The sequence below is a fragment of the Streptomyces sp. NPDC019531 genome (assembly GCF_044903305.1).
Classification (GTDB): domain Bacteria; phylum Actinomycetota; class Actinomycetes; order Streptomycetales; family Streptomycetaceae; genus Streptomyces.
The window spans coordinates 1-89162 of sequence record NZ_JBJDQL010000041.1 but is presented as its reverse complement, the minus strand read 5'-3'; the positions used below and the strand labels follow the sequence as shown (position 1 = coordinate 89162).

The following is an 89162-nucleotide window of genomic DNA, read 5'->3' as shown; positions in this document are numbered from 1 at the left end:
ACCCACCCGCACGCGCTACACAAACCCCCACCGAACCGAAACAGGCCGCCGCAGGCATTCAGGGGCGCGGGGAACTGCGCAAAACGCCCGCCCCCACCCACCCCGCACCGGCATTACACCTCCAACATGACCAGAACCCCCGCCTCCGACCGCTCACCCCCACCCCCCGAGAACCACTTCGGACACGCGTCCACCGACCGCAACGTCCGCCGCCCCGGCCCCGCCCCGCCGAAGTCCTGGGTCACGACCTGCACCCCCCGCACCCGACCACGCACCTCCGGCAGCCGCCCCCCGTGCGTCTCGACCGTGAGCAGCCCGCCGACCCGGATCGCGCCCCCCGACCCCATCACGCTCTCCGAAACCGCGACGACCAGCCCGTTCTCGTCCCGCAGCACCCGCACGGCCCCCTGCTCCACCACCCCGACGAGCTCGGTGAGCTGATCGTGCCAGCCGCCCCCGAGCACATCGTCGGCGGCTTGGAACAGCAGCGGCCAGCGAACCTCCTCCCCCACCGAGAACGGCGTACCGCAGCACTCCATCTGCCAGTCTTCGTAGAACACCTGCCAGAGACCCATGTCTCCACCCTCCACGGAACCCTCCCCCCACCGCGAGACGTTTTCACCTGTGCCCGGTACCGTCGGGCAGTCCCACCGCGTGCTCGTTCAGTCCAGGGAGCCCCATGACCACCGCCACCACCCGCCACAGCGACCGGCGGATCAGCCCCGTCTTCATCGGGATCGTCGCCGTGACGGCGGTGACGGGCTGGGCCACCTGGACCGGTTTCTCCGAGAAACCGGGCATCGCGGTGTTCCTGTTCGTGACCGGCGCCTGGATCGTCTCCCTCTGCCTGCACGAGTACGCACACGCGCGTACCGCCCTGCACAGCGGCGACATCACGATCGGCGCGAAGGGCTACTTGAGCCTCAATCCTCTCGCCTACACGCACGCCCTGCTCAGCATCGTGCTGCCCGTGCTGTTCGTGATCATGGGCGGTATCGGTCTGCCCGGCGGCGCCGTGTTCATCGAGCGCGACCGGATCCGGGGCCGCTGGAGGCACAGCCTGATCTCGGCGGCGGGCCCGCTGACGAACGTCCTGTTCGCTGCCGTGTGTACCGCCCCCTTCTGGCTGGACGCCCTCGACGGGGTCCCGCGGGACTTCCGGTACGCGCTCGCGTTCCTCGCGCTGCTCCAGGTCTCCGCCGCGCTCCTGAACTTCCTGCCGGTGCCGGGCCTGGACGGCTACGGCGTCATCGAGCCCTGGCTGTCCCACTCCGTCAAGCGCCAGGTGGAACCCTTCGCGCCGTTCGGTCTGCTGTTCGTGTTCGCGCTGCTGTGGGTGCCGGCGGTCAACCACGTGTTCTTCGACGTGATCGACTCGATTCTGGCCTCGCTCGGCATCAACGATCTTGAGACGTACTGCGGCCAGGACCTGTACCGGTTCTGGCAGACGAGCGATTTCTGCTCGGTCAGCGGGTGACGGACTTCTCGGCCCGGCCGCGCTTCAGGTAGTACCAGCACATGTTGGACGACAGCCCCGCCAGCAGCACCCACACGACCCCCAGCCAGCTGCCCTGCGCGAAGGAGACGACCGCCGCCGCGACGGCGAGCAGGCACACGGCGAGGGCGTAGAGGGCGAGTCGCCGGGCTGGGTCGGGTGGGAACAAGGGAGGCATTTCCACGGGCTCCTGTCAGGGGGACACTGCTGCGCTACGGCGTCCAGTGTCCCCCATCGCCTCACACGTCCGTGACCCGCAGCCCCGCATGCGCCTTGTACCGCCGGTTCACCGAGATCAGGTTCGCGACCAGCGACTCGACCTGGTGGGCGTTGCGCAGTCGGCCCGCGAAGACACCGCGCATGCCGGGGATACGGCCGGCCAGCGCCTGCACGATCTCCACGTCGGCCCGCACCTCACCCAGCACCATGACGTCGGTGTCGATCTCCTCGATCTCCGGGTCCTGGAGCAGCACGGCCGACAGATGGTGGAAGGCGGCGGTGACCCGCGAGTCCGGCAACAGCAAGGCGGCCTGCTCGGCGGCGCTGCCCTCCTCCGGCTTCAGCGCGTAGGCGCCCTTCTTGTCGAAGCCGAGCGGGTTGACGCAGTCGACGACGAGCTTGCCGGTCAGTTCCTCGCGCAGCGACTCCAGCGTCTTGCCGTGTCCGTCCCACGGCACGGCGACGATCACGATGTCGCTGCGGCGCGCGGTCTCGGCGTTGTCCGCGCCCTCGACACCGTGGCCGAGTTCGTCGGCGGCGGCCTGGGCGCGGTCGGCGGCCCGCGAGCCGATGATCACCTTCTGGCCCGCCCTGGCGAGCCGGTAGGCCAGGCCCTTGCCCTGCGGGCCGGTCCCGCCGAGCACGCCGACGACGAGCCCGGAGACGTCGGGGAGGTCCCACGGGTCCTTGGCGGGAGCCTGCTGTGCACTGTCGGTAGAGGTCATGGGCCGACTTTACGTGCGCCCCGGCGGCCCCGACGGGTCAGGTGAGCCGCGTCACGGCACCCCGTGCGGTCAGTGGAGCCCCGTCACGGGCACCCGCCGGAACGCGATCCGTTCGTAGGCGCCGAAGTCCCCGGTCTCGTAGCGGAGTCCGACGGTCGAGTCGTCGATCCGGACCAGGTCGGAGTAGGCGGCGGGCAGCCCATCAGCGGTGTGCACGGGCCGCCATCCGCGCCCCCGTCCTCGGAGGCGCGGATGGTCATCAGGCCACGCCCGTCGGGGAAGGCGGGCCCCTCCAATCCCCACGCCGGGCGAATTCGGGGTGAACTGCGGGTCACAAAGGGCCGCTTGCGGCAGGATGCGACCCCATGGACGCCGTACGGGTCGCGCTGCTGCGCGAAGTGCTTGCCGGGACCGAGTGGTTGGGGGCCACGGGACGCTTCGCGGGCGTGCTGCGGGGGTCGGTGGTCTCGCACGGCGGTGGGCTCCTCCTGGTCGGCACACCGGAGTACGAGCCGTGGCACCTGGCGGCCCATCTGGTCGACGAGGCCGCCTGGTCGGGCACCCCGGAACTGGCCCCCACTCTGGTACGCCATGACGCCCGCCCCACCGACCCCGCGCACCTGTCGGTGGGCCCTGGACGCCTGGCGGCGGCCCGCCGCGGCGAAACCCTGCTCGTGGTGGCCCCCAACGACCCGGCCGCCGCACTCCTGGAGCACGTCCATGACGCCCGCCGGTCCGGCGCGACGATCCTGTCGCTCGGCCCCGACGAGGGCGAACTCGCCGCGATGGCCCACGAGTCACTCGCGGTACCGCAGGGCACGGACCTCGATCTGGACACCGTGCAGCACCTGGTGAGCGCGGCGGCCGGAGAGAACGCGGTCCCCGCACCCCGGGGTCAACGCCGCTTCCGGGACCGCCTGTCGAGACTGGCCGACCACCTGACGGCACCACCGCCGACCCGCTGGTAGCACCCACGGCTCACCGCGCGAGGCAGCCCACCTCGCTGCCCACCGAGAAGCGCCTGCCCGTCCGGTGCCGCTCCCCGGACCATGGCCCTTCGTGACCACGCCCCCGCACCCACCCCCTTCCGGCCTGCGCGCCAGTCCTGACCTTCGTCGCGCCGCCGGTCCAGCTGAAGGAGCTGACCGGGTCGGCCGCGGCGGTGGGTGCGATCGGCGCCGTGGAACTGATCCCCCTCCTCGTCTTCGGGCTGTACGGCGGGGTGCTCGCCGACACCTGGGACAAGCGGAAGCTGATCGTGTGGACGGAGCCGGACATGCCTCTTGAGCGCGGCGCGGCTGCTCACCACTGATGACGTACGACGCAGGTGAAGGAACAGCGGGCCGCGGCCCGGGTGTGATCAGTCGTCCTCCCGGCCTCCCGCCGGGGCGTCGTGCCACTTGGGGTCGTTCTCCCACTCGAGGTTGCGCTCACGGGCCGTCGCCATGGCGTGCTCTGCCTCCGCACGGCTGGCGTAGGGCCCGAACCGGTCCTTGGCCGGACACTCCGGCCCCTCCTCGACCTTCTTGTGCTCCAGGCAGTAGTACCACTCGCCCGCCTTGCCGACCGTGCGCTTCTTGAACAAGGGCATGACCTGCTCCTCTCGCCACCGACATGTTCCCCCATCGCCGCTGGATAGACTCGTCGGCATGTCTGGCCAGTCGCTGCTCGTGCCCGGGGATCTGTCCCCCATCCGTTCCGTGCCCGGAAACATCCGTCGCCCCGAGTACGTCGGCAGGCCCGCGCCGACGCCGTACACGGGTCCGGAGGTGCAGACTCCGGAGACCGTCGAGGCGATGCGGATCGCCGGCCGTATCGCGGCCCGGGCGATGGCGGAGGCCGCGAAGCTGATCGCCCCCGGGGTGACCACCGACGAACTGGACAAGGTGGCGCACGAGTACATGTGCGACCACGGCGCCTACCCGTCGACGCTCGGCTACCGGGGCTTCCCGAAGTCCCTGTGCACCAGTCTCAACGAGGTGATCTGCCACGGCATTCCGGACTCCACGGTCCTGCGGGACGGCGACATCATCAACCTCGACGTGACCGCGTACATCGGCGGGGTGCACGGCGACAACAACGCGACGTACCTGGTCGGCGAGGTCGACGAGGAGAGCCGGCTGCTCGTGGAGCGCACCCGCGAGTCCCTGACCCGTGCGATCAAGGCGGTCAAGCCGGGCCGCCAGATCAACATCATCGGCCGTGTGATCGAGTCGTACGCCAAGCGTTTCGGCTACGGCGTGGTCCGCGACTTCACCGGCCACGGCATCAACTCCTCCTTCCACAGCGGCCTGATCATCCCGCACTACGACAGCCCGCACGCGACGACGCTCATCCAGCCCGGCATGACCTTCACGATCGAGCCGATGCTGACGCTCGGGACGCACGAGTACGACATGTGGGACGACGGCTGGACGGTCGTCACGAAGGACCGCAAGCGCACGGCACAGTTCGAGCACACGCTGGTGGTGACCGAGACGGGCGCGGAGGTCCTGACGCTGCCGTAGCGCACCCGAGGACCCGTTCCCTGCTGGGGACGGGTCTTTTCTTGTACGCTTTTACCGACAGGTCGTCGGTAAACCCATTGACTTAGGTAAGGCTTACCTTAGAGGATGTGCTGTATGGACTCCTTCTCGACAGTCATCCGCACCGCGTCCCATGAGCAGCACATGGAGGCCGAGACCTCGTCGTTCATGAGCGATCTGCTCGGCGGCGGGCTGGGCGTCGCCGCGTACGCGCGCTACACCGAGCAACTGTGGTTCGTCTACGAGGCGTTGGAGGCCGGAGCCGAGAAGCTGGCGTCGGACCCGGTGGCGGGTGCCTTCATCCAGCCGGAGTTGTTCCGGCTGCGGGCGCTGGAGCGGGACCTGGCCCACCTGCGGGGCCCGAAGTGGCGTGGGAGCGTCTCGGTGCTTCCCGCCACACGGACCTACGCGGACCGGGTGCGTGAGTGCGCGGAGTCCTGGCCCGCCGGCTACATCGCCCACCACTACACGCGCTACCTCGGCGACCTCTCCGGCGGCCAGATCATCCGCGACAGGGCGGAGAATACCTGGGGCTTCGAGAAGAAGGGCGACGGCGTCCGCTTCTACGTCTTCGAGGAGATCCCCAATCCCGCCGCGTTCAAGCGGGGTTACCGCGAACTCCTGGACGCGGTCCTCGCGGACGACCTGGAGAAGCAGCGGATCGTCGCCGAATGCAAGCGGGCGTTCGCGCTGAACACGAACGTCTTCCGGGCACTGGGCGAGGAGTTCCCGCTCAGCGCCTAGCGCTCCGGCTGGCGTTCGAGGAGGACGCGGCCGCCGATCTCGACCCAGCCGTACGGCTGTGGGGCGGTGAGGATCTGGGATCCCGCGCCTTGGGTGATGTTCAGGGCCCGGCCCAGTTCGGCGGTCAGCTGGAGAGCGGCCGCCCCGGTCGCCTCGTCCTCGTCCTCGTCCACACCGTCCCCGCGGCCCGGAAACCCACGGGCCCGAATCCGCCCGGCGGCCTCGTCCTCCCACGCCCAGGCGTAGATCCACTCACCGGCCGGCGGCACCGTCAGATCGTCCACCTCGGCGGCGGAGCCGTACTGCCGGAACGTCCGCGGCGCCGCCCATTCCGCCCGCGCCTCGATCCAACTGAACTCACCGTCGAGCCGCGCGCCCACGGCCCCGGCGGGCGTGACGAGTTCCGGCACGTCGAGCAACCAGGCCGCCCCGACGCAGGGATACCCGGCGAACGCCAGCCGCACGGAAGGGGTGTAGATGTCGATGATCCCCCGCTCGGGATCGTCCACGAACACGGTCTCACTGAACCCGAGCTTCGCGGCGAACGCCTGTCGCTCGTCCCGGTCCGGCAGCACGGACCCCTCACGGACGACACCGAGCTCATTGCCGTAGCCGCCGTTCGGCGCGCAGAAGACGCGCAGCACGTCGTAGTCAGTCACGGGGGAATTGAAGCATCCGCAACGAAGCACCACAGAACAGGTGGGAAATGACCGTACTGGAGAAGGCAGTTGAGCGGGCGGATGCCGAGGCGCCGCCCCGAAGACGCCGCACCACCGCGTGGCTGCTGACCGTGGTGCTGGTCGTCGCCCTTCTCGTCCTCGTGCCGGTCGCGGCCGGGATCGGCGCCTATCCGGTGCCCGTCGGTGATGTGCTCGCCTCCGTGCAGCACAGAGTCGGGCTCGGCGGCGGGGAGTTGGACCGGGTCGCCGAGTCGGTGCTGTGGAACGTGCGGTTTCCGCGGATCGTGCTCGCGGTGCTCATCGGGGCGTCGCTGGGGTGCGCGGGGGCGTTGATGCAGGGGGTGTTCGGGAACCCGCTCGCCGAACCGAGCACGATCGGGGTCTCGTCGGGGGCGGCGGTCGGGGCGGTCGCGTCGATCTCGCTCGGGCTGGACTTCCTCGGGACCTGGACGCTGCCGTCGATGGCCTTCGTCGCCGGGCTCGGCACGGTGTTGCTGGTGTACGCGATGTCCCGGTCGGGCGGGCGTACGGAGGTCGTGACGCTGATCCTCATGGGGATCGCGGTGAACGCGTTCACGGGGGCGCTGATCGGGCTGTTCATCTTCCTCGCGGACACGGCCGCGGTGAACCAGATCACGTTCTGGCAGCTGGGGTCGCTGGCGCAGTCGACGTGGCCGAAGGTGCTGGCGGTGCTGCCGTGTGCGGTGCTCGGGCTGGTGGTCTCACCGCTGTACGCGCGCCGCCTGGACCTGCTGTCGCTCGGCGACCGGCCCGCCCGTCATCTCGGGGTGGACGTGGAGCGGCTCCGGATTCTGCTGATGTTCGTGGTCGCGCTGCTGACGGCCGCGGCGGTGAGTGTGTCGGGGGTGATCGGGTTCGTGGGGCTGGTCGTTCCGCACCTGCTGCGGATGGTGGCGGGGCCGGGGCATCGGTTCCTCATCCCCGGCAGTGCGCTGGGCGGGGCGGTGGTGCTGCTGGCGGCGGATCTCGCTGCGCGGACGGTGGCGGCGCCGGCGGAGTTGCCGCTCGGTGTTCTGACGGCCCTGCTGGGGAGCCCGTTCTTCTTCTGGCTGCTGCGGAGGACGCGGCGGCGGCAAGGGGGGTGGGCATGAGGGTTCTGTGCCGTCTGCGGGTGCGTGGGGGCTGGTCGCGCCCACGCGGCGGAGCCGCAAATCGACTCAGCCCCGCGCCCCTGAAAAGCATCCACCTCACCCTCCTCACACAAGGACCCCCGTCATGAGACTCCTCCGCCCTCGCCCCACCCCTCCTCCCCCGGCCGCAGCCGGAGACATCCTCGCCGAAGCCGAGGCACTGCACGTCCGGCTCGGCGCCCGGGACGTCCTGACCGGCGTCGACATCGCCGCCCGTGCCGGTGAGGTGCTCGCGCTCGTCGGGCCCAACGGGGCCGGGAAGTCCACTCTGCTCGGGGCGCTCGCCGGTGATCTGGCGGCCGCCGAGGGGATCGTACGGATTCATGGGCGCCCTGCGACCGAATGGTCCGCTCCCGAGCTCGCGCTGCGGCGGGCCGTGCTCCCCCAGTCGGCGGCCCTCTCCTTCCCCTTCAGCGTCGACGACGTCGTCCGGATGGGGCGTGCCCCCTGGGCCGCCGTGGACCCCGACGGAGACGATCGCGCCGTAGCCGACGCCATGGCCGCCACCGAGGTCACCCGGTTCGCCGCGCGGCCGTTCTCCGCGCTGAGCGGCGGCGAGCGGGCCCGGGTCGCGCTCGCCCGGGTGCTGGCTCAGCGCGCGCCCCTGCTGCTGCTCGACGAGCCGACCGCCGCGCTCGACCTCAAGCATCAGGAGCTGGTGCTGCGGGTCTGCCGGGAAAGGGCGCACGCCGGTGACGCGGTGGTCGTGGTGTTGCACGATCTGGGGCTCGCCGCCGCCTACGCGCACCGGGTCGCGATCCTGTGCGCCGGCCGGGTCGCGGCCGACGGACCGCCGGGCGAGATCTTCGACGAGCGGCTGCTCTCCGAGGTCTATGACCAGCCCGTCGAGGTTCTTCCGCATCCCCGGAACGGATCCCTCCTCGTGACCCCGAGGCGGAGCCTTTGAATCTCCCTTGACCTTTACTTGACGACGATTTTGAGCCATACATAGATAAGCCTCAGATAAGTTAGGCGAGCCTCACCAATCTTCAGGAGCTCGTATGCGCGTCGCCAGACTGTCCCTTGTCACCGCCACCGCCGTGGCGGCCCTGACCGCCGTCACGGGATGCACGGAGAAGGGAAGCTCCAGCGGCAGCGACCGGGTGATCGACGTGACCGCCACCGACAGCAAGTGCGAGGTCTCCAAGAAGGAGTTCCCGGCCGGCCATCTGGAGCTGGCGATCGAGAACAAGGGCTCCAAGGTCACCGAGGTCTACATCCTCTTCCCCGACGACCGGATCGTCAGCGAGCGGGAGAACATCGGCCCCGGCACCAAGCAGACGGTCACCGCCGAGGTGAAGGCGGGCGACTACACGATCGCCTGCAAGCCCGGCATGAAGGGCGACGGCATCCGCCAGGCCGTCAAGGCCACCGGCGGGACCGTGGCCAAGCGCGACCCGCGGCTCGACGCGGCCGTCGCCGCGTACCGCAAGTACGCGCAGGAGCAGGCCGACGCGACGCTGCCGCTGGCGAAGACGTTCGCCGCCGCGGTCAAGGCCGGAGACCTGGAGGCCGCCAAGAAGGCCTACGCCCCCTCCCGCATCGGCTGGGAGCGCACCGAGCCGGTGGCCGAGTCCTTCGGTGACATCGACCCGAAGGTCGACGTGCGCGCGGACGGGCTTGAGGACGGCCAGAAGTGGACCGGCTGGCACCGCCTGGAGAAGTCCCTCTGGCAGGACAAGAAGATCACCGCCGAGGACAAGACCCTCGCCGACCAGCTGATCACCGACCTCACCGACTGGCAGCAGCGGGTCGGCAAGGCCGACATCACCCCGACCTCCATGGCCAACGGCGCCAAGGAACTCCTCGACGAGGTCGCCACCGGCAAGGTCACCGGCGAGGAGGAGCGCTACTCGCACACCGACCTCGTCGACTTCAAGGCCAATGTCGAGGGCGCCGAGAAGTCGTACGAGCTGCTGAAGCCGGTCACCAAGGAGAACGACGCCGCCCTGGTCACCGAGCTCGACAAGCAGTTCGCCGCCCTGAACACGCTGCTCGACAAGTACCGGGCCGACAAGTCGTCGTACGACTTCACCTCCTACGACAAGGTCGGCGAGGCCGATCGCAAGCAGCTGTCGGACGGCGTGAACGCGCTCGCGGAGCCGCTGTCCAAGCTCGCCGCCGCCGTCGTCACCAAGTCCTCCTGAGGCAGGGGCCATGACGGACACAGAGAAGGCCCCGGCAACGGGCTCGACTCCCTCGCGCCGCACGCTGATGGGCTGGGGCGGTGCCGGGCTCGCGCTCGGTGCCGCCGCGGCCGGTGGCGCGGTCGCGATGGCCCGCGACGGCGACGACCTGGAGCCGACCGCCGCCGAGGCGGGCGGCGAGGTCGACTTCCACGGCACCCACCAGGCGGGCATCGCCACACCCGTGCAGGACCGGCTGCACTTCGCCGCGTTCGACGTGACGACCGAGGACCGCGCCGAGTTCGTGCAGATGCTCAAGGACTGGACGGCCGCGGCCCGGCGGATGACCTCGGGCAAGGCGGTCGGCGAGGGGGCGTACGGCGGTCTCGCCGAGGCCCCGCCGGACGACACCGGTGAGGCGCTGGGGCTCAAGCCCTCGCGGCTGACACTGACGATCGGCTTCGGCCCTTCCCTCTTCGGGAAGTTCGACCTGGCCGACCGGCGTCCCGAGGCACTCGTCGACCTGCCCCAGTTCGCCGGGGACAACCTCGACAAGAACCGCAGCGGCGGCGACCTGTGCGTCCAGGCCTGCGCGGACGACCCGCAGGTCGCCGTGCACGCGATCCGCAACCTCGCCCGGATCGGCTTCGGCAAGGTCGTCATCAGGTGGTCGCAGCTCGGCTTCGGCAAGACGTCCTCGACGACGCCCGACGCGCAGACCCCGCGCAACCTGCTGGGCTTCAAGGACGGCACCCGCAACATCGCGGGCACCGAGACGGACCGGCTGAAGAAGTTCGTGTGGGTGGACTCCGCCAAGGAGGCCAAGGACGCCCCGTGGATGAACGGCGGCTCTTACCTCGTCGCCCGCCGTATCCGTATGCACATCGAGCCCTGGGACCGCACCTCCCTGCAGGAGCAGGAGGACATCATCGGCCGGGACAAGGGCGAGGGCGCCCCGGTGGGCAAGGCCAAGGAACGCGACAAGCCGTTCCTGCCGGCGATGAAGCCCGACGCGCACGTCCGGCTGGCGCACCCCGACTCCAACCACGGGGCGACGATCCTGCGCCGCGGCTACTCCTTCACCGACGGCACGGACGGTCTGGGCCGTCTGGAGGCGGGCCTGTTCTTCCTGGCGTACCAGAAGGACGTCCGCGAGGGCTTCATCCGGATCCAGCGTCATCTGGCCACCGACGCGCTCAACGAGTACATCCAGCACGTGGGTTCAGCGGTCTTCGCCGTCCCGCCCGGCGTCCGCGACAAGGACGACTGGTGGGGCAGCACGCTGTTCTCCAAGGAGGCGTAGCCCGTGTTCTCCAACTACCTGATCGGTCTGCGCGAGGGCCTGGAGGCCTCTCTCGTCGTCTGCATCCTCATCGCCTACCTGGTGAAGACGGGCCGCAGGGACGCCCTGAGGCCCATCTGGATCGGCATCGGCGTCGCCCTCGCGCTCGCCCTCGGTTTCGGGTGCGCCCTCGAATTCGGCTCCCAGGAGCTGACGTTCGAGGCACAGGAAGCCCTCGGCGGCTCCCTGTCGATCCTCGCGGTCGGCCTGGTGACCTGGATGGTCTTCTGGATGCGGCGCACCGCCCGGCACCTCAAGGCGGAGCTGCACGGCAAGCTCGACGCGGCCCTGCAGATGGGCACCGGCGCCCTGGTCGCCACCGCGTTCCTCGCGGTCGGCCGGGAGGGCCTGGAGACCGCCCTGTTCGTGTGGGCGTCGGTCCGCGCGGCCGGTGACGGCACCCCGCGCCCGCTGGTCGGGGTGGCGCTCGGCATCCTGACGGCGGTCGTCCTGGGCTGGTTGTTCTACCGCGGCGCCCTGCGCATCAACCTCTCCAAGTTCTTCACGTGGACCGGCGGCATGCTGGTCGTCGTGGCCGCGGGCGTGCTGGCGTACGGCTTCCACGACCTGCAGGAGGCGGACTGGCTGCCGGGCCTGAACAGCAAGGCCTTCGACATCAGCGACACCATCCCGCCGGACAGCTGGTACGGCACCCTCCTCAAGGGCGTGTTCAACTTCCAGCCGGACCCGACGGTCCTTCAGGTCACGGTGTGGCTGCTGTACTTGATCCCGACGCTCGCGCTGTTCCTCGTCCCGGTAGGGTTCGCCTCCGGGAAGGGGAAGGTGAAGGCACCTGATGAGCAGGGATCGCGGCCCTCGAAGGCTCCGCAGGCTTGACCGGAGCGCACTGATAGCAGCCTCTGTGACCGCTTTGTCGTTGACGGCGAGCGGATGCATGGTGGTGCACGGGGAGCGGGAGGTGCTCCCCGCGACCACCAGGGCGGAGGCCGCCAAGGCGCTCCAGCAGTTCACAAACGCGTACAACGCGGCGGACAAGGCGTACGACAGCTCGCTGGACGCCACCCATGTCACCGGCGCGCTCGCCGCCATCGACGCGGCACGGCTGAAGGCCGGCAAGGTGAACAGCCCGAGCGGCAACGCCTCGCACACGCCGCTGAAGCTGTCGGACGTGAAGTACACCATCCCGAAGAAGGCGGGCTGGCCGCGCTGGTTCGTCGCCGACGCGGCCGGCAACAAGGGCGGCACCGCGCGCTGGCTGCTCCTGTTCACCCGCAACGGCCTGGACGAGCCGTTCCAGGCGGCGTATCTGACGCTGGTGGCGCCGGGCAAGGTGCCGGAGTTCACGAAGGACGCGGACGGCTGGGCCGAGGCCGTGCCGGTGAACTCGGCCGAACTGGCCGTCCCGCCCGCCGAGGTGGGCAAGGAGTACGCGACCTATCTCAAGAGCGGCGGCGACACCTTCGCGGACGGCGCGTACACCAGCACATGGCGCACGCAGCGCGAGAAGGACGGCAAGCGGCCGGGTCTGGTCACCCAGTACATCGACGAACCGATGACGAGCGGCGACTACGCGCCGCTGGCGCTGCGTACGACGGACGGCGGGGCGCTGGTGTTCTTCGCCACGCACCTCTACACCAAGCAGACGGCCGCCCCGGGCACCTCGATCCCCGCCACCGACGATGTGCAGGCCCTGACGACCGGCGAGATCAAGCAGTCCCTGACGATGGAGATCGTCTCGAACTCGGTGGCCGTCGACCCGCCGAAGGGTTCGGGCGACCAGCAGGTCACGGTGCTCGGCCGGATCCAGGGGCTGACGTCCGCGAAGGGCTCGTAGGAACGGCCGCGACCGGTCCGCTAGGGCCTGTTCCAGGTTTCCCGTCGTCCGCCCGAAGGGCGGGCCCTGCGGCGTCCGGTGCGGTGCCTCGGCGTGCGGCCGTATCGTCCTCGTACTGGACGTACTTGGATGATTCGGCCGTGCGGCGGTGGGGGCCCCTCCCGCTCGAGCGAAGCCGAGAGTGGGGGAGCCGTGCCGGGCGTCGCGGGGCAGACGGGAAACCTGGAACAGGCCCTAACGGCGCAGGGGCCAGGCCGCGCTCGCGTGGTCCGGCTCCTCGCCGACGTGGCGGGCGCAGACATCGGTGAGGACTTCCAGGAGGCTCAGCGGGTCGGGCAGCGGGTGTTCGAGGCCGCGTACCCAGTGCACGGCCTGGTCGCCGGGGAGCCGGGCGGGCGGTACCAGGACGTAGGAGCCGCGGCAGTGCCAGCGCAGGCCGGGGTGTTCGTCCGCGGTCTCGGGGTGGCAGTCAAGCTCGCACGGCCACCACTCGTCCTCGTCCTCGGGGGTGCCGCGGGTGAGGGTGAAGAACAGGAGCCGGCCGTCGTCGCTCTCGGCGACGGGTCCGACCTCGATCCCGGAGCCGAGAAGCCGCTGCAGTGCTTCCCGTCCGGCCTCCAGGGGGACGTCCAGGACGTCGTGGACCATGCCGGTCGCGGTGATGAAGTTGGCCTGCGGCTGGTGCCGGGCCCAGCGCTCGATCTGCGCGCGGTCGGTGGTCGACTGGGTCTGCCAGGCGAAGGACACGGGATGCCGGGCGGGCGTGGGACATCCGACCCGGTCGCACGAGCACCGGTACCCGGGGGCGGGGTGGGCGGCGGGTGCCAGTGGCAGCCCGGCTCCGGCGGCGGCGAGCAGCAGGGCCTCACGACCGCCGGCGTCCCCGGCGGCCTCCTTCGGCCGGCGTCCGCGCAGCCACTGGGAGAGTTTGCCCTGCAGGCCGGTCCGGCCCCCCGACTCCGCGCTCATATACCACCCTCGCCTCGCTGTCGTGCGGAACAGCATGCCCTATGGTCCCATCTTCCTCCGCTCCGGGGTGCCCTGAACCGACATGACGGACACACGCCGCTTCTCAGCGGGGTGCGATGCCGTGGAGGGCGTAGTCGACGAGGGTGTCGGTGTAGTCGTAGGAGATCGGGCCGGTGTACTGGAGCCAGCGCTGGGCGAGGGGGGAGACCCAGAGTTCCAGGGCGATGCGCGGGTCGACCTCCGGGCGCACCTGGCCGGCCTCCTGGGCGGCGCGCACCCGGTCGACGTACAGCTGGAGCGACGGTTCGAGGAGTTTGGTCATGAAGGCCCGGCCGACCTGCTCGTTGACGACCCCCTCGGCCGCCAGGGCCCGGGACGGGGCTTCGAAACGGGGGTCCTGGAGCTGGTCGACGGTGAGCCGCAGCACGGCCTTGAGGTCGGCGGCGAGGTCACCGGTGTCGGGGATGGCGTACGTCGCCTGGGGACCGGCCTCCCGCGACGCCTGTTCGCCCAGGTCGAGAAAGGCCTCCATCAGCACCTCCGCCTTCGACGACCACCACCGGTAGATCGTCTGCTTCCCGACCCCGGCGCGGGCCGCGATGCCCTCGACGGTGGTCTTGGGGTAGCCGACCTCCGCGACGAGGGCGAGGGCGGCGTCGTAGATGGCACGGCGGGACTTCTCGCTGCGGCGAGTGGCGTCAGGGGTGGGCTGCTTGACCATGGGGGGACGGTAACAGGGGGGTGAGACGGGGCGTCTCGTTGCGGGATGGTCCCTTGAACGCCGTACAGGCACTCCCAGCCCGTCTGGGGGCACCCCCTCTGGGGGAGATTGAGGACGAGGCCCTTCGGGCCGATGGGGGGTCTGGGGGCGCAGCCCCCAGGGACGGGACGGGTAGGGGCGGCGGGGGCGAGAAAAGAGCGGCGGTACGGCAGCTACGGCAGGGGCCAGGGGTCACCCCACGCCGCGTCCCGCGCCGCCTTGTACAGGTCGCCGTGGCGCTTCGTGACCGTGCGACGGGTCAGCTGTTCGTCGGACTCGCACAGATCCAGGAGCACCTGCCCCTTACGGATCTGCGGCCGGCGGATCACCCGGGCAGAGGCCGCGACGGCCGGCAGCCGCGTGGCCGCCACATAGCTGAACTTCTCGTCCTCGTACGGCAGCGAGCCGCCCTTGACCTGACGGTGCAGCGACGAACGGCTCACCCTCGCCGAGAAGTGGCACCAGTCCACACCGGGCACGATCGGACAGCCGGCGCTGTGGGGACAGGGCGCGGCGATACGGAACCCCGCCGCGATCAGGCGGTCGCGGGCCTCGATGACGCGGGCGTACCCGGCGGGCGTCCCGGCCTCGACGATCACGACCGTCTGCGCCGACGCCGCCGCCGTGTCCACGAGGACGGTGCGGTCGTCGGGCGTGAGTTCGTTGAGGACGTAGGAGACGGTGACCAGGTCGGTGGCGGCGAGGGTGAGGTCCTTGCCGATCCTGGTGCGCCGCCACTGGGCGTCCTTCAGGGCCGGATTGGCGGCGGCGATCTCACGGCCGAGGGCGAGCGCGGGGTCGGACCAGTCGAGCACCGTGACCGTGCGGTCGCCGGGCCAGGTGGCGGTGACGGCCCAGGTGGCGGCACCGGTTCCGCCGCCGACGTCGGTGTGGCTGGTGGGGGTCCATTCGGGGGTGGCCGCGGCGAGGGCTTCCAGGGCCGCGTGGACCGCCTCGAAGGTGGCGGGCATGCGGTAGGCGGCGTAGGCCGCGACGTCCGCGCGGTCGCGGAGGATGGGGGTGTCGGTGGGGGTGGCTCCGCGGTAGTTGGCGATCAGGCGGTCCACCGCCTGGGACGCCTGCTTCGGGGGGAGGCCGTCGAGGAGGGTGGCGAGGGTGGTGCGGAGGGTTTCGGCCGGGGGGGCGGGGGCGGTCACGCGGAGATTCTATGGGTGACCGGCGCGGGGGGTGGGGCTGGTGGTTTTCTCGCCCCCGCCGCCCCTACCCGTCCCGTCCCTGGGGGCTGCGCCCCCAGACCCCCATCGGCCCGAAAGGCCTCGTCCTCAAACGCCGGACGGGCTGGATTGCGCCCCCGTGACTGGATTACGCCCCCCTGACCGCCCGTGCCACCCTCGTCCCCGCCGCCGCCCTCGGGCGGTTGTCCGGTGGGCGTCTTCTGGGGTGGACCGTGTTGGCCAGGAGGATGAGGAAAGTGTCCGTTGCCGGGTCCAGGACCAGGGAGGTTCCGGTGAAGCCCGTGTGGCCCGCCGCTCCACGGCCCGCCAGGTCGCCCATGAACCACTTCTGGTCGATGGCGAAGCCCAGGCCGGGCGGGGTCAGGAGGAGTTCCACGAAGTCCGGGCCGAGGATGCGGGCGGGACCGTACGCGCCGCCTGCCAACAACGCGCGGCTGAAGATCGCCAGGTCGCGGGCCGTGGAGAAGAGGCCCGCGTGGCCTGCGACGCCGCCTAGCGCCCAGGCGTTCTCGTCGTGGACCACACCCCGCAGCATCCCCCGGTCCGCCTTGGCCCACGGCCGCCGTTGGTCCTCCGTGGCCGCCGCGCCCGGGCAGGGACCGAAGCGGGTGGACGTCATGCCCAGGGGTCGGGTGATGCCCTCGTGGACGAGGACGTCGAGGGAGCTGCCGGTGATGCGTTCCAGGACGTACTGGAGGAGCAGCGGGTTCAGGTCGGAGTACGTGTACGTGCCGGGGACCCCGATGGGCGGCTCGGCGCGCAGGAGGTTCAGACGTTCCTTGTCGTCGGCACAGTCGTAGAGGGGAAGTTCGGGGCGCAGACCCGAGGTGTGGGTGAGCAGCTCGCGGACGGTGATGCCGTGGGTCGCGGCCGCCGTGAACTCCGGGAGGTACGCCCCCACCCTGGCGTCGATGCCCAGCGTGCCGCGCTCGATCTGCTGCACCGCCGCCACCGCCGTGAACAGCTTGGTGAGGGAGGCCAGGTCGAAGGGGGTGTCCACGCTGACGGGGACACGAGCTTCCGGGGCGAGTTCCACGCCCGCGTCCGTCTCGGGGTCGTAGGACTCGTAGCGGACGGCCCAGCCCGCCGCCTCCTCCACGGCGATCACCGGCCCGCGCCCGGCGGCCAGGGCGGCGCCCGCGGCCCAGGGGCGGTCACCGGTGGTGAGCGCGTGGAACTCCCGGACGAGATGACGGAGTTCGTCGGGGTCGAGCCCGGCCCTCTCCGGTGTGTCGCTGCGCAGTCTCGGTGCGCTCAGTTCTCCGCTCCCTCCATAGTCGTACGCCTGTTCCAAGGACGGCACATTGCCATGAAACACGCAAGCGCTACCAGTGCCGCCGCCAGTTGCACGACCGCCATCGGGACGGCCGTGTCCTCCCCGCCCATCCCGACCAGTGGGGAGGCGATCGCGCCGATGAGGAAGGAGGACGTGCCGAGCAGGGCGGACGCGGAGCCCGCGGAGTGCTTGGTGCGCAGGAGGGCGAGGGACTGGGCGTTGGGCAGGGTGACGCCCATCGCCGACATCAGGACGAAGAGGGCCGCGGCCACGGGCACCAGACCCACCTCGCCGAAGACCCCCGTCGACATCAGCAGCAGGGCCGTGGCCGCCGCCGTCACGATCAGCAGGCCCGCGCCCAGCACCCGGTCCAGGCTGACCCGTCCCACCAGCACCTTGCCGTTGATCTGGCCGACCACGACCAGGCCGACCGAGTTCACGCCGAACAGCAGGCTGAACGTCTGCGGGGAGGCTCCGTAGATCTCCTGGATCACGAACGGGGACGCCGAGATGTAGGCGAACAGGGCGGCGAAGGCGAAGCCGCCGGTGAGCATGTAGCCGGTGAAGGGCAGGTCGGAGAGCAGTCGGCGCATCGAGTGCAGGGCGTCGCCGACACCACCGGTGTGCCGGTCGGCCGCCGGCAGGGTCTCGGGCAGTCGCGCCCAGACCAGGGCGGCGAGCAGCGCGCCGATGACCGTCAGGACCACGAAGACGCCCCGCCAGTCCGTCACCCGCAGGATCTGCCCGCCGATCAGCGGCGCCACGATCGGCGCGACCCCGCCGATCAGCATGAGGGTGGAGAAGAAGCGGGCCATCGCCACACCGTCGTACAGGTCGCGGACCACGGCCCGGGCGATCACTATGCCCGCCGCGCCCGCGAGGCCCTGCGCGAGGCGGAAGGCGACCAGGAACTCCACCGTCGGCGCGAGGGCGCACAGCGCGGTGGCGACGACGTACACCAGGAGACCGGTCAGCAGCGGGCGCCGGCGGCCCCAGCGGTCGCTCATCGGGCCGACCACCAGCTGTCCGAGCGCCATGCCGAGCAGACAGGCGGTGAGGGTGAGCTGGACGGTGGCGGCGGGCGCGTGCAGCGAGTCGGTGACCTCCGGCAGCGAGGGGAGGTACATGTCCATCGCCAGCGGTGGCGTGGCGGTGAGGCCGCCGAGGAGGAGGGTGACGAGCAGGCTTGTGCGGCGCACGGCGATGGCGGCCGGTTCCGCGTCCGGTACGGCCGCCTGCTGTTCCACGTGCGGTGTCGACGCCCCCTGCTCGGGCATGTGCCCCTCCCTCTCCCAGCACTGCGCTGTCCCGGGGGGAACCCCCGGACCCCCGGGCACCTATGCTCTCAGCTCGTACAAGGTGGCGACGGTCATGTGAGCGAGGGTGGAGCCGGGATGACGGAGCAGAGCGTGCGCTGGGGGATTCTGGCGACGGGTGGGATCGCGGCCGCGTTCACCGCTGACCTCGTCGATCTGCCGGACGCGGAGGTCGTCGCGGTGGCCTCGCGGTCCGAGGACTCGGCGAAGGCGTTCGCGGAGCGGTTCGGGATCGAGCGGGCCTACGGCGACTGGGGCGCCCTGGCCGAGGACGCGGACATCGATGTCGTGTACGTGGCGACCCCGCACTCGGCGCACCGCGCGGCCGCCGGGCTGTGTCTGACCGCCGGACGCAATGTGCTGTGCGAGAAGGCGTTCACGCTCAACGTCCGGGAGGCCGAGGAGCTCGTCGCGCTCGCCAAGGAGCACGACCGCTTCCTCATGGAGGCCATGTGGATGTACTGCAATCCGCTGGTCCGGCGGCTGAAGGCCCTCGTCGACGACGGCGCGATCGGTGAAGTCCGCACCGTGCAGGCCGACTTCGGGCTCGCCGGGCCCTTCCCGCCCGCGCACCGGCTGCGGGACCCGGCACAGGGTGGCGGTGCGCTGCTCGACCTCGGGGTGTATCCGGTGTCGTTCGCGCATCTGCTGCTCGGGGAGCCGTCGGACGTCACGGCGAAGGCGGTGCTGTCCGAGGAGGGCGTCGACCTGCAGACCGGCGCGCTGCTCTCCTGGGACAGCGGTGCGCTCGCCTCGCTGCACTGCTCCCTGACCGGCGGCACCGCCACGATCGCCTCGGTCACCGGATCGCTGGGCCGGATCGACATCCCCAACGGCTTCTTCCACCCGGACCGTTTCGTCCTGCACCGGGACGGCCGGGACCCGGAGGAGTTCGTGGCCGACCCGGCCGACGGGCCCCGCAACAGCCTCAAGCACGAGGCCCGCGAGGTGATGCGGGCGCTGCGGGCCGGTGAGAAGGAGTCTCCGCTGGTGCCGTTGGAGGGCACCCTCGCGGTGATGCGGACGCTCGACGCGGTACGGGACCGGATCGGCGTCCGCTACCCGGGAGAGGTCGCCGGGGAGCACGTCGGGGTCGTCACGCCGGTGTGAGCCCCGGGTTCCCCACCTCCGTGCCCGCGGGGGCGGCGGCACCCGCATGACGGACCGGGACTTCCGTCTCGTGGAGCCTCACCTACGCTGCGGGCCCATGGACACCAAGAATGCGAAGACCGCGGTGGTGACCGGCGCGGGCTCCGGGATCGGCCGCGCGGTCGTGGTGGAACTGCTGGGTACGGGCTGGTCGGTGGTACTGGCGGGGCGGCGGACGCAGACGCTGGAGGAGACGGCGGCCGTGGTGCCCGAGGGCGCCGCTCTCACCGTACGCACGGATGTCTCGCGGCCCGAGGACGTGGCCGCGCTCTTCGGTGCCGCCGTGGAGCGGTTCGGCCGGGTCGACCTGCTGTTCAACAACGCGGGGACGTTCGGTCCCGGCGGGGTGCCGGTGGAGGAACTGCCGTACGACGCCTGGCGGCATGTGGTGGACACCAACCTCAACGGGGCGTTCCTGTGCGCGCAGGCGGCGTACCGGCAGATGAAGGAACAGGACCCGCAAGGCGGCCGGATCATCAACAACGGGTCGATCTCGGCTCATGCGCCCCGGCCGCACTCCGTCGCCTACACCACGACCAAGCACGCTCTCACAGGCCTCACCAAGTCCCTGTCGCTGGACGGGCGGCCGTACGGCATCGCGGTGGGGCAGATCGACATCGGGAACGCGGCGACCGACATGACCGCGAGCATGGGGACCGGGGCGCTGCAGGCCAACGGGGAGGTCGCGCCGGAACCCGTGATGGACGTGGCCGACGTGGCGCGCACGGTGCGGCACATGGCGGAGCTGCCGCTGGAGGCGAACGTGCAGTTCGCGACCGTACTGGCGACGGCGATGCCGTACGTGGGGCGTGGCTGAGCGGCCGTGGGCGTGGCCGGGCAGCCGATTTCCACAAGCGGAATGTGTTCATCCGCCCCATACGGGCCGGTCGGCGGCCTATGCTCGTCACGTCTCCTCCACAAGAGCTACACATATGGAGGAGTGGCGTTCCGCTGACCGCCCGAGGGGGGAGGCGGCGGCCGTCCATGGGCCGGGTGGGGGTGGATCTCGCGTGGGACCGCGAGGTGCGCACCGGCCCGTGGACGGCCGCCGCGCACATTCTCAGCTCACGCACATCCCTTCTCAGCCTGCACACATCCCTTACTCACGGCCCCGCAATGCTGCGTCCCTACCTTGATGCCGCGCCCACAGCGGGCGCCAAGAACCTTCGAGGAACGGGATGTTTGGCATCTATCTCAAGCGCGAGCTGGGCCGGCGCAAGAAGGCGGCTCTGGTCATCGCTCTGGGTCTGGCGCTCGGTATCGCCCTGGTCATCACCGTGAACTCGGTGTCGGCCGGTATGACACAGGCTCAGGACAAGGTCCTGAAGTCGCTCTACGGCCTCGGCACCGACATGACCGTCACCAAGGCACGGTCGGCGCCGACGGACAACAGTTCGGGCAGACCGAACTTCCAGTTCGACGCCAGCTCCAACGACAGCGACGACACGCAGAGCTCCGACCGCGTGATGACCCAGGGTGGTCAGGCCCTGGCGTCCAGCGTGGTCACCAAGGTCTCCAAGCAGAGTGGCGTGGCGAGCGCGGTGGGCGCGCTGACCCTGAACGTCACCAAGGTCGACGGCTCCTTCACCCAGGGCAAGGCGCAGTCGCAGAGCAGCGGCTCCTCCCAGTCGCAGGGCCAGGGCGGTCCGGGCGGCGGCGGCAACAGCAGCGGCAGCACCGCCGCGCCCCAGGTGCAGGGCGGCGGCGCCAACTTCGACGTGAACTCCTACTCTGTCGCCGGCGTGGACGTCACCGACCAGACGCTCGGCCCGCTGGCCGGCTCGAAGATCACCACCGGCAAGACCTTCACGGCCACGCAGACCAACGCGAAGGTCGCGGTCGTCAGCAAGTCGTACGCCAAGGAGAACTCCCTCAAGGTCGGCAAGACCCTGACGATCTCCGGCACCAAGTACACGATCATCGGCATCGCGACGCCCGACAGCAGCGAGTCCACCACCGACGTCTACCTGCCTCTGAAGCAGGCGCAGACGCTGGCCGACGCCAAGAACCAGGTCACCACGGTCTACGTCAAGGCGACCGACTCCCAGAAGATCGACGCGGTCAAGGCGGCGATCCAGAAGAACATCTCCGGTACGACCGTCACGACCTCCGCCGACCTCGCGGAGACCGTCTCCGGCTCGCTGTCCACCGCCTCGAACCTCGCGACCAGCGTCGGCAAGTGGCTCTCCATCGCCGTTCTCGCCGCCGCCTTCCTGGTGGCCGCGCTGCTGACCTCCTCGGCGGTCTCCCGACGGGTGCGTGAGTTCGGCACCCTGAAGGCGCTCGGCTGGCCCAGCCGCCGGGTGACCCGGCAGGTCGTCGGCGAGTCGATGGTGAACGGCCTGCTCGGCGGTGTCCTCGGCATCGGCCTCGGCCTCGCCGCCGCGTACGCCGTCACCATGATCAGCCCCAAGCTGACCGCACAGCTCGGCAACACCGGCGGCGGTGGCGGCGCGGGCGGCCCTGGCGGTGGCGGCGGCCCCGGCCAGCAGTCCACCCAGAACACCATGGAGATCGCGCTGTCCGCGCCGGTCTCGATGACCACCATCGCCCTCGCGGTGGGCCTCGCGGTGACCGGCGGTCTGATCGCCGGTGCGATGGGCGGCTGGCGTGCCTCCCGGATGCGGCCTGCCGACGCGCTGCGCAGCGTCTCGTAACACCCCCCTGTGCTGGGGCGCCGTGTCCACTCCCCCCGGGACGCGGCGCCCCACCCCCCTCTTCCTCTACGGAGCTCTCATGTACAGACTCACCGGCGTCACCAAGCGCTACTCGCGCGGCAAGGAGACGATCGAGGCACTGCGTGGCGTGGACCTCACCATCGAGGACGGCGACCAGCTGGTCATCCAGGGCCCCACCGGCGGCGGCAAGTCCACCCTCCTCCAGATGATCGGCGGCCTCGACCGGCCGACCGAGGGCAGCGTCGAGCTGGACGGCGTCGACCTCGCGCGCATCAGCGAGGCCAAGCTGACGCGGCTGCGGGCCGAGAAGATCGGCATCATCTTCCAGTCGTTCAACCTGATCCCGACGCTCACCGCTCAGGAGAACGTCGAGACCGCGCTGGTCCCGCTCGGTGTGAAGCCGGCGGAACGGCGTGAGCGGGCCGCGGAGGCGCTCCGCTCGGTAGGGCTGGGTGAGCGGCTCACCCACGCGCCCTCAGAACTGTCGGGTGGTCAGCAGCAGCGGGTGGCCATCGCGCGTGCGCTGGTCAAGAAGCCGAAGGTGTTGCTGGCCGACGAGCCGACCGGCAACCTCGACGAGTCGATGCGGGACGAGATCATGGCACTGCTGGAAGGGCTGTGGCACGAGTACGGGTTGACGTTCATCCTGGTCACGCATGACTCGTCGATCGCTCGGCGGTCGCCGCGGCTGGCGACGATCAAGGCGGGGCAGATCACATTGACCGAGCAGGCGGTCGCTCAGGGGTCCTAGTCAGTCGTTCGGCCGCGGCGTCGTCGTGGCTGGTCGCGCAGTTCGCCGCGCCCCTACGGGGCGCTTCCGCTCACCGTTCGAGAATGCGGTTGACCTCGGTCAGCTGGTCGGCGGTGAGCGGTCCCTTTTCCATTGCTGCCGCGTTCTGCTCCGCCTGGGCCACGGAACGGAAACCCGGGATCGGGATCGTGTGTGAGCTGCGCGCCCACAGCCAGGCCAACGCGCCCTGTGCGAGCGTACGGTCGTTGCTCGTCAGGATCTCCTTCAGCGCGTCGATCCTCGCCAGCCACTGCGGGTCGGCCGTCGTGCCGTCTCCGAAGCCCTGGAGCCAGGCCGGGGGGTTGCTGCGGATGTCGCCGGCGTCCTGCGACCCTTGGCGCTTCCCTGCCAGCAACCCCATCGCCAGCGGTCTGCGGTTGATGCTCGCCAGGTTCGACTCCTCGCACAGGGAGAGCATGTCGGGGGCGTCCTGCATCACGTTCAGCGCATGCTGTACGGCCACGCAGTGCTCCCCCTGCGCGAACACCGCGGCGCGGGCCGGGTCGTCGGTGCTCCAGGCGTAGGCACGGATCAGACCCTCGCTCACGAACTCCTCGCACAGGTCCCGGAGTTCGGCCGCGAGCGCCGGGTCGAGATCGGAGAGGTGGAGCTGGTAGAGGTCCACGTGGTCGGTGCCGAGGCGGGCGAGGGACGCGGTGAGCGCGTGGCGGGCGTAGGCCGGGGTGTGGTCGTGGCCGGTGAGGGTGCGGGTGTTCTCGTCGAAGACGTTGCCCCACTTGGTGGCGAGGACGACGTCGTCACGCCGTTTGCCCAGCGCCCGTCCCAGCACTCGCTCGCTGTGCCCGGCGCCGTAGGTGTCCGCCGTGTCGAAGAAGGTGACGCCCAGGTCGAGGGCGCGTCGGATCGCCCGTACGGACTCCTCGTCGTCGACCCTGCCCCAGCCGAGGGGCTGTCCATCGGCGGCCTGCCACTCCCCGCCGATCGCCCAGCAGCCGAACCCGAGCGCGCTGACCTCGATGCCGGAACGGCCGAGAGTGCGTGTGATCTCCATGCCTGAGAACGTTAGGAGTTGGAGCGCACACGAAGGCAAGAGGCCGTACGGGATCTCTACGCCTGGCCGGTCTCGAAGCGGGCGATCCTGCCGTCCTCGCCGACCGTGAAGTCCCAGCGGGTGCGCATCTCGCCCCAGGCGTCGTTGCGGTAGTGGGCGAGGAGGGAACGGCCGCCGTTGGACTCGTTGTCGACGTCGAGATGGCCGTTGGAGGAGAAGATCTCCCGGTCGATCCAGTCGTCGAGGTCGCGGTCGCTGCCGTCGTCCGCCATGGTCGCGCCGGGCGCGAGCAGGGCCAGGAAGGCGTCCCGGTCATGGGCGTTGACAGCGGTGACGAAGGCGCGGACGGCCGGGTCGCTGAGTCTGGCGGTCTGAATCGTCATGCCAGTCAGACTCACACCGCGTCCACGAGGCCGCCACCCGAACGGCGGCCCGGGTGTCCCGGACGGGTGTGAGCGGTGCGACGGTGGAAACGCGAGGGGGGTCTCGTTCCACTTCTCGTACTGGGAGTCATCGTGAGCGCTTACGACCGACGCGATCTGGGCCTGCTGCTGCTCCGGCTGGGAACCGGGGGTGTGCTGGCCGCCCACGGCGCGCAGAAACTGCTCGGCTGGTTCGGCGGGGGTGGCATCGAGGGGACCGGCCAGTTCATGGAGTCCGTCGGGTACGCGCCGGGCCGGGCCAGCGCGACGGCGGCGGGGCTGGCCGAGGCGGGCGGCGGCACGCTGCTGGCGCTGGGCCTCGCGACCCCGGCGGCGGGTGCGGCGGCGGCCGGGGCGATGACCGGCGCGTCCGCGGTGCACGCGCCCAACGGCTTCTTCAACCAGAGCGGCGGCTACGAGTACGCGGCCACGCTGGGCCTGACGGCGGCCGGTCTCGCGGTCACGGGCCCCGGCAGGCTCTCCCTGGACCACGCGCTCGGCCACACGGTGAACCGGGGCTGGATGGTGCCGGCGGCGCTCGGGGCGACGGGGCTGGTGACGGCGCTGATCGTGGGGGCGCGCAATCGCCGGCTGCGGGAGAAGGAGGGCGGCGACGACACGCAGACGGCGCTCTTCGAGGAACAGGAGGCGCTGTTCGGGGAGTAATGGCCCGTCCGGGAGGAATGGGTGGCCCGTGCGAGAGGGGTGGCAGCCCGTGGGAGGCTGCTCCGCATGAGTGAGCACGACACGTCCTCCGAGGACCTCTGGAAGTCCGTCGACGCCCTGTGGACCTGGCTGGAGACGGATCAGCCGGTGGGCGGCCGCGAGGGTCTTCTCCTGCGGATGCTGAAGCTCTCCGAGGAGGTCGGTGAGGTCTCCGAGGCCGTCATCGGCGCGCTCGGCCAGAACCCCCGCAAGGGTGTCACCCACACCTGGGAGGACGTGCAGGGCGAGCTCTGCGACGTGGTGATCACCGCGCTGGTGGCGCTGCGCACGCTGACCCCGGACACCCGCGAGGTCTTCCACCGCCATCTGATCCGGGTGGCGGAGCGTTCACTCGGCCCCGAGGCGGCCTGAACCCTCACCCGGTCGGCCTACGCCCCCAGGCACCCCGCACCCCGCCCCTCGGACGATGAACCGGATGACGGCCACGTCCGAGGAGACCCATGAACGCCGCCCCCACGCCCTCCACGGAGTTCAGCGAGCCGGACTACGCGGCCCGTATGACCAGGGCCGCAAGGGAAGCGATCGAGGCCGGCCTCGCCGGGCTGCTCATCACCCCCGGCCCCGACCTGGTGTGGCTGTGCGGCTACCGTCCCGCCGCGGCGACCGAGCGCCTGACCCTCCTCGTGCTCTCCCCCGGCGCCGAACCCCGCCTGCTGGTCCCGGCCCTGGAACGCCCCGCCGCGGAGGCCGCCCCCGCCGCGGGCGCGGTACGCGTCTCCGACTGGAGCGACGGTCAGGACCCGTACGCCGCCGCCACCGGCCTCCTCCTCCCCAATGGCCGCTACGGCGTCTCCGACACGACCTGGGCCCTGCACCTGCTGGGCCTTCAGGAGGCCCTGCCGTTGACGGCCTACCGCCCGCTGACCGTCGTACTCCCGCTGCTCCGCGCGGTGAAGGACGAGCACGAGGTGGCCCGTCTCGCCGTGGCGGGAGCGGCGGCGGACGCGGCGTACGAGGAGATCCTTTCCGTCCGTTTCACCGGCCGCCGCGAAATCGACGTGGCCACCGACCTGGCCCGTCTGCTCCGCGAACACGGCCACAGCCAGGTCGACTTCACGGTGGTCGCCTCCGGCCCGCACAGTGCGGACCCCCACCACGGGGCCGGCGACCGGGTGATCGAGCACGGCGACACGGTCGTCCTCGCCTTCGGCGGCCTCAGGGACGGCTACGCCTCCGAGACCGCCCGCACGGTCCACGTCGGCGAACCCACGGAGGAGGAGCGCACGGTCCACGACCTCGTCCGTACGGCCCAGCAGGCGGCCTTCGAGGCGGTCGCCCCGGGCGTCTCCTGCCAGGACGTCGCCCAGCGGGCCCGCACGGTCGTCGCGGACGCGGGGTACGGAACGTACTTCACCCACCGCACCGGCCACGGCGTGGGCATCGCGACCCACGAGCCGCCGTATCTGGTCGAGGGCGAGGAGACCGCGCTGGTGCCCGGCATGTGCTTCGCCGTCGAGCCCGGGGTGTATCTGCCGGGGCGGTTCGGGGTGCGGATCGAGGATGTCGTGACCTGCACGGCGGACGGGGTCAGGCGGCTCAGCGCGACGGATCAGGCGATGGCGATCGTGGAATGAGCGATCTCCGGTGTGTTCGTGACGCCGCTTGATCACACGTACGGTACTGACGTGACCGACGCCCCCATACCGTCTCCTCACTGCTGTATGCCGTCGACCGGCCGACCACCGAAGCCGCTACGACCGCTGCCGCAGGAGGCACGGAGACGACCCGCTTCGGACGGGACGGTGCTCCTGCCCGGCGGCGAGTTCCTGATGGGCGCGGAGGACAGCGAGGGTTTCCCGGCGGACGGCGAGGGCCCGGTACGCCCGGTGCGGCTCTCCCCGTTCCGCATGGACGTCTGCGCGGTCACCAACGACCGGTTCGCGGAGTTCGTCGCCGAGACCGGGCATGTGACGGACGCCGAACGCCTGGGATGGTCGTACGTCTTCGCGGCCTTCCTTCCCGGGATCCTGCGCCGCGACTCCCCTCGCCCCGAGGCCACCCCGTGGTGGTGCGCGGTGTCGGGCGCCGCGTGGAACCTCCCGGAGGGACCGGGCAGTTCGGTCGCCGACCGCGGCAACCACCCCGTCACCCACGTGTCCTGGAACGACGCGTCCGCGTACGCCCGTTGGGCGGGAAAACGCCTCCCGACCGAGGCGGAGTGGGAGTACGCGGCGCGGGGCGGCCTGGAGCAGGCACGCTATCCGTGGGGCGATGAGCTGAACCCCGGCGGCGAGTACCGCTGCAACATCTTCAGGGGCACGTTCCCGACGAAGAACACGGCGGCGGACGGCTATCGGGGTACGGCACCGGTGGACGCCTTCTCGCCCAACGGCCATGGTCTCTACAACATGGCGGGCAACGTGTGGGAGTGGTGCGCGGACTGGTGGACCACTGACCACTTGGCGGGGGCCGACCCGACCGGGCCTGCGACCGGCACCGCGAAGGTCATCCGCGGGGGCTCCCACATGTGCCATGCCTCCTACTGCAACCGTTACCGGGTGGCCGCGCGCAGTGCGAACACGGCGGACAGTTCCAGTGGGCACACGGGGTTCCGTTGCGCCCAGGACGTCGGCGGCTGAGCGTGCCGGTTTTTTCGGTTCACCGGATCACCCCCCTGCTCTCCCATGTCAACGGGGATGCACCCCCGGCTCCAGCCCCGCGTCCCGTGCCAGCAGCGCCGCCTGTACACGGTTCTCGCACTCCAGCTTCGTCAGGATCCGGCTGACGTACGTCTTCACCGTCGCCTCGCTCACATGGATCCGTGTCCCCGCGTCGGCGTTCGACAGCCCCTCACCGAGCAGTGCGAGCACCTCCAGTTCCCGGGTGCTCAGTGTCTTCAGACGCTGCCGCGCTTCGTCGCCGCGTGCGGCGGCCTGCCCCGAGGCGAGCGAGTCGACCACGTGTCGCGTGGCGCCGGGCGACAGATACGCGTCCCCGGCCGCCGCCGCCCGTACCGCCTGGATCAGCTCGACGGGCGCCGAGTCCTTCAGCAGGAACCCGGCGCCGCCCTGGCTCAGCGCACGCAGCACGTTCTCCCGCTCGCCGAACGTCGTCAGGATCAGCGGACGTACGGACGGCGCCGCTCGCCGCAGTTCGCTCAGTGCGGACAGCCCGTCCAGCACCGGCATCTGGATGTCGAGCAGCGCCACGTCCACGGCATGGGCACGGACCAGGTCGACCGCCTCCCGACCGTTGGCCGCCTCCGCCACGACATCGATGTCGGCGGCGGAGGTGAGGATCATCCTGATGCCCGCCCGGATCAGCGGTTCGTCATCCGCTACGAGGACTCTGATCACGACTCTCCTGCAGGCGTGCGGCGATGGCTGCTATCCGACCAGATAGGTCTTTTTCTCGATCAGTTTGCCGTCCTTGAAGCAGAAACGGTAGGCGGTCGACTTGTCCCCGTCCTTCGGCCCGAACTCCGTCGACAGGTAGGACGAGCACGTCGCTCCCCGCGGCACGGCGGGCCCCGATTCGTCCATGGCCGGGGCGACGAACGACTTGCCGCGCGGCAGCTTGGCCCGCACTGCCGTCTCGGTGTCCCCGACCTTCACCGAGTTGTAGACCGACGGCCGGATATAGAGCTTGTCGTACTCCTTGCCCGCCAGGTTGAAGATCAACACGACGGCAACCACCCCGAGAACCACGAAGGCCAGCAGTGCGGTGCCACATCCGATCGCTACCCGCTTCTTGGTGCGTCCCATGGCGATGTCGAACTCCTTCTGCATGTCCGGCGGACCGGACCGGTCGATGTCCGCACCACCGTCGCCGGGCGCCACGCCCTCGTTCTGCCCCCGGAAGTCGTTCGCCGCATCGACGAACGTCGACTCTGTCCGCGTCCGGTCCGCTCGCTGCCGACCGCGCTGTGCCGGCTGCGGGGACCGGGGACCGTAGGGCAGCACGCCCGCGACGCGGAACCCGCCGTCGGGCGCGGGCCCGGCATGCACCATGCCGCCGACCAGCCGGGCTCGTTCCTGCAGTCCCGTCAGGCCCTGCCCGCCGCTGACCACCGGCACCCGGTCGCCGGCGGTCGTCGCGGGCGCCGGCCCGTTGGCGACCTCGACGACCAGGGAATCCGGCTCGTAGCGCAGCTCTACGGTGATCGGGGCGCCCGGCGCGTGCTTGAGGGCGTTCGTCAGCGCTTCCTGCACGATCCGGTAGACCGCATGGTCCGCGGCGGGGGCCAGTGGCCGTGCCTCGCCCGTGCGGCGCAGCTCCACCGCCGCCCGCGCCCCCCGCGACGCCGCGACCAGGCCGTCGACGCCCGCGACACCCCGGCGCGCGGACTCCGTGTCGCCCTCGTGCTCCCGCGTCGGCTCGGGGGTGCCGTCGCGCAGGATGCCGACGGCTTCGCGCAGTTCGTGCATCGCGGCCACGGACGCCTCCCGCAGCACTCCGACCACCTCGCGCTGCCCGTCCGTCAGGTCCCGGTCCACCTCAAGGGCGCCCGTGTGGACGGCGATCAGTGCCAGTTGGTGGCCGAGGCTGTCGTGCATGTCCTGGGCTATGCGCTGCCGCTCCCGAAGGCGCGCGTGGGACGCGACCATCTCGCGTTCGCGCAGCAACTGGGCGTTGTGCTCGTGCAGCGCGCGCAGGAGCCTGCGCCGTTGGGCGCGGTAGCGACTGGTGAGCCCGGGCACGACCGCTGTGGCCAGGAACGCGAGCGTGCTGAACAGCAGCGCCTGCGCCGGGAGCAGGCCGAGCGTCGTGTGGGTGACGGACAGGCCCGCGTACAGGACGTAGCCGGCCGCGAACACCGTGAGCGCCCGCCGCGGTGCCTCGATCCGCGAACCCGCCGACCAGCTCACGATGATCAGGGCCATCCAGACACCACCGACCACGCCGGCGACCGCGCCCACGAGGACCAGCACGGTCGCCGGGAAAGCCCTCCGCAGCAGCGAGGCCACCACGGTGACGGCTGCCGCGGCGGCCGTCCACAACGCGCCCTCGCCCGTCAGGCCCGCCACCGCGGACGCGACCAGGAGGAGGGCCAGCAGCGTCTCGCCGACAATCCGCCGCCAGGACCACATGTCTGCCGTGCCCAGGTGTTTCCGGAGGTCGAGGGCCTTCGTCTTCACGTCCACGCGCCAACGGTAGGCATCGTCGCGTGAACACACAGCACCCGTTCGTCGCACTCACGCGCGACGAAAGTCGCATCGTCCGGCCCTGACACCCGCACCGTCTAAGCTCCGGCCCATGCGCGTATTGGTCTTGGAGGACGATCCCGAGCTGGGACCCGTCGTCGCTGCTCAGCTGCGGGATGCCGGGTTCGCGGTGGACCTCGCGCGGACTCTGGCCGAGGCGGATCTCAAGCTCTCCGTCAATCGCTACGACTGTGTGGTGGCCGACCGTTCGGTGCCGGACGGTGACTCGCTCACGCTGCTCGCCGGACACCGGCGGGCGGGATCGACGCTGCCCTTCCTGCTGCTGACGGCGCTGGACACGGTGAGCGACCGGGTGGCCGGGTTCGAGCACGGCGCGGACGACTACCTGGTCAAGCCGTTCGCCTTCGCCGAACTGGTCGTACGGGTACGGGCGTTGTGCCGCAGGGAACAGCCCGCGCGGCCGCCGCTCCTGCGGGCGGGAGACCTGGAGGTCGATCTGCCACGGCGCCGCGTGTCCAGGGCCGGGGTGCTGCTCACCCTGTCGGCCAAGGAGTTCGCGGTGCTGGAGGTCCTGATGCTGCGCGCCGGCGAGGTGGTGACGCGCACCGAGCTGATCGAGAGCTGCTGGGACGAGGCGAGCGAGCCGATGTCCAACGTCGTGGACGTGCTGATCGGCCAGTTGCGACGGCGGCTCGGGCCGCCCGATCCGATCGCCACGGTGCGCGGCGTCGGCTACCGGCTGGGCGACGAGGCGCGGGCGTGATCCGCCGGGACACAGCGTCCGCCCTCTCCCCCGCGGTCGCCCGGCTGCGGCGCACCCGCCGGTTGATGACGCTCCTGTTCGCGGCGACCACCGCCGCCTGTCTCGTCGTACTCGCCGCTGTCGCCATCCGCATCGATGCCGGATCCCGCCGGTCCGGCCTCGACCACGAGGTCGGCAGCCGCGCCGTCGGACTGTCGCGGGCCGTCTGGTTCGATGCGGGGGTGCTGCACCTGGAGCCGTTGCACGAGGACGAACTCGCGCAGGGCGCACAGGTGTTGGCCGTTCTCCAGACGAATCAGACGGAGTCGGGAGCATCGCCGTCGGTTCGGAACGTCGTGCCCGCACGCTCGGCACTGCCCGATGAAGAGCGGCTCGACCAGGTCTGGCAGCGAGTCCTCGACGAACAGGAGACCGTCGTCCTCAGCGCCCCTGCCCGACACGGGGGGCGGCTGCGGTGGGCGGCCGCTCCCGTCTGGGACGGCGACCGGATCGGTGCGGCCGTGCTGGTCGGTACGGAGCTGGCGCGCAGCGAGCACGATCACGAGGTCCTCGTGCGCTGGCTGGTGCTCGGCTGCACGGCTCTGGTCTGCTGCGCGGCGGCCGTCGGCCATCTGCTGTCAGGGCGGGCCATGCGTCCCGCCCTGCGTGGGCTGGCGCAGCAGGAGCAGTTCCTGGCCGAGGCGGCGCACGAGCTGCGAACACCGCTGGCGACGTTGCGGCTCGTGGTCGAGGGACGTGGTTCTTCCGACGAGGCGCTACGGCTCGTGGACCGGCTCAGCCGGCTGGTCACCGGGCTGCTCGCCAGGGCCCGTATGGAGGCCGGTGCGCAGCGGGCCGAGCTGGTGCCTCTGCGCCTCGACCAGCTGGTGGAGATCACCGTCGAGGAGTTGCCGGACCACGAGGGCGTCACGGTGACCTCCGAGCCGGTGGTGGTGCTCGGCGATCCGGACCTGCTGGCGCAGGCGGTGCGGAACCTGGTGGAGAACGCCCAGCGCCATGGTGGCCCGGCCGGGTCGCCGGTGGAGGTCACCGTCGCCGAAGGTCTCGTCGCGGTCCGTGATCACGGGGCGGGTGTGCCGCCCGCGGACCGGGAGCGGGTCTTCGCCCGGGGTGTCACCGGGGGTTCCGGAGCCGCTTCGGGGACGGGGGCGGGGCTCGCCATCGTCCGCTGGGTGGCCGCGCTGCATCACGGCACCGCTCGCCTCGCGGACGCTCCCGGCGGCGGCCTGATCGCCGAGCTGCGGCTGCCGGCGACCCCGGCCCGGGCGTCCTCATCCTCATCTCATGAAGGCCCCGGCACCGTGGGCGCATGACCTTTCTGCGCAATCCGCGGCTGCTGGTCGGCACCGCCGCGGGACTCGGCACCCTGCTCCTAGCCGTGAGCCTGCACGCCCTGCCCTTCGGCGGCGACACCCCTCCTTCCTCGACCGAGGTGGCCGTCCGGGTCGACCAGGTCGGCTATGTGCGCGGCGAGACGAAGCGGGCTTATGTCATGGGCCCCTCGGCGGCCCTCAAGGGGGCCCGCTTCAAGGTCCTCGACGTCGACAACAAGGTGGTCACGGCGGGCAGGCTCGGTCCCGCCACCGGCCGCTGGAACGCCAAGTACCCCTCCGTGCGCACCGCCGACCTCTCCGCGCTGAACACCCCCGGCACCTACCGCGTCGTCCTCACCGGCACCGCGGCCGGCCGCTCCCCCGCCTTCCGCGTCGCCGGTGCCGGCGAGCTGATGACGCCGCTCGTCAGGGACAACGTCCGCTTCCTCCAGGCCCAGCGCGACGGAGCCGACGTGCTTTCCGTAGGTGCCCTCAAGCGCGGCCCGTCCCATCTCGCCGACGAGGACGCGACCGTGTACGCCGATCCGGAGTACGACGAGGAGGACAACGAGCTGCTCGACGAGCGGCTGACCCCGACCGGCGGCCAAGTCGACGTCTCCGGTGGCTGGTTCGACGCGGGGGACTTCCTCAAGTTCACCGGCACCACCTCCTACTCGGTCGCCGAACTCCTGCTCGCCCAGCGGGACCTGCCGGACATGAAGGAGCTGTCGGCCGAGGCCACACACGGGTTGGACTGGCTGGACAATATGTGGGACGGGGACAGCGAGACGCTCTACACGCAGGTCGGCATAGGCGCGGGCAACGACGCCGTACGGACGGATCACGACGTGTGGCGGCTGCCGGAGGCCGATGACCGACTCGTTGTGTCGCCCGGCGACCCGGACTACACGATCAAGCACCGGCCGGTCTTCCGTGCGAACGACCCGGGCGAGGCGATCACTCCCAGCCTGGCCGGACGGGTGGCCGCGGTCTTCGCCCTCGCCGCACAGCGGGCCGCCGACACCGACCCGGACGAGGCGCAGGAGTGGCTGGACAAGGCCGCCGCCGTGTACGACCTGGCCGAGACCGACCCGGACCCCGACGAGCCGCTCGTCACCGCCTTCCCGAGCGCGTTCTACCCCGAGGACTCCTGGCAGGACGACATGGAGTTCGCCGGCGCCGAACTCGCCCTGGCGGCAGCGAAGTTGGGTGACGACAGGAAGGGCGACTGGACTGCTGACTCGGCCCGCTGGGCCCGGGCCTACCTGGACTCCGACGTCAAGGGCACCCTCGATGTCGCCGACGTCAGCGCCCTGGCCCACGTCGACCTGGCCACCGCCCTGGACGGCGCCCGCACGAACGGCATCGCCGCCGCGGACCTCTACAAGGACCTGCGCCGCCAGTTGGAGGACGGTGTCGATCGCGCCGGGCACGATCCGTTCGGCGCCGGCGCGGTCTACGACGACTTCGACGCCGTACCGCACACCTTCGGGCTGGTGGCCACCGCCCGCCTCTACGCCAAGGCCACCGGAGACACCCGTTACGCGGCCTTCGCCGGGCAGCAGCGGGGCTGGGCCCTCGGTGCCAACCCTTGGGGCACCAGCTTCATGATCGGTGCGGGCGAGGTCTACCCGCACTGCCCGGAACACCAGTTGGCCAACCTCCGGGGCAGTCACGACGGCAAGGGCGCCATCCTGCGCGGGGCCGTGGTCAACGGCCCCAACGCCGCCTCGAAGCTCGATGAGTTGAACGGCTTCCCGACCATGAAGAAGTGCACGGCGGCTCCCCCGTCGGGGGCCTGGACCGACTTCGACGGCAAGGGCGCGCGGTACGTGGACGACGTGGGCGCGTGGCAGACCGTGGAGCCCTCACTGGACTTCACCACGACGGCACTGCTGGCCTTCGCCCTCACCGCACAGGCCGACGGTCGGTGACCGAGCCTCTGGGACTCCTCAAGTCGCTTGGCAGGCACGGGACATGACGGCCAGGCTGGCCCCATGAGGGGAATCACGAAACTGAGCGAGAAGAACAACTTCGTGCTGTCCATCCGGGACTCGGACGTGGTCGTGGCAGCCCTGCGTCAGGCACTGGCCGGGGCCTCGCCGGAGGAGCGCCTCGGTCTGGAACGCGCTGTCGCGCTCGTGGAGTCCACCGCCGGAGCCAACGAGAGTCGGCTGCACGCCCGTTGGGTCCGCTCCCGACTGGCCGCCGTCGGCTTCACCGGGGACCTCGGCTCGGTCGCCGCGGTGAAGGCCCTGCGCCAGGCGGAGCCGAAGCTGAGCCTGCTCGCGGCGGTGCAGCTGCAGAAGGAGGCAGTGGCCCATCCGGAGTGATCCGGCAGCCCCCTGGCACGCGGGAAGTGGGGGCTGCCGGAGGCGTCGCGCCGCTCAGGACGTGAGGTAGCAGGACTTGCTCACGCCGGGCAGTGGGTCGGTGCCGAAGGCCGCCGTCGTGCAACCGGTGCCGCCGGTGAACGACTTGTAGAGGAAGCGGCCCCGTGCGCCGTAGGCGACGGTCTGCTGTCCGCTGAAGCCGCATGTGCCGCCTTCGGCCGAGCAGTTGGTGGCGTAGCCGACGGGGCCGCCGGTTGCGGTGTAACAGGCCTTCGACTCACCGGGGATCGGGTCGCCGAACATCGCATCGGTGCACGCGGTGTCGCCCGTGGCGGTGGCCGTGGTGAAGGCCCCGAACGCGCCATACATCACCGGCTGTCCAGCTGCGGCCGGGCACGTGCCGTTCTGCGAGGCGCACTTGGTCCAGCCGCCCGCCGGTGCTCCGTCGGGCGGCAGGTAGCAGGACTTGGCGACGCCGTCGATGGGATCGCCGAAGTGGGCGTTGGTGCAGGCGACGGAGCCGTTGGTGACCTGGTGGGCGAAGTTGCCGTTGGCGCCGTAGGCGACGTCGCGGTTGTAGCCGGGCACCGCGCAGGTGCCGTTCTCGGCGGCGCAGGCGGTGTATCCGGGCGGGCCGCCCGCGTCGGCGACGTAGCAGGACTTGACGAGATTCGTCGCCGGGTCGCCGCGGAAGGAGTCGTTGGAGCAGGCGGTGCTGCTCGTCACCGTCTTGTACGTGTACGTTCCGGCGCCGTAGGCCACCGAACGGGTCCCGCTGAAGGAGCAGGTGCCGCCCTCGCCCGCGCACCGGGTGAAGCCGGCTCGCAGGGCGCCGGTACCGGGTTCGGCGGGCGGAGCCGGATTGCCGAGTCCGGTGGCGGTCACGCTGTAGCCGCCCGGAGCGACGCCGGTGAGGTAGACGTAGGTGTCGTCCTGGCTCGCGCCGGTGATGCCGGAGGTGGGCGTGAAGGTTCCGTTGCTCCAGACGGTGGTGCCGTTCACGGACACCGAGATGTTGCCACCGCCGAGCTTCGGGACTCCGATACGGCCGGTGGTGCCGGACGGGCTGGTCAGGTGTGCCGAGTAGGTGCCTGCGGAGGGGTCGCGGGACCAGGACGCGTTGACAGCGCCCTGGGGCATGGTGATGCGGCCCTCGGCGCTGGTCAGGTCGCCGGGGTGCGGGACGAAACGGTACGCGCCGGTCGACGACTCGGGTGCGGTGCCCAGCACGTCGAAGGTGAGCGTCGAGGTCGGCGCGGTGGACCAGCCGTGGGCCAGGCTCATGAACGAACCGCCGTAGGCGAGGCCGCCGTCGGACTTGACGCCCTCCCAGAAGGTGCTCCTGGTGCCGATGTCGCTGTTCAGCATGTGGCCCCAGGTGCGGCGGATCTGTGCCAGGGCGCCGTAGTCGTCATTGGCGGTGAAGCGGGCGTTCAGCTCCATGCCGCCGGCGAACGGCGAGACGTTGCTGCCCCATTCGGGCGTGGTGGGGCCGTAGATGCCCCAGTTCTTGCCGAGCCCCGCGATGATGCTCTTCGACTTGGCAGTGGAGTCGGTCAACCCGTACCAGACGGCGAGGGAGTTGCCGTCCTGTGGATAGAGCCCGCTGGTGGGGTTGTCCTTGTACATGCCCTTCGCGGCGTCCCACAGCAGGGAGTTGGCGGCGGACCTGATGGCGGCCGCCTTGCTGTTCCAGCTCGCCGCGAGCGCGCTGTCGCCCTCGACGGTGGCGAGGGCGGCACCACCCTTGAGCGCGCCGTACAGCAGCGCGTTGGCGGAGATGTTCTCGCCGCCCTGACCCACTCGGGCCCAGTCCTGGGTGCGGGTCACGTTGAGCAGGTTGTTGCCGTCGATCTTGTCGGTGATGAAGGCCATCCCGCGCTTGTAGTCGGCCCATTCGGAGTCCAGCCACGCCCGGTCGGCGGTGTACGTGTAGTACGTCGACGTCCCCAGCAGGGTCCAGGTGTGGTAGGTGTCCGAGCCCGTGAGGTTGAACGGCGGCCCGGACCAGGGGATTTCACCCGCCGCCGACTGCGCGTCGTACATCGTGGTGAGCGCGTTGCGGGTCGAGGTGAGGTCGCCCGAGTACGCGTACTGCGTGGGTACGGCGATGCCCAGGTCACCGGGCCACACCGTACGGTCGCGCTTGGCACCGTCGACCAGGACGGAGTCACCGACACCGACGGTGGCGCTGTTGTCCCATGCCGAGGCGGGCGGGGGCCAGGCGCGACCCTGGTGGGAGGCGATGGTGTTGAGCTGCACGGTGTACGCCCCGGCGTACCAGATCCGGTTGAGCAGGTCGTCGCTTGAGGAGAAGTAGTTGGCGTAGTCGGCCGGGTTGGCCTTGCCCGGGGCCGCGGTGAAGCCGAGGCTGACGCCCCTGAGGTCCACCCAGCCCGAGGTGTCGAGGAAGACCGTCAAGTAACGGAAGCCGCCGCGCAGTTGAGCCGTGGGCATGGTGTAGGTGCCGCCCGCGGAGGCAGTGGCGTAGAGGGCGCCGTCCTCGCCGTCGCGGCCACTGCTGCGGTCGCTGTTGTTGCCCACGTACAGGGACGACTCGCTGAAGGCCAGGCCGACCCGTTGGCCGCTGGAGCTGGCACCACCGAATGACAACGTTACCAATCCGCCGACTTCCTTCCCGAAGTCGAGCGTGATGGCCGACTGCGAGCCGGAGATCCGCGTCGGCTGTCCGCTCAGGACGTTCTGCGGGTTCGCGACGCTGCCGGATGTGCGGTGGACGGCTGTCGGCTTGAGGGTGCGCGAGGTCGGCGAGTAGTTCAGGGCGTCAAGTACCGCTCGGGGTCTGGCAGTTGCGGTCGCGGACGCGCTCCCGGCCGACGGAGGTGCCGCACCCGCGGACGACGCGGGGGCCACGACCAGCGCGGCGGCCACCGCCATGACGAGGCCGACTAGGGCGTGTGTCGGAAGTCCCTTCTGCCCCGCGACGCCTGGCACGCACTCTCGCCGCACGGGGTGAAAGCCCAAGTACGTCCAGTACGAGGACTTCCACCCCGCACGCCGAGAGCACGCACCAGACGCCGCAGAGCCCGCCCTTCGGGCGGACGAAGGGACTTCCGACACACGCCCTAGGCGCCCTGGACTGGGCTTTCGGTTCAGCGGTGGCCGACGGCGACGCATGAGTACCTCCCGGATCGATGGGGAACCAACTGCCCCAACTGGACACCTGACGCTTGGCGCTTAGTGCTTGAATCGATTCAAAACGATCGACCATGAAGGCCTGGGACCTGGAGACGCAATGGGGGCGTGAGATGACTCGCCGAAGTTCGCACCGATGATGGGCGCCCGAAAAGCGGGTGTCAACCCATCGCGGCAACCGTCATCTCCTGCGAAGAAACGGCATCTTGCGGCATTGACAGGACCACACCAGGCCGGTTCACTACCTCGAAGGCAGTGCAGGTGCAGACCATTAATCCCTACCTGAATCCATTCACACGCTGGGGTTGGTCCGGGGTGCTCGTTTCCTGGGTGAAGCGCACCCCCCTTATCCGTCCCGACCAGGCACTGTGACGCCCTAGCCTCGATGTATGGACACAGACAAGGGCCCCGCCGCCGAGAACGCGCTGGGAGGTTTCCTCCGCGCACGGCGTGCCCAGCTGCGCCCCGAAGACACGGGGCTTCCCACGACCGGCCGCCGCAGGGTGCCCGGTCTGCGCCGCGAAGAGGTCGCCACCCTCGCAGGGGTGAGCACCGACTACTACATGCGCCTGGAACAGGGCCGCGAACGGCACCCGTCCCGGCAGATCCTCGAAGCCGTGGCACGCGCTCTGCAACTGGACGACGCAGCAGTCGCGCACCTGTTCCAGGTGGCCACGCCGACCACCCGACGTACGCGCCGGGCGCTCCGCGTGGAGCGTGTCGCCCCGCCTCTGCGCCGGCTCCTCGACACCTGGACCACCACGCCCGCCTTCGTCCTGGGCCACGCCCTGGACGTGCTTGCCGGCAACCGGCTCGCGAGCGCCCTGTACGCCGGCTTCGCCCACTCCGACAACCTGCTGCGCATGACGTTCCTGGACCCGGCCGCGCGCGGCTTCCACCGCGACTGGGACCGGGCGGCCGAATCGACCGTGGCCACACTCCGACGGGCGGCCGGTATCGACCCCGAGGACATCCGGCTGCGGGAACTCGTCGGCGAACTCTCCCTGAAGAGCGCCGACTTCCGCGATCTGTGGGCGCGTCACGACGTGCGCGGCAAGACCCGCGAGGCCAAGCTCTTCCATCACCCCCAGGTCGGCGACCTGGAACTGCACTACGAGGCGTTCACCGTCAACAGCGCCCCCACCCAGCAACTCATCGTCTACCAGGCCGAACCGGGCAGCACCTCGGCCGACGCACTCTCCCTGCTCGGCTCGCTCAGCGCCGACTCCGTGCACGGGCGGAACACGACGAGGGGCACCGACTGAGTGCCCACATCCGAGCGAGGCGTCGTAGGCGAAGGGCATGGCGATACGTCGGCAGCCGCCCGACGACGGACGGCGGCCTTTCAGCAGCGAATCCGGGCAGCAGCACCGCATGAGGTCCCAACCGCGTTTCATGTTGGCCGCGACGACTCTTGATGCACCGAATGCCCGCGAGCTCGCGCAGTTCTACCAGGGCCTGCTCGGGTGGCCGATACAGAAGGAAGAACCGGGCTGGGTTGAGATCGCACCGCCCGACGGCACTGCCGGGCTGTCCTTCCAGACAGAGCCCCTCTTCACGCGCCCGCACTGGCCTTCCGCCCGCTCCGGGCAGCAGATGATGATGCATCTGGACATCGAGGTGGACGATCTGTCATCGGCCGTCGAGCATGCCCTCGCCCTGGGAGCGACCCTGGCGGACCACCAGCCTCAGGACGATGTACGCGTTCTGTGCGACCCGGTGGGCCACCCGTTCTGCCTCTTTGTGCGCACCGGCCCGGGCGCCTGACGAGTTGAGTCAGGCGCTGACTGTGCAGTAGCCGATGATGTCGCTCAGCCACCCTGCGGGACCGGCTGGTCGCCCTCGCGGTACAGGACGAGGTGTTCGTGGTGGAGGACTCCGTCCCGGACGTCGCCGGTGGCGGTGAAGCCGGTGTCGTCGACATAGTCGAGATGGTTTCCGGTGACGGTGTAGCTGCCGGTGTAGGCGCTCTGCCTGCTGCCACGCGCCTCGTCGTAACGGCCGTTCGGCAGCAGTTCCTGACGGATGAACCCGTCCGCGGTCACCCACATCCCGACGTACGGGTGCGGGGCGCTGGGTGTGTCGTTGCTGGGTGTGTCGTTGCTGGTCATGGGTCTACGGTGGCCCCGGCGACCGATGCCAACCAGGCCGCCGTCCGCCCAGGTGAGCGCTTCCTGGGTGCCACGCACCCAGCATCACAACCGGCCGGACCCCGCGTACTTGGGTGCGGTCGCCATGGCGCGCAGCCTTTCGAAGGCAGTGGCCGTAGGGCTGGCCGGCTCCGCCTGGTAGACCACCAGCTGCTGGTGCGGGGCGCCGTTCACGGTGAAAGCCGAGAACCGGATGTGCAGGTCCCCCAGTTGTGGATGCTTGAGGTGTTTGCCTTCCTGGGACTTGGCTTTCACGTCGTGCCGCCCCCAGAGACCGACGAACTCCTCGCTCCCTTCCGACAGTTCCTCCACCACCTCGGCGATCCTGGCCGAAAAAGGGTCATAGCCGTAAGCCGCTCTCAGCTCGGCGACACACGAGTGCGCCGCTCGCTCCCATTCCTGATAGAACTCGCGACCGGCAGGGTCGACGAAGACCATGCGGGCCAGGTTGTCGAATCTGTCGAACCCCATGTGCAGGGCGGTCGCCACGGAGTTGCCCGCGAGGATGTCGAGGGCGGGGCCGATGATGAACGCGGGGGTGTGCTCCCAGCCGTCCATCAACTGCTGGAGCTGAGCACCGACTTCGCCTTGCTCACGGTCAGGGCGGTGGCGTTCGGCGGCATGACACAACCGGTAGAGGTGGTCGAAGGCCTCTTCGTCGAGCCTCAGCGCCCCGGCCACGGCTTCGAGGACCTGGGACGAGGGACTGTTCTCGCGCCCCTGTTCAAGCCTGATGTAGTAGTCGGCGCTGACCCCGGCCAGCATCGCGACTTCCTCTCTGCGCAGGCCCGGAACACGACGTCGGCCGTACTCGGGAAGGCCGACGTCCTGGGGCTTCAAGCCTTCACGTCGGGCTCTGAGGAAATCACCCAAAGGGGACCCAGTGCTCATGGGGCCACACTAGACCGGCGGGATGTACGGGAGGAATGGTCCAGGCAATGTGACTCCTTGCCGCCGGATGGACACCCCACGCGACTGCTTGTTCTTTCAGCCTGGGTGTGGGACACCCAGGAAAACCGCTGCCTTCATACGACTCTCGGGCGACGACAGACTCAAACACGCAAGCCGCCGAACCCCTTCGAGGGGCAGACAACGAGAGAGGTATTTCTCATGGCTACGTGGTTCGTCACCGGAGCTTCGCGAGGAATTGGCGCCGAGATCACCCGCGCCGCTCTGGCTGAAGGCAACAAGGTCGTGGTGGCCGTTCGCAATCCGGAGCGCATCCCCGACGATCTGAAGAATTCCGAAAACGTGTTCGCGGTCGCTCTGGACGTCACCGACAACAACGGAATCCCCCAGGCGGTCGACGCCGCCGTGGCCCGGTTCGGCGGGATCGATGTTCTGGTCAACAACGCCGGCCGCGGTCTGCTGGGCGCGCTGGAGGAGGTCACCGACGCGGAGGCCCGCTCGCTGTTCGACCTCAACGTCTTCGGCCTGATCAACGTCACCCGCGCCGTGCTCCCCGTCATGCGCAAGCAGGGCTCGGGCAAGCTGGTGCACATCGGATCGCGCTCCGGCTTCGAGGGCGAGCCCGGCGTCAGCATGTACGCCGCGTCGAAGTTCGCCGTCGCCGGTATCAGCGAGGCGCTGTCCGCCGAGATGGCGCCGTTCGGCATCCAGTCCATGGTGGTCGAACCGGGTGTGTTCCGCACGGACTTCCTCGACACCAGCTCCCTGTCGGTGGCCGCGAACCGCATCTCCGACTACGACGACACGCCCGCGCACGTGACGCTGGACTGGATCGACCAGGCCAACCACGCCCAGCTCGGGGACCCGGTCAAGGGCGCCGCCCTCATCGTCGAGGTCACCTCCAGCGAGAAGCTGCCCACCCACCTCTACCTGGGACGCGACACGATCGAGCGCCTTGAGGTGAAGATCCAGCAGATCCGCGACGACCTCGCCCCCTGGAGCGAGAAGTCCGCGGCCACCGCGTACGACGACGCCGCCTGACGCTCCGCATCGCCTGACGCACCGCAATGCAGGACGCACCGCATTGCCTGACGGCTCCCCCCATCGCCTGACACACCGTCAATCACCGTTAAACAGCACAGAGATCGAGGTTTTGTGATGTCCGCTGCCCTGCTCACCGGTACCCCCCTCACCGACCGCGTCGCCGTCGTCTCCGGCGCCTCCAGCGGCATGGGCGCCGTCACCGCCAAGCGCCTTGCCGAACTCGGCGCCACCGTGGTCGTACTCGCCCGCCGCAAGGACAGGCTCGACACCATCGTGAAGGACATCGAGTCCGCCGGCGGCACCGCGCTGGCGATCGCCGTCGACGTCACCGACGGTGCCGCCGTCCAGCAGGCCGCCGATCAGGTCGCCGCCCGCTTCGGCAAGGCCGACCTGGTGTTCAACAACGCCGGTGTCCAACTCATCTCGGGTATCGAGGAGTTGAAGGTCGACGACTGGCAGCGCCAGATCGACCTCAACATCAGCGGCCTGATGAACGTCATCGCCGCCTTCCTCCCCCACCTGACGGACTCCGCCGCCCAGGGCAAGGCGGCCGACCTGATCAACACGTCCTCGATCGCGGCCACCCGCATCCTGACCAAGTTCTCCATCTACTCCGGCACCAAGGCCTACATCAGCCACCTCACCCGGCTGCTGCGCGTCGAGCTCGGCCCGAAGATGGTCCGCGTCGCCACCATCGAGCCCGGCATGGTCGACACCGAGCTGCCGGACCATGTCACCGACCCCGACGCCTCCAAGCTGATGGCCGACCTCATCCACGACATCGACGTCCTCCAGAGCGGGGACATCGCCGAGACGGTCGCCTTCATGGCAGCGGTCCCCCGGCACGTCAACCTCACCGAGATCACCATCCTCCCCACGGCCCAGGCCATCTGAGACACCTTCTACGCCGGTGCGGGCAGGGACGACTACCGTCCCTGCCCGCACCGGCGCACGGGCGTCGGCTATGCCGTCGCCAGCGCTTCCGTCGGGGTCAGCCGGGAGGCCCTGATCGAGGGGTACACGCCGGCGGCCATGCCGATGACGATCGCGCCCCCGAAGCCCGCGGCCACCGAGCTGAGCGGGATGACCGGCGGCCAGTCCTGGTAGGTGGCGTACCCGACGGTGGCCAGAACGCCGAGCACGGTGCCGGCCAGGCCGCCCAGCCCGGACAGGGCCACGGACTCGGTGAGGAACTGGCTGCGGATCTGGCCCCGGTTGGCGCCCAGGGCGCGGCGCAGGCCGATCTCGCGGCGGCGTTCGAGGACGGAGATGACCATGGTGTTGGCCACTCCGATGCCACCCACCAGCAGGGCGACCCCGGCCAGACCGAGGAACAGCGCGGAGAACGTGCTCTGGGTGGCCCGTTTGGCGGCCAGCGCGTCGGAGGGGCGGCTGACCTGGACCATGCCCGGCAGTTCGGGGTAGATGGTCGCGGGCAGGACCTGCCGTACCGCTTCCATCCGGTCTTCCTCGGCCTTGATGTAGAGCACCGTGGGATGGCCGTCGAACTTCAGTTGCGTACGGGCCGCGTCCCAGCCCACCAGGACCGAGCGGTCGATGTCGGGCGACAAGGGGGTCTTGGCGAGGACGCCGATGACGGTGAACCAGCGGTTGTTGACGTAGATCAGCGAGTCGCTCGCCCCGCCGCCCGCCCTGGACACGCCCAGGCGGGAGGCCGCCACCGAACCGAGCACCGCCGTGGGGAACTTCTCGGTGGCCGGGCTCAGGAACCGGCCGGACTGGACCTTGGCGTTGATCGCCTTGAGCAGGTTGGTCTTGCTGGCCAGGACGGTGAGACCCGCGTAGTCGTTGGGGTCGACACGGTCGTTGCGGTAGACGGTGGCGTGGGTGTTGGCGACCGCGCTGGCCTGCGTGACGGGTCCGATGCGGCGGACCATGTCCACCGACTGCGGCGGCAGGAGCACCGGGTTGTTGCCGGTGGAGTTCGGTACGGCCTGGAGCATGTTGGTGCCGAGCGCGGACAGCTCGTTCATCAGGGCCTTCTGGCTGGAGGCCGGGATTCCGGTGACCACGATCATTGTGGCGATGCCGATCGAGATCCCCAGGGCAGAGAGGGCCGCGCGGATCTTTCGGGTACGGATGCCCAGCAGTCCGAGTCTGAGGATGTCGAGGGGGGCCAGCCGGACGGGGCGGGTGTCGGCGACCGGCGTTGTCGGCGTGAGGGTGGCGGTCATGACCGGCTGTTCCCAAGTGCGTCTGTGTAAGCGGCGGTCGGGGTGGAGGTGTCGAGGTGGCTGTCGGCGACGAGGTGACCGTCGAGGATCTCCACGCGGCGGGGCAACTGGGCGGCGATGTCCCGGTCGTGGGTGATGATCGCGATGGTGGTCCCCTCCTGGTTCAGTGCGGTCAGCAGGTCCAGTACGGCCCTGCCGTTGGCGGTGTCCAGGGCGCCCGTGGGTTCGTCGGCCAGTACCAGGGCGGGCTGGTTGACGAGCGCGCGGGCGATGGCCACACGCTGCCGTTCGCCGCCGGAGAGCTGGTTCGGCAGATGCCGGGCACGGCGGGCGAGGCCGACCCGGGCCAGCGCCTCCAGGGCCAGCGGCTGGCGCTTGCGGCGCGGGACCCCCGCGTACAGCAGTCCGGTGGCGACGTTCTCGGCGGCGGTCAGACCGTCGGTGAGATGGAACTGCTGGAACACGAAGCCGAGCCAGCGGCCCCGCAGTGCCGACAGCTGCCGGTCGGAGAGCTGGGCGACGTCCTGGCCGCCGATCTCCACCGTGCCGCTGGTCGGCCGGTCCAGGGTGCCCATGATGTTCAGCAGGGTCGACTTGCCGGATCCGGAGGGGCCGACGATGGCCAGCAGCTCGCCCGACTCGATCGCGAGCGAGACACCGTCCAGCGCCTTGACCCCGCCGGGGTACGCCATGCCCGCGTTGAGCACGGCCAGCACAGGGCGCCGGCTCATGAGGTCGTCACGACCCGCAGGCCGGCGGTGACACCGGTACCGCTGATCTCCACGAGCCCCTTGGCGAACATCCCGGTCTTCACGGCCACCAGCCGGCCGTCCGGCCGCTGGACCGCGTAGCCGCCCTCGCTCAGCGCGAGCAGCGCGTCCACGGGCACGGTGAGTACGCCCTTGCGGGTCTCCGAGGTGAACTGCACCTGGACCGGGGCGGAGGTCAGCTTCCGTATCGCCTCGCTGTCCGGCACCGAGATGGAGACGGTGAGCTGCGCGGGACCGTCCGAGCCGCCTCCGCCGCCGTTGTCGGGGCTGCTCTGGACGGTCGTACCGATGGCGGTGACGGTGCCCTTGACGGTGGAGTTGTCGGGCAGGGTCACGGTCACCTTGTCGCCGCGTGCCATCGTGCCGGCGTCCGACGCTTCCACCGGCACACCGACCGACTTGGCGGTGGAAGTGACGGTCATCAGCGCCCCGTCGGCCTGGTCCGCGGACTGCGCCTGTACGGCGTCGACCCGTACCGGGCCCGGCATCACGGCTATGTCGCCGATGCCGAGGGTGCCGGTGGCGGGCGCGCCGGTGAAGGTCTGCCAGCGTTTGATCGCGGCGGTCAGGTCGGTGGTGAGGACGCCGTCGCCCTGTGTGACCTTGACCGAGGTGGGGGTGGGGGCAGGTGCGGAGGGTACGGAGGAGGGGCTCCCGGACTCCTCGGCCGTGTCGCCCTTCGCGGCGGACTCGTCGGTGCTCGCGGCGGGTTCGTCCGCGGGAAGCGGCTGCTGGGTGACCCAGGTGCCGGGGGCCGGCTGCGCACCGACGTCGAAGCCGAGCGCCCTGAGGTTGTCCACGACCACCTTCACGTCGGGGCCGGTGGTGCCCCTGGCCGAGAGCGTGCGGTACAGCGGCGTACCGCCGTAGAAGACCGGCACCGGGTTGTTGTCCACCTTGTACAGCGCCCTGCCCCGCTTGACCGTGGTGCCCGGCTTCGCCAGCCAGGTGATCAGGCCGGACTTGCCGCCCTTCACGGTGAACGGTTTGCCGTAGCCGAGGGTGCCTTGGAGTGTCTGGGCGTTGGACAGGTCGGCCTTGGTCACCACGGCGGTCTTCACATGCGCGGAGTCGCTGGCCCCGGTGGCCGGTTTCGTGTCGCCTCCCGGCCACATGGCAACGGTGAGCGCGCTCGCGGAGAGGACGGACAGGATCGCGACCGCGATGGCCACCCGTCGGTTCCGCCGGCTCGCCCTGCGCGGACGGACTTCCTCGGAGTCGTCGGCGCGTGGACGTATTTGGCGGAGTTCCTGGGTGTCGTCGGTTTCTACCACTGAAGGGCTCCTGCGTACTTTCTTTGTCGATCCGTCATTTGTCGCCACCGAATGCCTTCACCTGACAATCGGTCTCGATCGAGGCGTAGTTGGGGGCATTGAGACTGTTTCCGCTCTCCAGTCCCCAAAGGCCGTTGTCGCCGATGACGCTCTTGATGCCGTGGTCGTTCATGCACTTCACCATGGCTCGTGCACCGTCGCTGTATTTCGGGTTCTTGGCCGGGTCCAGCTCCGGCGGATTGAGCGGAAGTTTCGAGCGACAGGCCTTCATGGCGGGGCTGTCGTCCTCGGCCTTTCCGTTCGGTGCCCCGTTCTCCTTCATGCAACCCGAAAAGGCGTCCCAGAGACGGGTGATGTCCTCTTGGGTACTGTCCAGCCGGATCTGCGGGCGGCCGGCGTCGGGATCGGCGCCCGCCTTCGCCGAACCGCCGCTCCCGTTCGGGTCGTTGATCGAGGCGACACCATCGTCCTTGGCCTTGCCACCACCACACCCGGTGAGGGCTACGAGCGCCGACATCCCGACGACGAACAGGACAAGAGGGCTAACTCGCATATCAGTTGCCATCGCTGAAGGCTTCACGTTGGCAATTGCCTTGGATCTTGTTCTCTTCGGCTTCGCTTATCGTTGGGACATAACCCTCGTCGTAGGTGAACGAGTAGTCGTCCGTTCCCGCGGAGTGGTCCGGGATCATGTGGACCTTCATGCCCTTGTCGTTCATGCACTTGACCCATGCGCGGAAGTCGTCGACGTAATGGGGGTTCGTGGACGGGACCAACTCCGGCGGCTGGAGCGGCTGCTTCGACTGACACGCTTTGTACTGGGCGGGGTACTTGGCGGCCGGTTCGCTAACGAACCAGGTGTCCCCCGCGCCGGGCTTGTGCCCGCCGGGAACACCCTTGTCATGCAGACAGGCCGTCCAGACGGCGAACAGCCGGGTCGCTTCCTCGTCACTGGTGTCCAGCCGGAGCTGAGGGCGGCCCGAGTCGGCGTCAGCGGTCGCCTTCGCCGAAGCACCGCTCCCGCTCGGGTCGTTGATCGAGGCGACGCCATCGTCATTTGCCTCACCACCGCCCGATCCGCCACCACCACACCCGGTGAGGGCGACGAGCGCCGACATCCCGACGACGAACAGGACAAGAGGGCTAACTCGCATATCACTTGTCACCACTGAAGGCTTCCCGTTCGCATTTTTCGTCGATCTTGCCGCTTTCGGCTTCGCTCATCGTCTGGACATAGTCCTTGTTGAAGGTCCACGCGAGGGCGTCCGTTCCCATGGAGTGGTCCGGGATCATGTGGACCTTTATGCCGTGGTCGTTCAGGCACTTGACATACGCGCGGTAGTCGTCGACGTAGTGGGGGTTCGTGTCCGGCTCCGTCTCCGGCGGCTGGAGCGGCTGCTTCGACTGACACGCTTTGTACTGGGCGGGGTATTTGTCTGGGGTTGTATTGGGCATCCACTTGTCCGAACCGGACTTTTTCCCGGAGGGCACACCCTTGTCGTGCAGACAGGCCCCCCAGACACCCCATAGCCGGGCCGATTCCTCGTCGCTGGTGTCCAGCCGGAGCTGGGGACGGCCCGAGTCGGCGTCAGCGGTCGCCTTCGCCGAAGCACCGCTCCCGCTCGGGTCGTTGATCGAGGCCACGCCGTCGTCCTTGGCCTTGCCGTTGTCGTCCGCGTCGCTCGATCCGCCACCGCCGCACGCGGTGAGGACGATGAGCGCCGTCACGCTGGCGACGCCGAGCAGGGATGTTCGCAGCGCATGGCCAAGATCCGGCCGCGCTCGGTCTGTGGGGTTCGACATGGCGGACACCGTGACCGGAGGTTATGAAGATCCTGTCAGACCGCGATCAGAATCCTGTCTGGTGTCGCCGGGGCGAATTTATGGTGGGCGCATGAACGCACATGTCCTGGTGGCCGAGGACGATGCCAAACAGGCCGAGATCGTCCGCCGCTACCTGGAACGCGAGGGCCACACGGCCCATGTGGTCCACGACGGGCGCGCGGCCCTGGACGAGGTGCGCCGCAGACCGCCCGACCTGCTGGTTCTCGACGTGATGATGCCCATGGTCGACGGCCTGGACGTGTGCCGCATCCTGCGCCGCGAGTCCGATCTGCCGATGCTGATGCTGACCGCGCGCACCACCGAACGGGACCTGCTGCTCGCCCTCGACCTGGGCGCCGACGACTACATGACCAAGCCGTACAGCCCCCGCGAGCTGATGGCCCGCATCCGCACCCTCCTGCGGCGTACCCGGGCGGCCGCCGCCCTACCGGACGATCCCGTGCTGCGGGTCGGGGGCCTCGCCGTGGACCCGGTCCGGCGCAGCGTCGAGATCGACGGCCGCCAAGTCGACTGCACCCCGGGCGAGTTCGACATCCTCGCGGCGATGGTCGCCGAGCCGGAGCGGGTCTTCACCCGCAGCCAGTTGCTGGCCCAGACCCGCGGATCCGACCGCTACATCACCGAGCGCACCATCGACGTACACGTCCTGAACCTCCGCAAGAAGATCGAACCCGCGCCCCGTCAGCCGGTCTATCTGCAGACGGTGTTCGGCGTCGGATACAAGATCATCGACGGCAGCGACCGTGCGCGCTGAGACGGAACCCAGGAAAGCCGGGGCCAGGCCCAAGACGCGAGTCCGGGCCAAGGTGCCGCTGCACAGAAGCCTCCTCGTCCGGCTGCTGGGCGCCTCCGTCGCGATCGCCGTCTGCGCGGTCGCGGCCACCGCCTGGCTGGCCGCGCGGACCGCCACCAGCGCCATCCAGCAGGAACAGGGGCAGGTCCTCTCGGACGACGCCGACATCTACGACACGCTCGTCGGCTACGCCGCGGTCCACCGCGACTGGTCCGGCGTACGACCGACCCTGCGCCGCCTGGCCGAGCACAGCGGACGGCGGATCACTCTGACCACCGAGGACCGCAAGCCCATCGCCTCGTCCGGCTCCGTCACCACCCTCCCGGTCAGGGCCTCGGCGGTCGTCGACCCGCTGCGCACCGACCCGGCGCTGCTGCCCGCCACCGAGGCGAACCGCATCGACCCCCGCGCCGTCGGCCCGTACCGACTGACCGCCGCCGACCGACAGCACCTGCGCGACCTGGCGGCGAAGCCCCTCGAATGCGTGCGGGGCGCGGGCTACCCGACCGTCAAACTCACCGAGGGACCCGACGGCCGCCCCTCTTACACGCCGGCCGACAACGCCAAACTCCAGGCGGCGTACGACAGTTGCGGTCTGAGCAACCTCTCGGACAACCTGACCGCGACCGAGGTCACGGCGCTCACACGGCTCAACACCCTGGCCAACGAGTGCGTGAAGCGCGGGAACCTGGGCGACTACGTGAAGGTCGGCCTCGACTTCACGGCCCATGACGACAACGTCCAAGCCGTGCAGAACTGCATCGACACCGCCCGCCGCGACCAGCTCGCCCCGTACGTCGCCTCCGCCGCCCTGCTGTTCGTCACCACGCCGGCCGGGAGAACCGCCCCCGGAATCGATCTCTCCGCCGAGAACACGGCCCGGATCGCCGGGGTCGCGGCCCTGGTGCTCCTCGTCACCGTGGCGGTCACCATCACCGTCGGCACCAGGCTGGTCCGACCGCTGCGGGCGCTGGCCTACGCCGCCCGGCGCCCGGCGGGGGAGCACCTACGGGTACCGGTCACCACCAACGACGAGATCGGCTACCTGGCCGCCGCCTTCAACGACCTGTCCGAGCGCCGCGAGCGCATGGAGGACCAGCGCAAGGCCATGGTCAGCGATGTCGCCCACGAACTGCGCACCCCGCTCAGCAGTATCCGCAGCTGGCTCGAAGCCGCGCAGGACGGTGTGGCCGTCTCCGACGACGCGTTCGTCGCCTCGCTGCTGGAGGAGGCCCTGCTCTTGCAGCGCGTCGTCGACGATCTGCAGGATCTGGCGGAGGCCGACGCCGGGCAGTTGCGGCTGCATCCCGAGCCGATCTCTCCGCGCGATCTCCTCGGCCATGTCGTCGCCGTCCACCGCAGCAGTGCCGAGGCCGCCGGTGTCGCCCTCACCGCCCGTACCGAGGGCGATCCCCCGCTGTACGCCGACCCCGTCCGGCTGCGTCAGGCCGTCGGCAACCTGGTGTCCAACGCCGTACGGCACACCCCGTCCGGCGGCAACGTCACCCTGACCTGCCATCGCGCCGGGGACGAGGTGGTCATCGAGGTCGCCGACACCGGCAGCGGCATCTCCGAGGACGACCTGCCCCGGGTCTTCGACCGGTTCTGGCGAGCCGAGAAGTCCCGCAGCCGCCGGACCGGCGGCAGCGGCCTCGGCCTCGCCATCGTCCGTCAGCTCACCGAGGCGCACGGCGGAACGGTGTCGGTGACCAGCACCCTCGGAGTGGGAACGGCCTTCACGATCCGTCTGCCCGGACAGACCGGGAACGTCGGCGGGTGATGTTCAGGCCGCCGGAGTGTTCAGCACGTAGCTGCGGGAGGCGTGCACCTCGGCGCGCAGGGCGGGCAGGTCCACGTCGAGGACCTGGCCGTTCCACTTACGGGGCTCGCCATTGATCAGGACGGCGCTGATGTTGCGGGCGTCGGAGCCAAGGACGACGGTGCCGATCGGGTCGTTGAGCGGCATGTTGTTGAGGTCCTCGGCGCGGATGACCAGCAGGTCGGCCTTCTTGCCCGGGGTCAGTGAACCGGTGACGGCGGCCAGGCCGTTGGTGCGGGCGCCCTGGAGGGTGGCGAAGTCCAGGACGTCGTGGGCGGTGATGCGGGAGGGCTGCCGGTCGGTGCCGTACACGGAGTTGACCGCGCGCATCCGCTGGATGGCGTGCAGCGCCCGCATCTGCGTGAACATGTCGCTGGCCAGGGCGACTTCGACGTCGATGCTCAGACCGGGACGGATACCGACGGACAGCGCCTCGTCGATGGCGGGGATCGCGGTCTCCAGGCCGATCTGGGCGTCGGAGGTGGGCGCGAGCGCCACGGTGGTGCCGGTCTCCCCCATCGCCTGCCATGCCTCGGAGGTGAGTCCGGTGGCGTGGATGAGGGTGACGTCGGGGCCGAGGACGCCGTCCTTCGCCCAGCGCAGCACGGCCTCGGAGCCGGACGCACCGAACACGGCGTCCACGCTCACCCCCAACCCCAAGTCCCTTGCGACGCGGGCGAGTTCGGGGCCGTAGGCGAGCGCGGGGCCGGCGATCTCGTCGGTGGCCAGGGTCGCCAGACGCAGGGTCAGCAGCTGGTCGTCGGTGCTGAAGTACTGGTCCTTGATGCGGGTCAGGTCGCTGGGCCACTGTCGGTCCCAGTCGCCGAAGTGCGGCCCCATGGAGGCGTGCACGCCCCGGATGCCGGTGTTGATCAGCGCCTCGATCGCGGCGTCGGAGTGCTCGCGGGTACGGGAGTTGTGGGAGAAGTCGAGCATCGTGGTGATGCCGCTGTCGATCGCGGTCAGGGCGGCCAGCCGGGTGCCGATGTACATGTCCTCGGGCCGGTAGACGGTCGCGTAACCGGCCAGCGTGGCCATGACGTAGCCGCCCAGGTCGTCGACGTCCGGCATGATCCGGCGCAACTGGGCCTCCCAGGCGTGCCGGTGGGTGTCGACGAAGCCGGGGGTGAGGACCGTACCAGCGGCGTCGACGACTACGGCGTCCCCCGCCTCCAGGCCCCGGCCGACCGCGGCGATCGTGTCGCCCTCGACGAGAACGTCGCCGCCCTCGATGACCCCGAGGCCGGGGTCCATGGTGACGACGGTCGCGCCGGTGAAGAGGACGCGTCGCCGGCCGGCGGGCAGGCGCCGGAGCTGTTCGAGCACGGCGGGGCTGGTGGTGTCGTTCACGTTCATGTTCATGAGAGGTCTTCTTTCCGTACGCCGAAGATGGAGGGGGCGGGAGTTGGGTCAGCCGAGTTTCATGACGTAGCCGGCGTGGTGGAGTTCGTCGCCCGTGAACTCGCCGTAGGCCCAGAAGCCGAGGTCGTCGAGGTAGTCGATACGGTCGCCGTCGATCCAGTACCGGCCCTGGTAGGCGTGGGGGCGTCCACCGCGGGTCTCGTCGTAACGGCCGTCGGCGGTGAGCTCCTGGTGCAGGAAGTCCTTGACGTCGATCCAGACGCCGACGTGCGGGCTGCCGGTGAGGTCGGGGGCTGCGGGGACGCCTGCCTCGGGGGCGGTGGCCCGGCCGGGGGCGTCGGCGCCGTCCCACAGGACGGGCCGGCCGGCCGCGACGAGGGCACGGACCTGCTGGGGCCGGGTGAAGAGTGTGGCCAGGGCCGCGGGTACGTCGATGGCGTCCTCGTCGGGGACGACGAGGAAGTCGGGGCTGTTGCCCGGGGTGAGGGTGGCGAGAAATTCGGAGCGGTGTGCTCGGCCGCCGGCGAGTGCGGCGGTGTCGACGACGGCGGGGGTGATGGTCATGCCGGTGCAGTCCACGACGATGGCGTTGTCGTCGCCGGCCGCGGTGATGATGCCGGGGCCGACGCCCACCAGCAGGGACCCGACGAACAGCAGGTCGGCTCCGGTCACCGTCCCGATCAGCGGATCCATCGTCAGAATCCGGGCGTTGGTGAACAGCACGGGACGACCGCCGTCGTTCGAGACGATCTCGTCCAGGGCCCTGGCGTTCCAGCCAGTGGTGCCGGCGGCATACGTGGTGTTCAAGTCGGTGATGCTCATGACGGGCTCCTCGGTGGAATCGGCTCCGCCCGATGCGCGAAGTGAGAGCCAGAGCCAGATCTTCGGCAGCTACTGCGGCTGTCCGAGCACCAGGTTCATCGCGCGGCCCAACCGGAACCAGGCCGCGGTGTCCCTAGGTGCGCGACACCCACGGTCGGCACTGACGGGCCGCCGAGCGGAGATCTCGCCCACCGAGTGCCGCCTGACCGAACCGCGCCGACTGCCCGAGACGAGCCCGCAAGCCACCGGCATCCGCCCCGACTCCACCCTCATGGCCCCGGGCCCACTGCCCAGGGCATCACGACTCCAGGCGACCGGCCCACGGGGCGGTTCGATCCGGGACGCTGATGCGGCTCGCGCCGTGGAGACCGGTGAAGACCTCGTCCCAGGCGCTCGCCGAGGACGGAGTGAGAGCTCGGCCCCAGGAAGGCACAGTTCACGCCAGCTCGTGATCGACATCACATCGTCCCGGTCGAACTCGCGAGCCTGTCTCCCATCTTGTCTGCGCCCGGCCCCCCTCCCCCCCCCACGATGCATTGGACACAGAACCACCTCATGTCGATATCACGACGCTTCCTCGCCCCTGTCGTTCTGCCGGCCGACCCCACCTGCTCCGTACTGCGCGACGCGGTGGTCGACGTAGGCCCCGACGGACGTATCGCCTACTGCGGCGCGGCCTCCGCGGCCCCCGCGATCCCTGACGACATCCCCCGCACCCACCTGTCCGGCATCCTCGCCCCCGGCCTGGTCAACACCCACGCGCACTCCCCGATGACGCTGCTGCGGGGCCTCGGCGGCGACCTCCCGCTGATGGCGTGGCTCCAGGACGCCATCTGGCCGGCCGAGGCCCGCATGCGGCCGCAGGACGCGCACGCGGGGATGGTCCTGGGCTGCGTCGAGATGCTCCGGTACGGCGTCACGACCAGCGCCGAGATGTACGCGCACGCCGAACAGGTGGTGGACGCGGCCCTGTTGGCGGGGAGCCGGGTCCTCGTCGCACCCGCCTACTTCGACCTGCCCGGGGGCGACTGGCGCGCCGACCTCGCCGCCATAGGCAAGTGGATCGACGCGGACGGCCTGCGCTTCGGCCCCGGCGAGCGCGTCGAGCTCTGCTACGGGCCGCACTCCGCCTACACCCTGCCGCCCGAGGCGCTGCAGGCGACGGCGGAAGAGGCCGCGCAGCGCGGGGCGTTGGTGCACATCCATGTCGCGGAGACCCTCGCCGAGGACGTCGCCCAGCGAGAGCGGCACGGCTCGGTGCCCCAACTGCTGTGCACCAGCGGTCTGTTGGACGGTCGTCTGCTGGCAGCCCATGCCGTGCACCTCTCCGACGACGACATCCGGCTGTTCGCGGAGTCGGGCACGGGTGTCGCCCACTGCCCCGGCTCCAACGCCAAGCTCGCCTCCGGTACGGCGTCCCTCCACGCCCTGCGCGCCGCGTCCGTGGCCGTCGGGCTCGGCACCGACGGCCCCGCGAGCAACGACGACCTCGACCTGTGGGAGGAGGCCCGGCTGGCGATGATGTTCTGCCGCCTCACCACGGGCGACCCTCTGGCCCTGACAGCCGCGGACGCCTTCCTCATGGCCACGTCGGGCGGCGCCGCGGCCCTGGGCCGGACGGACATCGGTGCGCTCCGTCCGGGAAACTGGGCCGACTTGATCCACGTCTCCGTGGACGGCCCCCACTTCGCCACCGGCCTGGACGTCGAGGACGGCCACCTCCTCGCCAACCTCATGTGGGCGGCCGGCTCCCGAGCGGTCACCGACGTCTGGGTCGCGGGCGAGCCCGTCGTGGAGAACGGCGAGACGGTCCGCGTCGACCGGGTCGCCGCACAGCGGGCCGCCGGCGAGGCGGCGGCCCGCGTGATCTGACGCGGGCCGCCGCCTCGCCGTGGCCCGGGGTGCTCCGGCCGCGAGCGTCACCCTTTCCGGGAAAGTGTGACGCTCGCGCGGAACCGCTACCCGGCCTCGGTGGATTCGTCGACAGCGTCCGCTCGAAGCAGAGCCCCACCTCGCACCGGACGGCTGCCGATCCGGCTGCCTACGCCTCCTTGTCCTCCCCCGCGGCCGTCCACCGCCAGTTGGGCCGCTCGTAAGCCACCTCGAACCCCAGCCGGAACATGTTGTGCAGGGACGAGTTGTGGGTCCCGGGCTCCTCCGTGCCGGTCTCGGCGATGAGCCATACGCACCCCAACTCCTGGGCCAGGCGGGCGCGGGCGGCCAGCAGGGCGGTCTGGCCGCCCCGGTTGCGGGCGTGAGGCAGGACGGCGCCGGCGAACATCTGGGCCGTCTCCCCGCGGACGAACATCGTGCCGGTGCCGACGAGTTCGCCGTCCAGCCAGGCGGCGAAGGGGTGCCACCCCGGTTGGGTCACCGTCCCGGTGGGCATCTCCGGGTAACGCTCCGGCGGCATGCCGAAGGCCCGCATCTGGACCCTCCCCCACTCCAGGGCCCGGTCGGCCGCCAGGGGCCCGACGCGGATCCCGTCGGGAGAGGTGTCCAGGGCGCGGGCCACGGCCTCGTCGACCGGGCACACGAGCTTCGACCAGGACGACTGCGCCACCAGGCCTTCCCGTGCGCAGATCTCCGCCCAGTCCTCGGGCAGGAGGGCCGGGGCGATCTGGAAGACGGCCTGCGGGGTCCCCTGCGCACGGTAGAAGTCGCAGACCTCGCCGATCAGTTCGGCGGTGACGGGTGCGGTGACACCGAAGCCGAGGGCCTTGCTCCAGAAGTGGGTGACATCGTTGTTCATCGACAGCACCACCCCGCCGCCCATCCGCGTGCCGCTCATACCGAGCGCGGTGCGGACGGTCTCGGGTGCCTCCGTCTGGAACCGGAAGAGCGCCTCCGCCTCCGAGAGTTCGGTTACGGACGGCAGAACGACTGTGTTCATGGTGCTGTTTCCCTCTCTCGTCACTTCTCCGCCTGCACGAAATCGACTATCGCCCGCGCGAAGACGTCCGGCTCCTCGATATGCCCGAAGTGCCCGCTGGTCTCCAGGATCAGCAGTTCCGACCCGGGGATCAGCCCGTGCAGCTCCTCGGCCCACCGCATCCCGCAGATGAAGTCGTGACGGCCTACGACGACGAGCGTGGGGACGGTCAGGGAGCCGAGTTCCGCGCGGTCGTCGATGACATGCGGGGTCAGGTCCTCCTCCAACCCCGAGATGTACGTGGCTCGCACAGCGGCACGCGCGGCGGCGAACTCCTCCTCCCGGCCCCAGTAGTCGGCGAAGTACGCGGGGAACAGCCCCTGCGCGACAGCCGTCATCCGCGCGTCGTCGGAGATGGCGGGGATGGCCTGGAACGCCGCCATGATCCCGGGGAGTTCGGGGTGCTCGGCGTGGCGCGCGGCGAACTCCTGCACCATGCGCACGGCTTCGGCACCGTGCTCGGGTCCGGTGAGCGGCGCACTCTCGTAGAGGATCACCCCGGCGAGACGCTCGGGGTGGTGCAGGGCGTGGTACTGGGCGACGAAACCGCCGTGCGAGTGCCCCAGGAGGTGCACCTCGGGGACGCCGAGGTGCTCGATCAGCCCGTCGAGGAACCGGCTGTAGCGGGACCGGGTGTAGCCGTGCGGGTGGGACGGCAGCCGGCCCGAGCCGCCGGAGCCGACCGGCTCCGGGTAGACGACGGTGAGGTGCCGCTCCAGCGCGGGCATGCGCAGGTACTCCCAGAGGATGCCCGGGCCGCCGGAGTGCGCGACGCACACCGGCCCGGTGCCGTGGACGTGGTAGCGCTGTACGACGCCGTCGATCTCGACGGTGTGCGTGCCCTCCGTCAAGGGGGCGGTCGCAGAGGTGGTCATGGGGTTTCTCCGTATCCGGCGGGTGTCGACTACACCGGCAGGACGCGGGGAGAAGGGCGAAGTTCGACCCGGACTGTGTGACGCCCGTCACGCCGGAAGGAGCAGGCGGGCGGCCAGGTAGGGCGTGGGATGGAACAGCCGCAGCCGGTGCACCCGGCCGGCGTCGTCCAGGGTCATGACCCAGGCCACCTCGGGCGGGCAGTGCTCGGGGTCGGTGGCCGGGTTGAGGATCTCCATCTCCCAGACGACGAGCGACCGTCCGGCCACGGCGTGCACGAGACGCTGCCGTACCCCGGCCTCGACGTCGCTGTCCATGGAGCGCACCAGGCGGTCCCGGCCGCCCACCGGGACCCCTCCCTTGAGCAGGGCGACCTCGGGGGACCAGCGCTCGGTGAGCAGCCTGCCGAAGTATCCGCTCTCGGCGGCGGCCAGCGTCTCATCCGCTTCGGTCCGGCTGGCGCGGGTGCGCCGCGAGACATCGTCGTGCGCGCTGTCCGCGGTGGCGGCGAGGGCCGCGGCGAGCTTGGCGCGGCCCTGGCTGAGCCGGCTGCGGACCGTGCCGACCGGGACTCCGCAGACGTCGGCCATCTGCTCGTAGGACGTGACGGTGTTGCTGAAGTGCCGTAGTACCAGGGGCAGTCGGAGGGCCGGCGTCAGCTCCTCGATGGCCTCCCAGATCCAGTCCCGCAGGGCGTGCTGTTCCAGCCGGTGTTCGGGTCCCGCGTCCGTGGCGGGTATGTCGAGGTCGTCGAGCGGCCGGGAGGGGACCGCGCCGCGCAGCAGGGAACGGCCGGCGTTGCGCACGATCATCCGCAGCCAGGGCCCCACGGCCGCCGGGTCGCGGACGTCGCCGATCCGGCGGAGCGCGGTCATGGACGCGTCCTGGACCACGTCGTCGGCGTCGGGCCCGGGTCCCAGGAGGCTCAGCGCCACCGCGCGCATCCCGGCCCGGTGCCGCTCCAGGAGCAGGCCCAGGGCGATGACGTCCCCGGCCTGCGCGGCCCGGGTGAGCGCCGCGTCCTCCAGGCGTGCCGCTTCGCCCGCGCTCCGGCTCATGGGGTCCTTCCTCCGTTGGTCGCCGCCGCCATCGTACTGACGAGGAATGGTCAGCCGGTCGGCAGCGGGTTTGGCGCATGATCCGCGCGATACGGCGGTCCCGTGACGTGCTTCCCCCACAAGGGTCTCCATTTTGTCGATCGATCCACTGAGAAGCCGTAGAAAGTCCTGTCGGCGGAGGGCACGGAGCAACCGGGCTCACCGCACCGAACCGAAGTGGGAGAAGAGCCATGACCGATCACGGTGCCGACCTGCTGATCCGAGCCGCCGCGGTGCACACGCTGGTGCCCGGCCAGGCCCCGCAGCGGGCCCTGGCGGTGCGGGGCGACCGTATCGCCGCCCTGTCGCCCGACCCGAACGGCCTCGACGCGTACGTCAGCGCGCGCACCGAGGTGCTCGATCTGCCGGAGGCCACGGTCCTGCCGGCGTTCGACGACACCCACACCCATCTGATCCTCGCCGGGTACAGCGCGCACGACGTGCCGGTCCACCAGGCCCGTGACATCCCGGAGTTCCTGGACCTGATCCGGGAGCGCGCCAGGAACACCCCCGAGGGCGAGTGGATCCGCACCACCACCAACTGGCAGGAACTCAACCTGGCGGAGCGCCGGATGCCCACGGCGGCGGAACTCGACGAGGCCACCGACCGGCACCCGGTGCTGGTCAAGCGCGGCGGTCACAACGACGTCGTCAACTCCTACGCGCTGCGCCTGGCCGGCATCACGGAGGATTCCCCGGTCCCGCCGGGCGGGGAGATCGGCCGCGACGCGGACGGCAGGCTCAACGGCCGGCTGATCGACAACGCGATGGGCCTGGTGGAGCGGCTCGTCCCCGCGGCGGACCGGGACGGCCGTATCGACGGTCTGCGGCTGGCCAGCGGCCAGTACGCGGCCACGGGCATCGGCACGGTCCGCGACTGCATGGTCCGCCCCGCCGACTACGACGTCCTGCTGGCCGCCCGCGAGGCGGGCGCCCTCAACACCCGGGTCCGCGCGCTGATTTCGGCGCTCGGCCTGTCCAGCACGGCCCAGGTGGAGGACCTCCTCGACACCATGGAGGAGTGGCGCTACGGCTCCGACCCGTGGCTCCAGGTCTGGGGTGTGAAGTTCGGCCTCGACGGCGGTCTGGAAGCGGGCGCCACCGAGGAGCCGTACGCCTGCGACCACGCCTTCTCCGGCACCCTGATCTGGGAGCCCGACGCCCTGGCCGAGGCCGTCGAGGCGGTCGTGCGGCGCGGCTGGCGGGTCGGCACGCACGCCTACGGCGACCGCGCGGTCCGTGTCCTCCTGGATGTCTACGAGCGTGTCCTGGCCAACGTCCCCGGGCTGCCCGCAGGCTCCCTCGTCATGGAGCACGGCGGTCTGGCCGGTCCCGAACAACGCGCCCGTGCCGCGAAGTTGGGCATCCCCGTCACCATCCAGCAGCCCCTCCTGCACGACACGGCCGAGGTCGAGGAGGGCTTCTGGGGCCCGGAGCGTGTCGCCGCGCTCTTCCCGGCCCGCGGCTGGCTCGACCAGGGCGCCCAGGTGTCGGCCGGTTCCGACTTCCCGGTGGGCCAGTTCGGCGCGATGCGCTCGGTCTGGGGCATGACCACCCGCCAGACCGTCATCGGCGTCAAGGGCCCCGAACACGCCATCTCCTACGACGAGGCGGTCGCCCTGCACACCACCAGCGCGGCCCGTCTGACGGGCGAGGAGCACCTGCGGGGCATTCTCGCGCCGGGCCGGCTGGCGGACTTCACGGTCTGGGACCAGGACCCCGGCCAGGCCCCGGCCGAGGCCCTGCGCGACCTCAACCCGACCCACACCCTTCTGGGCGGGCGGATCGTCCACGGCCCCGCCGGCCTGTGAGCACCGCCACAGTCAACTCGTCGAACTTTTCCGGGAGTTACCCCGTCCTGTCGGTCGAATCCGCCCCATCACCTCACCGAGCGGCGGGCCGCCGTGCGGGGAAGACCGAGGACGAACACGTGAACACACGAAGTACGCGACGGACGGGCCGAGTCGGCCGGCTCTCCGTCGCCTGCGGTCTCCTGGCCCTGACCACCGTCGCCACGACGGCCACGGCCGCGAGCGCCTCGCCCGTCGAGAACAGCACGGCGTACGTGGCGCTCGGCGACTCCACGGCCTCCGGGCCCGGGATCCCCGACCAGGAGGACCTCAACTGCGCCCGCTCGAACCGGAATTACCCCTCGCTCGTCGCGTCCGCACTCAATGTCCCACTGACGGACGTGAGTTGCTCGGCCGCGACGACCGCGCAGATGACGACGGCCCAGGGCACGGCACCCGCCCAGTTCTCCGCGCTGAAGCGGTCGACAAAGCTGGTCACCCTGAGCATCGGGGGCAACGACATCAACTTCACCTCGATCATCACGACCTGCGCGACACTGAGCGCGACGGACCCGGCCGGTGCGCCCTGCAAGGCCTCCTACAACGCGGGCGGCACCGACGGCGTCCAGGACGCGATCAACGAGACCGCGCCCAAGGTCGCCGAGGTGCTGCGGGGGATCAAGAAGCGGGCCCCGCACGCCCGGGTGCTGGTCGTCGGCTACCCGGACCTCTTCCCCGCCGACGGCGGCTCGTGCACCAGCCCCACCGCCCCGTTCGCCGCCGGTGACTTCGCCTGGATGCGGGACGGCGAGCTCGCGCTCAACGCGATGCTGGCGAAGCAGGCCCGCCGTGCCGGGGCCTCCTACGTCGACACCTACACACCGACCATCGGGCACGACATCTGCGCGCCCGTCGAGGACCGCTGGATCGAGGACATGGCCCCCGTGCACCCCGGCTATCCGATCCACCCGAACGCGGCGGGCCAGCAGGCGATCGCGGCGGCGGTCGAGCGGGAGCTCGGCCAGTAGGCAATCTCCGTAATACAGAGCGACGCCCAGCCCGGAACGCGGGCTGGGCGTCGTACGTCACGCCGGTGTGCCGACGTTCGCGGGTACGCCACGCCGGCCCGCCGGGCTGGTCCACGACTTCGGCGGCTTCGACCCCCTCTACTACCGGATGCGCTACGACACCCCGGACGCCTCACGACTGGCCAGGCGGCTGACTGCCGTACTGCCCTCCACCACGTATGTCTTCGAGCTCCAGGGCCGGGGCCTGGACCACGGCGCCCGGGTACCGCTCAAGGCGATGTACCCGGAGGCCGACATCCCGGTGCTCCAGCTGCGCCTGCCGACCTCGGCCCCGGCCCGGCTCCTCGGGCTGGGCGCACGGCTCCGCGCGCTGCGCGAGGAGGGCACCCTTGTCATCGGCTCGGGGTTCATGACCCACGGACTGCGCCATATCGACTGGTCCCGGCCCATCATGTGCCGGGCTGGTCGGCCGAGTTCGACCAGTGGGCCGCCGACGCGCCGGCCCGCGGGGACGTCGCCGAACTGGAGCGGTACCGCAGCAACGCCCCCGGCCTCGGCTGCGCCCATCCGACCGTGGAGCACTTCATCCCGCTCTTCACCACCCTGGGCGCCGCCTCCGACCCGACCGCACTGGTCACGAGCGTCATCGACGGCTTCGTCATGGGTCTGGCGCCAAGCAGCCCTTTCAGACGACCTGATCCAGGCCGCGGTCGAGGAGTACGGCCCGCCTCGGCGTCCGGGTGTCCTGATCTGTTCGGAGAAACGGGCAGGGAAACGGAAAGGCCTCGGAACGACAACGGGCACCGGTCTCCCGAATCGATCAGCCCTCCACCGCATTATCCAGCGGCTCCCCCCTCCGGGAAACGGGCACATTCGGTCACGAGACGCTCTACGACGAACCTGGTCAGTAGTCGCAATTGCCTTGTAGAAATTGGGCCACTGAAGCCCGAACGGGCCGGGCTTCGGGAAACAACCGCCGCGTGCACAACGCGCTGAGCCGTAAAACGGAGGTGTCGCTGTGGACGCCGATGAACGAAGACGCGGAATTCTGGAGACGGCACGCCGTTCCGGAACCGTGGACGTCGGAGAGATAGCGGCCGACCTCGGGGTCTCCAAGGAGACCGTGAGACGCGATCTGAACCTACTGGAGAGGCACGGCCTGGTCCGCCGTACCCATGGCGGTGCCCATCCCGTGGAGAGCGCGGGCTTCGAGACCACGCTCGCCTTCCGTACCACCGAGCACGTCCCCGAGAAGGCCCGGATCGCGGCCGCCGCGGCTGAACTGCTCGGGGACGCCGAGACCGTCTTCGTCGACGAGGGCTACACACCGCAGCTCATCGCCGCCGCACTCCCCCGCGACCGGCCACTGACCGTGGTCACCTCCTCGCTGGCCACCGCAGGCGATCTGGCTTCCGCCGAGAGCATCACCGTGCTCCTGCTCGGCGGCCGGGTGCGCGGCGGAACGCTGGCCACGGTCGACCACTGGGCGACCCGCATGCTGTCCGGCTTCGTCATCGACCTGGCGTACGTCGGCGCGAACGGCATCTCACGCGAGTTCGGACTCACCACCCCAGACCCCGCGGTCAGTGAGGTCAAGACGCAGGTCCTCAAGGCCGCCAGGCGCCGCGTCTTCTCCGGAGTCCATACCAAATTCGGTGCCGTGAGCTTCTGCCGGTTCGCGGACGTCACGGAATTCGAGGCGATCGTCACAGACACCGGGCTGCCCGCTTCCGAAGCACACCGCTACTCGCTGCTGGGCCCCGACGTCATCCGGGTCTGAGCCGCAATTCATCCCCCTGTCCCGGCCCCGGAAGTCCGGGCCCTGGTTTCCCCGCTTCCCGAACGTCCCCTGGAGTCAGTCATGCGTACCCGAAGAATGATCCATGTTCTCGCCACGGCCACGGCCGCGGGATCACTGCTGGTCGCCTGCAGCGGTGCCGGCGGCACGTCGTCCTCCGGCGGCGACGCAAAGAGCATCAACGTGCTGATGGTCGGCAACCCGCAGATGGAGGACATCCAGAAACTCACGAAGGACACGTTCACCAAGGACACCGGTATCAAGGTGAACTTCACGATCCTTCCCGAGAACGAGCTGCGCGACAAGGTGACCCAGGACGTCGCCACCCAGGCCGGCCAGTACGACGTCGCCACCATCGGCGCCTACGAGATCCCCATCTGGCAGAAGAACGGCTGGCTGCACGAACTCAGCTCCTACGCCGACAAGGACACCGGCTTCGACGCGGCCGACCTGCTCAAGCCGGTGGTCACGTCCCTGTCCGGCTCCGACGGCAAGCTGTACGCCCTGCCGTTCTACAGCGAGTCCTCCTTCCTGATGTACAACAAGGACGTCATGGCGGCCAAGGGCGTCACGGTGCCCGAGCACCCGACCTGGCAGCAGATCGCCGACATCGCGGCCAAGGTCGACGGCGCGGAGCCGGGCATGCGGGGCATCTGCCTGCGCGGTCTGGCCGGCTGGGGCGAGCTGGGGGCTCCGTTGACGACCATGGTCAACACCTTCGGCGGCACCTGGTTCACCAAGGACTGGAAGGCCGAGGTCAACAGCGCGGCCTTCAAGAAGGCGACGAACTTCTACGTCGACCTGGTCAAGCAGCACGGCGAAGCGGGAGCGGCGCAGGCCGGCTTCACCGAGTGCCTGAACGCCATGAGCCAGAAGAAGGTCGCGATGTGGTACGACGCGACCAGCGCGGCCGGTTCGCTGGAGGACCCCAGCTCCAGCAAGATCGCCGGCCATGTCGGCTACGCCTACGCTCCGACCGTCGAGACCAAGAGCAGCGGCTGGCTGTGGAGCTGGGCCTGGGCCATGCCCAAGACCACGAAGAACGCCGACGCCGCCTCGAAGTTCATGCTCTGGGCCTCCGGCAAGGACTACGAGAAGCTGGTCGGCGAGAAGCTCGGCTGGTCGCGGGTCCCGGCCGGCAAGCGGGCCAGCACGTACGAGATCCCGGAGTACCAGAAGGCCGCCGCAGCCTTCGGTGACATCACCCTGAAGTCCATCGAGGGATCCGACCCGGCGAACCCGGGCGTCCAGCCCCGGCCGACCGTCGGTGTCCAGTACGTGGCGATCCCCGAGTTCCAGGACCTGGGAACCAAGGTCACCCAGGAGATCTCCGCCGCCATCGCCGGCAAGACCAGCGTGGACAAGGCACTCGACGACGGCCAGAAGCTCGCCGAGGACGTCGCCAAGAACTACCAGTGACCCTCCCGAACCGCCCGGCCGGCTCCCCCCGGCCGGGCACCACTTCCCCACCCCGGCGGTAACCGGCAGAGGAACACTCCATGACCACGCTCACCGCTCCCCCCAGGACAGCACCCCCGCCCATCCGCCGACGCACGTCCTCCGGCTCCGGAAAGTGGCGGCGCCGCATCCCGCTGCTGCCGGCCCTGGTCTTCACCATCGTCGTCACCCAGCTTCCCTTCGTGGCCACGATCGTCATCTCCACCCTCCAGTGGAACGTCCTCAAGCCGGGCGAGAGGCACTTCGTCGGCCTGTCCAACTTCAAGTTCGTCTTCACCGACGAGCGGCTGCGCACCGCGGTGCTCAACACCGTCGTCCTGACCGCGTCGGTGGTGCTGATCAGCGTGGTCCTCGGCCTCGGCCTGGCGATGCTGCTCGACCGCCGGTTCCTCGGCCGCGGTCTGGCGCGCACGATGCTCATCGCGCCGTTCCTCGTCATGCCGGTCGCGGCGGCACTGCTGTGGAAGCACGCCCTCTACAACCCGGACTACGGCCTGCTCAACGGCACCCTGAACGCCCTCTACCGCCTCTTCGGAGCGGAGAACGGCCCCACGATCGACTGGGTGTCCACCTACCCCATGCCCGCCGTCGTGCTGTCGCTGGTCTGGCAGTGGACGCCGTTCATGATGCTGATCCTGCTGGCCGGACTACAGGCGCAGCCCGGTGACGTCCTGGAAGCGGCCCGCATGGACGGAGCGTCGGCCCTGCAGACCTTCCGCCACATCACCCTGCCGCATCTGCGCCAGTACATCGAGCTGGGCGTCCTGCTCGGCACGATCTACGTCGTGCAGACCTTCGACGCGGTCTACACCATCACCCAGGGCGGACCCGGTTCCCAGACGACCAACCTGCCCTACGAGATCTACCTGACCATGTTCCGCAAGTACGAGTACGGCCAGGCGGCCGCGGCCGGCGTGGTCGTCGTACTCGGCTCGATCGTGATCGCGACGTTCGCGCTGCGCACCATCGCGTCGCTGTTCCGCGAGGAGGTGTCCCGATGACCGCCCACGTGACAGCCAACGCGCCCGGCGCGAGGCTCAGGAAGCTCGTCCGCCGCCCTGACGACCAAGGCGGTGCGCCGCGGTTGTCGCCGCTGTGGACCTTCGTCGCCTGGCTCGCCACGCTGGCGTTCTTCGCGCCGGTGGCGTGGATGGTGCTGACCTCCTTCCATCAGGAGGCGGACGCGGCGACCAACCCGCCGACCCCCTTCGCCTCCCTCACCTTCGACCAGTACAAGCTGCTGTTCAGCCGGGACATCACGCCGTTCCTCCTCAACTCGGCCATGGCGAGCGTGATTTCGACGCTGCTGGTGCTCGCTCTGGCGGTGCCGGCGGCCTACGCGCTCTCCATCAAGCCGGTCACGAAGTGGACCGACGTGATGTTCTTCTTCCTGTCCACCAAGTTCCTGCCGGCCATCGCGGCCCTGCTGCCCGTGTACCTGATCGTCAAGGACGCCGGAATGCTGGACAACGTGTGGACGCTGATCGTCCTCTACACCGCCATGAACCTGCCGATCGCGGTGTGGATGATGCGCTCCTTCCTGGCCGAGGTGCCCAAGGAGATCCTGGAGGCCGCCGAGGTCGACGGCGCGGGCCTGCTCACCGTGCTGTGGCGGGTCGTCGCCCCGGTCGCCATGCCCGGACTCGCCGCGACCTCGCTGATCTGCTTCATCTTCAGCTGGAACGAGTTCATGTTCGCCGTCAACCTGACCGCGACCAACGCCTCGACCGCGCCGGTCTTCCTCGTCGGCTTCATCACCAGCGAAGGCCTCTTCCTCGCCCGGCTCTGCGCCGCCGCCACGCTCGTGTCCCTGCCGGTCCTCATCGCCGGTTTCGCCGCCCAGGACAAACTGGTCCGCGGCCTGTCCCTAGGAGCAGTCAAGTGAGAGCCGCCGTCATCGAAGCCCCTGGCAAGGTCACCGTCACCACGGTGCCGGACCCCACCCCCGGGCCGCGCGACGTCGTCATCGACGTGGCGGCCTGCGGACTGTGCGGGACCGATCTGCACATCCTGCAGGGCGAGTTCGCACCCACCCTTCCGGTCGTCCCGGGCCACGAGTTCGCCGGGGAGGTCGTCGGTCTCGGCAGCGAGGTCACCGAACTCGCCCTCGGCGACCGGGTCGCCGTGGACCCCTCGCTGTACTGCAACGAGTGCCGCTCCTGCCGGGCCGGACGCAACAACCTCTGCGACCGCTGGCAGGCGATCGGAGTGACCCGGGCCGGCGGCGCCGCCGAGTACGCCGTGGCGCCCGTCGCCAACTGCGTACGGCTGCCGGACCACGTGGACGTCCAGGACGCGGCCCTGATCGAGCCCCTGTCCTGCGCGGTGCGCGGCTACGACGTCCTCAACAGCAGGCTCGGCTCCCATGTGCTGATCTACGGCAGCGGAACCATGGGGCTGATGATGCTCGAACTCGCCAAGCGCACCGGCGCCGCCTCGATCGACGTCGTCGACGTCAACCCGGAGCGGCTGGCCACCGCCGAGAAGCTCGGCTGCTCCCAAGCCGCCCTGTCCGCCGAGGAGTTGGGGCGGCCTGGCGGCTGGGACGTGGTGGTCGACGCCACCGGCAACGCCGCCGCCATCCAGGACGGTCTGGAGCGGGTCGCCAAAGCGGGAACGTTCCTGCAGTTCGGGGTCTCCGACTACGCGACGACGGCCACCATCTCGCCGTACCGGATCTACAACCAGGAGATCACCATCACCGGCTCCATGGCGGTCCTGCACAGCTACGAACGCGCTGCGGAACTCTTCGCCACCGGGGTGCTCGACCCGCAGGTGTTCATCAGCCACCGGCTGCCGCTGACGGAGTACCCACAGGCGCTGGAGCAGTTCGCGACCGGAAAGGGACGCAAGATCATCGTGCTGCCCTGACTCCGGACCACGATGCAGTGCCTGTGACACAGTCGCTGCAACACGGTCCCGGCGACACCGGCAGGACCTCTGAGGCGGGCAACGGCCCCAGCCGCTCGGCGTGTTCCCGCACCACGGAGATCAGCTCGCCGTTCGGCTGGGCGCCCCGTGTCGGCGGGCCGGACAGGGCGAGGCCACCGACCAGCCTGTCGATGACGGGGTGGCGTACGGCGACGGCGAGGCAGCTCCGGTCCGAGCGCAACTGGCCGATCCGGCGGGCGAGACCGGTCTCAGCGACTTGCTTGAGTTCCGCGGCGAGTTCCGCGTCGTCGGTGACCATGTGCTCGGTGAAGCGGCGCAGGTCGTGTGCGACGGCGTGCCGGTGAGCCTGAGCGGCCGGCAGGAGCTTGCCGAGCGCCGAGGCGTGCGGGTAGCGGGCGAGGAGGGCTTCCTCAGAGGGTGGGTGGCCGGGGTCCGGGTCGGTCAGCAGCAGGCGGTCGCCGGTGAAGGTCGCCAGGTGGACACCCCAGCGGGTCAGGGTGCGCAGGTGGTCCAGGACGGCGCGGCGGCAAGCGGCACCATGACCGCGAACGCCGGGAGATCCTCGCGAAGGTCCAGCTCGTTGCGACCATGCGGAAACTCGTCAACAATAACGCGACCTGACAGAAGCCGGATCACGAGAACCTAGGCAGGGAATATGCGCCGGTACGGGCGGCCCGGCTTCGGGCAGACCTCACGGCAGTCGCGCGATGCCCCGCAGGAATCGGCGAGGCGGTGTACGCGTTCACTGCCAGGCTTGCACAGTGTCGCGGCGCAGATGCTCGTCCTGGTGGCGGCCCTGGTGCTGTTGCTCGTCGCCGCCGCGGCGACGGCGCTGGTGTGGCAGGCTCGGCGCGACAACGAGGACAAGGCTCTTGTTCGGGTGATGGCCATCGCCGAGACCTTCGCCCAGTCCCCTGAGACCGTCGCGGCTCTGCGTTCCACCGACCCGACCGCATCGCTGCAGCCGCTCGTCGAGGACCTGGCGCCGCGGACTGGCGTCACCTACATCATCGTGTCGAGCCTGACCGGGATCCGACTCGCCCATACCAACCCTGACCTGGTCGGAGGCCGCTTTCTCGGCCCCGTCGGACCTGCATTGGCGGGTCGCACCGTCACGGAGACCCTCACCGGGCCCTCGGGCCGGAACATCCGCGCGATTGTGCCCGTCACCGACGCCCGCGGTTCGGTCCTCGGCGTAGTCGCTGTGGGTATCCCCGTCCAGGAAGTGGCCCGACAGGTCAACCAGGCCCTGCCGGTCCTGCTGGGGGGCACCGCCGGCGCGCTCGCCCTCGCCGCCGGGGGAGTCGCGCTGGTGGCCCGGCGGCTGCGGCAACAGACGCGGGGCCTGGGCCCGGTCGAGATCACCCGCATGTATGAGCACCACGACGCAGTCCTGCACGCCGTCCGGGAGGGCGTGCTCATCGTGGGAGGCGACCGTCGCCTGCTGCTCGCGAACGACGAGGCGTGTCGACTGCTCGCACTGCCTCCGGACGCGGAGGGACGCCCCGTCACCGACCTCGACCTGGGCCCCGAGATGGAGCGGCTGCTGGTCTCGGGGCGCGTCGCCACGGACGAAGTGCACCTGGCCGGGGACCGACTGCTCGCCGTCAACCAACGGCCCGCGGCCTGGCCCGGAGGGCCTCCCGGCAGTGTGGCGACGCTGCGGGACACCAGCGAGCTGCGGGCGCTCGCCAGCGAGCTGGACTCCGTACGCGGCTTCGCCGAGGCGCTGCGGTCGCAGGCCCACGAGGCGGCGAACCGCCTCCACACCGTCGTCTCGCTCATCGAACTGGGCCGTGTGGACGAGGCGACGGAGTTCGCCACCTCCGAACTGGAACTGGCGCAGGCGCTCACGGACCAGGTGGTCGGGGCGGTCGCCGAGCCCGTCTTGGCGGCGCTGCTGATAGGCAAGACGGCGCAGGCGAACGAGCGCGGGGTGGAGCTGGTGCTGGCCCCGGACAGCCGGATCGACGGCGTGCTGCCGGACTCGCTCCCGACCCGCGACCTGGTGACCGTCCTGGGCAACCTGATCGACAACGCCGTGGACGCGGCCCAGAGCACCGCCCGCCCGCGAGTGACGGTGGCGGCCTGGGCGGCCGACGGCGAGCTGACGCTGCGGGTGGCGGACTCGGGGCCGGGCGTAGACCCGGCGGCCGCGGAGGAGGTGTTCCGGCGCGGCTGGAGCACGAAGGCCGCGAAGGCGCCCGGAGGAGTTGGGCGCGGGCTCGGGCTCGCGCTGGTCAGCCAGGCCGTACGGCGCAACGGCGGCACGATCGAGGTCGGCCGGGCAGCCGAGGGTGGCGCAGAGTTCACCGTACGGCTGCCGCTGCGGTCGGAGGTACGCTCATGACGACGCGCTCCCCGCAGCCCCCGGCGATTCGCGTCCTCGTCGTCGAGGACGACCCCGTCGCGGCGGACGCGCACCGGAGGTACGTCGAGCGGGTGCCCGGCTTCATCCTCGCCGGATCCGCTCCGTGCTCTCTACCGTGAGCCGTGCCGAGATCCGCGCCGTCAGCGTCTCCTCGGCGGCCCGCAGCGATGCGCCCACGATCCGGTTGCATCGCCCCGGGGTGGGGGGCTCGATGTTCTGTCAATCCCCTCGCAGGGTGGAGACGATCTATGCGGCCAGTCCCTCGGCGAGGGTGGCTCGGTAGTCACGTTCGTAGTCGATCGGGCTCTTGAACCCGCACACACTGTGTAGCCGGCTGGCGTTGTAGAAGTCGGCGATCCTGATGGCGATCTTGATGCGGGCTTCGGTGCGGGTACGGAAGGTGTGGCGGTGGACGTACTCGACCTTCAGCACGCTGTTGAACGCCTCGCTCACGGCGTTATCAAAACAAGATCCAACTCTGCCCATGGACTGGACAATGCCGAGCTTTCGGCAGGCCTGCTTGAACCGCCGAGAGCAATACTGGGCGAGTTCAATCCGTCGTTGCAACACCGGGCTGTTGGCTTGAGCGTAGCTGCTGCTCGAAGACTTCGGCCGGGGTTCGCCAGCCGAGGACCTTGCGGGGCCGGTTGTTGAGCGCCAGGGCGGCGGCCTCGAGGTCCTCGGCGGACCATCGGGACAGGTCGGTGCCCTTCGGGAAGTACTGACGCAGGAGTCCGTTCGTGTTCCCTTCCCTGCATCATGCAAGCGCTTTCCGAATCGTGGCCGCCAGGAGAACTTACGGGAGTCTCACCACCTGTGCTGCGTAGGCGAGTCCTGCTCCGAAACCCACCAACAGCGCGGTGTCTCCTGGCCGAACCGTTCCCCGGGAGCGTAGCGCCTCCAGGGCGAGCGGGATTGAGGCGGCCGAAGTGTTCCCCATGTCCTCGATGTCCTTCGCGACGACGGTGCGTTCGCCGAGGCCGAGGGACCGGGCCGCGGAATCCACGATGCGTACGTTCGCCTGGTGCGGGACGAACGCGGCGAGATCGGCCGGCTTGACTCCCGCCGCCTGCAGGGCTTTCCGCCCAAGGTCGGGGACGACCCGTGTCGCCCAGCGGAACACCTCGGGCCCCGCCATCCGCATCACGGGCCAGTTCCGTGTCTCCCGAGCGCGGAGCCAGCTGTGCTCATGTGCGATGAGCCGGTCTCCGGTGCCGTCGGAGCCCCACACCGTCGGCCCGATACCGGGCTCGTCGGCTGGGCCGACGACCACCGCCCCCGCCCCGTCCCCGAAGAGGAACGCCGTGGACCGGTCGGCCGGGTCGATCAGATCGCTCATCCGCTCCGCTCCGACCACAACGACGTGGCGGGTCGTGCCGGAGCGGACAGCGCAGTCGGCGAGCGCCAGGGCGTGGCAGAACCCGGCGCAGGCGGCGCCGATGTCCACGGCCGCCGCGGCGTCGGCGCCGATGGCGTGTGCGACGCGGGGCGCGGCCGGCGGCGACTGCTCCAGGTGGGACATCGTGGCGAGCAGCAGGAGGCCGACGGCGGAGGGGGAGACGCCCGCCTCCGCTAGGGCTTTGACTGCCGCCGCGGCCCCCATGGAGACGACCGTCTCGCTCGGCCCGGCGAAGCGCCGGGTGACGATCCCGGAGCGGCGGCGGATCCAGGCGTCGTCGGAATCGAGACGGGCGCATACCTCGTCGTTGTCCACGACACGGGCCGGGCGGCACGCCCCGATACCCAGGATTCGGGAGCCCGCCGCACCCGTGGGCCCGCGCAGGCCGGTCATCGCCGGCCCGCCGAGGCGGCCGCGAGGTCGGTCAGGTCGCCGGCCTCGTACAGGCCGCGGCACGCGCGGCGCTGCACTTTGCCGCTGGAGGTCTTCGGTATCGCGCCCCGGCGTACCAGGAGCACCGTGTCGGCTGTGAGGCCGTGATGCTCTCGGATCGCACGTGCCACGCGTTCACGCAGACCCTCGGTTCCTTCGGCGCGCATCGCCCGGCCGTCGGTCTCAACCACGATCACGAAGCGCTCCCTGTCGTCGTCCGCGACGGCGAACGCGGCGGCGCAGTTGGGGTGCAGGCCGGCTGCGGACGCCTCCGCGGACAGTTCGATGTCGTGCGGGTAGTAGTTCCGCCCCTGATGGATGATCAGGTCCTTCAGACGGCCGGCGACGTGCAGTTCGCCTGCGTGCAGGAAGCCGAGGTCCCCGGTGCGCAAGTAGGTCCGGCCGTCCTCGGGTCGCCCTGCGGCGTCCTTCACGCGCGCACGGAAGGTCTCCTCGCTCGCCACTGGTAGTCCTCGGTAACCCGCCGCCACGCACGGCCCGTTGATCCAGATCTCGCCGATGGTCCCCGGCGCGCAGGGGCGCGACGTGTCGGGGTCGACGATCCGTACCAAAGTTCCGGCGACGGCATGGCCGCTACTGGTGATGGGGACCGCTCCGGGGATTCGCGCGTCGACGAGCTCCGCGCGGCCTTCGCGCAGCGCCGTCGCGGACAGCCACACGGCGGTCGGCTCGCGGTCTTGGTCGCTGCCGGTGGCCTTGAGGGTGTTCTCTGCGAGTCCGTAGCCCGGGCACATGGCCTCGGCCCGGAATCCGTGCGGGGCGAACGCCTCGGTGAACTGCCGGATCGCGTGCCAGCGCACGGGCTCGGCCCCGTTGGCCGCGACACGCCACGACGACAGGTCGCCGACCTGGCCCGTCCTGTTGTCGGCCGCCTCTCGCGCGCACAGTTCGTACGCGAAGCTGGGTGCCGCGGCGTGGGTGCCCCGGAATCGGGCGATGGCCTCCAGCCAGCGGAGCGGCCTGCGGATGAAGGAGGCGGGTGTCATCAGGTACGAGGGGATGCCCGCCCACAGCGGCATGACCACGCCGAACAACATGCCCATGTCGTGGAAGAGCGGCAGCCAGTTGACGACGGTGCCGTCGGGCCGGCACGGCCACAGCGCGTCCGTCTCAGCCGCGTTGGCGAGGAAGTTGGCATGCGTGACGACGACGCCCTGGGGATCGCCGGTGGAGCCGGAGGTGTACTGGAGCAGGGCCACGTCGTCGGGGGCCGGGGCGGTGGCCGGTACGCCGGTCACCGCGTTCTGCGGCATTGCGGGGGCAAGTTCGGCCGTGTCGAGGACCGTCAGCCCGAGGACGTCCTCCAGGTCGCCGAACCTGCTCTCCAGGTCGCGCAGGACGGACGTCTCGGTGAGCATGACCGTGGTGCCGGCTTTCCGCGCGATACGGCGGATCCGCTCCACGTCCTTGATGCGGCGTGGGGCTTGGACGGGCGCCGCCTCGACCTTGGCCTGCATGCACCCCAGCAGCGTCCGGATGAACTCCAGGCCCGACGGGTACATCAGCACCGCGCTGTGCCCGCTCAGTCCTCTGGCCGCGAGCAGCTGGGCCCGCGTGTCCGCCGCGTCGGCCAGCTCCGCGTAGGTGAGGGACTCCTGGGGTTCCTCACCGTTGTGCAGGAACACGTAGGCGGTGTCGTCGGGTTGCCGCTGTGCGCGCAGTCGCAGCAGATCGATCAAAGTCGGTGCGTCCTCGCCCGCGTGGGCGTGATTGAGGGCAGTGGGCATGGGTCAGTTCTCCTCGTACCGGAGCCGCCGCGGCCGTTCGGTCGTCAGGCGCTTCTCCTTCAGGGCGGTCACTTCGGAATGAAGGCGTGCGTGGTTCCCATGCCGCCGAGATCGGGGGTCGCCGCGTCGGTGTGCTGGGTCTGCCGCAAGCAGCTGCGCAGCAGTGCCGCTGCGTCGGCGTGTCCGATGTGGTCGAGCGGCATGGCCAGGCACATGGCGGTGGCGTATGGGTGCGCGACGCCTTTGCCCACGATGTCGGGCGCGCTGCCGTGTACCGGCTCGAACAGGGCGAAGCCGGTCTCCGGGCAGATACTGGCGCTGTACGCGAGACCGAGCCCGCCCATCAGGGCGGCACCGATGTCGCTGATGATGTCGCCGAACGGACTGGGCGCGCGAGAACGCCTTCATAGGCGGAGACATCGCGCACCAGGTGACAGCAGAACGCGTCAATGTACTCCTTGGCCCCGGTCAGCTCGGGGGCCTGGGCGAGTTCGGCGCGGAACACCTCCTGCCATAGACGTCCGGTGTGGGGTACAACGTTCGCCTTGTGGACGAGCGTCACCTTGCGGCGCCCCGCCTCCCGCAGGTCGCGCAGACAGTGGCGTACGAACCGCTCGACGGTGTCGCAGGTGTAGACGCACTCGTCCATGGCTACGCTCGTCCGGCCCTGGCCGCCCACCGCGCCGCCGACCTGGCTGTACAGGCCCTGCGTGTTCTCGCGGTACAGATCGACGGTGCCGTGGTCCAGATGCAGCGGGCGGCGGTTGACGTACCGGTCGACCTGTGCGGCCAGGGAGAGGTGGTCCTGGAAGAAATAGCAGCTGTCGGGGCTGTCGAGGCCGGCCTCGACACCGAACTCCCGGCGGAACATCCCGGCGGCCATGGGCGCGACGTACTCGTGCGAGAACCGAACATCGGCCGCCAGGAAGTAGGACTCCCCCACCCGGACGCTCGCCACGTCCGGCAGCGGGTTGCGCGGGGCGAGGTGACTCTGGACGATTTTCTCCACGATGTCCAAAGGACGCGTGTCGTCGAAGGCAGTGTCGACATCCGCGCGGTCCTTCCCCTGCCCCGTGTGCCGGTTGAATCCGAACAGGCCGCCCAGGTCGATGGGCGCGCGTTCGATGCCGGTGGCTCGCCGGGTGACGGCTTCCAGCGGCAGTTCCTCGCCAGCCAGGAGCGCGTCGAGAAGCGGGAAGTCGTCGCCTGAGGATGCCCACGTTGCGGCAGTTCTGCTGGTAGATGCGCTCGAAGGAGCGGGCGAAGACAACTTCGACACCCGCGTGCTTCTCGGCATAGACGGCGTATCCTCGGAGGATCGGAGGATCCGCAGCCCTTGGCATCGCCGCTGACAGTGATCTGCGGGGCGAACCTCTTCACCGCCCCCTCTCCGAACCCCCGGGTGCTTGAGGCCGAGATAGGCGTAATCGCCGAGTTTCTTGTCGTACCAGTAGCAGCACCAACAGGGGATGATCTCGTCGGTGGAGATGTTGCCGCGCAGCGGTTCGGTCAGCAGCTGGGCCGGGGCGCGCTCGCACGTCCCGTCCAGCTGGGCGGCGACCGCGGCGGGGTCCTCGGTCAGCACGAGCACGTTGCCGGTCAGCCGCACGGTGCGCTGCGCTCCATGGCCCGTCATCTCACTGAGCTGTCGCAATGATCTGCCTTATCTGTGCGTCGGTGAGCGGGCCACGGTCGGCCTTCGCCTTGTCGAGGACGGCCTTGACCACAGCATCGTCGCCGCGGTCGAAGCCGTGGGTGGTCAGCCAGTACCGGACGTTGTTGGCCCCGGACGCCTCGTCGACGAGCACGTACTGCTCACGTCCGAGCAGGGAGGCGGGGGCGCTCGAGTACACGACGTCCTTGAGAAGCGTGTCGCCCTTCTTGTGGGCCTTGAGGATCGCGGGGGCGTGGACACCCGCTGTGGGTCTCGAGGCCCCAGATGCGCTGCTCGGGGTCGAGCATGGTGTCGTCGTGGCCGTCGGAGGACTCCAGCTCGACCGACAGGCAGTGCGCGACGACCTCGTCACCGGGCTTCCAGGCATTGATGCCGGGGCCGGTGCGCAGGACGATGCCAGCGAGGTCGGAGCCCATGATGTGGTATGGCAGGTCGTGGCGCCTGGTCAGCTCGGAGCGCTTCAAGGGGCAGGTGTCGCCGGACGAGAGGATTGCCTCGCAGATAGCGTGCGTCATCGGCCGCCTCCCGTGGACCGGAAGAGTTCGATGCGGTCGGACCCTATGCGCTCGCGCGCCGCCGGGTCGGTGATGCCCAGGCCCGGTTCAGGGGCCAGGCAGAGCACGCCGACTTTGCCGATGTGCCGGTTGGTCTGGACGCTGCGCGCCGCCTCGGCCACTTCGTCCAGGCCGTAGACGGCCGAGAGGGCGGGCACGACGCGGCCTTGCTGGATGAGGCGGTTCGTCTCCCACTGCTCCTGGAGGTTGGCGCCGTGGCTGCCGATGATGCGCTTCAGCTTCATCCACAGGTAGCGGTTGTCGAACTGGTGCTGGTAGCCGGTGCTGGAACCGCAGGTGACGACGGTTCCGCCGCGCCGTGCGAGGAAAACGGACGCCGCGAAGGTGGCCTTGCCGACATGCTCGAAGACGATGTGCGGGTCCTCGCCGACGGCCTTGCGGATGGCCTTGCCCAGGCGTTTCCAGCCGTCGGGCCGTTGCAGGCTGCCGGGATCGCCCTGCTCGATCTCGGTACGGTCGATCGCGACTTCGCAGCCGAGTTTGCGCACGGTCTCCGCCTTCTCGGCGGTACTCACCACGCCGACAGCGGTGCCGCCGCCGTTGCGCACGAGCTGCAGGGCGTAGCTGCCGAGGCCGCCGCTCGCACCCCAGATCAGGACGATGTCGCCCTGTTTCATGCGGGCACCGCGGTCGCTGACGAGCATGCGGTAGGCGGTGCCCGCGCACAGTGGGTTGCTGGCGGCCTCCTCCCACGTCAAGTGGGCGGGTTTGGGCAGGAGTTGGCTGGCGCGGGCCACTGCGTAGTCGGCCAGGCCGCCGAAGTTGGTCTCGAAGCCCCAGGCGCGCTGGTCCTCGCCCATCATGCCGTCGGCGTGGCTGGCGGGTTCCTGGTCGTTGATGTGAGCCGTGGCCACCACCACATGGTCACCGGGCTTCCAGTGCTGCACAGCGGAGCCGACGCGTACCACGACGCCGGACGCGTCGGAGCCGAGGACGTGGTAGGGCCGGTCGTGGCGGGTGTGCCAACCGCCCTGTGCCGCCAGATGCTTGAGGAACCCGAACGTCGGGAGCGGCTCGAACATGGCGGACCAGACGGTGTTGTAGTTGATGGCGCTGGCCATGACCGCGATCAGCGCCTCGTCCGGGGCGATCTCGGGCATCGGCACCTGACCTACGTGCAGGGACTTTCGGACGTCCTTGTCCTGGTCCTGCACTCCAGCGAACATGTCGGTGTCCTGCACGCGGATGTGCGCGGCGCGGTACGTCTTGGGTGGCGCGCTGCGGACCAGTTCGTCGGCCGGTCCGGTGGTCGACGCCGTCTCGGTGAGGTTCGTCATCGTGTCTGTGGTGTCCTTCGCTCGGCTCGTGAACGATCGAGGTCAAGAAGTGAGTTTGGCGAAGCTCTCGTCGAGCCGTTCCAGCACGGCGCTGATGTGCGGCAGCCGGACGGGGTCGGGAGAGTCGAGCGCCAACTGCTGCAGTTCGCGGGTGTCCCCGTAGAGCAGGCTGGTCGCCGCCCTGAAACGCAATGCGCCCTCGTCGTCGCCGAGATGGTGACCTGCGAGCACCGCGATGCCATACGTGTCGAGCAAGTGCTGGAAGAGGGACGACGAGTCGGTGATGCGGCGATACCCGAGTTCCTCCCGCAGCGGTTCGAAGTCGGGGTAGACGTAGAACCCTCCCGCGGGTGGCCGGCAGCTCGCACCGGCGCCGGTCAGGATCCCGTGCACGGCGCGGGCGACCGCGCCGTGCAGCCGGGCGCTCGTGGTCAGCTGTTCCTGGACCTCCGATGGCTCGGAGAACGCGTACTCCGCGACCGCCTGCATGGGCATCGACAGGGTCGACCACACTTCGCTGGCGATGCAGACCATGTCGTCGTGGATGCGGCGGCCGCAGCCGTCGGCCGGGAAACGGGCCACACCTATGCGCCAACCACCGAGCGCCAGCGCCTTGCTGAGCCCCGTGGTCACGATCGTGCGGTGCGGGGCCACCTCCGCCGGACTGAGGAAGGGCGTGGCGGGGTCGTGCACGATGTCGCGGTAGATCTCGTCGGAGATGATGATGAGGTCCTCCTCCTCCGCGACAGCGCACACCTCGTGGACGAGGTGCGGTGACGCCAGTGTGCCCGTGGGGTTGTCCGGGAGCGTGAGGACCACGATGCGCGGAGAGTGCCCGCGGGCGCGGGCGGCACGAAGAGTCCGCCGCATTTCCTCTGGGTCCGGAACGCCTCCGCAGGCGGCCGGAATCGGCACACCGAAGACCTGCTTGCCCGCCATCGCAGCCTGGGCTGCGTAGCTGTTCCACGCCGGCTGGGGAATCAGCACGTCACCGGGAACCGCGAGTTGCAGGGCCATCAGGAGCGGCTTGCTCCCCGGGGCCAGCATGACTTGGTCGGCCCCGGTCGGCATGCGGCGGCGCGTGAAGTACCCCGCGACGGCCTCCCTGGCCGCCGCGCCGCCGGCCACCGGTCCGTAGGCAGTGGCGGCCGACCCGGCGGCGAGCCGCTCCACGAAGGGCTCGAAGACGGGCAGGCGGGCTTCGCCGAACCCCATATGCACCAATGGTTCCCCATCTGCCTGACGCTGTGCCACCGCCTGGTCGAGCGCGAGATTGGGCGAGACTCTGAGGATGGCCATGTGTCGGCTCCTTCCTGCTCGGGATTTCCGTCCTGCCGACGCGGTTCAACTACGGTTGAACGGTGTCTGGATGGCTGCGGCGATGTCGTCGGGGACTTCGGGGTCGAGTTCCAGTTCGTCGATCCAGGCAGCGCTGTCCGAGTACTTGGCCCGGAACGGCCGGCCGACCAGCGAGGGATCGCGTGCCTGCAACAGCCGGAGCTGGAAGTGGCGGGAGTCCCCTGTCTGCTCGATGCCGTCGACCACGATCTTGCCGACGGTCGCCGACATCACGGGACCGCGCACGGTACGGGCCAGGCCGGGCAGGGTGCGGTAAGCGGTCTGGAAAATCGATATGGCATCGGCGAGCGGTACCTTGAAGTACTCGTGCGGGCCAGTGTCGCGCTCGACGAACATGTAGTACGGCACCGCGCCGACGGCGAGCTCGGCCCGCCATAGGTCGGACCAGGTGCGCGCGTCGTCGTTGATCCGCGCGATCAGCGGTGCCTGGCAGTACACCAGGGTGCCGGTCGACCGGATGCGCGCCACCGCCTCGCGGGCGAGCTCGGGTTCCAGCTCCCGCGGGTGGCTGAAGTGCGCCATCACGGCGAGGTTGCGCCCGGTGACCCTGACCCGCTCGAACAACCGGAGCAGTTCGTCCGCGTCGTCGTCTCCCACATAGCGCTGCGGCCAGTAGGCGACCGACTTGGTGCCGATACGGATGGTGCGAACCGACTCCACTTCGAGCAGCGGTTCGACGTGGCGTCGCAACCGCTCGGTTGACATGATCAGCGGGTCGCCACCGGTGATGAGGACGTCGTTGACCTCTGGATGAGCCTTCAGGTACCGCACCAGGTTCTCCGGGCCCGCAGCGGAGAAACGCAGATCGGCGTCACCGATGAACTGCGCCCAGCGGAAGCAGTAGGTGCAGTAGGCGTGGCAGGTCTGGCCCTGCGCCGGGAAGGCGAGCACCGTCTCCCGGTATTTGTGCTGCATCCCCGGCAGTTCGGAACCGCCCTGGGTGGGCACGTTCAACTGCAGCTGGCCGGACGGGTGGGGGTTGAGACGGGCCCGGATGCCTCGGACCGCCTCCCGCAGTTCGGCCTTGGCCGTGGAGTCGTTCGGCTCCATCAGCACCGCCAGCCGCTTTTCGTCCTCGCTGGAGAGCATCCCCTGCTGGGGGAAGAGCAGCTGGAATATGGGGTCGTCCGGCACTCGCTGCCAGTCGATCAGGTGGGTCAGGACGTACTCGTTCACCCGGAAGGGCAGCACCTGCGAAACGAGCCGTACTGTTTCCCGGATGTCTGCGGGCAGGCCGAACCGTGTCGCGATCTCATCGATCTGACGGGGCCCGTAGGCACGAAATCGCTCTGCTTCTGCTGGGGTCGAAGCCGGAGCCGGCAAGGCCATCGCCACGTCACCCGCCCTGCTTGACCAGGGCACCGGCGTCGGCCTTCGGGTGCGTCCCTGTGATGAAACGAGACTCGTCGGACACGAGGGAGAGGATGGCGCTGGAAACGTCGGACGTGTCCACGTAGGCGGTCGACATGGCGTTGACGCCGGCCATCAGCGGCGCCGCGTCCTCCTCGGTCGGGTGCCCCAGGCCGGGCCAAAAGGTGGTGTACACGGGGTCGTTGAGCAGAATGTCGGTACCGAGGTTGGTCGGTTGGACGGCGTTCGCCCGGCTGCCGGACTGCGCGAGCTGACTGGCGAGGACGTTTATGTAGTCGACGAGTACGTGCTTGGCTAGCTTGTAGGCGGCCATGCCGCGACCGGCGGTGGAGTCGTCCAGGCCGGGGGAGAGGAAGCTCATGATCGAGCCGACGGCCACGGCCGAGCCTTCCTCCCCCGGATGCGGCTGGGCAGTCTGGACGGTGTTGCCCATGCCCAACCTGTTGACGTCGAGTACGCCGGTGAAGGCGTCGGCCGGCGGCGCTGCGCCCGTAGGCGGCGTGCCGGCGTTCGGAATCACCGCGACCAGACGTCCGAGCTCCGCGATCGCCTCGCCGATAGCGCTCTTCAGCGCGGCGTAGTCACAGACCTCGACCTGCCCCACGACCACCCGGCGACCGGTCTTCTCCACCAGCCACACGGTCTCCTTGAGATCAGCGGCGCTGGTCATCGGGTACGTGGCGACGTCGTTGCCCTCGCAGACGCCGATGGCCATGATGTCAGCGCTTTTCCCAGCCAGGCGGACCGCATGACTGCGTCCCTGTCCCCGCGCGGCTCCCGTGATCGGGACAGCCATTCCTTCGGCCCGGCCCATTGAGGCCCTCCTTACTCAGTCGTGGTCTTCTTGCTGAGACCTGTGGACCAGTCGAGCCCGACGTCGGCCACGTGGGCTTCGCCGAGCTGCCTGGGCACCGGCCTCCGTTGGCTCGTCCGCTCGCGTACGACAACGCCCGGGCGCCTCATGAGCGGTTTGCACGCTGCTGCCCGGCGGCGGCCACCCCGGAGGGAACTACGTGAGTTCCGTGTCCCGGGGGCATTGCCCGCGGCCGAGGGAGCGGGCATGGTCGTCCAGGCGGAAGCTGGGATGGAGGTCCGCCTCGTCGTAGTAACGGTGGAAGACAGGTGTGAGCCCGCCGGACACCGGCGGGACGATCCAGCTCCAGTCGGCCGGCACGATCCGGCCCTGGCTCTCCTCCTTGGCCAAGTGGGTGAGGAAGCGGCGCGACTCGGTGTGGTGGTCAGTGATCTTCACACCCGCTGCTTCGAACGAGTGCAGGACCGCGACGTTGATCTCGACCAGGGCCCGGTCGCGCCACAAGGTGCTCTCGCTGCTGGTGTCCAGGCCGAGGTGCTCGGCGACGACGGGCAACAGGTTGTAACGGTCAACGTCGACCAGGTTGCGAGCCGCGATTTCGGTGCCCATGTACCAGCCGTTGAACGGCGCCAGCGGATAGTCGATGCCGCCGATCCGCAGACGCATGTTGGAAATGGCGGGGACGGCGTACCAGCGCAGGTCAAGTCTCGCAAAGAACGGGTGGTCAGGGTGACTGAGCGGGACCTCCAGCACAACGTCGCGATCCACTTCGAACAGCTGGGGCTTGTCGTCGGCCGTCTCTACGACCAGGGGCAGCAAGTCGAAGGGGCCCCCTGGAGGGTGCCAGCCCATCTCACGTACGGCATCGGTGAAGCCGACGTACGCGGGGTCCCCGGTGACGCCGCCGTCCGGTCGACGGTGGCCGGCGTAACGGACGAGTTGGTCGTTCCACACCCGCGGGCCTGGCCCGCTCGGGGCGTTGGGGGCGAAGACGGAGATGACCGGACGAATGCGTCCGCCGTTGGTGGCCAGACGCAGATGCTCGCACAGCTCCCGGTGGATCTCGTCGGGGGAGGTCACGCCGCGCAGGTCCCGCACGCTCAGACTGTTCCAGTAGAGGCGGCCGATGCAGCGGGAGGCGTTGCGCCAGGCCACCCGGGCGCCGAAGCTGAGTTCCTCCGGTGTGTGCGTGTAGGTGCCGGACTCCTCGGCCTGCACACGCACCTGGTACAGGCGATGGGCGAAGGGGACGGGCTGCTCAGGGACCTCGTCGTAGTACTGGCTCAGGAAGTCCTCCGCCTCCTCCAGATCAGCGGTGCCGTCGGCCGGGGTCGCGGAGTCGGTGGGCGGCTGCGGCGTAGGGATGCTCGGGTCAACGGCTGCCTGGTGAGGGCAGGTGGGCAGCAGCGGCGTCTCGGGCTGCATGGTCCTCCTCGCGGTGGCATGTGGGTCCGTCCGCCGCTGCTCTCGGCGAATCGCGCGGCGTGCTGTGGTGCGCAGAGTGGCGTGGGTATCCACGAGGCGGCATCGACGGGCTGTGGAGCATGAGGACGTCACGCGTGAACGCCCACGGTCGGAGAGAGCCCGGTCAGTCTCGGCCGCGTTGCCGGGACTGCGGTTGGAACCCGGCCGCCCCGCATCACCACCAGTTCGGTCAGCCGAGCCTCAGCGGCAGGGACCTGAGGGAGCGGAATTCCAGGTTCGGATTCCAGATGGGTTCGCCTGCCAGGCTCATCTTCGGGAAGCGTGCGAACAGCGCCGCGAAGAACCACTTGAGCTCAAGACTGGCGATCTGCCTGCCGAGGCACGAGTGCGGCCCCACGCCGAACGAGAGGTGCTTACCGCTGTTCTGCCGGCCGAGGTCGAACTCGTCCGGCCGCTCGAACACGCGAGGATCCCGATTCGCGGCTCCCAGGAAGAGGGCGACGTTCTGCCCTTCCTCGATCTTCACACCGTCCACGAGGGTCGTCGTTCCCGCTGTGCGCCATGTGAACTGGTTCGAAGCGTGGTACCGAACCACCTCGTTGGCGACGTTGTCCGCACAGGCGGGGTCGGTCAGAAAACGTTCGATCTGGTCCGGATTCGTCGCGAACGACAGCATGCCGCTGCTGGTGGAGCCCGGGGTGGTGGGAGCGAAGAGGGCGATGAGCAGCAGAACGAGCTGATGGATCGTCTGCTCCAGCGTGCTGTCGACGTTGTCCGCCTGGGCAGCCGCGAGACGCGCGATGACCGTCTCCGGAAGGACTTTCCCTCTCGTCCCCTGAACGAGTTCCAGGGAATACGTGTGCAGGTCCGTGAGGTGGTCGAGCAGCAATTCGAGCTGCAGCGGCTGGTCCTGCGGGCCGGACCAGTAGGTCATGACCGCGTCCACGCGAGGTATGACGAAGTCCAGGTCCTCCTCCGGGACCCCGAAGGCTTGGACGGCCGCGTTCACCGGGAGCTTGGCGGCCAACGCGGACACGGCGTCGATCTCCGTCACGCCGACGGGGATCGAGGCGACGAGCTCGTATGCCACGCGCTTGATCACCCGACTGTAGTGCTCGTGGGCCTCACGGGTGAACGCCGCATGGGTGGATCGCCGCAGCGCGGTGTGGCGCGGAGCATCGGTGTACATCATGACGTTCTTGGTGAACCGGTGGTAAATGTTGTCCGGCGGCAGCGCGCGGCCCGCGAACTTCGCCTCCAGCACCTCCTCCATGCGCTCCGCCTTGAAGCGGGAGTCCTTCAGCGCGTCGGCACAGTCGGCGTACCTCATGACGGCCCAGGCATCCAGGCCCTCGCACCAGTGAACGGGCTGGCGGTCCGCGAGAGCGGCGTAGACCGGGTAGGGGTTGGGCACGATGCTCGGATCCGACAACGGAGACAAATCACTCACGGGAGAACCCCTTCGGGCATTGGTTGGGACATCGCCGATTCACCGATGGTGAAAGGCGGTCGTGGAACAGGCCCGGCGGATGGCCTGTGACAGGAGACTGGACAGATGCGCGCTGAGGGCGTCGACCGTTTCGGTGCCCCGGGAGAGCGGGAGCTCGTTGGTGAGTTGCCGTGTCCTCGATGTCGGAACCCGGCAACCTGTCCGGTCTGATGGATGGGCGAGGGCTCACGGACCCCACGGTGGGGTCGCCGGTGCGGTATTGGTGTCGGCCGGGGATCATGCCTCCGTGCTCTGAGACATTGCCTCCCTGAGGCTCTTCGGGCGCATGTCGGTCCAATGCGTCTCGATGTAGTCGAGGCAGTCCTGACGTGAACCGCTGTCCAGTGCGACGCGCCAGCCCGCCGGCACTTCCGCGAAAGCGGGCCACAACGAGTACTGTTCTTCGTCGTTTATCAGCACCACATAGGGCGCGTCGTCCTGTTCGAACGGGTTCGACATGATGGTCAACGCCTTTCTGAGCGCCGACCCGAAAGGGGTCGGTGCAGTCGTGGGTGGAATCGAGACGCGATCAGCCTGTCAAGGTTGAGGACGGTGAAATCGCGCCCCCTTTAAACCAACGTCGCGGGCCTCGGCGTACCGATTTTGCCCTTTAAACTGTTTCGACGATACGGGGTGGAGAATAGCGGTGTCAATATATTGCCATACTTATCGGGGTAAATTAGGAGGTGGGTACCAGGGTGCGATCAAGGTTCGACGACGGTCCCGATCTTGGCTGTCAAGATCGGTCCGATTGGGCGCAATGAATCCAGGCGCATTCATGTCGAAGTGGGAATTGATAATTCACGACGGCCGGGAACAAGTTGGTTTTGAAGGAGAACAAGACGTCCTCCGGACCAACCCGACCTGCGATGCGGCGCAGGTCGGTCCGGAGACGGTCCTCGTTCAAGATGAACAGGGGCGTACCCCAGCGCTCGGCGAGAGCGGCAGGTCCACGCCGCTCACGCGGTCGCCATCGGTACGGTCGTCGCGCCGTCCCCCTGCGCGACCGCCTGCTCGAACTCGTCTCCGTACTCGCGGTTGTCCCAGTCGCTGATCGCGACGATCCGCAGGTCGCGGTGACCACCAGCGTCGTCCTCGGCGGCAATGTCGGTGGCGTTGTGCCACCATCCGGGGCTGGATGAACGGCCAGTGGGGCAGCAACTCGAACGTCCACGGTCGCTGACCTCGTCGAACCCCATGCGGTACCGCGAGAACCGACGGTAGTACTGTCGGCCACCCGTGAAGGTGTCCAGTGGCAGCTCCTCGAACTCGGCGAGGACCCGCGGTTCCGGCTCCGAAATGTCGATCATCTTGTAGGCGTTCTCCCAGGGCTCGGGCATTGTTGACCTCCTTTGGTGGGCCTCCTGGATGAAATAGGCAGAGACGCCCCGCCGTGCGGGCACACGGGACCGCATCGGCAGAAACCGCGTAGTCGCCGATTTCACTTTCGAATGCGTTGGCCATGCCGCAACTCCACTGCCGTCAACACCGCCCGCGCACGATCACGGTTCGATGAGATCCTTGAGTTTGGCCGCCAGTATCGGCCCGATCTGGCGCAACGAATCCGGGCGCATCATGGCGTAGTGCGAGGTGGGAATGTCGTGGATTTCCAGCGCACCTCCGACATGGCGTTCCCACAATCCGGTCGCGTGGGGGGCGTTTTCGTTTCGTCCGGCCGTCGCGACAAAGATCACCGCATCACCGTCGAAATGGCCGGGCGCGAACTTAGGCGTAAGGCCACTGTTGGTCACCAGGGTGTCGATCACGGCGGCTATCTGTTCCTCGTCGAGGCCGGCGAGCGGACGGCCAGGGCCGCTCAGGGATGCCGTGACCTGAGCAAGCGTGACAGGCTCTTCGTCAGCGCTTTCCGTCTTCCCCTCCATCAGGGCCGCGAGGATGTCTTTCGCCTCCATTTCGACCCGGACGCCGGGGAAACCGTGCAGCGGGTAGGCGTCCAGGATCGCGAGCAGGGCGGTGGGTGCGCCTCGTCGTTGCAGTTCAGTGGCCATGGCGTGGGCGACCAGGCCACCGAAGGACCAGCCGAGGAGGTGGTACGGCCCGACCGGTTGGATCTGGATGATCTGCTCCACGTAGTCGCCCGCGATCTGTTCGACCGACAGGGGACGTTGTCCGGGCTCGGCGAGGCCGCGCGCTTGCAGCGCGTAGACGGGGTGGCCCGCAGGGAGGTATTTCAGAAGGCCGGAGTAGGACCAGCCAATTCCGCTGGCCGGGTGGACACAGAACACCGGTGGCAGATCGCTGCCGGTGCGTAGCGGCAACAGCATTTCCAGCGCGTCGGAGGTGCTGTTCATCTCCAGGTCTGCGGCCAGCGCGGCCACGGTGGGGTGCTCGAACAGCACCCGCAAACCCAGCTCCGCGCCGAGTGTGGCGCGTATCCGTGCCACGAGGCGGGTGGCCAGGAGTGAGTGGCCGCCCAGGGCGAAGAAGTCGTCGTCGACGCCGACTTCCGGGACGCCCAGGACTTCGGCGAACAGTTCGCACAGGACCTGTTCGCGCGGGGTCCTGGGTGCCCTGCCTGAGCCGTCGCCCCATGCGGGGGCCGGCAGGGCGCGGCGGTCCAGTTTGCCGTTCGGCGTCAGGGGGAGCCCGTCGAGTACGACGTAGGCGGCGGGGACCATGTAGTCCGGGACGTGTTCGCGCATCCATTCCCGTGCCAGGTCGGCCAGGTGGCGGTCGCGGCGGCCCCTGGTGGGTGTGTTCGTCCAGGTCGTCAGGGGTGTTCCGGCCGGTTCGGCCGGTTCATAGAGTTCCACCGGCGTGCCCGGCCGCATCAGGGACACCTTGACGAAGACCGCGTCCAGGGACTGCGGGTCGTCGGCCGACCAGGTGCATCCCACCCAGTAGCCGAGTTCCTCACCCAGGGTGTGCAGGATCTCCGGCTGCGGGGTGTTCTCGGTGAGTGAGCGGGGCTGCGGGGTGGGGTCGTCCCCCGGGGCGTTCAGGGTGTTCAGGTTGTTGAGGCATTCGGAGTCGTGGAAGAGTCGCTGGTTGGGTATTCCGCTCACCCGGACACTGTCCGGTTCGGCTGTTGTCAGGTACTGCAGCAGCGTGGTCAGGCCGTCTTGATGCCGCGGCCATTCCCACCGTTCCTGCCCAGCCGGCAGTGGGTTCACCGGCTGTTTGCGGAGGACTGCGTCATAGCGGTAGCGCGTCAGTTCGTTGTCGGAGTGTCCGCGCTTGAGGTGGATCTCCGTCGCCGCCATACCCAGGCGTTGCTGCACGGCGGGGAAGAACTCCGGGTCGATCAGTAGTTCTTTCTCGTCGGCGAGGGCACGCTGTACCGCCCGGCCGAGGGTGGTGGCGTCCGTGTGTTCCGGGTCGCGGTGGGCGTGGACGCCGGCGGCCAGGTGCCGTGCCAGGCGCAGGTTGCGTATGTCACCCACGAACACCGATCCGCCCGGTGCGAGCAGACCCGTGACCCGGGACAGCACCGTCAGCAGGTAGTCCGCGTCCGGGAAGTACTGCACGACGGAGTTGATCACGATCGTGTCGAAGTATTCGGCGGGCAGCCCCTCGGTGTCGTCGGCCGGCTGGGTCCGCAGGGTTACCCGGCCCGCAAGCTCCGGGTCTTCGCCGACGTGCGCTGACAGCCTGTCGATGGCCGGAGCGGAGAAGTCCGTCGCCCAGTATGTTTCGCATCGCGGTGCCAGCCGGGACAGCAGCAGACCACTGCCCGCGCCGATCTCCAACACCCGGCGGGGCCGCAGGGACAGGATCCGCTGCACCGTCGTATCCCGCCATTCCCGCATCTCCGCCAACGGGATCGGCTCACGGGTGTAACTGCTGTTCCAGCCCGAGAAGTCCTCACCCCAGGGCACCGTATCCGGCAAGGCGTACTGCTCGTCGTAGACCTCACGCCACTCCCCGACCTGCTTCCCTGCAGCCTCCCCGGCGTCGAAGTCACCGTCGTTGAGGGAGCCGGCTGTGAGGTAGGCGACCAGGCGTTTGTCCTGCTCCCGGTCCTCTCGGACCACCACCGCGGCCTGTCCCACCCCCGGGCACCGCGCCAGCACCGCCTCGATCTCACCCAGCTCGATCCGGAACCCACGGATCTTCACCTGGTCGTCGGTCCGGCCCACGAACTCCAGTTTCCCATCCGCACGCCACCGCACCACATCCCCGGTGCGGTACATACGCGACCCCGCAGGACCGAACGGATCTGCCACGAACCGCTCGGCGGTCAACCCCGCACGGTTCGCATAACCCCGGGCCAGCTGGATTCCCGCGAGGTACAGCTCACCGCCCACACCCGCCGGCACCGGGGACAGCGAACCATCCAGCACATACAGGCGGGTGTTGGCCACCGGAGCGCCGATCGGCACCGTCGGCTCCCCCGGGCCGCACTGCCAGGCCGTGACGTCCACCGACGCCTCCGTCGGCCCGTACTGGTTGTGCAACTCCACACCCTGCCCGAACACCTCGAAGAAACGGTCCCGGACACCTGCAGGAAGAGCCTCGCCCGAACACACCACCCGGGTCAGTCCCCCGCCCGCCGACGCGGCCGGCTCCCGCAGAAACGCCTCCAGCATCGACGGCACGAAATGCACCGTGGAGATGTGCTCGGACTCGATCAGCCCCGCCAGGTACGCCGGATCCCGGTGACCACCCGGCCGGGCCACCACCAGGACCCCGCCCGTCAGCAAGGGCCAGAAGAACTCCCACACCGACACGTCAAAACCGAACGGTGTCTTCTGCAACACCCGCTCGCCCGGCACCAAAGCGAACCGAGCCTGCATACCCAGCAGGCGGTTCACGATCCCGGCATGCGGCACCACGACACCCTTGGGCCGGCCCGTCGATCCCGACGTGAACAACACATACGCCGCATGACCCGGCAGCAGCGCCCCGCCATGCTCCCCGTCCGTCAACGTATCCGAAGCCAGAGCGCTCAGAACGTCGATGGTCGCCGGATCGTCCAGCACCAGCCGGTTGATGTGATCCGGCAGCGCGCCGGCCGCGGGTTGAGACGTCACCACGCACACCGCACCCGCATCCGCGAGCATGAACTCCGCACGTTCTGAAGGCTGTTCCGGGTCGATGGGTAGATAGGCGGCCCCTGCCTTGAGCACACCGAGGAGTGCCACGACCAGGTCAATGCCGCGCTCCAGGCAGACGCCCACCACGGACTCCGTACCGACGCCCCGGCCCACCAGATGGCGTGCGAGACGGTTGGCACGGGCGTCAAGATCGGCATACGACACCTCGATGCCTTCGCACACCACCGCCGTCGCGTCCGGTGTGCGGGTCGCCTGCTCCTCGAACAGCACCGGAAGCGTCCGCGCCGGCACCTCAACTGCCGTGTCGTTCCACTCCACCAACACCTGCTGCCGTTCGCCGGGCAGCAGCACATCCACGTCACTGACGTGCTGGTTCGGGTTGTCGGTGAGCTCGTCCAGCAGGCGCGTCCATCGCTGTGTCAGCATCCGTACGCTCTCCGCGTCGAACACATCCGTGGCGAACTCCACCTGGCATTTCAGACCGGCCGGTGTGCCGTCGGGTGTGAACCGTTCGGACACGTTGAATGCCAGGTCGAATTTCGCTGTCCGGGTGGACGCCGGTCCCTCTGTCACCTCCAGACCGGGCAGATCAAAGCCGGCCCGCGGGGCGTTCTGCAGCGCCAGCATCACCTGGAAGAGGGGGTGGTGGGAAAGTGACCGTGTGGGGTTGAGGACTTCGACCAGGTATTCGAAGGGGATGTCCTGGTGGGAGTAGGCACTGAGCGCGGTCTCCCGGACTCGCTCCACGAGTTGTGTGAACGTGGGGTTCCCGGACGTGTCGGTGCGCAATACGAGGGTGTTGACGAAGAATCCGACCAGGTCGTCCAGGGCCTGATCGGTGCGGCCCGCGATGGGGCTGCCGATCGGAACGTCGTTGCCCGCGCCGAGGCGGGACAACAGCGTTGCCAGTCCGGCCTGCAGCACCATGAACAGACTCGCTCCGTGAGCCCGGGCCAGTTCCACCAGGCGCACGTGGAGTTGTGGGTCTGATTCCAGGGTGATGTAGTCACCCCGGTAGGACGCCACCCGCGGTCGTGGGCGGTCCAGCGGCAGGGGGATCTGGACGGGGAGGTCCGTCAGTGTTCGGGTCCAGTACTCCAGCTGCCGGCCGAACACGCTGTCCGGGTCGTGCTGGTCGCCCAGCAGCCGGTGCTGCCAGAGTGTGTAGTCGGCGTACTGCACCGGCAGCGGCGCCCAGCCGGGTTCTTGGCCCTCGCACCGCGCCTGGTATGCCTGGGCCAGATCCCGGGACAGGGGGCCACCCGACCAGCCGTCGCCGGCGATGTGGTGGAGCACCAGCACCAGCACATGCTCGTGCTCGTCCAGCCGGAACAGCCGTGTCCTGACCGGCGGTTCCGCCGCCAGATCGAATCCGCGCCGTGTTTCACGGGCCATCCCGTCCGCCAGCGCCGCCTCGTCCACCTCGTCCACCGGCATCGGCACGTCGACCGCGTCGGCGGGCAGGATCTGCTGGTACGGCGTTCCCGCCACCTGTGGGAAGACGGTGCGCAGGCTCTCATGCCGCACCACGACATCCCGCACCGCCGCCCGCAGTGCCTCCCGGTCCAGCACCCCGGACAGGCGCAACGCGA

Annotated in this window: 83 protein-coding genes and 5 pseudogenes; 40 read left to right on the top strand and 48 right to left on the bottom strand. The window is 69.8% G+C overall.

The features are described from left to right. Positions 1 to 113: 113 nt before the first annotated feature. Positions 114 to 575 carry a DUF6578 domain-containing protein gene (locus ACI2L1_RS34900; RefSeq protein ID WP_404743423.1) on the bottom strand — a complete coding sequence of 154 codons (462 nt, stop codon included), beginning with the start codon at positions 573 to 575 and terminating at the stop codon, positions 114 to 116. Between the two features lie 104 nt (positions 576 to 679). Between ACI2L1_RS34900 and ACI2L1_RS34895 the strand changes: the two genes are divergently transcribed. Beyond that, positions 680 to 1477: a site-2 protease family protein gene (locus ACI2L1_RS34895; RefSeq protein ID WP_404743422.1), complete on the top strand. Its 798-nt coding sequence runs from the start codon at positions 680 to 682 to the stop codon at positions 1475 to 1477. On the opposite strand, the gene ACI2L1_RS34890 is transcribed toward ACI2L1_RS34895, so the two are convergent. The 3 genes and pseudogenes from ACI2L1_RS34890 to ACI2L1_RS34880 all read right to left on the bottom strand — a co-directional run. Beyond that, positions 1467 to 1673 (bottom strand): hypothetical protein, encoded by a 207-nt coding sequence (locus tag ACI2L1_RS34890; RefSeq protein WP_404743421.1) that lies wholly within the window; start codon positions 1671 to 1673, stop codon positions 1467 to 1469. The two genes, ACI2L1_RS34895 and ACI2L1_RS34890, sit on opposite strands and share 11 nt — an antisense overlap. A gap of 61 nt (positions 1674 to 1734) precedes the next feature. Next, positions 1735 to 2439 carry an NADPH-dependent F420 reductase gene (npdG, locus tag ACI2L1_RS34885; protein WP_404743420.1) on the bottom strand — a complete coding sequence of 235 codons (705 nt, stop codon included), beginning with the start codon at positions 2437 to 2439 and terminating at the stop codon, positions 1735 to 1737. A gap of 69 nt (positions 2440 to 2508) precedes the next feature. After that, positions 2509 to 2729 (bottom strand): annotated as a pseudogene (locus ACI2L1_RS34880) (exo-alpha-sialidase); the annotation flags it as partial. 75 nt (positions 2730 to 2804) lie between these two features. On the opposite strand from ACI2L1_RS34880, the gene ACI2L1_RS34875 reads away from it, so the two are divergent. Both ACI2L1_RS34875 and ACI2L1_RS34870 read left to right on the top strand, forming a co-directional pair. Next, positions 2805 to 3407 carry a hypothetical protein gene (locus ACI2L1_RS34875; protein WP_404743419.1) on the top strand — a complete coding sequence of 201 codons (603 nt, stop codon included), beginning with the start codon at positions 2805 to 2807 and terminating at the stop codon, positions 3405 to 3407. A gap of 137 nt (positions 3408 to 3544) precedes the next feature. Next, positions 3545 to 3709: pseudogene (locus tag ACI2L1_RS34870) on the top strand (MFS transporter); the annotation flags it as partial. 90 nt (positions 3710 to 3799) lie between these two features. Here ACI2L1_RS34870 and ACI2L1_RS34865 read toward each other — a convergent pair. Next, positions 3800 to 4030, bottom strand: coding sequence for a hypothetical protein (locus tag ACI2L1_RS34865; RefSeq protein ID WP_404743418.1), 231 nt, complete (start codon positions 4028 to 4030; stop codon positions 3800 to 3802). Positions 4031 to 4088: 58 nt separating this feature from the next. Between ACI2L1_RS34865 and map the strand changes: the two genes are divergently transcribed. Continuing rightward, positions 4089 to 4946 carry a type I methionyl aminopeptidase gene (gene map, locus ACI2L1_RS34860; RefSeq protein WP_404743417.1) on the top strand — a complete coding sequence of 286 codons (858 nt, stop codon included), beginning with the start codon at positions 4089 to 4091 and terminating at the stop codon, positions 4944 to 4946. Positions 4947 to 5060: 114 nt separating this feature from the next. Then, positions 5061 to 5708, top strand: a complete 648-nt coding sequence (locus ACI2L1_RS34855; protein ID WP_404743416.1) for a heme oxygenase (biliverdin-producing) — start codon at positions 5061 to 5063, stop codon at positions 5706 to 5708. Here the strand turns inward: ACI2L1_RS34855 and ACI2L1_RS34850 are convergent. Beyond that, entirely contained in the window at positions 5705 to 6367 is a 663-nt protein-coding gene (locus ACI2L1_RS34850; RefSeq protein WP_404743415.1) for a PhzF family phenazine biosynthesis protein, read from the bottom strand. The genes ACI2L1_RS34855 and ACI2L1_RS34850 overlap by 4 nt on opposite strands. 47 nt (positions 6368 to 6414) lie before the next feature. Here ACI2L1_RS34850 and ACI2L1_RS34845 point away from each other — a divergent pair, with 47 nt between their 5' ends. The 6 genes from ACI2L1_RS34845 to ACI2L1_RS34820 all read left to right on the top strand — a co-directional run bounded on the left by ACI2L1_RS34845 (position 6415) and on the right by ACI2L1_RS34820 (position 12802). Continuing rightward, positions 6415 to 7500: a FecCD family ABC transporter permease gene (locus tag ACI2L1_RS34845; protein WP_404743414.1), complete on the top strand. Its 1086-nt coding sequence runs from the start codon at positions 6415 to 6417 to the stop codon at positions 7498 to 7500. Between the two features lie 124 nt (positions 7501 to 7624). Then, positions 7625 to 8446: a heme ABC transporter ATP-binding protein gene (locus ACI2L1_RS34840; RefSeq protein WP_404743413.1), complete on the top strand. Its 822-nt coding sequence runs from the start codon at positions 7625 to 7627 to the stop codon at positions 8444 to 8446. Positions 8447 to 8540: 94 nt separating this feature from the next. Then, on the top strand, positions 8541 to 9686 hold the full coding sequence (gene efeO, locus ACI2L1_RS34835; protein WP_404743412.1) for an iron uptake system protein EfeO: 1146 nt from the start codon (positions 8541 to 8543) through the stop codon (positions 9684 to 9686). A 10-nt stretch (positions 9687 to 9696) separates the two neighbouring features. Beyond that, a complete protein-coding gene (efeB, locus tag ACI2L1_RS34830) occupies positions 9697 to 10968 on the top strand; it encodes an iron uptake transporter deferrochelatase/peroxidase subunit (protein ID WP_404743411.1) in 1272 nt (423 codons plus the stop codon). 3 nt (positions 10969 to 10971) lie between these two features. Further along, positions 10972 to 11844, top strand: coding sequence for an iron uptake transporter permease EfeU (gene efeU, locus ACI2L1_RS34825; RefSeq protein WP_404743410.1), 873 nt, complete (start codon positions 10972 to 10974; stop codon positions 11842 to 11844). After that, positions 11804 to 12802: a hypothetical protein gene (locus ACI2L1_RS34820; RefSeq protein WP_404743409.1), complete on the top strand. Its 999-nt coding sequence runs from the start codon at positions 11804 to 11806 to the stop codon at positions 12800 to 12802. Before efeU ends, ACI2L1_RS34820 begins: the two co-directional genes overlap by 41 nt. 234 nt (positions 12803 to 13036) lie before the next feature. Here the strand turns inward: ACI2L1_RS34820 and ACI2L1_RS34815 are convergent, their stop codons facing one another. The 5 genes from ACI2L1_RS34815 to ACI2L1_RS34795 all read right to left on the bottom strand — a co-directional run bounded on the left by ACI2L1_RS34815 (position 13037) and on the right by ACI2L1_RS34795 (position 18280). Further along, positions 13037 to 13771 carry a bifunctional DNA primase/polymerase gene (locus tag ACI2L1_RS34815; protein ID WP_404743408.1) on the bottom strand — a complete coding sequence of 245 codons (735 nt, stop codon included), beginning with the start codon at positions 13769 to 13771 and terminating at the stop codon, positions 13037 to 13039. A 103-nt stretch (positions 13772 to 13874) separates the two neighbouring features. Beyond that, entirely contained in the window at positions 13875 to 14492 is a 618-nt protein-coding gene (locus ACI2L1_RS34810; protein ID WP_404743407.1) for a TetR/AcrR family transcriptional regulator, read from the bottom strand. Between the two features lie 212 nt (positions 14493 to 14704). After that, positions 14705 to 15688, bottom strand: coding sequence for a small ribosomal subunit Rsm22 family protein (locus ACI2L1_RS34805; RefSeq protein WP_404743406.1), 984 nt, complete (start codon positions 15686 to 15688; stop codon positions 14705 to 14707). Positions 15689 to 15854: 166 nt separating this feature from the next. Beyond that, positions 15855 to 17030, bottom strand: coding sequence for a serine hydrolase domain-containing protein (locus ACI2L1_RS34800; RefSeq protein ID WP_404743405.1), 1176 nt, complete (start codon positions 17028 to 17030; stop codon positions 15855 to 15857). After that, positions 16982 to 18280: a multidrug effflux MFS transporter gene (locus ACI2L1_RS34795; protein ID WP_404743404.1), complete on the bottom strand. Its 1299-nt coding sequence runs from the start codon at positions 18278 to 18280 to the stop codon at positions 16982 to 16984. The genes ACI2L1_RS34800 and ACI2L1_RS34795 overlap by 49 nt, the downstream gene beginning before the upstream one ends. Positions 18281 to 18397: 117 nt before the next feature. On the opposite strand from ACI2L1_RS34795, the gene ACI2L1_RS34790 reads away from it, so the two are divergent. From ACI2L1_RS34790 to ACI2L1_RS34775, 4 genes are all read left to right on the top strand, one after another. After that, positions 18398 to 19429: a Gfo/Idh/MocA family protein gene (locus tag ACI2L1_RS34790; RefSeq protein WP_404743403.1), complete on the top strand. Its 1032-nt coding sequence runs from the start codon at positions 18398 to 18400 to the stop codon at positions 19427 to 19429. A 97-nt stretch (positions 19430 to 19526) separates the two neighbouring features. Continuing rightward, complete coding sequence (locus tag ACI2L1_RS34785; protein WP_404743402.1) at positions 19527 to 20285, top strand: SDR family oxidoreductase; 759 nt, start codon at positions 19527 to 19529, stop codon at positions 20283 to 20285. Positions 20286 to 20646: 361 nt separating this feature from the next. Beyond that, positions 20647 to 22125, top strand: a complete 1479-nt coding sequence (locus ACI2L1_RS34780) for an ABC transporter permease (RefSeq protein ID WP_404743401.1) — start codon at positions 20647 to 20649, stop codon at positions 22123 to 22125. 79 nt (positions 22126 to 22204) lie between these two features. Further along, on the top strand, positions 22205 to 22897 hold the full coding sequence (locus ACI2L1_RS34775; protein ID WP_404743400.1) for an ABC transporter ATP-binding protein: 693 nt from the start codon (positions 22205 to 22207) through the stop codon (positions 22895 to 22897). A 70-nt stretch (positions 22898 to 22967) separates the two neighbouring features. On the opposite strand, the gene ACI2L1_RS34770 is transcribed toward ACI2L1_RS34775, so the two are convergent. Next, positions 22968 to 23948, bottom strand: a complete 981-nt coding sequence (locus tag ACI2L1_RS34770) for an aldo/keto reductase (protein WP_404743399.1) — start codon at positions 23946 to 23948, stop codon at positions 22968 to 22970. Positions 23949 to 24004: 56 nt separating this feature from the next. Then, a complete protein-coding gene (locus ACI2L1_RS34765) occupies positions 24005 to 24331 on the bottom strand; it encodes a nuclear transport factor 2 family protein (RefSeq protein ID WP_404743398.1) in 327 nt (108 codons plus the stop codon). A 132-nt stretch (positions 24332 to 24463) separates the two neighbouring features. On the opposite strand from ACI2L1_RS34765, the gene ACI2L1_RS34760 reads away from it, so the two are divergent. The 4 genes from ACI2L1_RS34760 to ACI2L1_RS34745 all read left to right on the top strand — a co-directional run bounded on the left by ACI2L1_RS34760 (position 24464) and on the right by ACI2L1_RS34745 (position 27675). Further along, entirely contained in the window at positions 24464 to 25036 is a 573-nt protein-coding gene (locus ACI2L1_RS34760; protein ID WP_404743397.1) for a DoxX family protein, read from the top strand. A gap of 66 nt (positions 25037 to 25102) precedes the next feature. Then, positions 25103 to 25447, top strand: a complete 345-nt coding sequence (locus ACI2L1_RS34755) for a MazG-like family protein (RefSeq protein WP_404743396.1) — start codon at positions 25103 to 25105, stop codon at positions 25445 to 25447. An 89-nt stretch (positions 25448 to 25536) separates the two neighbouring features. Continuing rightward, positions 25537 to 26670 (top strand): M24 family metallopeptidase, encoded by a 1134-nt coding sequence (locus tag ACI2L1_RS34750; protein ID WP_404743395.1) that lies wholly within the window; start codon positions 25537 to 25539, stop codon positions 26668 to 26670. Positions 26671 to 26721: 51 nt separating this feature from the next. Then, positions 26722 to 27675, top strand: a complete 954-nt coding sequence (locus ACI2L1_RS34745) for a formylglycine-generating enzyme family protein (protein WP_404743394.1) — start codon at positions 26722 to 26724, stop codon at positions 27673 to 27675. A gap of 48 nt (positions 27676 to 27723) precedes the next feature. On the opposite strand, the gene ACI2L1_RS34740 is transcribed toward ACI2L1_RS34745, so the two are convergent. Both ACI2L1_RS34740 and ACI2L1_RS34735 read right to left on the bottom strand, forming a co-directional pair. Beyond that, complete coding sequence (locus ACI2L1_RS34740; RefSeq protein ID WP_404743393.1) at positions 27724 to 28392, bottom strand: response regulator; 669 nt, start codon at positions 28390 to 28392, stop codon at positions 27724 to 27726. 30 nt (positions 28393 to 28422) lie between these two features. Beyond that, complete coding sequence (locus tag ACI2L1_RS34735; RefSeq protein ID WP_404743392.1) at positions 28423 to 30180, bottom strand: sensor histidine kinase; 1758 nt, start codon at positions 30178 to 30180, stop codon at positions 28423 to 28425. A 112-nt stretch (positions 30181 to 30292) separates the two neighbouring features. Between ACI2L1_RS34735 and ACI2L1_RS34730 the strand changes: the two genes are divergently transcribed. The 4 genes from ACI2L1_RS34730 to ACI2L1_RS34715 all read left to right on the top strand — a co-directional run bounded on the left by ACI2L1_RS34730 (position 30293) and on the right by ACI2L1_RS34715 (position 34610). After that, positions 30293 to 30964, top strand: coding sequence for a winged helix-turn-helix domain-containing protein (locus ACI2L1_RS34730; RefSeq protein WP_404743391.1), 672 nt, complete (start codon positions 30293 to 30295; stop codon positions 30962 to 30964). Continuing rightward, the gene (locus ACI2L1_RS34725) at positions 30961 to 32277 is read left to right on the top strand and encodes a sensor histidine kinase (RefSeq protein WP_404743390.1); all 1317 of its coding nucleotides are present in this window, start codon (positions 30961 to 30963) and stop codon (positions 32275 to 32277) included. Before ACI2L1_RS34730 ends, ACI2L1_RS34725 begins: the two co-directional genes overlap by 4 nt. Next, on the top strand, positions 32274 to 34211 hold the full coding sequence (locus ACI2L1_RS34720; RefSeq protein WP_404743389.1) for a glycoside hydrolase family 9 protein: 1938 nt from the start codon (positions 32274 to 32276) through the stop codon (positions 34209 to 34211). The genes ACI2L1_RS34725 and ACI2L1_RS34720 overlap by 4 nt, the downstream gene beginning before the upstream one ends. Before the next feature lie 63 nt (positions 34212 to 34274). Next, on the top strand, positions 34275 to 34610 hold the full coding sequence (locus tag ACI2L1_RS34715; RefSeq protein WP_404743388.1) for a hypothetical protein: 336 nt from the start codon (positions 34275 to 34277) through the stop codon (positions 34608 to 34610). A 54-nt stretch (positions 34611 to 34664) separates the two neighbouring features. On the opposite strand, the gene ACI2L1_RS34710 is transcribed toward ACI2L1_RS34715, so the two are convergent. After that, positions 34665 to 37508 carry an MGH1-like glycoside hydrolase domain-containing protein gene (locus ACI2L1_RS34710; protein WP_404743387.1) on the bottom strand — a complete coding sequence of 948 codons (2844 nt, stop codon included), beginning with the start codon at positions 37506 to 37508 and terminating at the stop codon, positions 34665 to 34667. 647 nt (positions 37509 to 38155) lie between these two features. On the opposite strand from ACI2L1_RS34710, the gene ACI2L1_RS34705 reads away from it, so the two are divergent. Together ACI2L1_RS34705 and ACI2L1_RS34700 are read left to right on the top strand one after the other, a co-directional pair. Next, the gene (locus ACI2L1_RS34705) at positions 38156 to 39031 is read left to right on the top strand and encodes a helix-turn-helix transcriptional regulator (protein WP_404743386.1); all 876 of its coding nucleotides are present in this window, start codon (positions 38156 to 38158) and stop codon (positions 39029 to 39031) included. A 37-nt stretch (positions 39032 to 39068) separates the two neighbouring features. Beyond that, complete coding sequence (locus ACI2L1_RS34700; RefSeq protein WP_404743385.1) at positions 39069 to 39533, top strand: VOC family protein; 465 nt, start codon at positions 39069 to 39071, stop codon at positions 39531 to 39533. A 44-nt stretch (positions 39534 to 39577) separates the two neighbouring features. On the opposite strand, the gene ACI2L1_RS34695 is transcribed toward ACI2L1_RS34700, so the two are convergent. Next, positions 39578 to 39877 carry an Atu4866 domain-containing protein gene (locus ACI2L1_RS34695; RefSeq protein ID WP_404743384.1) on the bottom strand — a complete coding sequence of 100 codons (300 nt, stop codon included), beginning with the start codon at positions 39875 to 39877 and terminating at the stop codon, positions 39578 to 39580. 84 nt (positions 39878 to 39961) lie between these two features. Continuing rightward, positions 39962 to 40807: a helix-turn-helix domain-containing protein gene (locus ACI2L1_RS34690; protein ID WP_404743383.1), complete on the bottom strand. Its 846-nt coding sequence runs from the start codon at positions 40805 to 40807 to the stop codon at positions 39962 to 39964. Positions 40808 to 41026: 219 nt separating this feature from the next. Between ACI2L1_RS34690 and ACI2L1_RS34685 the strand changes: the two genes are divergently transcribed. Together ACI2L1_RS34685 and ACI2L1_RS34680 are read left to right on the top strand one after the other, a co-directional pair. Further along, positions 41027 to 41866 (top strand): SDR family NAD(P)-dependent oxidoreductase, encoded by an 840-nt coding sequence (locus ACI2L1_RS34685; protein ID WP_404743382.1) that lies wholly within the window; start codon positions 41027 to 41029, stop codon positions 41864 to 41866. Positions 41867 to 41980: 114 nt separating this feature from the next. Next, the gene (locus tag ACI2L1_RS34680; protein WP_404743381.1) at positions 41981 to 42763 is read left to right on the top strand and encodes an SDR family oxidoreductase; all 783 of its coding nucleotides are present in this window, start codon (positions 41981 to 41983) and stop codon (positions 42761 to 42763) included. A 68-nt stretch (positions 42764 to 42831) separates the two neighbouring features. Here ACI2L1_RS34680 and ACI2L1_RS34675 read toward each other — a convergent pair whose 3' ends face one another. From ACI2L1_RS34675 to ACI2L1_RS34650, 6 genes are read right to left on the bottom strand one after another with little or no spacing between them, the layout of a single operon-like run. Continuing rightward, a complete protein-coding gene (locus ACI2L1_RS34675) occupies positions 42832 to 44064 on the bottom strand; it encodes an ABC transporter permease (RefSeq protein WP_404743380.1) in 1233 nt (410 codons plus the stop codon). Further along, the gene (locus ACI2L1_RS34670; RefSeq protein WP_404743379.1) at positions 44061 to 44795 is read right to left on the bottom strand and encodes an ABC transporter ATP-binding protein; all 735 of its coding nucleotides are present in this window, start codon (positions 44793 to 44795) and stop codon (positions 44061 to 44063) included. The genes ACI2L1_RS34675 and ACI2L1_RS34670 overlap by 4 nt, the downstream gene beginning before the upstream one ends. After that, positions 44792 to 46108, bottom strand: a complete 1317-nt coding sequence (locus ACI2L1_RS34665) for a hypothetical protein (RefSeq protein WP_404743378.1) — start codon at positions 46106 to 46108, stop codon at positions 44792 to 44794. The genes ACI2L1_RS34670 and ACI2L1_RS34665 overlap by 4 nt, the downstream gene beginning before the upstream one ends. Before the next feature lie 34 nt (positions 46109 to 46142). Beyond that, positions 46143 to 46673 carry a hypothetical protein gene (locus tag ACI2L1_RS34660; RefSeq protein WP_404743377.1) on the bottom strand — a complete coding sequence of 177 codons (531 nt, stop codon included), beginning with the start codon at positions 46671 to 46673 and terminating at the stop codon, positions 46143 to 46145. Next, the gene (locus tag ACI2L1_RS34655; RefSeq protein WP_404743376.1) at positions 46663 to 47226 is read right to left on the bottom strand and encodes a hypothetical protein; all 564 of its coding nucleotides are present in this window, start codon (positions 47224 to 47226) and stop codon (positions 46663 to 46665) included. Before ACI2L1_RS34655 ends, ACI2L1_RS34660 begins: the two co-directional genes overlap by 11 nt. A 37-nt stretch (positions 47227 to 47263) precedes the next feature. Next, complete coding sequence (locus ACI2L1_RS34650; protein WP_404743375.1) at positions 47264 to 47920, bottom strand: hypothetical protein; 657 nt, start codon at positions 47918 to 47920, stop codon at positions 47264 to 47266. Between the two features lie 82 nt (positions 47921 to 48002). On the opposite strand from ACI2L1_RS34650, the gene ACI2L1_RS34645 reads away from it, so the two are divergent. Both ACI2L1_RS34645 and ACI2L1_RS34640 read left to right on the top strand, forming a co-directional pair. Beyond that, complete coding sequence (locus tag ACI2L1_RS34645; protein WP_404743374.1) at positions 48003 to 48707, top strand: response regulator transcription factor; 705 nt, start codon at positions 48003 to 48005, stop codon at positions 48705 to 48707. Continuing rightward, positions 48697 to 50526, top strand: coding sequence for a sensor histidine kinase (locus tag ACI2L1_RS34640; protein WP_404743373.1), 1830 nt, complete (start codon positions 48697 to 48699; stop codon positions 50524 to 50526). Before ACI2L1_RS34645 ends, ACI2L1_RS34640 begins: the two co-directional genes overlap by 11 nt. Before the next feature lie 3 nt (positions 50527 to 50529). Here ACI2L1_RS34640 and ACI2L1_RS34635 read toward each other — a convergent pair whose 3' ends face one another. Both ACI2L1_RS34635 and ACI2L1_RS34630 read right to left on the bottom strand, forming a co-directional pair. Further along, the gene (locus tag ACI2L1_RS34635) at positions 50530 to 51921 is read right to left on the bottom strand and encodes an amidohydrolase family protein (protein ID WP_404743427.1); all 1392 of its coding nucleotides are present in this window, start codon (positions 51919 to 51921) and stop codon (positions 50530 to 50532) included. A 54-nt stretch (positions 51922 to 51975) separates the two neighbouring features. Then, positions 51976 to 52749, bottom strand: a complete 774-nt coding sequence (locus ACI2L1_RS34630) for an Atu4866 domain-containing protein (protein ID WP_404743372.1) — start codon at positions 52747 to 52749, stop codon at positions 51976 to 51978. Positions 52750 to 53304: 555 nt separating this feature from the next. Between ACI2L1_RS34630 and ACI2L1_RS34625 the strand changes: the two genes are divergently transcribed. Beyond that, positions 53305 to 54621: an amidohydrolase family protein gene (locus tag ACI2L1_RS34625; RefSeq protein ID WP_404743371.1), complete on the top strand. Its 1317-nt coding sequence runs from the start codon at positions 53305 to 53307 to the stop codon at positions 54619 to 54621. 169 nt (positions 54622 to 54790) lie between these two features. Here the strand turns inward: ACI2L1_RS34625 and ACI2L1_RS34620 are convergent, their stop codons facing one another. The 3 genes from ACI2L1_RS34620 to ACI2L1_RS34610 form a co-directional block, all read right to left on the bottom strand. Further along, a complete protein-coding gene (locus ACI2L1_RS34620) occupies positions 54791 to 55642 on the bottom strand; it encodes a GNAT family N-acetyltransferase (RefSeq protein WP_404743370.1) in 852 nt (283 codons plus the stop codon). Positions 55643 to 55662: 20 nt separating this feature from the next. Continuing rightward, complete coding sequence (locus ACI2L1_RS34615; protein ID WP_404743369.1) at positions 55663 to 56556, bottom strand: alpha/beta fold hydrolase; 894 nt, start codon at positions 56554 to 56556, stop codon at positions 55663 to 55665. Between the two features lie 87 nt (positions 56557 to 56643). Next, a complete protein-coding gene (locus ACI2L1_RS34610; RefSeq protein WP_404743368.1) occupies positions 56644 to 57612 on the bottom strand; it encodes an RNA polymerase sigma factor in 969 nt (322 codons plus the stop codon). Positions 57613 to 57842: 230 nt separating this feature from the next. Here ACI2L1_RS34610 and ACI2L1_RS34605 point away from each other — a divergent pair, with 230 nt between their 5' ends. The 3 genes and pseudogenes from ACI2L1_RS34605 to ACI2L1_RS34595 all read left to right on the top strand — a co-directional run. Further along, positions 57843 to 59462: an amidohydrolase gene (locus ACI2L1_RS34605; RefSeq protein ID WP_404743367.1), complete on the top strand. Its 1620-nt coding sequence runs from the start codon at positions 57843 to 57845 to the stop codon at positions 59460 to 59462. A 119-nt stretch (positions 59463 to 59581) separates the two neighbouring features. Beyond that, positions 59582 to 60469: an SGNH/GDSL hydrolase family protein gene (locus ACI2L1_RS34600; protein WP_404743366.1), complete on the top strand. Its 888-nt coding sequence runs from the start codon at positions 59582 to 59584 to the stop codon at positions 60467 to 60469. Positions 60470 to 60617: 148 nt separating this feature from the next. Then, positions 60618 to 60836: pseudogene (locus tag ACI2L1_RS34595) on the top strand (dioxygenase); the annotation flags it as partial. An 82-nt stretch (positions 60837 to 60918) separates the two neighbouring features. On the opposite strand, the gene ACI2L1_RS34590 reads toward ACI2L1_RS34595, so the two are convergent. Beyond that, positions 60919 to 61116 carry a hypothetical protein gene (locus tag ACI2L1_RS34590; protein WP_404743428.1) on the bottom strand — a complete coding sequence of 66 codons (198 nt, stop codon included), beginning with the start codon at positions 61114 to 61116 and terminating at the stop codon, positions 60919 to 60921. A 371-nt stretch (positions 61117 to 61487) separates the two neighbouring features. On the opposite strand from ACI2L1_RS34590, the gene ACI2L1_RS34585 reads away from it, so the two are divergent. The 5 genes from ACI2L1_RS34585 (at position 61488) to ACI2L1_RS34565 (ending at position 66596) form a co-directional block, all read left to right on the top strand. Further along, positions 61488 to 62249 (top strand): DeoR/GlpR family DNA-binding transcription regulator, encoded by a 762-nt coding sequence (locus ACI2L1_RS34585; protein WP_404743365.1) that lies wholly within the window; start codon positions 61488 to 61490, stop codon positions 62247 to 62249. Positions 62250 to 62330: 81 nt separating this feature from the next. Next, a complete protein-coding gene (locus tag ACI2L1_RS34580) occupies positions 62331 to 63686 on the top strand; it encodes an ABC transporter substrate-binding protein (protein WP_404743364.1) in 1356 nt (451 codons plus the stop codon). Between the two features lie 80 nt (positions 63687 to 63766). Further along, positions 63767 to 64726, top strand: coding sequence for a carbohydrate ABC transporter permease (locus ACI2L1_RS34575; RefSeq protein WP_404743363.1), 960 nt, complete (start codon positions 63767 to 63769; stop codon positions 64724 to 64726). Next, a complete protein-coding gene (locus ACI2L1_RS34570) occupies positions 64723 to 65610 on the top strand; it encodes a carbohydrate ABC transporter permease (protein WP_404743362.1) in 888 nt (295 codons plus the stop codon). The genes ACI2L1_RS34575 and ACI2L1_RS34570 overlap by 4 nt, the downstream gene beginning before the upstream one ends. Beyond that, entirely contained in the window at positions 65607 to 66596 is a 990-nt protein-coding gene (locus tag ACI2L1_RS34565; RefSeq protein ID WP_404743361.1) for a zinc-dependent alcohol dehydrogenase family protein, read from the top strand. The genes ACI2L1_RS34570 and ACI2L1_RS34565 overlap by 4 nt, the downstream gene beginning before the upstream one ends. Here ACI2L1_RS34565 and ACI2L1_RS34560 read toward each other — a convergent pair. Then, complete coding sequence (locus ACI2L1_RS34560; RefSeq protein ID WP_404743426.1) at positions 66580 to 67062, bottom strand: IclR family transcriptional regulator C-terminal domain-containing protein; 483 nt, start codon at positions 67060 to 67062, stop codon at positions 66580 to 66582. The genes ACI2L1_RS34565 and ACI2L1_RS34560 overlap by 17 nt on opposite strands. A 309-nt stretch (positions 67063 to 67371) precedes the next feature. On the opposite strand from ACI2L1_RS34560, the gene ACI2L1_RS34555 reads away from it, so the two are divergent. Both ACI2L1_RS34555 and ACI2L1_RS34550 read left to right on the top strand, forming a co-directional pair. Then, a complete protein-coding gene (locus ACI2L1_RS34555) occupies positions 67372 to 68967 on the top strand; it encodes an ATP-binding protein (RefSeq protein ID WP_404743360.1) in 1596 nt (531 codons plus the stop codon). Then, positions 68964 to 69107: a hypothetical protein gene (locus tag ACI2L1_RS34550; RefSeq protein ID WP_404743359.1), complete on the top strand. Its 144-nt coding sequence runs from the start codon at positions 68964 to 68966 to the stop codon at positions 69105 to 69107. Before ACI2L1_RS34555 ends, ACI2L1_RS34550 begins: the two co-directional genes overlap by 4 nt. A gap of 127 nt (positions 69108 to 69234) precedes the next feature. Here ACI2L1_RS34550 and ACI2L1_RS34545 read toward each other — a convergent pair whose 3' ends face one another. From ACI2L1_RS34545 to ACI2L1_RS34465, 17 genes and pseudogenes are all read right to left on the bottom strand, one after another. Then, positions 69235 to 69558, bottom strand: a complete 324-nt coding sequence (locus ACI2L1_RS34545; protein WP_404743358.1) for an integrase core domain-containing protein — start codon at positions 69556 to 69558, stop codon at positions 69235 to 69237. After that, a pseudogene (locus tag ACI2L1_RS34540) lies at positions 69539 to 69733 on the bottom strand (IS30 family transposase); the annotation flags it as partial. The gene ACI2L1_RS34545 and the pseudogene ACI2L1_RS34540, both read right to left, overlap by 20 nt. 51 nt (positions 69734 to 69784) lie before the next feature. Then, positions 69785 to 70780 carry a beta-ketoacyl-ACP synthase 3 gene (locus tag ACI2L1_RS34535; protein WP_404743357.1) on the bottom strand — a complete coding sequence of 332 codons (996 nt, stop codon included), beginning with the start codon at positions 70778 to 70780 and terminating at the stop codon, positions 69785 to 69787. Then, complete coding sequence (locus ACI2L1_RS34530) at positions 70777 to 72567, bottom strand: fatty acyl-AMP ligase (RefSeq protein ID WP_404743356.1); 1791 nt, start codon at positions 72565 to 72567, stop codon at positions 70777 to 70779. The genes ACI2L1_RS34535 and ACI2L1_RS34530 overlap by 4 nt, the downstream gene beginning before the upstream one ends. Before the next feature lie 68 nt (positions 72568 to 72635). Continuing rightward, a complete protein-coding gene (locus ACI2L1_RS34525; protein WP_404743355.1) occupies positions 72636 to 72911 on the bottom strand; it encodes an isocitrate/isopropylmalate family dehydrogenase in 276 nt (91 codons plus the stop codon). Beyond that, positions 72911 to 74203, bottom strand: a complete 1293-nt coding sequence (locus ACI2L1_RS34520; protein ID WP_404743354.1) for an isocitrate/isopropylmalate family dehydrogenase — start codon at positions 74201 to 74203, stop codon at positions 72911 to 72913. Before ACI2L1_RS34520 ends, ACI2L1_RS34525 begins: the two co-directional genes overlap by 1 nt. Position 74204: 1 nt before the next feature. Next, positions 74205 to 74420 (bottom strand): hypothetical protein, encoded by a 216-nt coding sequence (locus tag ACI2L1_RS34515; protein ID WP_404743353.1) that lies wholly within the window; start codon positions 74418 to 74420, stop codon positions 74205 to 74207. 61 nt (positions 74421 to 74481) lie between these two features. After that, positions 74482 to 74697 (bottom strand): annotated as a pseudogene (locus ACI2L1_RS34510) (alcohol dehydrogenase catalytic domain-containing protein); the annotation flags it as partial. Positions 74698 to 74753: 56 nt separating this feature from the next. Further along, entirely contained in the window at positions 74754 to 76094 is a 1341-nt protein-coding gene (gene ccrA, locus ACI2L1_RS34505; protein WP_404743352.1) for a crotonyl-CoA carboxylase/reductase, read from the bottom strand. A 42-nt stretch (positions 76095 to 76136) separates the two neighbouring features. Continuing rightward, the gene (locus ACI2L1_RS34500; RefSeq protein ID WP_404743351.1) at positions 76137 to 77393 is read right to left on the bottom strand and encodes a pyridoxal phosphate-dependent aminotransferase; all 1257 of its coding nucleotides are present in this window, start codon (positions 77391 to 77393) and stop codon (positions 76137 to 76139) included. A 45-nt stretch (positions 77394 to 77438) separates the two neighbouring features. After that, positions 77439 to 78782, bottom strand: coding sequence for a KamA family radical SAM protein (locus ACI2L1_RS34495; RefSeq protein ID WP_404743425.1), 1344 nt, complete (start codon positions 78780 to 78782; stop codon positions 77439 to 77441). A gap of 7 nt (positions 78783 to 78789) precedes the next feature. Continuing rightward, on the bottom strand, positions 78790 to 79620 hold the full coding sequence (locus ACI2L1_RS34490) for an SDR family oxidoreductase (RefSeq protein ID WP_404743424.1): 831 nt from the start codon (positions 79618 to 79620) through the stop codon (positions 78790 to 78792). Between the two features lie 213 nt (positions 79621 to 79833). Continuing rightward, positions 79834 to 81063 (bottom strand): nitric oxide synthase oxygenase, encoded by a 1230-nt coding sequence (locus tag ACI2L1_RS34485; protein WP_404743350.1) that lies wholly within the window; start codon positions 81061 to 81063, stop codon positions 79834 to 79836. Positions 81064 to 81292: 229 nt separating this feature from the next. Continuing rightward, on the bottom strand, positions 81293 to 82513 hold the full coding sequence (gene txtE, locus ACI2L1_RS34480; protein WP_404743349.1) for a 4-nitrotryptophan synthase: 1221 nt from the start codon (positions 82511 to 82513) through the stop codon (positions 81293 to 81295). Positions 82514 to 82789: 276 nt separating this feature from the next. Beyond that, positions 82790 to 83011 (bottom strand): MbtH family protein, encoded by a 222-nt coding sequence (locus ACI2L1_RS34475; protein WP_404743348.1) that lies wholly within the window; start codon positions 83009 to 83011, stop codon positions 82790 to 82792. A 500-nt stretch (positions 83012 to 83511) separates the two neighbouring features. Further along, a complete protein-coding gene (locus tag ACI2L1_RS34470) occupies positions 83512 to 83892 on the bottom strand; it encodes a hypothetical protein (RefSeq protein ID WP_404743347.1) in 381 nt (126 codons plus the stop codon). A gap of 162 nt (positions 83893 to 84054) precedes the next feature. Beyond that, positions 84055 to 89162 (bottom strand): amino acid adenylation domain-containing protein (locus ACI2L1_RS34465; RefSeq protein WP_404743346.1); only part of this gene is annotated, 5108 nt, incomplete at its 5' end.

Bases quoted from the DNA above. Each gene is read 5' to 3' on its own strand.
- ACI2L1_RS34625 (WP_404743371.1), top strand. From the start codon at position 53,305: ATGTCGATATCACGACGCTTCCTCGCCCCTGTCGTTCTGCCGGCCGAC.
- ACI2L1_RS34785 (WP_404743402.1), top strand. From the start codon at position 19,527: ATGGACACCAAGAATGCGAAGACCGCGGTGGTGACCGGCGCGGGCTCC.
- ACI2L1_RS34675 (WP_404743380.1), bottom strand. From the start codon at position 44,064: ATGACCGCCACCCTCACGCCGACAACGCCGGTCGCCGACACCCGCCCC.
- ACI2L1_RS34705 (WP_404743386.1), top strand. From the start codon at position 38,156: ATGGACACAGACAAGGGCCCCGCCGCCGAGAACGCGCTGGGAGGTTTC.
- ACI2L1_RS34580 (WP_404743364.1), top strand. From the start codon at position 62,331: ATGCGTACCCGAAGAATGATCCATGTTCTCGCCACGGCCACGGCCGCG.
- ACI2L1_RS34790 (WP_404743403.1), top strand. From the start codon at position 18,398: ATGACGGAGCAGAGCGTGCGCTGGGGGATTCTGGCGACGGGTGGGATC.
- ACI2L1_RS34635 (WP_404743427.1), bottom strand. From the start codon at position 51,921: ATGAACGTGAACGACACCACCAGCCCCGCCGTGCTCGAACAGCTCCGG.
- ACI2L1_RS34875 (WP_404743419.1), top strand. From the start codon at position 2,805: ATGGACGCCGTACGGGTCGCGCTGCTGCGCGAAGTGCTTGCCGGGACC.
- ACI2L1_RS34475 (WP_404743348.1), bottom strand. From the start codon at position 83,011: ATGTCGAACCCGTTCGAACAGGACGACGCGCCCTATGTGGTGCTGATA.
- ACI2L1_RS34750 (WP_404743395.1), top strand. From the start codon at position 25,537: ATGAACGCCGCCCCCACGCCCTCCACGGAGTTCAGCGAGCCGGACTAC.
- map (WP_404743417.1), top strand. From the start codon at position 4,089: ATGTCTGGCCAGTCGCTGCTCGTGCCCGGGGATCTGTCCCCCATCCGT.
- ACI2L1_RS34690 (WP_404743383.1), bottom strand. From the start codon at position 40,807: ATGAGCACTGGGTCCCCTTTGGGTGATTTCCTCAGAGCCCGACGTGAA.
- ACI2L1_RS34570 (WP_404743362.1), top strand. From the start codon at position 64,723: ATGACCGCCCACGTGACAGCCAACGCGCCCGGCGCGAGGCTCAGGAAG.
- ACI2L1_RS34520 (WP_404743354.1), bottom strand. From the start codon at position 74,203: ATGACGGGCCATGGAGCGCAGCGCACCGTGCGGCTGACCGGCAACGTG.
- ACI2L1_RS34900 (WP_404743423.1), bottom strand. From the start codon at position 575: ATGGGTCTCTGGCAGGTGTTCTACGAAGACTGGCAGATGGAGTGCTGC.
- ACI2L1_RS34575 (WP_404743363.1), top strand. From the start codon at position 63,767: ATGACCACGCTCACCGCTCCCCCCAGGACAGCACCCCCGCCCATCCGC.
- ACI2L1_RS34720 (WP_404743389.1), top strand. From the start codon at position 32,274: ATGACCTTTCTGCGCAATCCGCGGCTGCTGGTCGGCACCGCCGCGGGA.
- ACI2L1_RS34780 (WP_404743401.1), top strand. From the start codon at position 20,647: ATGTTTGGCATCTATCTCAAGCGCGAGCTGGGCCGGCGCAAGAAGGCG.
- ACI2L1_RS34535 (WP_404743357.1), bottom strand. From the start codon at position 70,780: ATGACCGGCCTGCGCGGGCCCACGGGTGCGGCGGGCTCCCGAATCCTG.
- efeB (WP_404743411.1), top strand. From the start codon at position 9,697: ATGACGGACACAGAGAAGGCCCCGGCAACGGGCTCGACTCCCTCGCGC.
- npdG (WP_404743420.1), bottom strand. From the start codon at position 2,439: ATGACCTCTACCGACAGTGCACAGCAGGCTCCCGCCAAGGACCCGTGG.
- ACI2L1_RS34815 (WP_404743408.1), bottom strand. From the start codon at position 13,771: ATGAGCGCGGAGTCGGGGGGCCGGACCGGCCTGCAGGGCAAACTCTCC.
- ACI2L1_RS34895 (WP_404743422.1), top strand. From the start codon at position 680: ATGACCACCGCCACCACCCGCCACAGCGACCGGCGGATCAGCCCCGTC.
- ACI2L1_RS34590 (WP_404743428.1), bottom strand. From the start codon at position 61,116: ATGACGCTCGTGACCAGTGCGGTCGGGTCGGAGGCGGCGCCCAGGGTG.
- ACI2L1_RS34610 (WP_404743368.1), bottom strand. From the start codon at position 57,612: ATGAGCCGGAGCGCGGGCGAAGCGGCACGCCTGGAGGACGCGGCGCTC.
- ACI2L1_RS34845 (WP_404743414.1), top strand. From the start codon at position 6,415: ATGACCGTACTGGAGAAGGCAGTTGAGCGGGCGGATGCCGAGGCGCCG.
- efeO (WP_404743412.1), top strand. From the start codon at position 8,541: ATGCGCGTCGCCAGACTGTCCCTTGTCACCGCCACCGCCGTGGCGGCC.
- ACI2L1_RS34630 (WP_404743372.1), bottom strand. From the start codon at position 52,749: ATGAGCATCACCGACTTGAACACCACGTATGCCGCCGGCACCACTGGC.
- ACI2L1_RS34775 (WP_404743400.1), top strand. From the start codon at position 22,205: ATGTACAGACTCACCGGCGTCACCAAGCGCTACTCGCGCGGCAAGGAG.
- ACI2L1_RS34840 (WP_404743413.1), top strand. From the start codon at position 7,625: ATGAGACTCCTCCGCCCTCGCCCCACCCCTCCTCCCCCGGCCGCAGCC.
- ACI2L1_RS34820 (WP_404743409.1), top strand. From the start codon at position 11,804: ATGAGCAGGGATCGCGGCCCTCGAAGGCTCCGCAGGCTTGACCGGAGC.
- ACI2L1_RS34530 (WP_404743356.1), bottom strand. From the start codon at position 72,567: ATGCCCACTGCCCTCAATCACGCCCACGCGGGCGAGGACGCACCGACT.
- ACI2L1_RS34645 (WP_404743374.1), top strand. From the start codon at position 48,003: ATGAACGCACATGTCCTGGTGGCCGAGGACGATGCCAAACAGGCCGAG.
- ACI2L1_RS34470 (WP_404743347.1), bottom strand. From the start codon at position 83,892: ATGCCCGAGCCCTGGGAGAACGCCTACAAGATGATCGACATTTCGGAG.
- ACI2L1_RS34700 (WP_404743385.1), top strand. From the start codon at position 39,069: ATGGCGATACGTCGGCAGCCGCCCGACGACGGACGGCGGCCTTTCAGC.
- ACI2L1_RS34890 (WP_404743421.1), bottom strand. From the start codon at position 1,673: ATGCCTCCCTTGTTCCCACCCGACCCAGCCCGGCGACTCGCCCTCTAC.
- ACI2L1_RS34730 (WP_404743391.1), top strand. From the start codon at position 30,293: ATGCGCGTATTGGTCTTGGAGGACGATCCCGAGCTGGGACCCGTCGTC.
- ACI2L1_RS34660 (WP_404743377.1), bottom strand. From the start codon at position 46,673: ATGGCAACTGATATGCGAGTTAGCCCTCTTGTCCTGTTCGTCGTCGGG.
- ACI2L1_RS34485 (WP_404743350.1), bottom strand. From the start codon at position 81,063: ATGCAGCCCGAGACGCCGCTGCTGCCCACCTGCCCTCACCAGGCAGCC.
- ACI2L1_RS34795 (WP_404743404.1), bottom strand. From the start codon at position 18,280: ATGCCCGAGCAGGGGGCGTCGACACCGCACGTGGAACAGCAGGCGGCC.
- ACI2L1_RS34755 (WP_404743396.1), top strand. From the start codon at position 25,103: ATGAGTGAGCACGACACGTCCTCCGAGGACCTCTGGAAGTCCGTCGAC.
- ACI2L1_RS34550 (WP_404743359.1), top strand. From the start codon at position 68,964: ATGACGACGCGCTCCCCGCAGCCCCCGGCGATTCGCGTCCTCGTCGTC.
- ACI2L1_RS34490 (WP_404743424.1), bottom strand. From the start codon at position 79,620: ATGGCTGTCCCGATCACGGGAGCCGCGCGGGGACAGGGACGCAGTCAT.
- ACI2L1_RS34810 (WP_404743407.1), bottom strand. From the start codon at position 14,492: ATGGTCAAGCAGCCCACCCCTGACGCCACTCGCCGCAGCGAGAAGTCC.
- ACI2L1_RS34500 (WP_404743351.1), bottom strand. From the start codon at position 77,393: ATGGCCATCCTCAGAGTCTCGCCCAATCTCGCGCTCGACCAGGCGGTG.
- ACI2L1_RS34865 (WP_404743418.1), bottom strand. From the start codon at position 4,030: ATGCCCTTGTTCAAGAAGCGCACGGTCGGCAAGGCGGGCGAGTGGTAC.
- ACI2L1_RS34855 (WP_404743416.1), top strand. From the start codon at position 5,061: ATGGACTCCTTCTCGACAGTCATCCGCACCGCGTCCCATGAGCAGCAC.
- ACI2L1_RS34770 (WP_404743399.1), bottom strand. From the start codon at position 23,948: ATGGAGATCACACGCACTCTCGGCCGTTCCGGCATCGAGGTCAGCGCG.
- ACI2L1_RS34710 (WP_404743387.1), bottom strand. From the start codon at position 37,508: ATGGCGGTGGCCGCCGCGCTGGTCGTGGCCCCCGCGTCGTCCGCGGGT.
- ACI2L1_RS34605 (WP_404743367.1), top strand. From the start codon at position 57,843: ATGACCGATCACGGTGCCGACCTGCTGATCCGAGCCGCCGCGGTGCAC.
- ACI2L1_RS34525 (WP_404743355.1), bottom strand. From the start codon at position 72,911: ATGGGCGGGCTCGGTCTCGCGTACAGCGCCAGTATCTGCCCGGAGACC.
- ccrA (WP_404743352.1), bottom strand. From the start codon at position 76,094: ATGACGAACCTCACCGAGACGGCGTCGACCACCGGACCGGCCGACGAA.
- ACI2L1_RS34495 (WP_404743425.1), bottom strand. From the start codon at position 78,782: ATGGCCTTGCCGGCTCCGGCTTCGACCCCAGCAGAAGCAGAGCGATTT.
- ACI2L1_RS34695 (WP_404743384.1), bottom strand. From the start codon at position 39,877: ATGACCAGCAACGACACACCCAGCAACGACACACCCAGCGCCCCGCAC.
- ACI2L1_RS34670 (WP_404743379.1), bottom strand. From the start codon at position 44,795: ATGAGCCGGCGCCCTGTGCTGGCCGTGCTCAACGCGGGCATGGCGTAC.
- ACI2L1_RS34685 (WP_404743382.1), top strand. From the start codon at position 41,027: ATGGCTACGTGGTTCGTCACCGGAGCTTCGCGAGGAATTGGCGCCGAG.
- ACI2L1_RS34765 (WP_404743398.1), bottom strand. From the start codon at position 24,331: ATGACGATTCAGACCGCCAGACTCAGCGACCCGGCCGTCCGCGCCTTC.
- ACI2L1_RS34655 (WP_404743376.1), bottom strand. From the start codon at position 47,226: ATGTCGGCGCTCGTCGCCCTCACCGGGTGTGGTGGTGGCGGATCGGGC.
- ACI2L1_RS34615 (WP_404743369.1), bottom strand. From the start codon at position 56,556: ATGACCACCTCTGCGACCGCCCCCTTGACGGAGGGCACGCACACCGTC.
- ACI2L1_RS34620 (WP_404743370.1), bottom strand. From the start codon at position 55,642: ATGAACACAGTCGTTCTGCCGTCCGTAACCGAACTCTCGGAGGCGGAG.
- ACI2L1_RS34715 (WP_404743388.1), top strand. From the start codon at position 34,275: ATGAGGGGAATCACGAAACTGAGCGAGAAGAACAACTTCGTGCTGTCC.